The sequence below is a fragment of the Pseudomyxococcus flavus genome (assembly GCF_050038885.1).
GTDB classification, from domain to species: Bacteria; Myxococcota; Myxococcia; order Myxococcales; family Myxococcaceae; genus Myxococcus; species Myxococcus flavus.
Map to the genome: position 1 here is coordinate 6,898,799 of NZ_CP143624.1, position 115,343 is coordinate 7,014,141.

At 69.3% G+C, this 115,343-nt stretch carries 68 protein-coding genes and 1 tRNA gene (1 of these 69 cut by a window edge); 39 read left to right on the forward strand and 30 right to left on the reverse strand.

The window, feature by feature from the left end; translation table 11 throughout:
- Nucleotides 1-40 precede the first annotated feature (40 nt).
- From holB to VZL07_RS28965, 3 genes are read left to right on the forward strand one after another with little or no spacing between them, the layout of a single operon-like run.
- Nucleotides 41-1,075, forward strand: a complete 1,035-nt coding sequence (holB, locus tag VZL07_RS28955; RefSeq protein WP_426751101.1) for a DNA polymerase III subunit delta' — start codon at nucleotides 41-43, stop codon at nucleotides 1,073-1,075.
- Nucleotides 1,072-2,403 carry a DNA polymerase III subunit delta gene (gene holA / locus VZL07_RS28960; protein ID WP_426751103.1) on the forward strand — a complete coding sequence of 444 codons (1,332 nt, stop codon included), beginning with the start codon at nucleotides 1,072-1,074 and terminating at the stop codon, nucleotides 2,401-2,403. The genes holB and holA overlap by 4 nt, the downstream gene beginning before the upstream one ends.
- 11 nt (nucleotides 2,404-2,414) lie before the next feature.
- Nucleotides 2,415-2,882, forward strand: a complete 468-nt coding sequence (locus tag VZL07_RS28965; protein WP_426751104.1) for a hypothetical protein — start codon at nucleotides 2,415-2,417, stop codon at nucleotides 2,880-2,882.
- A gap of 137 nt (nucleotides 2,883-3,019) precedes the next feature.
- On the opposite strand, the gene VZL07_RS28970 is transcribed toward VZL07_RS28965, so the two are convergent.
- On the reverse strand, nucleotides 3,020-3,823 hold the full coding sequence (locus tag VZL07_RS28970) for an NRDE family protein (RefSeq protein WP_426757398.1): 804 nt from the start codon (nucleotides 3,821-3,823) through the stop codon (nucleotides 3,020-3,022).
- A gap of 115 nt (nucleotides 3,824-3,938) precedes the next feature.
- Here VZL07_RS28970 and metG point away from each other — a divergent pair, with 115 nt between their 5' ends.
- Genes metG through VZL07_RS28985 form a run of 3 tightly spaced genes read left to right on the forward strand, consistent with a single transcriptional unit; the run spans nucleotide 3,939 to nucleotide 7,790 of the window.
- A complete protein-coding gene (gene metG, locus VZL07_RS28975) occupies nucleotides 3,939-6,038 on the forward strand; it encodes a methionine--tRNA ligase (RefSeq protein WP_426751105.1) in 2,100 nt (699 codons plus the stop codon).
- Between the two features lies 1 nt (nucleotide 6,039).
- Nucleotides 6,040-7,017: a HEAT repeat domain-containing protein gene (locus VZL07_RS28980; protein WP_426751106.1), complete on the forward strand. Its 978-nt coding sequence runs from the start codon at nucleotides 6,040-6,042 to the stop codon at nucleotides 7,015-7,017.
- A complete protein-coding gene (locus tag VZL07_RS28985) occupies nucleotides 7,014-7,790 on the forward strand; it encodes a TatD family hydrolase (RefSeq protein ID WP_426751107.1) in 777 nt (258 codons plus the stop codon). Before VZL07_RS28980 ends, VZL07_RS28985 begins: the two co-directional genes overlap by 4 nt.
- On the opposite strand, the gene VZL07_RS28990 is transcribed toward VZL07_RS28985, so the two are convergent.
- The 5 genes from VZL07_RS28990 to VZL07_RS29010 form a co-directional block, all read right to left on the reverse strand.
- On the reverse strand, nucleotides 7,777-9,753 hold the full coding sequence (locus VZL07_RS28990; protein ID WP_426751108.1) for an HD domain-containing phosphohydrolase: 1,977 nt from the start codon (nucleotides 9,751-9,753) through the stop codon (nucleotides 7,777-7,779). The two genes, VZL07_RS28985 and VZL07_RS28990, sit on opposite strands and share 14 nt — an antisense overlap.
- A 9-nt stretch (nucleotides 9,754-9,762) precedes the next feature.
- Complete coding sequence (locus VZL07_RS28995) at nucleotides 9,763-11,205, reverse strand: OB-fold nucleic acid binding domain-containing protein (RefSeq protein ID WP_426751109.1); 1,443 nt, start codon at nucleotides 11,203-11,205, stop codon at nucleotides 9,763-9,765.
- 47 nt (nucleotides 11,206-11,252) lie between these two features.
- The gene (locus tag VZL07_RS29000; RefSeq protein WP_426751110.1) at nucleotides 11,253-12,392 is read right to left on the reverse strand and encodes a class I SAM-dependent rRNA methyltransferase; all 1,140 of its coding nucleotides are present in this window, start codon (nucleotides 12,390-12,392) and stop codon (nucleotides 11,253-11,255) included.
- A gap of 157 nt (nucleotides 12,393-12,549) precedes the next feature.
- Complete coding sequence (locus tag VZL07_RS29005; RefSeq protein WP_426751111.1) at nucleotides 12,550-12,918, reverse strand: hypothetical protein; 369 nt, start codon at nucleotides 12,916-12,918, stop codon at nucleotides 12,550-12,552.
- A 22-nt stretch (nucleotides 12,919-12,940) separates the two neighbouring features.
- Nucleotides 12,941-14,536 carry an NAD(P)/FAD-dependent oxidoreductase gene (locus VZL07_RS29010; RefSeq protein WP_426751112.1) on the reverse strand — a complete coding sequence of 532 codons (1,596 nt, stop codon included), beginning with the start codon at nucleotides 14,534-14,536 and terminating at the stop codon, nucleotides 12,941-12,943.
- 298 nt (nucleotides 14,537-14,834) lie between these two features.
- On the opposite strand from VZL07_RS29010, the gene VZL07_RS29015 reads away from it, so the two are divergent.
- Nucleotides 14,835-15,038 carry a hypothetical protein gene (locus tag VZL07_RS29015; protein WP_426751113.1) on the forward strand — a complete coding sequence of 68 codons (204 nt, stop codon included), beginning with the start codon at nucleotides 14,835-14,837 and terminating at the stop codon, nucleotides 15,036-15,038.
- Nucleotides 15,039-15,166: 128 nt separating this feature from the next.
- On the opposite strand, the gene VZL07_RS29020 is transcribed toward VZL07_RS29015, so the two are convergent.
- Nucleotides 15,167-15,811, reverse strand: a complete 645-nt coding sequence (locus VZL07_RS29020) for a diacylglycerol kinase family protein (protein ID WP_426751114.1) — start codon at nucleotides 15,809-15,811, stop codon at nucleotides 15,167-15,169.
- A 78-nt stretch (nucleotides 15,812-15,889) separates the two neighbouring features.
- On the opposite strand from VZL07_RS29020, the gene VZL07_RS29025 reads away from it, so the two are divergent.
- The 6 genes from VZL07_RS29025 (at nucleotide 15,890) to VZL07_RS29050 (ending at nucleotide 22,600) form a co-directional block, all read left to right on the forward strand.
- Nucleotides 15,890-18,751, forward strand: coding sequence for an N-acetylmuramoyl-L-alanine amidase (locus VZL07_RS29025; RefSeq protein WP_426751115.1), 2,862 nt, complete (start codon nucleotides 15,890-15,892; stop codon nucleotides 18,749-18,751).
- A 94-nt stretch (nucleotides 18,752-18,845) separates the two neighbouring features.
- Nucleotides 18,846-19,856 (forward strand): type I glyceraldehyde-3-phosphate dehydrogenase, encoded by a 1,011-nt coding sequence (gene gap / locus VZL07_RS29030; protein WP_426751116.1) that lies wholly within the window; start codon nucleotides 18,846-18,848, stop codon nucleotides 19,854-19,856.
- A gap of 39 nt (nucleotides 19,857-19,895) precedes the next feature.
- Complete coding sequence (locus VZL07_RS29035) at nucleotides 19,896-21,083, forward strand: phosphoglycerate kinase (protein WP_426751117.1); 1,188 nt, start codon at nucleotides 19,896-19,898, stop codon at nucleotides 21,081-21,083.
- A gap of 38 nt (nucleotides 21,084-21,121) precedes the next feature.
- Nucleotides 21,122-21,892 carry a triose-phosphate isomerase gene (gene tpiA, locus VZL07_RS29040; RefSeq protein WP_426751118.1) on the forward strand — a complete coding sequence of 257 codons (771 nt, stop codon included), beginning with the start codon at nucleotides 21,122-21,124 and terminating at the stop codon, nucleotides 21,890-21,892.
- Between the two features lie 94 nt (nucleotides 21,893-21,986).
- Nucleotides 21,987-22,415 (forward strand): preprotein translocase subunit SecG, encoded by a 429-nt coding sequence (gene secG, locus VZL07_RS29045; protein ID WP_426751119.1) that lies wholly within the window; start codon nucleotides 21,987-21,989, stop codon nucleotides 22,413-22,415.
- A gap of 103 nt (nucleotides 22,416-22,518) precedes the next feature.
- Nucleotides 22,519-22,600, forward strand: a tRNA-Leu gene (locus VZL07_RS29050).
- A gap of 76 nt (nucleotides 22,601-22,676) precedes the next feature.
- On the opposite strand, the gene VZL07_RS29055 is transcribed toward VZL07_RS29050, so the two are convergent.
- The 5 genes from VZL07_RS29055 to VZL07_RS29075 all read right to left on the reverse strand — a co-directional run bounded on the left by VZL07_RS29055 (nucleotide 22,677) and on the right by VZL07_RS29075 (nucleotide 27,889).
- Nucleotides 22,677-23,858, reverse strand: a complete 1,182-nt coding sequence (locus VZL07_RS29055; protein ID WP_426751120.1) for a tyrosine-type recombinase/integrase — start codon at nucleotides 23,856-23,858, stop codon at nucleotides 22,677-22,679.
- Between the two features lie 44 nt (nucleotides 23,859-23,902).
- Nucleotides 23,903-24,187, reverse strand: a complete 285-nt coding sequence (locus VZL07_RS29060) for a helix-turn-helix domain-containing protein (protein WP_426751121.1) — start codon at nucleotides 24,185-24,187, stop codon at nucleotides 23,903-23,905.
- 595 nt (nucleotides 24,188-24,782) lie between these two features.
- Entirely contained in the window at nucleotides 24,783-25,226 is a 444-nt protein-coding gene (locus tag VZL07_RS29065; RefSeq protein ID WP_426751122.1) for a hypothetical protein, read from the reverse strand.
- 422 nt (nucleotides 25,227-25,648) lie between these two features.
- Entirely contained in the window at nucleotides 25,649-26,791 is a 1,143-nt protein-coding gene (locus VZL07_RS29070) for an AAA family ATPase (protein WP_426751123.1), read from the reverse strand.
- Nucleotides 26,792-27,292: 501 nt separating this feature from the next.
- Nucleotides 27,293-27,889, reverse strand: coding sequence for a hypothetical protein (locus tag VZL07_RS29075; RefSeq protein ID WP_426751124.1), 597 nt, complete (start codon nucleotides 27,887-27,889; stop codon nucleotides 27,293-27,295).
- A gap of 376 nt (nucleotides 27,890-28,265) precedes the next feature.
- Here VZL07_RS29075 and VZL07_RS29080 point away from each other — a divergent pair, with 376 nt between their 5' ends.
- The 9 genes from VZL07_RS29080 (at nucleotide 28,266) to VZL07_RS29120 (ending at nucleotide 38,500) form a co-directional block, all read left to right on the forward strand.
- Nucleotides 28,266-28,445, forward strand: coding sequence for a helix-turn-helix transcriptional regulator (locus tag VZL07_RS29080; protein WP_147093045.1), 180 nt, complete (start codon nucleotides 28,266-28,268; stop codon nucleotides 28,443-28,445).
- 165 nt (nucleotides 28,446-28,610) lie between these two features.
- Nucleotides 28,611-29,312: a hypothetical protein gene (locus VZL07_RS29085; protein WP_426751125.1), complete on the forward strand. Its 702-nt coding sequence runs from the start codon at nucleotides 28,611-28,613 to the stop codon at nucleotides 29,310-29,312.
- A gap of 10 nt (nucleotides 29,313-29,322) precedes the next feature.
- Nucleotides 29,323-31,167, forward strand: coding sequence for a hypothetical protein (locus VZL07_RS29090; protein WP_426751126.1), 1,845 nt, complete (start codon nucleotides 29,323-29,325; stop codon nucleotides 31,165-31,167).
- 80 nt (nucleotides 31,168-31,247) lie between these two features.
- Nucleotides 31,248-33,314: a DNA polymerase gene (locus tag VZL07_RS29095; RefSeq protein ID WP_426751127.1), complete on the forward strand. Its 2,067-nt coding sequence runs from the start codon at nucleotides 31,248-31,250 to the stop codon at nucleotides 33,312-33,314.
- A gap of 14 nt (nucleotides 33,315-33,328) precedes the next feature.
- On the forward strand, nucleotides 33,329-33,754 hold the full coding sequence (locus VZL07_RS29100; protein WP_426751128.1) for a hypothetical protein: 426 nt from the start codon (nucleotides 33,329-33,331) through the stop codon (nucleotides 33,752-33,754).
- 317 nt (nucleotides 33,755-34,071) lie between these two features.
- The gene (locus VZL07_RS29105) at nucleotides 34,072-34,512 is read left to right on the forward strand and encodes a hypothetical protein (RefSeq protein WP_426751129.1); all 441 of its coding nucleotides are present in this window, start codon (nucleotides 34,072-34,074) and stop codon (nucleotides 34,510-34,512) included.
- 796 nt (nucleotides 34,513-35,308) lie between these two features.
- Nucleotides 35,309-36,517: a hypothetical protein gene (locus VZL07_RS29110; RefSeq protein WP_426757399.1), complete on the forward strand. Its 1,209-nt coding sequence runs from the start codon at nucleotides 35,309-35,311 to the stop codon at nucleotides 36,515-36,517.
- A 322-nt stretch (nucleotides 36,518-36,839) separates the two neighbouring features.
- Nucleotides 36,840-38,033 (forward strand): DUF2380 domain-containing protein, encoded by a 1,194-nt coding sequence (locus VZL07_RS29115; RefSeq protein WP_426751130.1) that lies wholly within the window; start codon nucleotides 36,840-36,842, stop codon nucleotides 38,031-38,033.
- Nucleotides 38,030-38,500 carry an NUDIX hydrolase gene (locus VZL07_RS29120; protein ID WP_426751131.1) on the forward strand — a complete coding sequence of 157 codons (471 nt, stop codon included), beginning with the start codon at nucleotides 38,030-38,032 and terminating at the stop codon, nucleotides 38,498-38,500. Before VZL07_RS29115 ends, VZL07_RS29120 begins: the two co-directional genes overlap by 4 nt.
- A gap of 155 nt (nucleotides 38,501-38,655) precedes the next feature.
- Here the strand turns inward: VZL07_RS29120 and VZL07_RS29125 are convergent, their stop codons facing one another.
- Entirely contained in the window at nucleotides 38,656-39,006 is a 351-nt protein-coding gene (locus tag VZL07_RS29125; RefSeq protein ID WP_426751132.1) for a hypothetical protein, read from the reverse strand.
- Nucleotides 39,007-39,110: 104 nt separating this feature from the next.
- Nucleotides 39,111-39,626, reverse strand: coding sequence for a hypothetical protein (locus tag VZL07_RS29130; protein ID WP_426751133.1), 516 nt, complete (start codon nucleotides 39,624-39,626; stop codon nucleotides 39,111-39,113).
- Nucleotides 39,627-39,805: 179 nt separating this feature from the next.
- Here VZL07_RS29130 and VZL07_RS29135 point away from each other — a divergent pair, with 179 nt between their 5' ends.
- From VZL07_RS29135 to VZL07_RS29155, 5 genes are read left to right on the forward strand one after another with little or no spacing between them, the layout of a single operon-like run.
- Complete coding sequence (locus VZL07_RS29135) at nucleotides 39,806-45,085, forward strand: DEAD/DEAH box helicase (protein WP_426751134.1); 5,280 nt, start codon at nucleotides 39,806-39,808, stop codon at nucleotides 45,083-45,085.
- Nucleotides 45,082-47,886: a helicase-related protein gene (locus VZL07_RS29140; RefSeq protein WP_426751135.1), complete on the forward strand. Its 2,805-nt coding sequence runs from the start codon at nucleotides 45,082-45,084 to the stop codon at nucleotides 47,884-47,886. Before VZL07_RS29135 ends, VZL07_RS29140 begins: the two co-directional genes overlap by 4 nt.
- 4 nt (nucleotides 47,887-47,890) lie before the next feature.
- On the forward strand, nucleotides 47,891-51,799 hold the full coding sequence (locus VZL07_RS29145; protein ID WP_426751136.1) for an Eco57I restriction-modification methylase domain-containing protein: 3,909 nt from the start codon (nucleotides 47,891-47,893) through the stop codon (nucleotides 51,797-51,799).
- Nucleotides 51,800-51,806: 7 nt separating this feature from the next.
- On the forward strand, nucleotides 51,807-52,595 hold the full coding sequence (locus tag VZL07_RS29150; protein ID WP_426751137.1) for an HNH endonuclease: 789 nt from the start codon (nucleotides 51,807-51,809) through the stop codon (nucleotides 52,593-52,595).
- Between the two features lie 23 nt (nucleotides 52,596-52,618).
- Nucleotides 52,619-53,551, forward strand: coding sequence for a restriction endonuclease (locus tag VZL07_RS29155; protein WP_426751138.1), 933 nt, complete (start codon nucleotides 52,619-52,621; stop codon nucleotides 53,549-53,551).
- A 47-nt stretch (nucleotides 53,552-53,598) separates the two neighbouring features.
- Here the strand turns inward: VZL07_RS29155 and VZL07_RS29160 are convergent, their stop codons facing one another.
- Complete coding sequence (locus VZL07_RS29160) at nucleotides 53,599-54,504, reverse strand: hypothetical protein (protein ID WP_426751139.1); 906 nt, start codon at nucleotides 54,502-54,504, stop codon at nucleotides 53,599-53,601.
- Nucleotides 54,505-54,755: 251 nt separating this feature from the next.
- Between VZL07_RS29160 and VZL07_RS29165 the strand changes: the two genes are divergently transcribed.
- From VZL07_RS29165 to VZL07_RS29195, 7 genes are all read left to right on the forward strand, one after another.
- A complete protein-coding gene (locus tag VZL07_RS29165; RefSeq protein ID WP_426751140.1) occupies nucleotides 54,756-55,403 on the forward strand; it encodes a hypothetical protein in 648 nt (215 codons plus the stop codon).
- Nucleotides 55,404-55,751: 348 nt separating this feature from the next.
- Nucleotides 55,752-57,077: an IS701 family transposase gene (locus VZL07_RS29170; protein ID WP_426749769.1), complete on the forward strand. Its 1,326-nt coding sequence runs from the start codon at nucleotides 55,752-55,754 to the stop codon at nucleotides 57,075-57,077.
- A 286-nt stretch (nucleotides 57,078-57,363) separates the two neighbouring features.
- The gene (locus VZL07_RS29175) at nucleotides 57,364-58,308 is read left to right on the forward strand and encodes a hypothetical protein (RefSeq protein ID WP_426751141.1); all 945 of its coding nucleotides are present in this window, start codon (nucleotides 57,364-57,366) and stop codon (nucleotides 58,306-58,308) included.
- A 187-nt stretch (nucleotides 58,309-58,495) separates the two neighbouring features.
- Complete coding sequence (locus VZL07_RS29180; RefSeq protein ID WP_426751142.1) at nucleotides 58,496-59,893, forward strand: hypothetical protein; 1,398 nt, start codon at nucleotides 58,496-58,498, stop codon at nucleotides 59,891-59,893.
- Nucleotides 59,890-62,007 (forward strand): hypothetical protein, encoded by a 2,118-nt coding sequence (locus VZL07_RS29185; RefSeq protein WP_426751143.1) that lies wholly within the window; start codon nucleotides 59,890-59,892, stop codon nucleotides 62,005-62,007. The genes VZL07_RS29180 and VZL07_RS29185 overlap by 4 nt, the downstream gene beginning before the upstream one ends.
- Nucleotides 62,004-65,468 (forward strand): helicase-related protein, encoded by a 3,465-nt coding sequence (locus VZL07_RS29190; protein WP_426751144.1) that lies wholly within the window; start codon nucleotides 62,004-62,006, stop codon nucleotides 65,466-65,468. The genes VZL07_RS29185 and VZL07_RS29190 overlap by 4 nt, the downstream gene beginning before the upstream one ends.
- Before the next feature lie 731 nt (nucleotides 65,469-66,199).
- Nucleotides 66,200-67,705 carry a DUF1570 domain-containing protein gene (locus VZL07_RS29195; RefSeq protein ID WP_426751145.1) on the forward strand — a complete coding sequence of 502 codons (1,506 nt, stop codon included), beginning with the start codon at nucleotides 66,200-66,202 and terminating at the stop codon, nucleotides 67,703-67,705.
- 297 nt (nucleotides 67,706-68,002) lie between these two features.
- Here the strand turns inward: VZL07_RS29195 and VZL07_RS29200 are convergent, their stop codons facing one another.
- Both VZL07_RS29200 and VZL07_RS29205 read right to left on the reverse strand, forming a co-directional pair.
- Nucleotides 68,003-68,359, reverse strand: a complete 357-nt coding sequence (locus VZL07_RS29200) for a hypothetical protein (RefSeq protein WP_426751146.1) — start codon at nucleotides 68,357-68,359, stop codon at nucleotides 68,003-68,005.
- A gap of 10 nt (nucleotides 68,360-68,369) precedes the next feature.
- Complete coding sequence (locus tag VZL07_RS29205; RefSeq protein WP_426751147.1) at nucleotides 68,370-72,755, reverse strand: hypothetical protein; 4,386 nt, start codon at nucleotides 72,753-72,755, stop codon at nucleotides 68,370-68,372.
- 596 nt (nucleotides 72,756-73,351) lie between these two features.
- Here VZL07_RS29205 and VZL07_RS29210 point away from each other — a divergent pair.
- Both VZL07_RS29210 and VZL07_RS29215 read left to right on the forward strand, forming a co-directional pair.
- A complete protein-coding gene (locus tag VZL07_RS29210) occupies nucleotides 73,352-73,846 on the forward strand; it encodes a MarR family winged helix-turn-helix transcriptional regulator (RefSeq protein ID WP_426751148.1) in 495 nt (164 codons plus the stop codon).
- Between the two features lie 19 nt (nucleotides 73,847-73,865).
- On the forward strand, nucleotides 73,866-75,257 hold the full coding sequence (locus tag VZL07_RS29215; RefSeq protein ID WP_426751149.1) for an LVIVD repeat-containing protein: 1,392 nt from the start codon (nucleotides 73,866-73,868) through the stop codon (nucleotides 75,255-75,257).
- A 7-nt stretch (nucleotides 75,258-75,264) separates the two neighbouring features.
- Here the strand turns inward: VZL07_RS29215 and VZL07_RS29220 are convergent, their stop codons facing one another.
- The 7 genes from VZL07_RS29220 to VZL07_RS29250 form a co-directional block, all read right to left on the reverse strand.
- The gene (locus VZL07_RS29220; protein ID WP_426751150.1) at nucleotides 75,265-75,951 is read right to left on the reverse strand and encodes a hypothetical protein; all 687 of its coding nucleotides are present in this window, start codon (nucleotides 75,949-75,951) and stop codon (nucleotides 75,265-75,267) included.
- Entirely contained in the window at nucleotides 75,942-76,991 is a 1,050-nt protein-coding gene (locus tag VZL07_RS29225) for a hypothetical protein (protein WP_426751151.1), read from the reverse strand. The genes VZL07_RS29220 and VZL07_RS29225 overlap by 10 nt, the downstream gene beginning before the upstream one ends.
- Complete coding sequence (locus tag VZL07_RS29230) at nucleotides 76,985-78,631, reverse strand: Tad domain-containing protein (protein WP_426751152.1); 1,647 nt, start codon at nucleotides 78,629-78,631, stop codon at nucleotides 76,985-76,987. The genes VZL07_RS29225 and VZL07_RS29230 overlap by 7 nt, the downstream gene beginning before the upstream one ends.
- Nucleotides 78,628-79,401: a TadE/TadG family type IV pilus assembly protein gene (locus VZL07_RS29235; protein WP_426751153.1), complete on the reverse strand. Its 774-nt coding sequence runs from the start codon at nucleotides 79,399-79,401 to the stop codon at nucleotides 78,628-78,630. Before VZL07_RS29235 ends, VZL07_RS29230 begins: the two co-directional genes overlap by 4 nt.
- A 45-nt stretch (nucleotides 79,402-79,446) precedes the next feature.
- Entirely contained in the window at nucleotides 79,447-80,037 is a 591-nt protein-coding gene (locus tag VZL07_RS29240) for a hypothetical protein (protein ID WP_426751154.1), read from the reverse strand.
- A 383-nt stretch (nucleotides 80,038-80,420) separates the two neighbouring features.
- The gene (locus tag VZL07_RS29245; protein ID WP_426751155.1) at nucleotides 80,421-80,855 is read right to left on the reverse strand and encodes a hypothetical protein; all 435 of its coding nucleotides are present in this window, start codon (nucleotides 80,853-80,855) and stop codon (nucleotides 80,421-80,423) included.
- Between the two features lie 531 nt (nucleotides 80,856-81,386).
- On the reverse strand, nucleotides 81,387-82,406 hold the full coding sequence (locus VZL07_RS29250; protein ID WP_426751156.1) for a hypothetical protein: 1,020 nt from the start codon (nucleotides 82,404-82,406) through the stop codon (nucleotides 81,387-81,389).
- Between the two features lie 598 nt (nucleotides 82,407-83,004).
- On the opposite strand from VZL07_RS29250, the gene VZL07_RS29255 reads away from it, so the two are divergent.
- On the forward strand, nucleotides 83,005-83,499 hold the full coding sequence (locus VZL07_RS29255) for a hypothetical protein (RefSeq protein WP_426751157.1): 495 nt from the start codon (nucleotides 83,005-83,007) through the stop codon (nucleotides 83,497-83,499).
- Nucleotides 83,500-83,511: 12 nt separating this feature from the next.
- Here the strand turns inward: VZL07_RS29255 and VZL07_RS29260 are convergent, their stop codons facing one another.
- Both VZL07_RS29260 and VZL07_RS29265 read right to left on the reverse strand, forming a co-directional pair.
- Entirely contained in the window at nucleotides 83,512-84,123 is a 612-nt protein-coding gene (locus VZL07_RS29260; protein ID WP_426751158.1) for a GNAT family N-acetyltransferase, read from the reverse strand.
- A gap of 299 nt (nucleotides 84,124-84,422) precedes the next feature.
- Nucleotides 84,423-85,778 (reverse strand): serine/threonine-protein kinase, encoded by a 1,356-nt coding sequence (locus VZL07_RS29265; protein ID WP_426757400.1) that lies wholly within the window; start codon nucleotides 85,776-85,778, stop codon nucleotides 84,423-84,425.
- A 284-nt stretch (nucleotides 85,779-86,062) separates the two neighbouring features.
- Here VZL07_RS29265 and VZL07_RS29270 point away from each other — a divergent pair, with 284 nt between their 5' ends.
- Together VZL07_RS29270 and VZL07_RS29275 are read left to right on the forward strand one after the other, a co-directional pair.
- Nucleotides 86,063-87,607: an aldehyde dehydrogenase family protein gene (locus tag VZL07_RS29270; protein WP_426751159.1), complete on the forward strand. Its 1,545-nt coding sequence runs from the start codon at nucleotides 86,063-86,065 to the stop codon at nucleotides 87,605-87,607.
- Between the two features lie 91 nt (nucleotides 87,608-87,698).
- Nucleotides 87,699-88,676 (forward strand): JmjC domain-containing protein, encoded by a 978-nt coding sequence (locus VZL07_RS29275; protein WP_426751160.1) that lies wholly within the window; start codon nucleotides 87,699-87,701, stop codon nucleotides 88,674-88,676.
- Between the two features lie 50 nt (nucleotides 88,677-88,726).
- Here VZL07_RS29275 and VZL07_RS29280 read toward each other — a convergent pair whose 3' ends face one another.
- The 4 genes in view from VZL07_RS29280 to VZL07_RS29295 are tightly spaced (at most 6 nt apart) and all read right to left on the reverse strand, a layout consistent with a single transcriptional unit that may run on beyond the window.
- Entirely contained in the window at nucleotides 88,727-90,349 is a 1,623-nt protein-coding gene (locus tag VZL07_RS29280) for a cyclic peptide export ABC transporter (protein ID WP_426751161.1), read from the reverse strand.
- Nucleotides 90,346-102,738, reverse strand: coding sequence for an amino acid adenylation domain-containing protein (locus VZL07_RS29285; protein WP_426751162.1), 12,393 nt, complete (start codon nucleotides 102,736-102,738; stop codon nucleotides 90,346-90,348). Before VZL07_RS29285 ends, VZL07_RS29280 begins: the two co-directional genes overlap by 4 nt.
- A gap of 6 nt (nucleotides 102,739-102,744) precedes the next feature.
- Nucleotides 102,745-107,274 (reverse strand): SDR family NAD(P)-dependent oxidoreductase, encoded by a 4,530-nt coding sequence (locus VZL07_RS29290; protein WP_426751163.1) that lies wholly within the window; start codon nucleotides 107,272-107,274, stop codon nucleotides 102,745-102,747.
- Nucleotides 107,267-115,343 carry the 3' end of a non-ribosomal peptide synthase/polyketide synthase gene (locus VZL07_RS29295; protein WP_426751164.1) on the reverse strand. Its footprint extends 17,315 nt past the window's final position, so only the last 8,077 of its 25,392 coding nucleotides appear in the window; its start codon lies beyond the right edge, outside the window; the stop codon is at nucleotides 107,267-107,269. The genes VZL07_RS29290 and VZL07_RS29295 overlap by 8 nt, the downstream gene beginning before the upstream one ends.

The window sequence follows — 115,343 nt, forward strand, 5'->3', positions numbered from 1 at the left end:
GGCCGTTGACGCGTGCCGCGTGAGCGGGGATACACGCGGCATGACGCTCGCATCGGTACTGGGACAGCCGCGCGCGGTGGACGCCCTCCAGGCGGCCTTGCGCAGCGGCGCGGTCCACCACGCGTACCTCTTCGCCGGGCCGGAAGGGGTGGGCAAGGAGCTGGCCGCGGTGGGGCTGGCCCAGGCCCTCACGTGCCCCGAGCAGCCGGACGTGGGCTGCGGCGCCTGCGCGAGCTGCCAGCGCGTGGAGAAGGGGCTTCACCCGGACGTGACCTGGGTGATGCCGGACGACGAGCGCGTCTCCCGGGGACTGGCGGGCCGGTCCGACTTCACTGGGACGCCCAGCCGGGAGCTGCGCGTGGAGCAGGTCCGCCAGCTCCAGGAGCGCATCGCCCTGCGCGGCCTGGAGTCGCGCCGCAAGGTGGCGCTCATCGTCTCCGCCCAGACGATGAACGTGCAGGCGCAGAATGCCTTCCTCAAGACGCTGGAGGAGCCGCCCTCGGACACCACCCTGGTCCTGGTGGCCAGCGCCATGGACCGGCTGCTGCCCACCATCCGCAGCCGGTGCAGCAAGGTCCACTTCGGTCCACTGCCAGTGGAGCTGGTCGCCCAGCGCGTGGCCGAGGCGCGCAAGCTGGACCCGGAGACGGCCAAGCTCGCGGCCGTGATGGCCGGCGGCAGCCTGGGCCGGGCCATGGCGCTGGACGTGGACGCGCTGGCGAAGCGCAAGGACATCGTCACCGCCTTCGAGGCCCTGCGCGGCGAGGATGCGGTGGGCCTGCTGCGCTTCGCGGAGGCCCATGGCGGCTCGCGCGAGGACGCGGAGGGCACCCTGGAGCTGCTGGTGCTGTGGACGCGCGACCTGGCGCTCGTGAAGGCGGGCCAGGAGGCGGGGCTGGCGAACCGGGACTTGCTGGAGCTGGCCCGGCAGGTGGCGGCCCGGACGACGGACCTCCTCCTGCACCGCCGGCATTCGCTGCTGGAGGGCGCGCGCGCGGCCATCGCCCGCAACGGCGCGCCCCGGCTCCAACTGGAGCGGATGCTCATCGACCTGTTCACGGAGATGCCGCGATGAGCGCCAGTGACATGGATGAGGTGCTGTCCAGCGTGAAGGCGGGGAAGGTCGCTCCCGTGTACCTGCTGGCGGGTGAGGAGTTCCTGGTCCGCAAGGGCGCCGACGAGCTGGTGAAGCTGCTCGTCCCGGACGCGGCCATGGGCCTCAACCTGGCGGTGCTGGACGCGGGCAGCCCGCGCGAGGTGGCGCAGGAGCTGGCCACGCTGCCGCTGTTCCCCGGCCGCAAGGTGGTGCTGGTCCGCGACCCGGAGTTCCTGGCGCCCAAGAAGGGGCGGGGGGACGCGCTGGGCAAGGCGCGCGAGGCGTGGAAGGCAGGCAAGCGCAAGGAAGGCGCGCGGCGGCTGCTGGCGCTGGCGGCGCGCGCGGGCTGGGGCGTGGAGCAACTGGACCCGGGCAGCCCGGGGGCGCCCTCCGTCGAGAAGTGGAAGGAAGAGCTCAACGTGGAGCTGGCCGACGCGGACGTGGCCTTCCTCAAGGAGGCCGCTGCCTACTGCCGCGAGGAGCGCATCTCCGCGCCGGAAGGAGACACCACCGCGCTGCTGGACCTGCTCCAGAAGGGGGTGCCGGCGGGCCATGCGCTGGTGCTGGCCGCGTCGGACGTGGATGCGAAGAACCCGCTGGTGAAGCTGGCCCACGACAAGGGCTACGTCGTCGAGCGGAAGGTGGCCGCGCGCCACAAGGACCTGGACCTGTCGGACATCGCCAAGGAGTTCCTGGCCCCCTTCAAGAAGAAGCTGGGCCCCGGCGCGCTGGACGAGCTCAAGGAGCGCATCGGCGGGAACATCCGCCTGCTCCAGTCGGAGCTGGAGAAGCTGGCCACGTACTCGGAAGGGCCCGCGATTGAGCGGGCGGACGTGGTCGCGCTGGTCCACCACGCGCGCGAGGAGGAGTTCTTCGAGCTGTCCGAGGCGCTCCAGAAGCGCGACTTCGCCGGGGCACTCGCCTACGCGGATGACGCCATGGGGCAGGGGACGCACGCGCTGCAGTTGCTGGGCGCGGTGGCCTCCATCGTCCGGAGCCTGCTGGAGAGCCACGAGTGGCTGTGGCGCTACGCGGGAGGCACGCCGCCGCGCACCGCGAAGGACGTGGAGGCGCGCGTCTTCCCCCGCCTGGAGGCGGAGCTGAAGGGCAGCAAGCGGAAGATGCCCAACGCGTGGGCGCTGACGTTCAGCATGAAGGCCGCGGCGGGCTACGAGCGGCGCGAGCTGCTGGGCGCGCTGGTGGCCTGCGCCGAGGCGGACCTGGCGCTGAAGTCCTCGGCGAACGGCCGGCTGGTCATCGAGCGGCTGCTGGCCACGGTGTGTGTGCGCCAGCACGGCGCCGGTTAGAGGTAGCGCTCATGGCGGACAAGCGTCGTTTCGACCTCTTCGCGGACTTCCTGGTGGAGCGCTTCAGCGCCCCGCGCGTCTTCGACGTGGCCGGAGGGCAGGGGAAGCTGAATGAGGCCCTGACGAAGCGGGGGCGGACCGTCACGACGTTCGACCTGCGGCACAAGCACCTGCCCGTCAACTACGCCCAGCGCATCTTCACGTTGGAGGAGCCATGCGAGGCGGAGCTGGTGGTGGGCATGCACCCGGACGGCGCCACCCGCATCATCATCCAGTACGCGGCGGCGCACCGGCTGCCCTTCGCGGTGGTGCCGTGCTGCTCCGACAACGGGATGCCCTACAACCCGTGGATGCGGCACCTGGCCGAGCTGGCCCGTGAGTCCGGCTTCGCGCTCGTGGAGGAGGTGAAGCTCTCCATGGACGGGCGGGCCCGCGTCATCGTGGGCGAGCACCGCCCGCCGCCGGCAGCAGGGGCGTGACGACCGTCCGCGGTCTCCGGCCTGGCACTTTGCTCCAGCGGGGGCCGCAGGCGGGTGACGTCCTTCCACCGTCCCCGGCGCGGCGCCGCGTCCGACACGGGAGGGTTGTCCGCCCCCCGGCTGGCGAGGTCTTCGCGCTACGCCCCAGCAGGGACGGTCAGCAGCTCGGTGACGTCCTTCCACGGCCCCTGGCAGGGCGCCGTGTCGGAGGCGAGGTAGCGCCCGACACGCCCTGGCGCCAGCGCCACCACCGCGGACGAGCGCGTGCCGTACAGCGGGGTGTGGATGCAGAGCGCCTGGAGCTGGCGCAGGAGGTCGCGGGGCAGGTCCTCGCCCACGCCCGGCGGTGGAATCAGCTCCTCGGCCGGCAGCGTCGGGTCCGCCAGCACGGCCTTCAGGCCCGCCTCCAGCTCCGGCCAGGGCTTCTTCGCCACCTCCGTCGCCAGCAGGCGGGCCCGCTCCACCTTGGGCAGCTCCGGGGCGTTCAACACGTCATTGGGCAGGACATGGACGCCCGGGGGGACATCCTCGCGCCGCAGCTGCCGCTCCGTCCTCCGGGCATACGCCACGCGCAGCCGGTGGGCGTCGCCATAGAGGAGGTTGAAGGGCATGAATTCATCGCCGGGCAGGGTATCCAGGTATCGGTCCACGGCCTCCACGCTGCCCGCCTGGAGGGCCTCGAGCACCACCTCGCCCCGGGAGCGGGGGGCCGGCCCCTGGCCTCGCTCGCCCCGCTGGTTCGTCAGGCCGACGAAGAGCCCCTCGTGGGTTACACCCATCCACGTCCCGCCGCGCTCCTCGTCCCTGCCGCCCACGGCGCGCGGGGACTCCAGCAGGACCTGGGGACCGGTGGCGGGGCGGGCGTAGAACTCGTCCCGGTTGGCCGCGAGCACCAGCGGCCATTCGGGGTGGACGTGGCGCAGGATGATGATGGTGCACATGCGTATCCGGTCGATAACATCTTCGGCTCCGCGGCGCATTCGGGCCCGCGGCCTTCACGCCGTCGATGACCTCGGCCATCCGAGCGGCTAAGGTCCGCCGCCCTCAGGAGAGTCCATGGCGGAGAGAATCCTCGTCACCAGCGCGCTTCCCTACGCGAACGGCCCGGTCCACATCGGCCATGCCGTCGAGTACGTCCAGACCGACATCTACGTCCGTTTCCTCCGCTCGTGCGGCAGGGACGTCGTCTACTTCTGTGCCGATGACACCCACGGCACCCCCATCGAGCTGAACGCGGCGAAGCAGGGCCTCAAGCCCGAGGAGTTCATCGCCCGCTTCCACGAGGAGCACCAGCGGGACTTCCGCGACCTCGACATCCGGTTCGACTACTTCCACTCCACCAACTCGCCGGAGAACCGCCACTACGCGGAGCTCATCTACGGGCGGCTGAAGGAGAAGGGCGACATCGAGCGCCGGAACATCGAGCAGACCTACTGCGAGAAGGACCGCCGCTTCCTGCCGGACCGCTTCATCAAGGGCACCTGCCCCAACTGCAAGGCGCCGGACCAGTACGGCGACTCCTGCGAGAAGTGCGGCAAGGCCTACTCGCCCACGGACCTCATCGACCCGCGCTGTGCCCTGTGCGGCACGCCCCCGGTCCGCAAGCACTCCGAGCACCTGTTCTTCAAGCTGTCGCGGCACGCGGACTTCCTCCAGGACGTGCTGCGAAAGCCGGGCTTCCTCCACCCGGGCCTGGCGACGCAGCTCCAGGGCTTCTTCGAGAAGGGCCTGGCGGACTGGGACATCAGCCGTGACGGGCCGTACTTCGGCTTCGCCATTCCGGGCGAGACGGACAAGTACTTCTACGTCTGGCTGGACGCGCCCATCGGGTACATCGCCACCACGGAGAAGTGGGCGAAGGAGACGGGCAAGGCGAAGAGCGCGCTCGACTACTGGGCCGCGGACGCCGACACCCGCATCATCCACTTCATCGGCAAGGACATCGTCTACTTCCACGCGCTGTTCTGGCCGGCCGTGCTCAACGTCGCGGGTTTCCACATCCCCAGCGAAATCAAGGTCCACGGCCACCTGACGGTGAACGGCGAGAAGATGTCCAAGAGCCGAGGCACCATGGTGCCGGTGCGCGACTACCTGGAGCATCTGGACCCCAGCTACCTGCGCTACTTCTACGCGGCCAACCTGGGCCCGGGCGTGGAGGACCTGGACCTCAACCTCAAGGACTTCCGCCAGCGCGTGAATGGCGAGCTGGTGAACAACGTGGGCAACCTGGCCAACCGCGCGCTGTCGCTGCTGGCCGGGCCGCTGGAGAAGCGGCTCGCGCCGGGCCGTGCCGAGGGGCCGGGCCGGGCGCTGGTGGAGGCCGCTCTTGCCCGAGTGCCAGAGGTGCGCGACGCGTTCGAGAAGCTGGAGTACCGGTCCGCCATCCGCGTCATCACCGAGATTGCGTCGGCGGCCAACGGCTTCCTCCAGACGGCCGCGCCGTGGGCCCAGGTGAAGAAGGACGCGGAGGTGGCTCGCGCGGACCTCTCGGACGCCGCGGACGTGGCCTACCTCCTGGGCGCGCTGCTCGCCCCGGTGACGCCGCGCCTGTCGGAGAAGCTCTTCGCCCAGCTCGGCGCGGAGCCGCTGACGTTCCAGGCCCTGGAGGGCGCGAAGTACCCGCTGCTGGACCGCAGCCGGCCCATCGGCACGCCGGAGCCGCTGCTTCCGCGGCTGGAGGAGGAGCGCGTCAACGCCATCATCAAGGCGCCGGAAGGCGCGGCGCCTGCGGCGGCGGAGGCCAGGCCCGCCAAGGGCCAGAAGGCGGAGAAGAAGCCCGCCGAGGCTCCCGCCGCGACGCAGGCCTCGCCGGGCGCGGGCGAGGCCTCGGGCGAAATCGAGTACGACGACTTCGCCAAGGTGGTGCTCAAGGCGGGCAAGGTGCTGGCCGCGGAGAAGGTGCAGAAGGCGGACAAGCTGCTCAAGCTCAGCATCGACCTGGGCGAGGGGAGCCCGCGCACCATCGTCTCCGGCATCGCGGAGGCCTTCGCGCCCGAGGCGCTCACCGGGCGCAACGTGGTGGTGGTGGCCAACCTCAAGCCGCGCAAGCTCAAGGGCATCGAGTCCCGCGGCATGCTCCTGACGGCGGGGCCGGGCGGCAAGGACCTGTCGCTGCTCGACCCGGGCGACGTGGCCCCTGGCAGCGAGGTGAAGTGACGTGACGGACTGGCGTGCCGAACGGGACCAGGCCCTCCTGACGCTGGAGCGCGAGAAGCGCCCGGCGTTCCGGACGGAGGCCGCGCTCCAGCTCTACCACCTCGCGTCCGAGGTCCCCGAGCACGCCGCCGAGTTCCTCGAGGCGCTCCCCCGCCTGCTGTCGGACACGCAGGTGGAGGTGCGCCGCGCGGGGGTGAGCCTGGCCTCCGTGGTGGTGCCTCGCGACGAGCTGCCCGACCTGCTCATCGCCCGGCTGCGCGACGAGGAGTGGCAGATTCGGCTGGAGGCCACCGGCCGGTTGGCCGACCTGGGCCAGCCGGAGCTGCGCGGCGCGCTGGCCAGCATGCTGGAGGACGGCACCTTCGAGGTCCGCTTCGAGGCGGCGCGGGGCATCGCCACCCTCCAGCACGCCGCGGGGCTGGACGTGCTGCTGGAGGCGCTGAACGTGGACCTGCTCCGCTTCCGGGCCCTGGGCGCGCTGGCGGAGCTGGGGGACGCGCGCGCGCTGCCGCCGGTGAAGAAGCTCTTCGGCCGCTGGCTCCTGCCCGCCTTCGAGCGGACGCAAGCCGCCGGCGTGCTGGCGAAGCTGGGGGACCCGGATGGCGCGACCTACCTCCTCCAGCGGACGGCGAAGAAGCGGTGGAGCCCGGACCGGCCCCTGGCCGTGGAGCTCTGCGGCGAGGTGAAGGCGCCCGGCGCGCTGGAGCGCCTGAAGGAAATCCTGGACGACGTGAAGGACCCCTGCCGAGGCGCCGCCGCGCGCGGTCTGGGCCGGCTGGGGGATGCGCGGGCGCTGCCCTGGCTGGTCGCCTTGCTTCAGGACACGCAGGCTTCCGAGGACTGCCGCCTGGACGCAGCTGATGGGCTGTGGCGCCTCGGAGGCACCGAGGCGCGTGAGGCCGTTCGCAACGCGGTGAGTACCTTTCCAACACCCGAGGCCCGCGCGGAGCTGGAAGAGCTGTTGCAGGAGGAGCCATGAAATTCGTCGACGCCCACTGCCACCTCGAGGTGAAGGACTACCCGGACGTCATGGCCGTGCTGGACGCGGCCCGCGCCGCGGGGCTCGTCCACGCCGTCGTGGTGGGGCAGTTCCACGGGCCGGGCAACTGGGGCAACGCGCTGGAGCTGGCCGCGGCGCACCCGGAGTTCCTGTCGCCCACGCTGGGCATCCACCCCCACGAGGCCGCGCGCGCCACCGAGGACGACCTGGCCACGCTGGAGCGCACCTGCGCGCGCCCGGAGGTGCGGGCAGTGGGGGAGGCGGGGCTGGACTACTACTATGACCACTCGCCGCGCGAGGCGCAGGCGGAGGTGTTCCGGCGGCAGTGCGCGCTGGCGCTCCGGCTGGACAAGCCGCTGGTGGTGCACGTGCGCGACGCGCATGACGACTGCGACGCCATCCTCCGGGAGACGGGCGTGTCGAAGGGCGTCATCCACTGCTTCACCGGCGACACGGACGCCGCGCGGCGCTACCTGGACCGGGGCTTCTTCCTGTCCCTGTCGGGCGTCGTCACCTACAAGAAGACGGAGGCGCTGCAGGACGCGGTGCGCTTCGCGCCCCTGGACCGGCTGATGGTGGAGACGGACAGCCCGTACCTGGCGCCGGTGCCGCACCGCGGGCGGAAGAACCAGCCCTCGCACGTGGTGGAGACGGCGAAGAAGGTCGCGGAGCTCAAGGGCGTGACGCTGGAGGAGGTGGCCGCGGTCACCACCGCCAACGCCGCCGCCCTCTTCAACCTCACGCTCCGTTGACGCCGCCGGCCAGGGCCGCGAGGTCCTGGTCCATCTGCGGCACATCGAGCAGCAGCGCGTCCGGGTCGTACTGGAAGTCGGCCTGCTTCAGCTTCAGCAGCGCCTGCAGGGCGGGCTCGCCCGAGTGGCCGCCGAAGGACGCGAAGACGACGCGGCCCCGCTCCAGGTGGAGGTAGCCCTCCAGCGTGTGCTGGCGCAGGTTGAGCCGGCCGCTCTTGTGGCCACCGCCCAGTGTGCGCAGCAGCTCGCGCGGGGGAAGCTCGTCGAAGCTGCCGCGCACCACCCGCCCCGGGCCGTTGTGCTGCACCCGGTCGTCCAGCAGCGTCTTCACCGTGGTGGCGATGACGGCCTTGTCGGCGGGCGACAGCACCTCGGTGGCGCCGCCCATGAGGAGCCGCTCGCGGGTGGCCGCGTCGGGCTCGCCCACCACGGCGATGGGAAGCCCCGCCGTCTCCGGCACCGAGCGCGCCTGCTCCAGCAGCTCGAGCACGTCCTGCACACCCAGGCGCAGGCTCACCACCAGCACGTCGCAGTCCTGCCGGGCCAGGCCGTCGTGTGCGCCCTCCACGGTGGACAGCGCGTGCGCCACCAGGCCCTGCTTCAGCACCGCCTCTAGCAGCTCGCCGCGCGCCGTCTCGTCCGGCTCCACCACGAGCACCTGCCGGCCCTCGCTCTCCAGGCGGTGGCGCAGCAGCTCCCCGCTCTGGAGCTGGATGACGATGTCCGCCACCACCGGGTCGTAGAGCACGCCCGCGTACTTGCGCAGGTGCTCCAGGGCCTGCTCCTTGGGCAGCACGCGGCCCAGGGCGTTGCCCGGGTTCTTCGTCAGCTCCAGGAAGCTGTCCACCGCGGCGAGGATGCGCGCGCCCAGGGTGATGTCCTCGCCCTTGGCGCCCTGGGGCGTGCCGGAGCCGTCCCAGGCCTCGTACATCTGCGCGAGGATGGTGTTCGTCTGCGCGGGCAGGTGCACCGTCTCGAACATCCGGGTGGGGATGCGGCAGGCCTGCTTCGCCTGGGCCTTCCACTCCGGGTTGATGGCGTTGCTGGCCAGCGAGAAGTGGCGCTCGGCCGGCTTGCCCAGGTCGTGCAGGTAGGCGGCGATGGACAGCGCGGCCAGCTCCTTGTGGGGCATGCCCATGCGCTGGCCCACGATGCCGGCCTGCCGGGCCAGCTGTGCGGAGTGGCCCCGGTGGCGCTGCCGGTCCTGCTCCAGCAGGCCCACCATGATGCCCAGCGTCTCCACGTAGTCGCTGTCGCTGACCAGGCCGCGTGGCCCGCCGGGCTCGCGCCGCTGCGTGGAGGGACGCACCGCGGGCGTGCCGGTGCTGCTGCCGCGCTGCAGCCGCATCCGCGCGTCCGTCTCCACGCGGAAGCTGAGGCTGAGCCCGCCCCGGTTGCCCGTGCCCGTCCCGCTGCCCGCGGAGGTGCGCCCGTGCTCCGGTGCGCCCGTGCGGCCCGGGAGGGATGGGGGCTGGCCCTGCGTGCTGGCGCCCTCCAGCAGCGCGGTGAAGGCGGTGGGGTCGCCGTAGTAGTGCTTGCGGATGGCGGCGGAGATGGCGCTGCGCAGGCCCACGTACGCGTAGACCTCCGACATGCCGGTGACGAGCGCAATCTCGTCCATCAGCGACTTGTTCTGCGGCTCGGCGGCGACCACGGAGAGCAGCTTGCGCTCCGGGTCCACCGCCAGCGGCAGCACGTTCTGCGCCTCGGCCAGGCGTACCGGGAGCCGGTCCAGCACCTCGGTGGCGATGCGCGCCTTGGCCAGCTTGTCCGCGCTGACGAAGCGCGTCTGGAACTCCGCCGCCAGGAAGCGCAGCAGCGCCGTCTCCTGGAGCAGGCCCAGCTCCACCAGGCAGTCACCGACCTTGTGGCCGGTGATTTTCTGGTGCTCCAGGGCCTGCTCCACGGCCGCGGCGTTGACGAGCCCCGCCTCGATGAGGCGCTCTCCCAACCTCTTCGCCATGTGGCTGCCTCAGCTCTCCGAGGAACCCTCGCCGCCCGCGTTGCCCGAATCCGGCGACAGCGACGTCAGCGCGCTGAAGGGCTTGAAGGTCAGCTCCTTGGGCAGCGAGCTCGCGTCACGCGGCGGGCGCTCCTCGCGCGGCGGCCGGGGCGGACGCTCCTCCCGCGGGCGCTCCTCGCGGGGCGGACGCTCCTTGCGCGGCGGGCGCTGCGCCTGCTCCTGCGGCGCGCCCTCGGCGGCCGGGGCGCCACCCTGCTGCGCCTTCTCCGCCCGGGCCTTGCGCTTCTCCTCGCGGCCCTTGCGGCGGCCACCGCCCTCCACCGGGGCGCGGCCCCGCGAGGTGGGCGAGGGGCCCTTCCAGAGCTGGCGCTCGTAGGGGCGCACCACGTCCGTCCACCGGTCGTGCGAGTCGCGCTGCATGGCCTCCAGCCACGAGGCGATGCGCGCGTCCAGCGACTCCAGCGTGTGGAGGATTTGCGCCTCCAGCGTCACCGGCGACTTCGGGCTGCCGTGCTGCGCGTCGCCGTGCTGGGAGATGACCAGGTGGGTGAGGTGCTGCTCCAGGAGCGGCGGGAAGCCGGGGATGGCCAGCGCCTTCTCGCGCAGCTTCTGCGCGGTGAGGACCAGGTTGCCCACCAGCCGGCCCTCGTCCGTGGACTCGTTGGCGTCCGCCGCCTTCATCACCTGCTGCAGCAGCGCGCCGGCCAGCAGCAGGTCGCGGTCCACCATGGGGTACTGGTCCGCCACGCGGAGCGTCAGCCGCATCACCGACAGGATGTGCTCGGCCACGCCGCCGCGCCACGTGTGGTGCGTGCCCCGGGCGCCCTGGGCCACCGGCAGGCCGGCGGCAATCTTCGGGTCGTCCAGGAAGGCAATCAGGAGCTGCTTCACGAACGCGTCGCCGATGCGCTCGGTGACCATCTCCCGGATGAGGCCGGCGGCGCGCGCGCCACCCGCGCCATCATGCCCACGGGCCTCGCCCTTCTCGGCCTTCTCGGCCTTGGCCTCCGGGGCCGGCCTGGCCTCCGGGGCCGGCCTGGCCTCGGGCGCGGGCCTGGCCTCGGCGGGCGGGGCCGGGGGCGGCTCGAACTCCTGGGGGTCGAGCGGCTCCGGGTCCAGGCGCTCCAGCGACTCCACCACCACCTGGGTGCGGCCGTGGAACGAGATGACGTTGCCCTGGACGAGCACGAAGTCGCCGGCCTGGAAGGCGGGCTCGAGCGCCTCGACCTTGTCGAAGATGCGCGCGTCCACCTCGCCACTCTTGTCGACGAGCGTGGCGGCGACGAACACCTTGCCGCTGCGGGCCGTCACCTTGTCCTTCTTGGTGACACGGAAGACGGTATGGACGCGGTCCTTCTCCCGCAGGTCGGCCGCGTACACCTTGCGGACGGTCTCCACGGAACCTTCCTGGGCAGCGGGGGACGCGGACTCGGGCACGTTTTCGTTGGTCATTGCGGCGGCGGACACTACCACTCCGGGGGCCGCGCGGGGGGACCGCTTCAGCTCACTTCCAGCGCCACGGCGTCGAGGTACTCGGCCCCTGGGGACCCGGCCAGGGTCGGGTGGTCCGGCGGCAGCCCCGGGCGGGCCAGCCGGGTGGCGATGCGCGCCTCGCCCTCGCAGGCGGTGGCCACCAGCTCATCGAAGCTGCCCGGGGGGAGGGGCGGATGGTACCCCGTCACCATCAGCCAGCCCCCGTGTCGCGTCCTGCGCAGGGCCAGCCGCAGCAGTTCCGCGAATTCCTCGTCCGTCTGCGCGCTGAGCGTGTCCAGCAGCACCAGGTCGAAGGTGTCCCGGACGGCGCGCAGCACCTGGGCCGGCTTGCCCGTCTCCACCGTTACCCGGCCCAGCAGGCCGTTGGCCTCGGCGTTCTCCCGGGCCAGGTCCGCCGCGTCCGGGTTGGCGTCGAAGGCGAGGATGTGCCGGGCGCCATGTACGCCCGCGTGGACGAAGAGGCCGCCCACATTGCAGCTCGCGTCCAGCACGCGGGCCCCCTGGGCCATGCGCGCCACGAAGCGGCGCACCTCGCGCTGGTCATACGCGTAGCCGGTGCCCTGGCCGTAGGTGAGGTCCACGGTGAAGCGCGCGCCCAGCTCCAGCAGCCGGCACCAGCGGGGCGGGGTGCCATAGAGGACGTGGGGGCGCTGCGTGGGCAGGCCCAGGGCCTTGCGCCGCGCCGTGTCGTTGCGCAGCAGCACCGAGCCCGCACCCGCCACCTCCACCAGCGCGCGGGTCAGCTCCTCCTGGCGCGCGTCCATGGCGCGGGTGAGCGTCTGCACCACGAAGTGCGCGTCGTAGCGGTCCACGATGAGGCCGGGCAGGCCGTCCCCGTCATCGTTGACGATGCGGCAGAAGCGCGGGTCGTCCACCAGCCGGCCCCGCCGCTCGAAGGCGTGGCGGAGGTGGCGGGGGATGAGCCCCTCCACCGCCTCGTCCGGCTGGCCGAGCCGCCGCACCGCGTACGAGGCCTCCAGGTCCACGTCGCCCAGCCCCAGCACCGAGCCGTCCTCGTCCCGGAGCTGCACCGGCTCCCCTGGCAGCGGCGTCCCCTCCATGGAGACGATGTCCTCCCGGCGCAACCACGGCGCGCCATGGCGCAGGCGGCGAGCGGCGTCGCGGGACAGGTAGGTGCTGAGCACGGTGGTCGCTCCTCTCGCGGCGGCCCGCGGGCACCGGCGCCCACGGCGTGCTGCCAGGGAAGAACATGGGGTGCTTGCGCGCGGATGGCTGCCCGTCCCGGAGCGCCACGTCGGGGGGCTGCCGGGCGGGCGGGCGCGTGCGCCGTCCCCTCTGGCCTCAGCTCCCGGAGGGCGCGCGCTTGAAGGCCTTGGTGGTGACCTGGAAGAGCAGGGTGCTGGCCACCAGCGCCAGGACGATGCCCAGGCCGCGCAGCCGCAGCTCGTCGCGGAACACCAGCGAGAGGGCCAGCACGCTCAGCAGCACCACCGCCGCCACCCGGAGGACCTGGCCTCGCTGCAACGCCCCGGAGCGTGTGGGCCGGGCCCTCGCCAGCGCGGGGAGGCTCGCCGCCTTGCGCCAGGTGGTGGCCGTCTCCTCCCGGATGTCGTCCTCCGGGTCCACCAGCCCCTGGACATAGGCCCGCTCCACGTCCAGCAGGCTGGGGTAGACCAGCTCGCCCTCTGGCGTCCGCACGACGTAGCCCATGCGCCCTCCTCCCGGCCGTCCGTCAGGACAGCTCGGTGGCAATCTGCTCAGCGACGCGCAGTCCATCAATGGCGGACGACACGATGCCGCCCGCGTAGCCGCAGCCCTCGCCCGCGGGGTAGAGCCCCTTGAGCGATACCGACTGGAGGTCCTCGCCGCGGGTGATGCGGACCGGCGAGGAGGTGCGGCTCTCGATGCCGATGAGCTTGCCCTCCTCGCTGATGAAGCCGCGCATCTTCCGCTCGAAGGTGCGCAGGGCCTGCTTGAGCGACTCGGTGAGCCGCTCCGGGAAGAGCCGGTTGAGGTCCACGTGCGCCAGGCCGGGCCGGTAGCTGGTGCCGCCCGGGTCCTTCTTCACGCGCCCGGCCAGGTAGTCCGGAATCGTCTGGGCCGGGGCATAGAAGCGGCCTCCACCCAGCTCATACGCCTTGGCCTCCCAGTGGCGCTGGAACGCCAGGCCCGCCAGCGGACCGCGGAAGCCCTCGCGCTCGAAGTCCGCCACGGACACGGACACGACGATGCCGGCGTTGGCGTAGCGCGCGTTGCGCCGCGAGTTGCTCATGCCGTTGGTGCACTGGAGCCCTTCCTCGGTGGGCGTGGGCACCACGATGCCGCCCGGGCACATGCAGAACGAGTAGACGCCGCGCACCTCGCCGTCCACCTCCAGGTTCTCCGCCAGCTTGTAGTCCGCCGGGGGCAGGCGCGGATTCTTGGCCGCGCTGCCGTACTGGATGCCGTTGATGAGCGCCTGCGGGTGCTCGGCGCGGAAGCCCAGCGCGAAGGGCTTGGCCTCGACAATCACCCGGCCGTCGGCGGCGAAGCGCTCGTACAGCTCGCGCGCGGAGTTGCCGGGGGCCAGGATGACGCGGTCGCTCTCCAGCGTGCGGCCGTCGGACAGCTTCACGCCGGCCACGCGGCCGTCCTTGTAGAGCAGGTCCTCCACGCGCGTGCCGAAGTGCACCTGGCAGCCGCCGGCGATGAGCTCCTCGCGCAGCTTCGCCACCGCGCCGGGCAGCAGGTCCGAGCCGATGTGCGGCTTGCCGTCGATGAGAATCTGGTCCGGCGCGCCGTAGCGGGCGAAGGCCTCGATGACCTTGCGCACCATGGGGTGGTTGATGCGCGTGGACAGCTTGCCGTCCGTGTACGCGCCCGCGCCGCCCTCGCCGAAGTTCATGTTGCTTTCGGGGTCGAGCGTGCCGTCGCGCATCAGCTTCGCCACGTCCTTGCGGCGCGACACCACCTCGCGGCCCCGCTCCAGCAGGATGCTGCGCACGCCGCGCTCCAGCAGGCCCAGGGCGGCGAAGAGCCCCGCGGGGCCCGTGCCGATGATGATGGGCCACTGCTCCGGCGGCTTCACGGAGGGAAGGGGCTCGGGCGGCGGCGGCGCCTCGCCCACGTCGGGCGGCAGCTTCGCCGGCTTCTTGCCCCGGGCCAGCTCCACCTCCAGCGTGTAGATGTAGCGCGGGCTGCCCTTCTTCCGCGCGTCCAGCACCGAGCGCACCACGCGCACGGACGCGAGGTCGGAGCGGGTGACGCCCAGCTTCTCGGCGGCCCGCTGGCCGAGCAGCTCCTCCGGCTCGTCCAGCCACAGCCCGATGTTGTTCACCCGATACGCCATTGCCGTCCGCTCCTGGTGGGGCGCGTATCTCGCCGCCCCGTTGAAAGTTTGCAAGCCCTTGAAATCCGGGTGCGAACCCGCTGATGCACCCCCCCGCGCCAATCCCCCGTACCAGCGAGGAGTGCGCAACCGCGTTCGCACTGCCCTCCAGGGCCGTTCGGGGCCCTGGTCTACTTCAACCCTTGGGAAATGTTGAAGAATCCGTTTGGAAGGAAACGTGTGGCACGGGGGTTGAAACAGCGCCGTAGCGTGATTAAGCGGCGCCGCTTCTTCCCGGCCGCTTTTGGAGGCACTGACCTTGAGCACCGATCAAAAGGGCACCCGGATCCTGGCGCGCACCTTCTTCAACCAGCTGCGCGCGAGCGGCTACACCCCGCACCAGGTGATTGGCATCGCCACGGAGCTGCTCGAGCTGGTGACCACGGACCTCAAGGAGGGCGATAAGGCGGCGGCCGTCCAGGCCGCGCAGGAGCAGACGCAGGAGCTGCGTCCGCACGCCTGAGGTCCCGGGTTCTTCCCCGCGGGCGTGCGGGCTCCGGACGGGTTCCGGGGCTCCCGCCCGCGTGGGAGCAGCAGGGTGGTGAAGCGGACCGGCGCGAGCCGGTCTTTTCGTTTCGGCTGACTCGGAAATCAGGCCCGCTGCTCCCGCCTCCGCTGGTACGCAGCCGCTCCGGCGACGAAAAGCAGACCCGCGGTGAGGGCGGTGAAGACGCTGCTGGCCGTCTGGAGCGCCTGGAGCGCCATCAACCCGGCGCCGGCGGTGAAGGCGGCCACGTCCACCCAGACGGGGCGGGGCCGTGGCAGCACCAGCATCAGCACGCACGCCGTCAGCGGGAGGCCCAGCGCCACCTGCCGGATGATGGCGTCGGTGCTTGCGCGCACGGTGTCCCAGTTGTGCACCAGGATGGCGGCGAAGATGACCACCGTGCCCAGCGCGAGCACCAGCACGCCCGCGGCGGCCGCGTCCTTGGCGATCCGGGCCTTCTCGTCGAACTGCTGGACGGCCAGGTCCACCAGGTGCTCCAGCGCGCTGTTGAGGATCTCGGCGAAGAAGATGAGCAGCACGCAGAAGATGAGCGTCACCTTCTCCGCCAGCCCCAGCGGGATGCCGCTTCCCACCAGCCCCACCAGCACGGCGGCGACGAGGTGGATGCGCATGTTGCGCTGGTAGATGACGGTGTGGATGAGCCCCGCCCACGCGTGACCGAAGGAGGCGAGCAGCCCCGTGCCGTTGCGGGGAGGGAAGGAGGCGGGTGGCCGGGGAGGTGCGTTCATCGATGGCGGAAGCGCGGGGCACGCTAGCACCCGCAGGACCGATTGCCCCTCCGGTGTGAAGGGGTATGGTCCGACCCTGTGAAAGCCCCTTCCTACCTCCATCGCGTCCGTCTGGGTGGCCCACTTCTCGCGCTGTTGTTGACTTCCTCCCTGGCCCGCGCCAAGTCCCCCGCGCACGACCACGCGCTGGATGAAGGGGCGTGTGGCCTGGAGCCGCCGGGCGTGCAGTACCTGCCGGCGCCCGGGCCCCGGCCGCACGAGTCACGCCGCCTGTCGGCCCTGGAGCCGCCCGTGGTCCGGCGTGAACAGCCGGTGCGCGCCGGGACGAAGTCGGGCGTGCCGCAGACGCGCCAGCGCACGGGCGCGCTCTCCGGCAAGGTGGTGTACCTGAGCCCCGGCCACGGCTTCACGCGCAGCGCGCCGCTGAACCGCTGGGCCACGCAGCGGCCCAACACCTGGGCGGTGGTGGAGGACCTCATCTCCGCCGAGGTGCTCAACCAGTACCTGCTGCCCATGCTGACGGGCGCGGGCGCCACCGTGGTGCCGCTGCGCGAGCCGGACCTCAACGCGCGCATGGTCATCATCGACGACGGCCAGGCGGGCTACTCGGAGGAGGGCGACGCCTTCGAGGCGTCCGCGCAGCCGGGCTGGGGCGCGCCGCCCACGCCCATGGGCAACGCGGTGGAGCCCTTCACGCTGGGCACCACGCGGGTCATGGCCTCCGCGCGCACCGCCACCGCGAGCGCCACCTGGGCGCCCGAGATTCCGGCGGACGGCAGCTACCACGTCTACGTCTCGTACGCGGCCGACCCCTCGCGGGCCCCGGATGCGCACTACGTGGTGCGGCACGCGGGCGGCGAGAGCCACTTCCGCGTCAACCAGCGTCGCCACGGCGGGACGTGGGTGCTGCTGGGGCGCTTCTACTTCAAGGCGGGGCAGCACCCGGAGACGGGCGCGGTGGTGGCGTTGAACGACACCGCGGAGGGCGGCACGCTGTCGCTGGACGCGGTGCGCTTCGGCGGAGGCAGCGGCGTCATCGGCGATGACGCCATGGCGCCCCTGGCGCGGCCCCGCTACGAGGAGTCCGCGCGCTACCACGTGCAGTTCAGTGGCGCGCCGGCGGACGTGTATGCGCCCACGGGGGCCAACGCGTTGACGAACGAGCGCAACGCGGACGTCACCGCGCGCCCGCGCTTCGCCGCGTGGCTGCACGAGGAGGGGGAGGACGCGGTGTACGTGGCGTGGCACACCAACGCGTCCACCACCGGCAATGTGTCGGGGACGGAGGCCTATGTGTACGGGCCCAACCCGGTGGACGGCACGCTCAACTTCACGGGTTTCCCGGGCAGCGACGTGCTGGCGCAGGCGCTGCTGGACGAGCTGGCGCAGGACATGCGCCGCGAGGTGGACCCGAGCTGGCGGGTGCGCAACCTGCGCTCGGCGAACCTGGGCGAGGTGAACCCCCGGCACAACAACGAGATGCCCTCCGTGCTGCTGGAGGTCGCCTACCACGACAACGTCACCGACTCGAACCGGCTGAAGGAGCCCGCGTTCCGCCGGGTGGCCGCGCGCGCCATCCTCCAGGGGCTCATCAAGTACTACGCGGCCCGGGACGGGGTGCCCGTCGTCCTGCCGCCCGAGGCCCCCGAGGCGGTGGCCGCGCTCAACGGCACCGGCGGCACGGTGGAGGTGCGCTGGGCGCTGCCGCCGGCCAACCCGGACGAGGAGGGCCGCGACGCGCCCACCGGCTACCGCGTCTACCAGAGCGCGGACGGGCTGGGCTGGGACGACGGCACAGACGAGGCGGGCACGTCCTTCCGCACCACGCTGCCGCCGGGCACTGTGCGCTACTTCCGGGTGGCCGCGCTCAACGCGGGCGGCGAGGGCTTCCCGTCCGCCACCGTGGGCGTGCGGACGCCGGGCGACACGGAGGCCCCGGTGCTCGTCGTCAACGGCTTCGAGCGGCTGGACGCGTCCCAGGCCTGCGCCGAGCCCCTGGACGCCTATGACTTGCAGGCGCCGGTGCGCTTGCTGGTGGAGACGATGAACGACGGCACCTACGTGCGCCGTCACGGCGCCGCCCTGGCGCACGCGGGCCGGGCCTTCGACAGCGCGACGCGCGCGGCGGTGGCGGCGGAGTTGGTGACGGTGGGCGCGCCGTACCCGCTGGTGGACTGGTTCACGGGCCGGGGTGGGGTGGGGGGTGCCCGGCCTACGCGGGAGGAGCAGGACGCGCTGCGCGGCTTCGTGATGCAGGGCGGGCACCTGCTGCTGTCGGGCAGCCACCTGGCGTCCGCGCTCGCCGTGGGCACGGCGGAGGACCAGGCCTTCCTGGCGGACATCCTCCGGGCGGCGCCGGGCAGCGGGACGCCTCCGTTCTCGGTGGAAGGGGTGCCGGGCGACTGGCTGGCGCAGCTCGCCGGGGTGGGCCTGGATGACGGCACGCGAGGCGGCTACGCGGTGGGCGCGACGGACGTGCTGACGCCCGCGTCGGGCGGGACGACAGTGCTGCGCTACCTGGGGACGGACTGGGCGGCGGGGGTGGTCTCCGCGCCGAACGGGCGGGTGCTGCTGCTGGGGGTGCCCTTCGAGGGCATCGTCAGTCCGGTGCATCGCGCCGGGCTCATGTCCTCGTTCCTGGTGCAGGCGGGCCTGCTCGCCGAGGCGCCCGTGCCGCCGTCCGAGGAATCCGGCGCCGCGAGCCTGCTCACCGCCTGCGTGGCGGCGCGGGGCGTGGACCCGCATCCGCCGCCGGAGCCCGAGCCGGAGCCGGAGCCCGAGCCGCACGTGGTGGACGTGGTTCCGCAGTTCTATCCGCTGGGCGATTCCGGCTGTGGCTGCGGGGCGGGTGGGGGAACGGGCACCGCCGTCTGGCTGTTGCTCGGGGTGATTGTTCAGCTTCGGCGTGCGCGCCGTCGCGGGGATGTCGCCGGGCGTTGACTCGGCGGGTCGCGATGCCTACGGTCGGCCGCCCTCGAATTTGACGTGACGACCCGTGGGTGCCTGGCGCCCACAGCTCAAGGAGACGACGAACATGGCTACCCGGATTGCCATCAATGGCTTTGGCCGCATCGGTCGCTGCATCCTGCGCGCGGTGCTCAGCCGCAAGGAGGACCTCGAGATTGTCGCCATCAACGACCTCGACAAGCCCGCGGCGCTGGCGCACCTGTTCAAGTACGACTCCGTGCACCGCACCTGGCCGGGCACGGTGAAGGCCACGGAGAAGGGCATCGTGGTGGACGGCAAGGAGATCGCCGTCACCGCCGAGAAGGACCCGACGGCGCTGCCCTGGAAGAGCCTGAACGTGGACGTGGTGCTGGAGTGCACCGGCCGCTTCACCGCGCGCGATGCGGCGGAGAAGCACCTGAAGGCGGGCGCGAAGAAGGTCATCATCTCCGCCCCGGCCAAGGGCCCGGACATGACCATCGCCTACGGCATCAACCACAACGAGTACGACCCGGCCAGGCACCACGTCATCTCGAACGCCTCGTGCACCACCAACTGCCTGGCGCCCATCGCCAAGGTGCTGGTGGACAACTTCGGCATCGAGAAGGGCCTGATGACCACGGTCCACAGCTACACCAACGACCAGCGCATCCTGGACCTCACCCACGAGGACATGCGCCGCGCCCGCGCCGCCGCGCTCTCCATGATTCCCACCAGCACCGGCGCCGCGAAGGCCATCGGTGAGGTGATTCCGCAGCTCAAGGGCAAGATGCACGGCCTGGCGGTGCGCGTGCCCACCCCGAACGTGTCGCTGGTGGACCTGACGGTGAACACCGAGAAGAAGGTCACCGCCGAGGCCGTCATCGAGGCCTTCCGCAAGGCCGCCGAGGGCGAGCTCAAGGGTATCCTGGAGTTCAGCGACGAGAAGACGGTGTCGGTGGACTACAACGGCAACCCGCACTCGGCCATCTTCGACTCCACGAACTGCTTCGTGATGGGCGACAACATGCTCAAGGTCATGGCCTGGTACGACAACGAGTGGGGCTTCTCCAACCGCATGGTGGACACGGCGAAGTTCCTCGTCTCCAAGGGCGTCTAGTCCCAGGGGCGTTCAGGGCACCGAGAGGGAAGGACCGAGATGATCCGCTACATCGACGACCTGCAGCTGACCGGGAAGCGCGTCTTCATCCGCGTGGACTTCAACGTCCCGCTGGAAGGGCGGCGCGTGACCGACGACACCCGCATCCGCGAGGCGATGCCCACCATCCGGCGCGCGCTCGAGATGGGCGGGAAGGTCATCCTGGCCTCCCACCTCGGTCGCCCCAAGGGGCCGGACCCGAAGCTGTCGCTGGAGCCCGTCGCCGCGCGGCTCGCCGAGCTGCTCGGCGGCAAGCACGAGGTCATCCTCACGGATGACTGCGTCGGCGACGGCGTGAAGAAGCAGGTGAAGGAGCTCAAGGAAGGCCAGGTGGTCGTCCTGGAGAACCTCCGCTTCCACAAGGAAGAGGAGGCCAACGACGAGACGTTCGCCCGCGAGCTGGCGTCGCTGGCGGACGTCTACGTCAACGACGCCTTCGGCACCGCCCACCGCGCCCACGCGTCCACCGCGGGCATGGTGCCCTTCGTGAAGGAGAAGGCGGCCGGCTTCCTGATGCGGAAGGAGATCGAGTACCTGGGCAAGGTGCTCAAGAACCCGGAGAAGCCCTTCGTGGCCATCCTGGGTGGCTCGAAGGTGAGCGACAAGATCAAGGTCATCGAGAGCCTGCTGCCCAAGGTGGACGCGCTGCTCATCGGCGGCGCCATGGCGTACACCTTCCTCAAGGCGCAGGGCATCGAGGTGGGCAAGTCCCGCGTCGAGGGCGACAAGCTGTCGCTGGCCACGCGCATCCTGGAGGCGGCGCACCGGTTCAAGACGCAGCTGGTGCTGCCGGTGGACCACATCGTGGGCACCGAGCCCACGGAGAACAGCCCCGCGAAGGAGACGCCGGACAACGCGATCCCCGCGGACATGATGGGCCTGGACATCGGCCCCAAGACGCGCGCCATCTACGCGCAGCACATCCGCGACGCGAAGACGGTGGTGTGGAACGGGCCCATGGGCCTGTTCGAGGTGCCCAAGTTCGCGGAGGGCACCCGCTCCGTCGCCGCGGCCATGGCCATCAACACCCAGGCCACCACCGTCATCGGCGGCGGGGACAGCGCCGCGGCCGTGGAGCAGATGGGCTTCGCGGACAAGATGAGCCATGTGTCCACTGGTGGAGGTGCGTCCCTGGAATTCCTTGAAGGTCGCGAGTTGCCGGGCATCAAGGCGCTGGAGACGCGGTAGGCTCCGCGTCCGACACACCACTCACCCCTGGGGACCCCATGGCCACCACGCGTCGCCGGAAGATCGTTGCTGGCAACTGGAAGATGAACAAGACGGTACCGGAGGCGCTCGCCCTGGTGCGCGAGCTCCGGGGCCAGGTGGCCTCCCTGGGGGACACGGTGGAGGTGGTGGTGGCGCCGCCGTTCGTGGCGCTGCAGCCGCTCCACGTGGCGCTGGAAGGCGCGCCGCTGGTGCTGGCGGCGCAGAACTGCCACTGGGAGTCCTCGGGCGCCTTCACCGGGGAGATCTCCGCGCCCATGCTGGCCGAGCTGGGGTGTGCCTACGTCATCGTGGGGCACTCCGAGCGCCGGCAGCTCTTCGGGGACACGGACGAGCAGGTGAACCGGCGGGCGAAGGCCGTCCGCGCGGCCGGCATGACGCCCATCATCTGCGTGGGCGAGACGCTGGCCGAGCGGGAGGCGAACCAGACGCTGGCGGTGGTGGAGCGCCAGGTGCGCGGGGCGCTGGAGGGCTTCGAGGCCAAGGACGTGGCCACCTTCGTGCTGGCCTACGAGCCAGTGTGGGCCATTGGCACGGGGCGCAACGCCACGGCGGCGCAGGCGCAGGAGGTCCATGCGGCGATCCGGGGGCTGCTCGAGCGGCTGTACGACGGGGAGACGGCCGGGCGGGTGCGCATCCAGTACGGCGGCAGCGTGAAGCCGGACAACGCCGCGGAATTGCTGGGCCAGCCGGATGTTGACGGAGCGCTGGTCGGGGGCGCGAGCCTGAAGGCGGGCGACTTCGCGGCCATCGTCAAGGCGGCCAGTTAGAGTTGATCCTGGAGGCGGGCGGAAGAAGTTGTCACCCCTTCACCACATTGTGTAGGGTGCGCCTCCTTTTCACGGAACGTCCGAAAGAGTCCACATGCTGACCTTCGTCACGATCGTGCACGTCCTGGTGTGCGTGTTCATGATCTTCGTCATTCTGCTCCAGCCGGGGAAGGACGCCGGCATGGGCTCCGCGCTGGGCGGTGGTGCCGCCACGAGCGCCTTCGGCGGCCGAGGTGCGGTGACGTTCCTCAGCAAGCTGACCGGCGTGTTCGCGGCGCTGTTCTTCTTCAGCTCGCTCGGCCTGTCCTTCGTGGGGCTGCGCTCCTCGGTGGTGACGGGTGGTTCGGTCGCCACGCCTCCGGCCCAGACGGCCCCCGCCACGTCGGGTGAGGCGGCGCCGGCCGCTCCAGGCAGCATGGAGCAGCCGCGCGGCGAGCAGTCCACGCCGCCCGCCGAGGGTGGTGGCAACCCGGCGACGGGTGAGTCCGCTCCCGCGACGCAGGAGCCGGCTCCGGCGCAGTAGTCGCTCGCGGTACGCGGTTCGTAGGAAGAAGCTGATTCACGCAGCGGTTGAGATTGTCGTTGCGTGAATCAGGAAGCTCCGGTAGATGGACGCCGCAGCAAACGCCCAGGTGGTGGAACTGGTAGACACACCATCTTGAGGGGGTGGCGCCGAAAGGTGTGCGGGTTCGAATCCCGCCCTGGGCACTCCAAAAAAAGCCTCCAAGTCCTTGAGACTTGGGGGCTTTTTCGTTTGCTGCTCCGGACTGTAGCTCGACTGTAGCTACCGAGCCTCGTCCGAGGGCAGCGCGTCTCCTGTCGGCGTCGACGGCGGCCGAAGCTCCACCTTCAGCTTCGCCACCTCCGCGCAGAGCGACTTCCAGGGGAGCGTCGTGTAGAGGCTCACGATGTCCCCCTTCGGCCCGTGCGTGACCCAGGCGAGCTTGTCCCGGTCTGCCCCGTCCGCCAATGCCAGGCTGATGAAGGTGCGGCGGGTGTCGTGGACCCGCCGGCCTCGCAGGCCGAGCAGCTCGAGGTCCTCCCGGAGCTGCCCGTGGACGACGGGATCGCGCCGGTGCTCTCCACGCCGGGAGGGCACGACGAGGTCGTCAGCCGTGGTCGCTCGCCCTTGTTTACGCTCCCATCCTTCCTGGCGCCACGCTTCAAGGACGCAGGCGAGTACGGGGTGGACCGGCACCTCGCGAGGGCGCTCCGTCTTCACGCCCTTCTCCCGCCGCTGCTTGCGGTGGAAGGCCCTGGACACCCGGAGGCGTCCCAGGGGGCGGGCCGCGGCGTCCCAGGCGTTCCATCGCAGAGCTACCGCCTCGCCGATGCGCATTCCGGTGAGGAACAGGAGTGCGTAGAGGACGCGCCGGTCCTCCGGAAGGCGCGTGTCCGAGATGAGAGCCTCCACCTCCTCGCGGGTGAAGACCGCGGTGGATCGCCACTCCGGGTTTTTGTCCACCTTCGGGGGGAGGTCCCCTTTTTTGAGGACGCATGGGTTGCTCTCGATGAGTTCGTCGGCGCGAGCGTCCTCGAACATCCGGTGCATGAGGCCGTAGACGTGCCGCACCGTGCGGGGAGCAAGCTGCCCCTTCGCCGGTCCGATGCGGGTGCGGAGCTTGCGAATGAGATCCCGGACATGGCGCGTGCGCACCTCGGCCAGCGGGAGATGGCCAAGATCCGGCATGGCGTGGCGCTCAAGGCGGGTGCGGTCGTCTCGGGCGCTGCTCAGGCCGCGCTCCTCGCGATCGCGGACCCAGCGCTCGAAGTAGCGGCGGACGGTGAGGCCCTCGAACTGCGGCGCCTCGTGGGCGAGGCTCGCGGCCACCTTCCGCTCGACGATGCGGAGCAACTCGCGCGCCTCGTCCTCCCGGGTGAGGCCGGTCGACTCCTGGACGCGCTGGCCCCTGGCGTCCCGGTAAGCCATCCAGTACGTCTTGCCACGCAGGTACACGGTCCCCATCAGGGACACTCCTTTCGGTTATGGGTGGTGTTTCGGTGGAAGCGTCAGCGGGCGCGCCGCGCGAGGAGGCGGGTGGCCCGCTCCTCGAGGGAAACCGCAGCGTCGGCCGGGGATGGGCCGCGCTCCAGGAAGCTGAGGAGCTGGTCCTTGCGAATGCGCCACAACCGTCCAGTGCGGTGGCAGGGGAGGTGCCCGCGCTGGATCCATGCTCGCACCGTGGCCGCGCTCACCTGGGCGAGGGAGGCCGCATCCTTCACGGTGAGGAATTCGGTATCCGGCTGAACGACACCGCGCGCCTCCGCGAGAGCGGCGCGCACCTCCTCGCGCACTGCTTGGCGGACCTCGTCACGGATGATGAAGCGAACGATTTCTTCGAGTTGCGACACGACAGACCCGTGGCCACCGGGGCACGGCCGGTGCCTTTGCTTACGGACTGTCGGCCCCGCGAGGCGGCTGCGTTGCGCAGCCGGGACCGGCGGACGGATGGGCGAGGAGTCCTTCCTGTCGGAAGGTGGCCTTTCCTCGCTCGAGAGAGCGTGGCCTTCATGCCGGGCGTGTGCCCGCGCTGGTGGGGGCCAGTGCCCCGGCCGTACCGCCGAGAGCTCCTTGCCACCTGAGGAGGGTATCGGCCTTTGGCGCGTGCCCTCCCTTGATTCAAGAGTAGGGCTGATGCGTCCGGCGTTCAAGCTAGCTCGCCGGGACCGTGCAACCAGCTTGACGGGTTGCCGGCTCTGGCCGCAGGGGCGATCCGGTCACATCCTATGCCGCACGCTGCGCTGCGCGCCGGGGCACCTCACGCGTGGGGGCGCTCGTTACGTAAGGGGGCCTGGACGCGAAGAGCCCGGCGGCATCCAGGTGGTTCCTCTGCTTGAAGATGCCATTCTCCATGGAATGGCTCTCCTTGGGCTTGCCCCGGTGGCTCAGTTAGCCCTCTCTCCGAGGAAGGGGCTTCTTGGGCTCCTCGGCCCACTCAGCTTCCACCTGCTTCTTGGCGTGGTGAGCGACGCGTTCCGAAGGCGACCACGGGCGCAGAACGACGTCAGGATCGTCGCCCGGTTGCGGCTCGCCAGTAGCATTGCGAGGGGTGCGGATGTTCGCCGGGTCCTCGGCCCCTCTCAACGTGCGACGAACCTGGAGCAGGCGCTCCCTCACCAAACTCAGCACGGCGATGATGGCGGCGGGGGCCTGGGCCGTGGCCTCGGCAGTGGAGAGCTCTCCTTCGGTCACAGCCTGGGACAGCAGGGTGGCGGCGTTCACTGCGTCGCCCAGGTGCGACAGCTCCGCCGCGAGGCTGACGAGCTCTTCAGCCTCTTGGGTAAGAGCCTCCGGGGAATCTGTGGACGTAGCTTCGTCTGATGGCACGACCATGCATGAGCCTCCTTCGGTTTGAGGGGAATGGGACTGCGTGAAAAACGGAGGGCGCCGTCGGGCACAGACCGGCGTCCTCCTCTCCTCGGGCTACCACTCATGTGCGCTGTCGCTGTACGGGCTGTTGCCGTATGCGCGTCGGTTGAAACGGTCAGCGGCGCCGAGCTCCTCGACGATGACCGCCAGAGCCGCAGCAAGAAGACGACGGGTCAGCCGTGATTGGATGATCCGCCTCAAGTACGTCCACATGGCTTCTTCCTCCCGCCGTGCCGGCGCCGGCAAAGCTGCGAGGTGCAGTTGATGCGCGGGAGGGAAGCAGTAGCCCGAGGATTGCTGGAGCCCTCTCCCCGGAAGGAGATGAGGGCGATGTAGCTGCTCGGCGTGGTCATGGAGCCATGCACGACGTGGCGATGAAGAGCGTTCTACTTGAGCACCTTGAGGCCCTGATTGGCGTGAACGTCGCGGGCCAGCTCCGCATGCAACTCGTTCAGCTCGGCGACGGCATCGTCGATGATGGCCCGGGCGCGACGGCTGGCGGACCCGGAGAGGCGCACCAGCATCTCCACCTGCGCGCGCAGTATCAGCAGCGCCCGCGCGGCCTGGGCAAGGTAGGCCCGCCGATGCTGCGGCTTTAAGGCATGTGCCTTGGCCGCCGCTTCGCGCCCGTCCTCGAGAATCTCGCCGGCCTGGAATGCCACGGGATTCACCAGCCGGCCCACGATACGAGCCACTCGCTCCCGCTCGCGTGGGTGGTGCCAGAGGACGTCCACCAGAGTCGTGAGGTCCTCGGGGCATGTTTGCGCCTCGCCCGCGAGGAAGGCCGCAGCCTGGACCAGGCGCAGCGACTTCTTCCAGCGGCGGTCGGACGCCACCAGGCCCTCCTCCTTCATCGCGTCGCGCAGAACGACGGCAGCGTCGAGCGTTTCCTCCGTCAGCTTCACGTTGGGGATGGCCTCCTGCATGGCGCTCAGCGCTTCCATGCCCAGCATGGTGGCGGCGGTGGGCTCTGGCGCGGCGAGGACAGTCCGCAAGCTGCTGGGTCGCTGGAGGTAGTCCAGCTCGAACCGTAGGAGGAAGCGGTCGAAGAGGTGCTCCTGCGTGCCGTTTTCGGGCAGCTCGGAGGTGGCGCCGAAGAGGCTGACAAGTGGAACCGGCACGGGCGCGCCGTCGTTGAGGAAGACACGCTCGTCGAGGAGCCGGATGAGCAGGTTGATCACGGGGCTGCCGGCCGCGAAGATCTGGTCCATGAGGACGAAGTGAGCCTCGGGAATCATCCCGGTGGTGACGTGGGTGAAGTGGCCTTTGTCGAGCGCATGGAGGGACATCGGGCCGAGCAGCTCCTCGGGGATAGAGGTCCGGGTGAGAAGCCGTTCGAAGAGGACGGCGCCAAAGGCTCGCGCGATGGCCCGGATGAGGCCAGACTTCGCCGTCCCCGGCGGTCCGACGAGGAGGACGTGCTCGCCGCAGAGGATGGTGGCGAGGGCGCCGTCGATCACGTCTTGCCGCTCGGGAAAGCGCGCGCGCAGCTCGTCGCGCAGTTGCTGGAGCTGAGGGTGGACCTGCATGGGACCTCCTGGGAATCAGGTGAAGAAGGGAGGGCGGCGCAGATCGTGCGAGGCGGTACTCACGCGTGCTGGGGCTCCCTCCTCGCGTTACCGCTGCGGTAGCTCACCAGTGGGCAGTTGGCAGAGCGGGCAGGAAGCCCGACGCCCAGGCGCTCACGCACGGCCACGCCGCCGACCTACAGCCGCCCGTTTGCTCTTATACCCACGCACTTGGCGTCTCTTCGGGGCGCGCGCGGTTCTTTCCAGAGCTGGCTCGCACTGGCGACCGCTCCCGGCGTGGCAGCAACGCGGACGGCAGCACCACGCTCCACCGGGCTATGCCCTCAGCCAGTGTGCCCGTAAAGAGGTGGAGGAGATTTTCGGCTGGTGCAAGACGGTGGCGGGCCTGAGCAAGGCGAGCTATCGCAGCAAGCATTGCGTCGGTCTGCTCCTGCCGTTTGCTGGCGCAGCCTACAACTTGGTGCGCATGGCGGAACTGCTGCCCTCGGCTGCGTACTCGGCCTAGCGCAGTGGAGGCTTCGGCAGTAGCCGATCGCGGAACTTTCGCAGCCGCCAGCGAGTCAGAATCTCCACCTCCCGCAGCAAGATCCAATCACTTCGTCGGGTGGCCAACTGGAGGAGATGCGTGACGAAGAGGAGGCGTTCGAGCAGCTGCCGTCGCCGTTCGCGAGGGCCGTAATTCGGGCGCCCGCCCGCCTTGCGCCACTCGAAAATGGCGCGGGCGCTGGCACCTGTTCCAAGCACCGACTCGACGGCCTCTGCGGCGAAGTTCACCGGGCCACCGCGCTTCGAGATGGACTCCACCTTCGTCAGGTACTGTAGGCTGCGCCTGTTCAACTGACGGAAGCCGAAGGCGAAGAAGTGGTCCTCGACTGCTTCCTGGAATGCCGACCGATCGAGCTTGCCAGTCTTGACGCGGGCATAGATGTCCGCGAGGCCGTTCACGAGATCCACCACAAAGCGGTGCTCAAGGTCCCTCAGTTCCGCAGCCCGCTGTGTGCTGAGCAGATGAATCACTTCAGCCAAGCGACGGTCCTCCATTTGAGAGCCGAGCGTCCCGTTCTCCTCGAACCTGCGGCCAAGGTCGATAAGCTTCAAGACCGCGGAGCGGACGTCGTCCTTCAAAAGGGACGGGGCTTGGCGCCTACGGGGCTTTGCCTTCGGCGCCGGCGTCTTCTGCTTGCGAGTCTTGGTGGCCACGGCTGGGACCCGGGGAGAGGTGGTTTCGTGCTGGGGCGACCTGTCTGGGCTCGTCGCGGCGGCTCGCCGAGCATCGAGGAGGTCGGGACCGGCACTGAACGAGCCTAGCCACTGTCGAGCCCATCGGCACCTCCTGCTTGGACGGAGAAGCCACCAGCGCGGAAGCAGCACGTGGGCGACCCTGAAGCGATTTGGGAAAACGCTGCAGGAGCGTGGGGCAAGGCCCGTCCGTACATATGTACCTCGCAAGGCCCGCAGGGCCGAGGAGGTCCGCATGGACGAGAAGGTTCGTTACGACGGCGCGGCGGTGATGACGGGGCTCAAGCGGCCCACCCTCTATGCCATGGTCAGCCGGAAGCAGATTCCGCACATCCGGCTCGGCCCGCGGCTCGTCGTCTTCTCCAGGGACGAGTTGGAGAAGTGGATGGCCGCGCGGCGGGTGGACGTCGACTGACAGCTCTCCTTCCCGAGCCCCACGAGCAGCCCCCCCACTGACATTGCAGATGTCGCTGCGGAGCCGATCCGCTCAACGGCGAGGAAGTACCCCGGGACGCGGCAAGGCGCCTCGGGTCGATGCACAGGAAGTCCCACTCCAAATCCAAAAGGAAGCAACCCCACCATGAACGATGAAACGCTCATCCCCACTCAATCCGCCGCCACCAGCGACAACCCCGACTTCAGCGATGACGCCGACATGGCCCCGTCGTCGTTCTGGGATGACGACAGCTCGGTGGTGGCGCCGCAGCGCGTCTCCCGCCTGTGGCTGCGCCCGGGTGAGCCCGCCATCCTGCGCTACGTGACGCGTGAGCTCGTCAAGGCCCACGTCCACTTCGGCATCCAGGGGGCGGACGGCAAGAAGCTGACGGTCCGGTGCAACAAGGGGCCGGGCCAGGACTGCGCGCTGTGCCTCGGCGGCTTCCGTCCCACGGAGGTTTACCTGCTGCTCGTCTTCAACGTCGGCGAGGGAGATCTCACCGCCCTCACGCTCTACAAGGACGGGGGCGCGGGCAGCCTGCGCACGCAACTCACCCCGATCATCAAGCGCCCGGACTACCTCAACGTCATCATCCAGGTGACCAAGGTCGCCCAGCGCCACGAGGTGCGGCTCCTCGAGGTGGTGGACCCGAGCAAGCCGCGCTCGGACGGCGTGGACTACGGCGACGCGGTGCTGCGCGACATCTACGCCCGTGGGCTGCCCACCGCCGAGGACGTGCTCGCCACGCTCGAGGTCCGGGACAACCAGATGCTGCTCGAGGACGTCGTGGGCCTCAAGCGCAAGGTGCAGCTGCTCAACCCGGGCGTCGAGCTCGCGGTTCTGTAGCCAGGGCGTGATGCGCACCGCGAAGAACAACATCCGCTGGGTCCGTAGCGATGCGGGCCTGGCGGGCTTCCGGAAGGACGAACTCAACGAGGCGCGCGCTCTGGAGGCGCTCGCTACCCATCAGTCCGTCCTGCTCAATGTGGATCCCGGGGTCGGCAAGAGCCACCTCATCGACCGGCTCGTGGCGCGCCTGCGCCGGGGTGACGAGTACGACCTCGTCGTCTATCTCACCCCTCAGAAGGGGACTCTCGCCGAGCGCCCCTTCGTGCGCGAGTACCAGGCGCTGACGGAGGAGGAGTGCGCGGTCAGCGACATCGTGGTGCTCGAGGGCCGCCCGCGCGAGCGCTGTGGGAGCCGGGATGCCGAGTGGCGCAAGCTGGAGCAGGCGGGGTGCGCTTCGCTGGGGCGCACGTTGCTGTGCGCGGCGTGTCCGGAGCGCTCGCGCTGCTCGTGGGTGGAGCAGCTCTCCAAGAAGTCGCTGGAGGGCAAGCGCGTGGTGGCCGGCACCCAGGCCTACCTCATCCAGGCGCCCCGGTTCATTCGCATGCTCAAGCGCCTGACGGGGGGCCGGCGGGTGCTCGTCATCCTCGACGAGTCCACCTTCCTCGACAGCCCGTTGCGCGGCGACCTGAAGAACGCCGACCTCCAGCGCAACCTGCTCGCGGTGGCCGAGGTGCAGGCGGACACGGGTGGGAAACGGAAGGCGCTGGCCGCCTGGTCGGCGGCCCTCACGCAGATGCTCGAAGCGGGTGACGGCGCGGACAGCATGCCGCGGATCCCCCGGTTGAACCGGAAGCTCGCCGCCGCCATTCAGGAGGCAGGCCTGCGACGGTGGCCGGGGGCCTTCAAGTACCTGGGCTTTGAGCTCGAGGCGCTCAACCACGCCTCCTGGTGGCGCACCAAGGACGGCGTTGGCTACATCCGCCGGCCGGAGATGCGGGGCGCCGACGTTCTCATCACGGCGGCGGGGATCCCCTTGGAGCTCGCGCGTCAGCGGCTCGGCGAGCCCAACCTCCAGGAACTCTGCCCGGCCGTGCGCTTCCTTCACGAGGGGACCCGGCTCTACAACATCAAGAGTCATCTCGGGGCGGCCACCTACTATCCGAAGAACGCCAGCCAGATCCTCTTCGCCAGCGCCCAGCTCATCGGCAAGTTCGCGGGGGAGGGCAAGCGCGTGCTCGCGGTGGTGAAGAAGCGCTTCGCCAAGAAGACCGCCACCGTGCTGGAGGGCTACTTGCGGGAGGTGACGGGTGTTCCTTTCCGGGTCGTCGTCAACCCCGGGCAAGCGGACATCCAGGATGGTCACGTGGTGCCCCTCATCACCTACGGGGCGGTGGGCAGCAACGCGTTCGAGCACTTCGACGTCGCCCTCGCGCTCTCCTCCTACAACGCGCGACCGGACTTGATGGAGGAGCGGCTCAACGACGTCCACCACCCCGAGGAAGAGGTGCGCCTGAGCGTCACGTCCCACGCGGGCCAGCGGGTGGTGCGGGCCAAGGGGTACTTCGCGCGCCAGCAGGGCTTCGACGTACTGGCCCAGAAGTACCAGGTGCACCTGGAGGCGGGCTGGGCGGTGCAGGCGTTGGGGCGGGTGCGCTTCGCCACCCGGCCGCGCACCGTCGTCTTCTTCCAACCCGGGGGCGTGCCGTACGAGGACGTGAAGGAGTTCGGCAGCCTCAAGGCGCTACGCGAGCACTTCGGTCTCCTCACCCGGAGGGAGTGGGAGGCGAGGCGGGTGGCGGAGAAGGCCACGGCGTTGGGTGAAGCGGGCAAGAGCCGCGCCGAGGTGGCGGCGGCGCTCGGGGTGAGCGAGCGCACGGTGTCCCGCCGGTGGGCGCGCCTCTGGCAGGGGTGACACGAGTCCTATCTATAAATCTCTAGAAAGGGTTCGTGTCACCCCCGGGGGGACCAGCCCATGGTGGGGAAGTCGCGGTCATGTTCGACAAGGAGTTGAAGGAGCGGCTGGAGAAGATGTGCAAGCCGGAGCCGGTGGAGGTCGGGACGCGTCCCCGTCTGTCCATCCCGGCCCTCTCCGGCATGGTCCAGTCGGTCGTATCCGAAGCGGACGCTGAGGCGATGGCCGCGCGGTTGATGCGGCTCCCGGTCTCGTTCCTGGCGCTTGAGGTCCTTCCTCGTGAAGCCGGACACCTCGGTGGGCTGGCGGCCGGCCTCTCGGGCTCGCCGTCCCTGGCGATGGGGCTGGTGGCGATCGTGCCCGAGGCGGCGACAGGCCGGCTCCTCGCCGTTCGCTATGCCCTGGACGTGCGCGCCGAGGGCGTTGCGGCGAACCTCAAGAGGGTGCTCGGAATGCCGGTGCGCCTGGTGGTGCACTGTCTCGCGACGGCCTTTCTGGCGCTCCGCTCGCTGGACATTGCATGGCCTCGGGCGGCCTTCTCGACGCAGCTCGCGGCCCGGCTCCTCACGCTGGGGCGGCACCACGTGCGTTACGAGGCCGATTCGGGAGCCGCGGACGACGAGGAGGCGGCGGCTCGTGCGAAGGACAAGCGAGCTGGCGCCGTCGACCTGCTCCACCTGGCGCGCGAGCACGGTGTGGCCGTCCCGCCGGCGGTGAATCTGGACGGGGTCCGCGAGCGCCTCCTTGGCGCAGGTCCTGGTGCGCCCCTGTCCGCTCAAGACGCCCAGGCCCTCTCGGCGTCTGCCTGCGCCGTCGCGGGCCTCCACCTGCCCCTCCGAACGGCTCTCGCCGCGGCGGGGCTGGATTGGCACTACGACAACGTGGAGTTGCCGGGGGCGGTAGCCCTCGCCGAGGTGCAGCGGCAGGGCGTCACCGTCAGCTCCGAGCGCATTCAACTCGCTCAGAAGGCGGCCGAGAGGGCGGTCAGCGAGTACGCGGCTCAATTGATCAGCTACGGCGTCACCCGGCCGCGCAGCATGGAGGACCGTCGCCACGCCCTCGCCCGCCTGGGTCTGCTCCATCACTTCAAGCGCGAGGACACGGCGAGCGGCTACTCCTTCGACGAGGACGCCCTGGAACTCTGCCGCAATGTTCACCCGGTGGTGGACCTCCTCTACCGCTTCGACCGATTTAGCCATGTCGTGGACGAGCGGCTGTTCGCTGGCGACTTCACCGAGAGCGACGGACGCATCCATCCCCGGGTGCACGTGCTCGGGGCCGAATCAGGCCGGCCGACCTTCAAGGACGGCAACCTCGTCGGCGTGGGACGCATCTTCCGGCCCGTCGTCCGGCCGGACGGGGACGGCTTCGGCCTCGTGGAACTCGACTACAAGGCTCAGGAGGTCTTCATCGCCGCCGCGCACTTCGGGGACGACGTCCTGCTGGAGGATTGCAACAGCGGGGACCCCTACGTCCGCATGGTCCGGGAGCTGTGCTCCACGGAGCTCGCGCCCGAGGAGGCCGACCTGGATGACGAGTCGCTCGCGCGCGCGCATCCGGACCTGCGTACCCGAATGAAGCTCCTGGTCCTGGCGATGATGTACGGCATGACGGACGCGTCCATTGCCGCCCAGGCCGGGACGGACCTCGCCGGGGCGCGACAGCTCCGGGAGCGGTTCTTCCAGCGCTACAGCGCGCTCAAGACGGGCATGGAGCGCGCCGTCGAACAGCTCGTGGTGCGCGGCTACGCCGAGGGCATCACCGGCCTCAAGCGTTTCCGAGGCAAGACCGGCCCGCTCTCCGGCTGGGAGCGGCGATGGGCCGTCAACACCGTCATCCAGGGCGGCGGGGCGTGCATCCTCAAGCTGCTCCTGCCGCCCCTGGCGGCGTATCTCGGGCGGCTCGGTGGCCGCGTGGTGCTGCCCATCTTCGATGCCGTGCTCATCCAGGTCCCGCTGATCGAGGGCATGGTGCCCTCCGGCATCGTGGACGGAGCGCGTGGGCTCATGGTGGAGGCCATGCGCGAGCTGTACCCGGCCACCCGACCGCGCGTGGACGTGAACGACGCCGACCCGAGCTGTTGGAACAAGGACGGGCACAGCAACTCCATCGAGCGCTTTCTGGCAGACCCGATGTTCAAGCTGTGAGCGAGGCCCACACCGTGCGCAACTTCATTGAAACCATTCCAGCGACTGGCGACGGCTACTGCCGCGTCTGCGACCACCCGTACTCGAAGCGCTTGCCCGACGAGGAGAAGGCTCATCGCGTCTACCACCGGCGCTACCTCAGGGCCGTTGATGGCGTCGGAGCGCCGGTCCCACGTCACGTGCGCCAGGAGATGACTCACGAGGGCCTCCAGAAGATGCGGCACGGGGAAACGCTCGAAGAGCGCGTGGAAGGGGCCGAGCTGTGGCTGCGAGCGCGCCACCACGACCACCTGGAGCAGGTGCTCCGTGACGGCCGCGAGCGGTTGGACGTCATGGCCTTCTTCACGCGCATGGAGGAGGACGGCCTCGAGGGGCGCTTCGCCGACGACGTCGCTCAGGAGATGCGGCGCCGGTATTCGGTGAACTGGACCGGGTCCTAGCCGAGGCTTTCCCCTCGGCCCTCCCCACGGTGGCCATCACGAACCTGCGGCGGAGAGCAGCATGTCCGTTACAGGCCCGAAAAAGTCTGAGGATTCAGGGGCTTACGACCTTCTTTCGAGCTCGGTGACGAGTTCTTGAAGCTTCACGTCCCTGGAGGGTTCGCGGTGGTCCTCAGGAGATAGCTAGGACAGCGCGGGCTGAGGCAGGCGTCCCCCCGTGCGATGCGGTGCCCCTCGCGCGTGAGCGGCTATGCGGGCTGCATTCCGTATGTCACAATTGTTGGGTGAGCAACCAATATTCTGCGGATTCTGACAACGTGATTCAGCTCCGGCCCGCTACGGACAATCAGTCCGCGCCCGCGTTGGGCAAAACGCAGCCCTCCCGTGTTGGGCTGTCCGTGTACGACCAGGCCGCGGCGGCGGCCTTCGTCACCGGAGGCACGGGTGATCTCATGGAGCACGTCCGCCAGCACGCCGAGGCTCTCGCCGGCCCGGAGAGCCGCGGAGTGCGAGTTCGCACCCTGGCCCGTGCCGTCTCCCGGGCTTCCCTACAGCTCACGAACCTCGAGCAACTGCTGGGCGACTGCCTGGCCAAGCGCGACGAGGCCGGCGTGGCGATGGTGGACAAGGTCTTGCGCTCCACCACCGCCCGGCTCACCGCGCTGCTGGCCGAGCTGCGCCGCGAGGAAGAGGGCCCGCAGCGCTCGGTCGTGGTGATGGCCCGCACGGACAACGTCAACATCACCGGGGTGCGTTAGCCTTGGCGCTCTACGCCGACCAGCTCGCGGCACGTCTCAGCCTGGCCCAGTTACGTGTGCGCTTCGCCCCCCGAATCTGGCGGGGACTGCGCGAGGTTGAGATTGAGGCCGCCGGCCACCGCTGCTCCGTGGAGTTGCTCCGAGTGCCCAGCACGAGCTGCCATGGTGGGTGGCGTACGTTCTTCCGTTGCCCGGCGTGTCGGAGGCAGGTGGGTGTCGTCGGGTGTCTGGAGGGGGGAGGGTGGGGATGCAACGCGAAGGCGTGTCTGGGATGGCGGGGGCGTCCTCGGCGGCGCATCGAGCTGGCGTCGCAGACGCCGTGACTCACGGGCCTGTGAAGGGTCGGGGCGCCCGCTGATTGTTCAGTGCGCGCGCGGAGCATGGCGGCACCGCTACTCCGACGTCTCGCGTAGCTGAAGGGCTGCGGAGGCAAAAGAAGACGGGCGCGCCGCAGCGACGCCCGCCGGCGGACTGATCCTCTACGAGCGCAGTCGCACGCGGGTCTCGTTCATGATGCTCGTGAGGGCCAGCTTCTTCGACGTTCCCTTGAGCTTGTCCGAAATGGGTAGAGGAGAGGGCCGCTCTGGGGTGGGGCGATGAGGCACGCTGCCAGTCCGACATTCTGGCTTTCCATGAATGTCGGAGCTGAATGATAGTCAGGAGGCTTCCGTCCCCGGAGGTCTCCATGTCACCTACGCTGCTGCTTCTGCTGCTGCTGGCGCAGGCCGAGGACCCGGACGTGACGCCCGAAACCGCGCCCGTCGCCGCCGTCTCGGATGAGCCGTGGCGCTACCTGATGCGCGGGGAGGCCACCACGCTCGCGCTGCTGCGGCGAGGAGGCGTAGGGGCGAGGGAGGGCTTCCTCCAGGTGGAACCCACGTTCATCCTGGACGGGGGAGAGAACTGGGGACTCAATGTGGGCGCTCCGGTGCGGGTGCGGCTGTCGGGTGGCGAGCCCGGCGCGGGCCTCGTGCGGCGGGAGGACTGGGACAGCCTCTCGGACTGGGGGCAGCTGGTGCGAGGCCTCAAGCTGGGCTCGGACAACGCGCCCGTGGCGCTGTGGGTGGGTGGACTGGAGTCCTACAGCCTCCTCTCGGCGCACCTCGTCCGCCGCTATTCCAACCGACTCAACCCGGACTACCACCCGGCGGGCGCCTTCCTCACCAGCACGCTGGGGCCCCTCTACGCGGAGGCTTTCGCCTCGGATGTGCTGGGCGCGCGGCTGATGGGCGCGGAAGTGGCGCTGGACGTGCAGCACCTCCTCTTCGGTCGGCCCAAGGAGCGCGGGCGCTACACCCTGGCGCTGTCCGCCGTGCATGACTGGGGCAGGGGCGGGGGCCGGGCTCTCCCGGTGACGCTGGCGCATGTGGATGGGACGGCGGTGGTGGTGGTGCGCCCAGGCTTTGAAGCGCATCTGCTCGCCGGTTGGGGCGGACGGCCGGGCGAGGGCGGGGCGTGGGGCGCGGTGGTGGGGGCGGGAGCGGATGCGGTGACGCCCACGCTGGACATGACGCTGCGGCTGGAGGTGCGACGGCAGCACGCTGGCTTCCGCCAGGGCTACTTCGGCCCGGACTATGAGCTGGCGCGCTTCCAGGCCGCGGTCCCTGAGGGCGCGCCGCTGGCCGATGCGCCATTCCCGGACGGCTTCTCCGTATACGGCGAGGCGGTGGTCGGCTGGGATGCCGCGCGCTACGGCGGGCTGCAACGGCACTTGCAGTTGTCGCTGGGTGCTGAAGCGTTCACCTGGGGCCGCTTCGACGTGGACGGGCGGATGGCCATGCAGCTCTTCCACCGTAACCTCGAAGTGGCGGTGAAGGGCTTGGCGATGGGCATCGGGCAACCAGGGGCACGCCACCTGGGCGGGGAGGAGGTGCGCTGGCGCCTCTTCGGGGGCCGCCTGTACGCGCTGGGCACGGGCGGCACGCTGCTGTTTCCGGAAGGCGTAGGTGCGCTGCGCCTGGGGGCCTTCGCCTCCGTGGGCCTGGGGGTGGACAATGCGCGCTGACTCGCTCCGGACCCTGTGGGCGGGCCTGCTGCTCGTTCCTGCCCTGCTGTCCACAGGCTGTCTGTCACTGACCCCATCCGGCCGGGTGATGAACCTCCGCCACGCGCCGCATGAGGCGGCGGCGCCTACCTCGGCTGAGGGGCCAGGCGTCGAGGCTCCGCGCGTCCTCGCCTCAACGCCTGAGTCCGAAACACCGGAGCGGCTGCATCGGCGCCGGGCCTCCCGGGTGGAAGTGACAGCGGTAGGCCTGGACAGCGCGGAGAGGGAGGCGCGGCAGGGCGCCCTCGCGGCCCAGCTGGCTTTTCGCGGTGCCCTTCTCGACGTGTCGGGCTCCACCCGCCGCATCTCCGGCGAGTTCTCCAGTCTCAAGGCCAGTGGGCGGGGGATTAGCGGCGGAAACGGCGTCTTCGTCCGCTACGTCGATTACGGCGCCCAGCAACTGCGGTGGATCGACGCCCAGCTCGCCGCCGCCACCCGGCTGGCCAACGCCGCCTCGGAGGTGGAGGACCCGGACATGCAGCTCGCCCTGCTGCGCCTCGCCGGCCCACGGCTCGAGGCAGCCATGATGGGCTCGCTCCTGCTCGCCGTCTGGCTCGACTTCCTCCACCTCGCCGATGCCCTGCTCGCCCAGCACCTCTACAGCGTGGAGAGGATGTTCGCGGACATGTGGCGCTGGCAGGAGATGCTCAAGCCCGCCATGGCGGCGCTCTCCTCACTGGAGCCCGGGCAGGTGGAGGCCGCGGCGCAAGACGTCCCCGCGCTTGTAGGCCATCTCTCGGGCGAGCTCGCCGCGACCATCGAGACCGTGCGCAAGGGGGCCGAGAACGTCGCGAAGATGCTGGTGCTCAAGGATGCCATCGAGGCGCTCACCATGCTCTCGGCGTTGAAGTTCTCGCTGCCCTCGGTGTCTCCGTCCGCTCCCGCCCTGCTCGGCATTGGCCTCTCGGTAGGCGGCGACGGCGTGATGATGGGCACGCGGATTGTCGTGTCCGCCGAGTGGGTGGAGATGGTGCGCCAGTTGGTGCGCGCGGGCGTCCTCTCCCTGCCCGTCGTCAGTGCCGCCGTGCGGATTCAGGCGGGCCAGGTGATGCTGGCGCAGGCGCACGGAGAGCTACCCACGGGCGTACGCGATGCGCTGGGCGATGGGCCCGAGGTACGGGCAATGCGGGAGACAGGCCGGGCGGGGGCTGGCATGGCCGAGCCACCGCGGCACCACGTCCTGCCAAAAGAGTTCCGCGAATGGTTCGAAAGGCGCGGCTTCACTGGCGACATGGACATTGACCAGTTCTGCGTCAAGCTGGAGCAGGCTCACCACGAGGCCATCCACGGCGGGGGCGACTGGAAGCTGGGACGTACATGGCCCGGTGAATGGAACCGGATGATCATGAGCCGATTGCGTGAGGCCGAGGTGTTGGCCGGACGGATGTTGACGCGAAACGACATCCTGGAGATCGTCGCGAAGAATATGAGGGACTACAAGATCCCGATGAACTTCACCCGCTGGAGAGGGCGATGAGCGACGAGCGTGCTTGGCAGGGCAACGTGAAGGCGCGCCTGTATGAGCGGGTCCGCGAGCACGGCTACGATTCGCTCACCGCCTTTGCCAAGGCGCGTCCTGCCGTCCCGTTGTACTTGCTGGCCGAAGAGCTTGGAAAGGATGACGTTGCAGCAGTGCAAGTATTGAGCGGATTGCTCGGCGAGGCGGAGCAGCGCAAGCAGGTCACACGCTTTGTTCGCGACGTGCTTGTGCGCGAGCTGTCCGAAGGTCTCCCCAACGGCTGGCCGGCCGTGTTGAATGACGCCAACCGTTTCGAAGTCGCCAAGGCGCTCAGTTCGTGGATTGCCTACACCCCAGATACTCATCAGGACAGAGCAAGACAGGTCAGCGCAGCGCTCCTCGCCAAGCCACCACCGCCCGGCTGGCGTCCGCTCGATCCCGACGACGAACTGCTGCTCACGCTCCTGCCGGCCGAGGAAGCTTGACCGTTAACGGCGACCCTGCGAGCCGAGCCGGAGGTTTCACGAACCCAGCAGGGCTGTCCTGGTGCTGTTGGCAAAAATGAGTGCTGCGGGCGCCGGTTGGACCTCGAGCCGGGCGAGCCCGCCACGGCGCGAACGTCGCCATGGCGGGCTCTTCCTCAGTGGATGGTGGGCTTCTGCGAGCTGTTCGGATTCTTCTGCATCAACTCGAAGCTCGCATCCAAGCAGCCGGTGAGGATGGCCGTCCGCTCCTGCTCGCTGCCCACGAGGAGGCGCAGATGGAGAAGGATGCTGCGCCGCGTCAGGCTCGTCTTTACCGCGTAAAGACTCACTCGCCCGAGATGGCGCAGGGTGGCGAGGGAGTCCTCGTCCTCGAGGGCGGCTTTCATGGCCAGCTCGTGCACGCGGACCATTGGCCGCAGCAGCTCGATGGCGATGAACTTCGCTTCCTCTTCGGTCATCGGCCGGACGAGGCGGTGGCTACGCAGGAGATGGATGATGCTCTTCACGGTGTCCTCCGTGCGCACACACGGAAGCCGGAGCCCCGCGTGACGCGCTTGACAGCAGCGCGCCGACGGGGCGCGAGTAAGGTGGATGAACTTTGTTGGACGCTTCAGGCCGGGCGCGAGTCGGGCCCTGCGGGGCCGTTGCCCCTGCGCTTGCCGCCGAGCGCGGCGGTACGGCCCGCCGCCTGGCGCGGGGCAGGGGAGGCGGGGAGTTCTCCATTGCCGTCGGAGGCGCGCTCCTCGCAGGGCTTGCCGCGGACGACCGCCTCCACCGTGTCCTGCCGGGCCTTGAGGCTCGCCATTGCTTCGCGGAGCTCCTGAATGTTCTCCGCCATCGAGCCGAGTTCCTCGTGGACGTCGTTGATGAGCCCCTTCAACTCGGCCACCGCGTTGGCGTTCAAGGACGCGAGCTTCTCCCGCTCGCCCGGGGGCAGCTTGATGGGGAGGTCCCTGAGCACCTCGTCCCGGGCGCGCGGCGAGATGTCGAGGTCGGCGCTATCGAGCCACCGGCTGATGCGCTCGCGCTGGGCGTAAGCAAGCCCACCGAGGGCGGTTACTGTTGCACCCAGAGTGATCTTTCCGAGATGGTTGATGATGGCGGGGGGAAGGGGAATCACGGCCATGCGGACGCTCCTGGCGGAGGCTCGGGATTCATTTCCCGGGCTTATAGGCTGTTACCCAAAAACGCATCCGGCCTTATGAACCCTGGGATAGTCTCCACGCCCGGCCAGCTTTCGAGGCCGATCAGGTAATCTCCCGACCGACATGCCCGCGGTAGGACTTGGTGGCGGGCGAGGGCATCATGGACGTTTTCTCCCTTCGGGACGCGGTCGTAGGCGAGTACAGGAAGTTCGCGACCTCCTTCACGAAAATCTTCGCTGAGGACATCCGGCGCCAGGTCGAGGAGATCTACGCGCAAGGGCGTTACTGGCCCGAGCCCCTCCTTCAGATCAATCCGAACTACCAACGCACCACCTCCGTGGGGCAGTTGGTGGAAGCGGGGCTTCTGGAGAACCGGTGCGCGGAGATCTTCCAGGCTTCGGGCAAGCCGCTGGACCTGTACAAGCACCAGCAGCAGGCGATCGCCACCGCCGCTGCGGGCGAGAGCTATGTCGTCACCACGGGCACCGGCTCGGGCAAGTCGCTCTGCTTCTTCATTCCGGTGATCAACGCGGTGCTGAGCGAGAGGCGCACCGCGCCCGAGCCGCGCACTCGGGCCATCGTCATCTACCCCATGAACGCGCTGGCCAACAGCCAGCTCGAGGAGCTCACGAAGTACGTCGGCAACGTTCAGGGGGAGAAGCCGGTCACGTTCGCGAAATACACCGGCGCCGAAAAGCCCGAGGAGCGGCGGCGGATCGCTGACAACCCGCCGGACATCCTGCTCACCAACTTCATGATGCTCGAGCTCCTGATGACGCGTCAGGACGAGATCGACCGGAGGGTGATGGCCCACTGTGAGGGGCTGCGCTTCCTGGTGCTTGACGAGCTGCACACCTACCGTGGTCGCCAGGGCGCCGACGTGGCCATGCTGGTCCGCCGAGTGCGCGAGCGGCTCGCTCCGGAACGCCTCCAGTGCATCGGCACCTCCGCCACCATGGCGAGCCAGGGCACACTGGAAGAGCGAAACGCGGAGATCGCCCGCATCGCCTCCAGGCTGTTCGCCAGCGTGATCCCGACCAGCAACGTCATCGGCGAGACGCTCGAGTGTGTGACCGACCCCACCGTGCGTTCCAGGCTGAAGGACAAGACCGTCCTGGGGCAGGCAGTGGAAGCGGCGATTCCGGAGACCATCACCGATGCCCAGCTTCGTGTCCACCCGCTTGCTGCATGGGTGGAGACGAACTTGGGCGTGACGTTCTCGGACGTCGATCAGCGCTGGGTCCGCGCCAAGCCAGTCACCTTGACCAGGGCTGTCGAGAAGCTGAGCGCCGACTCGGGCAAGGATGCAAAGGTCTGCCAGCGCGCCTTGCGCGATTTGCTGCTCATCTCGAGCATTCCGGAGAACAAGCGCACGGAAGAGAAGGACGCTAGCGAGCGCAGCTTCTTCGCTTTCAAACTCCACCAGTTCATCTCAGGCGCGGGGCATGCCTTTGCAACGCTTGAGCCACCCGGCCAGCGCGCGGTAACCGTCGAGGGTCAGCAGTTCCTACCGGGTCACCCGGAGAAGCGGCTTTACGCCACCCACTTCTGCCGGACCTGCGGTCACGAGTACCACCCCGTCCGCTACGTCATCGATGGCGAGCACCGCGCCTTCCACTTCCGCGACATCGACGACGCCGCGCCCGCGAGTGACGATAGCTCCAGAATCCAGGACGACGTGACCGAGCAGGAGGTCTTCGGCTTCCTGACGCTCCACGCCACGGATGACGGCTTCGAGTTCCAGGACGACGAGTCCAAGTACCCGGAGACTTGGCTTGAGCCGAGCGCCTCCGGCGAACTGCGCCTCAAGCCGAACTACCGCGGCGCGCGTGCCCTGCCCGTGACCGTCGCACCCACGGGGAAGGTGGGCGAGGGCGTCAGCGCGTGGTTCCTCCCCGGTCGTTTCCGGCTTTGCCTGCGCTGTGGCGAGACTCACGGCGGCTCGTCTCGCGATCGCAACCGGCTGGCCTCGCTCTCCGCAGAGGGTCGAAGCTCGGCGACGACGGTCCTGGTGACCAGCGTGCTTCGCTGGATGCACGGACCTGGCTCCCGCCTCAAGCCCGAGACGCGCAAGCTCCTCGGCTTCACCGATAATCGGCAGGACGCGGCCCTCCAGTCAGGGCACTTCAATGACTTCCTCTTCGTGAGCCTCGTGCGCGCGGGGTTCCTGGGGGCGCTTGAACTGGCCGGGGAGGAGGGGCTGCGGAGCGACTCGCTCGGGGCTGCACAGCAGCGCTCATTGGGCTTCAACGGCGCCGATGCGCGCCTGCGTGCCGAGTGGCTGAAGGAGCCGACGTTGAGCGGCTTCCATCTCACGGAGGCGGAGCGCGCGCTCCGGCAGGTCCTGACCTACCGCGTCTGGTTCGACCAGCGGCGCGGCTGGCGTTACACCAACCCGAACCTCGAACAGCTCAAGCTCGTCAGGGTCGAGTACGCCGGGCTGGATGCGTTGGTTTCGGAAGAGGCACGCTTTTCGGGCGCCCATCCCCTCCTGCGCGAGGCGTCCCCCGAGGTCCGGCTCGGCGCCTACCGGAAGCTGTTCGATCACATGCGCCAGGGAATGGCGATTCGCTCCCAGGTGCTGGACCCCATCCTGGTTGAGCAGCTCGCGGCGAACTCGCATAGCTGGCTGAAGACGCCGTGGGGATTTGGCACCGAGGAGCGACCTCGCGCGGCCCGATGGTTGATGGTTTCCTCGCCCGCCACCACCCGCGACGCCAGCCTCCGCGACGCCGATCTCTTCGTCCGCGGCGGAGCGCGCAGCTCGCTGGGACGGGTTCTCAGGCACTCCAGGACGTGGGGCGAAAAGCCGAACGCGGGCAGGCTGAAGTCAGCCGAGTTGGACGCGCTGATCGTGTCGATGCTCGATGTCGCCACCAGCTTCGGGCTCGTCCACCAGGAGGCCACGCCGTTCGATGGTCAGCCGGGGTGGAAGCTCAATGACGCGTGCGTGGTCTTCAAGAAGGCCGAGCCCGAAGTGTCCGCGGCACACGCCAACCATGACGCGTTCTTCCGTGACCTCTACTCCAACCTTGCACGGCTGCTCCGCGAGCCCTCGCACCCTCTGTTCGGCTTTGAGGCGCGGGAGCACACGGCCCAGGTGGAGCAAGAGCGGCGAGAGGTGCGCGAGAAGCGATTCCGCTTCGGCAAGAAGGAGCAGAAGGAACTCGCGGACGAGGAGAAGAAGCTGCGCGACTTGGACGAGTCGAGCCGCTTCCTCCCGGTCCTCTTCTGCTCGCCCACCATGGAGCTGGGCGTCGACATCTCGTCGATGAACGCGGTCTACCTCCGCAACGTTCCGCCCACGCCGGCCAACTACGCGCAGCGCAGCGGCCGCGCTGGCCGCAGCGGTCAGGCCGCGCTGGTCCTCACCTATGCCGCCGCGCTGAGCCCGCACGATCAGTACTTCTTCCGCGACCCACAGAAGATGGTGCACGGCGAGGTGAAAGCACCGCTCATCGACCTCGCCAACCGCGAGCTGATTGAAAGCCACCTCCACGCGACCTGGCTGGCCTGCACCGAGGAGCCCCTGGCGGACGCCATCTCGGATCTCCTGGTCCTGCCCGATCCGGAACGGCCCTTGAAACCGGAGCTCGCGGCGCGCATGGGGGATGCGCGGGTGACCGAACGCGCGAACGAGCGGATCCGCCGTGTGCTCGCGCTGGTGGAAGAGGAACTCACCCCCGCGCTTGCGCCGTGGTTCCCGGGCCGGGAGCGCTTCGCGGAGGAAATCTCCCGCAGGGCCCAGAGTCGCTTCGAGCAGGCGTTTCAACGATGGCGCGACCTCTTCCGGGCCGCGGAGGAGCAGCGTGATGCCGCCCGCCAGGTGATGGACAGCTACTCGGCTCCACGCAAGGAGAAGAAAGCGGCGGACAGCCGGCACCAGCAGGCCCTCGACCAGCTCCGCCTGCTCCAGATGGGCGCGCATGGCGTCTCAAGCGACTTCTACACGTACCGCTACCTGGCTACGGAGGGGTTCCTCCCCGGCTACAACTTCCCGCGTCTTCCGTTGATGGCCTACATCCCGGCGGCGGGCGATGGGCGGGGGCGGCAGACCTACTTGCAACGCCCGCGCTTCCTTGCGCTCGCCGAGTTCGGCCCGCGCAGCCTCGTCTACCATGAGGGGCGCGCCTACCGGGTGGTGCGCGCGATGTTCCCTCTTGAGCGGCACGGCCACAAGGCAGGGGCACGGCTTCCCACGCAGTCCCTCCGGATCTGCAAGGAGTGCGGCGCCAGCGACTTCGAGAACCAGGCGTCCTTGTGCCATGCGTGCGGTGCTTCACTGGGCGACGCGGAGTGCGTGAACGACGTGTACCGCATCGAAAACGTAGCGACCCAGCCCGCCGAGCGGATCACCGCCAACGACGAGGAACGCCAGCGTCAGGGCTTCGAGCTCCAGACCACCTTCCAGTGGGCGGTGCGCAACCAGACGGTGGACGCACGAGGGGGTTCGGTGGCGGACGCCCACGGCGAGCTGGCGCGGCTCTCTTACGGTGCTGGGGCCACCATCACCCGGATCAACAAGGGCCTTCGCAGGCGCAAGGACAAGAAGAAGCTCGGGTTCCTCATCGATCCCATCTCCGGCTACTGGGCGAAGAGCGAGGACGAGGAAGACGGGCCGCCAGATCCGGAGGCCACCAAACCGCAAGCCATCGTCCCGTGCGTGCGCGACCAGAAGAACGCGCTCCTGTTCCAGCCGGCGCAGGGCTCACTCTCGCAGACGACGCTGGTCACCCTCCAGCACGCGCTCCTCCGTGGAATCGAGTCCGTCTTCCAGCTCGAGGAAGGCGAGATGCTCGCTGAGCCCATGCCGACTCGTGACGAGCGCAAGGGTTTCCTCTTCTACGAGGCAACTGAGGGCGGTGCTGGCGTGCTCACGCGTCTGGTGCGCGAGCCCCGGAAGATCGCCGAGGTGGCTCGCGCCGCCCTGGACGTCATGCACTTCGACGTGGAGGGGGCCGCGGGCCTGCCCGAAAACAGCTCGGGGCTGGTCGACTTGCAGGAGACCTCCTGTGTCGCAGCCTGCTACCGCTGCTTGATGTCCTATTACAACCAGCCGGACCACGAGGACCTGGATCGGCGCGATCCGGATGCACGGGAGCTGCTCCTGCGCCTCGCGCGCGCAACTACCGTCGTGGAGGACGTGCCGGCCGCGTCCTCGGAGCCGCGGTCGTCGGACCCCGTTCTCGCTCCCTGGCTGACCCAGTCGCACGCACGCGGTCTTCCGGCGCCCGATCCGGAACCCATCGCACTCGATGGCGTCGCGGTTCCGCTGGCGTGGCGCAGCCACTACGTCGCGGCGGTCTTCGAGGGCATGCCGGCCGAGGCCATCCTCACGCTCGTGAACAAGGGCTTCGAGGTCATCCAGTTTCCCACTTCAGCGTCCGCCTGGGCCGCGCCGTTCGATCGGCTGGCCCACGCTCTGGGACGAGGTTCATGAGCACAATCCGTACGTCTTCCGCCGCAGCGTCCACGCAGTTCAGTCCCGGCACTCTGGTGAGCGCCCGGGGCCGCGAGTGGATCGTCCTCACCGGGAGTGACTCCGAAGTTCTCCGCGTGCGCCCCATCTCCGGCTCCGAGGAGGACCAGACGCTCATCCACCTGGCGCTGGAAGCTCAGGTGTGCCCGGTCCAAGAGGCGCGCTTCCCGCCGCCAGCCGCGAATCAGGTGGGAGGTCATGACGCGGCACTGCTCTTGCGTGACGCGCTCCTGCTCTCGCTTCGCCGAGGCGCGGGTCCGTTCCGCGGGTTCGGGCAGATCGCCGTCGAGCCGCGTGCATACCAGCTCGTGCCTCTCTTGATGGCACTCAAGCTGGACCCCGTGCGTCTGCTCATCGCCGACGACGTGGGCATCGGGAAGACCATCGAGGCGGCTCTCATCGCCCGCGAGCTGGTGGACCGCGGCGACATCGATCGGCTGGTGGTGCTGTGTCCGCCGCACCTGGTCGACCAGTGGGTGACGGAGCTGGAGGCCCGCTTCCACCTGCGGCCGGTGGCGGTTACCGCCGCCAGCGCCAACCGCCTCGAGCGGGATATTCCGCAGAGCGAGAGCATCTTCTCCGTCTACCCGCACGCGGTGGTCAGCCTCGACTACATCAAGAGCGATCGCCGCCGGGCCGACTTCCTCCGGGCCTGCCCGGAGTTCGTCATCGTGGACGAGGCCCACACCTGCGCCGCGACTGGCCAGGGACGCCACCAGCGGTACGAGCTCCTCAAAGGGCTGGCTGCCTCGCCCACGCGGCACCTGGTGCTGCTGACCGCCACGCCGCACAGCGGCGACGAGGCCGCTTTCTACCGGCTGCTAGGGCTGCTCCATCCGGACTTCGAGCGCCTGCCCGAAGCCAAGGGCACCGAGCGCGAGCACCTGCGCGATCGTCTCTCCAAGCACTTTGTCCAGCGCCGCCGGCCGGACATCGCCGAGTGGCACGAGGCCAGGCTCTTCCCTCGCCGTGAGACCCGGGAACTCACCTACAAGCTCACCGGCAAGTGGGACGCGCTCTTCAACGCGGTGCTGGACTACTGCGCCTCCATCGTCGAGGCGGCGGGGAGCGACGAGCGCCGGGCCCGGCTGAACTACTGGGGCACCCTGGCGTTGATGCGTTGCGTGGCCTCGAGTCCCGCCGCGGCGGTGCAGGCGCTGCGTACCCGTGCTGGGCTGGGGAGCGCCGAGGACGAGGAGACCTTGCAGGAACGCGTCCTGGATGGAGCCGCCGACGTCCTGCCGGACGACGACGTGGAACCGCCCGCCGCAACCGACGATCCCGCGCTCCAGAAGCTGATCTCCATGTCCGAGGCACTGTCGGGGCAGGAGGGCGATCCCAAGCTCAAGGTACTGACGGAGCATCTCCAGCAGCTCTTGGAAGAGGGCTTCAGCCCCGTCGTCTTCTGCCGCTACATCGCCACCGCGCATTACCTCGGCCGTCACCTGCGCCAATCGCTGAAGGGCGTCGAGGTGGGCGTCGTTACCGGCGAGTTCACCGCCGACGAGCGTAAGGAGAAGGTGGATGCACTCGGCGATGCGGAGCGCCGCCTGCTCATCGCCACCGACTGCCTCTCCGAGGGCATCAACCTCCAGCGGTCCTTCGACGCGGTGGTCCACTACGACCTGTCTTGGAATCCCACCCGCCACGAGCAGCGCGAGGGCCGCGTGGATCGCTTCGGGCAGCAGAGCGAGGTGGTTCGCGCGACCTTGATGTACGGGGCGAACAACCCCGTGGACGGCGCGGTGCTGGACGTCATCCTCCGCAAGGCGGAGAAGATTCGCGAGGAGCTGGGTGTGCCTGTTCCGCTTCCGGACGACGGGCAGACGCTCACCGAGGTGCTACTCCAGTCGGTGCTTCTCAAGCGGAAGGGGGGCGACAGCACCATTCCCATGAAGCAGATGGGCCTGTTCGAGGAGGGGTGGAAGAACGCGGCCGAGACCGTGAAGAAGAACCGCACCGTGTTCGCGCAGCGCCGGCTGAAGCCCGAAGAGGTTCTCCCCGAGTGGCACAAGACTCTGGCCGCGGTGGGCGGACGGGAAGACGTGCGGCGGTTCACCTCGCGCGCCCTCGCGCGACTGGGCACCGCACCCGAGCCGCTCAAGCGCGGATTCAAAATCGTGCTCGAGCGTCTCCCGGATGAGGTGAAGGAGCGGCTCCATGCCGAGGGGCTCCCTGATCACTTCCTCATCGACTTCGACTACCCGGCGGCGCCACGCTGCCGCCCCGTCCAGCGAAGCCATCCCCTGGTCGCGGTGGTGGCTGAGACGCTGCTCGAACGCACGCTCGCCGATGGCGCAGCCGACGCGGACCTGGCCACCCTCGGGCGAGTGGGATGCTGGACCTCGGCCGCGGTCACCGAGCGGACTGTGGTCGCGCTGCTGCGGCTGCGCCACCAGCTCGTCACCCAGCGGCCTGGCCGCATCTCCACGCTCCTGGTGGAAGAAGCCACCGCGATTGCCTGGGGCGGCGCTGAGGGCTCCTCGAGCCTGGAAGGGCAGGACGCCCTCGCACTCCTGGCCGCGCCTCCGGTCGGCGACCCGCCCGCGAACGTTCGTGCCCGGCACATCGAGCAGGCCCTCGGACTTCAATCGGAGCGGCTCGCCGCTCTCGATGAGTTCGCCGAGAAGCGCGCGCAGGTGCTCCTGTCCGACCACCGCCGAGTGCGCGAGGCCGCCGACGCGCGCGGAAGCTACAGCGTCAAAGCGCTCAAGCCGCCAGACGTGATTGGACTCTTCGTTCTCCTCCCTAAGGTGGCCTGAAGCCATGGCGCTCCGTTCCAGACCCCAGACCCGCGAAGCCAGACTGGCGTTCGAGGCAATCTCCATCGAGGGCGGGTTGCTTTCTCCGGACTGGCTGACGCGCGCGGCCCAGCTCGCGGCGGGCCATCAATCCGAGGCGGACTACCGCGTCCCCAAGGGCCTCAACCTCCGCGACGAGATCGGCCGCTACTGGCGCATCGCCCAGGCGCACTGGGCCGACTTCAAGAGCGGCCGTGCCAACGGCGGTGAACCCCATGCGCTGTCCGAACGCTTCGTGCAGGCCCTCCTGCGAGAGGCTTTCGGCTTCACGTCCCTGTGCGCCGCGCCTCCGGTGACGCTGGAGGGGCGCACCTATCCCATCGGCTTCGCGGCCCTGGGCGGCCGGGTGCCCGTGGTCATCGCTTCGGCGGCGAGCGGGCTCGATGCGCTGTCCGTCCGCTTCGGCGAGGGCGGGCGGCGTCGTAGCGCCTTCGGCCTCGCGCAGGAATTCCTCAACGCTGAGCCGAACGCGCTCTGGGGACTAGCATCGGATGGGCTCACCCTGCGAATTCTGCGCGACAATGCGAGCCTCACCCGTCCGGCGTGGATCGAGGCGAGCATCGAGCGCATCTTCCTCGAGGAGCGCTACGCCGACTTCGCGGCGCTGTGGCTCATCGCCCACGAGTCCCGCTTCGGCCGCGTCGACCAGCCGGCCACCCAGTGCGCGCTGGAGGCGTGGCGCGAGGCCGCCCGCGAGCAGGGCACCGCCGCCCGCGGGAAGCTCCGCGACGGCGTCGAGGCCGCGCTGGTGGAGCTAGGCAACGGCTTCCTCGCCCATCCCGCGAACGACGCGCTCCGTGAGGCGCTCCGGACGAACGCGCTCACCACCACCGGCTATTTCAACGAACTGTTGCGGCTGGTCTACCGGCTCATCTTCCTCCTGACGGTGGAAGAGCGCGGTCTCCTGCACCCGGAAGGCGCCCCTGAATCCGCCAAGCGGCTCTACGAGGAGGGCTACGGCCTCAAGCGCCTTCGCGAGCGCTCGGTACGGCGCAGCGCGCACGATCGCCACTCTGACCTCTGGGAGGCGCTCAAGCTGGTGCTTCGTGGCGTGGCCGTCGGCGAGCCGCGGCTGGCGCTCCCCGCGCTGGCCGGAATCTTCGCGAGCAGCCAGTGTCCGCATCTGGATGCGGCGAAGCTCCAGAACAGCGCGTTCCTGTCCGCGGTGTTCAAGCTCTCGTGGCTGCGTGAGCCGTCCGGCCTCTCGCGCGTGAACTGGCGTGACATGGGACCGGAAGAGCTGGGAAGCGTCTATGAGAGCCTGCTCGAGCTGGTGCCGCACATCTCACAGGGCGGCCGCGTTTTCGAGTTCGCCACGGGCGCGGAGACGAAGGGGAATGCGCGCAAGACGACGGGCAGCTACTACACGCCGGACAGCCTCGTGCAAGCACTGCTCGATAACGCGCTCGAGCCGCTGATTGAGCGGACGCTGGCGGCCAACCCCAGTCAGCCCGTCGAGGCGCTGTTGAAGCTGTCCATCGTGGACCCGGCGTGCGGCTCGGGACACTTCCTCCTGGCGGCGGCGCGCCGGCTGGCTGTGCACGTCGCGCGGCTTCAGGCGCAGGGGACGCCCTCTGCGGCGGAGTACCGCCACGCGCTGCGGCAGGTGGTGGGCCGTTGCATCTACGGCGTGGACCTGAACCCGATGGCCGTCGAGCTGTGCAAGGTCGGGCTGTGGATGGAGGCGGTGGAGCCCGGGCTGCCGCTCGGCTTCCTCGACTCGCACATCCAGGAGGGCAATGCGCTGCTGGGCACCACGCCCGAGTTGATGGCGAAGGGTATCCCTGATGAAGCGTGGGAGCCGGTTGACGGCGACGACAACAAGACCGCGAGCGCGCTCAAGAAGCGGAACAAGAAGGAGGCTCTCGAGAAGCAGCAGGGCATGGAGACGCTCTGGTCCACTCCGGACTCGGGCGAGGCCGCGCAGGTGGCCAGGGCGGTGGCGGAGCTGGAAGCCGCATCGGACGCGGACGCCGTGGCGCTGGCGAAGAAGCAGGCCAAGTGGGATGAGCTCCTGGCGGCGGCGGCGTACCGGCATCAGCGGTTCGTGGCGGACGCCTGGTGCGCGGCGTTCGTGTGGCCGAAGCAGCCGGGCGCGCTCGCTGATGCCGCTCCGACGAACGAGCTGTGGTGGCAGCTCCGCGACGGGCGCGGTCAGCCGCCCAAGTTGACGGAAGCGACGGTGAAGGCCTTGGCCGGGCAGTACCGCTTCCTGCACTGGCACTTGGCGTTTCCGCAGGTGTTCGCCAAGGGCGGCTTCGACTTGGTCCTCGGCAACCCGCCATGGGACACCTTGAGCCCGGACGCAAAAGAGTTCTTCTCACAGTGGGACTCAGCCGTTCGGTTCCAGTCTCCCTCCGAGCAAAAGGAAACGATCGAGCAGCTGAAGTCGGACCCGGCCATTGGCCAAGCGTGGGATGAGCATTGCCGGATGCTTTACTCCTCAGTCGCTTTTATGAAGGGGAGCGGGCGGTACACGCTCTTTGCACCGGGCAACCTGGGCAAGGGCGACTTCAATGTCTACAGGATGTTCGTGGAGACAGCGCTCCGCATCACCCGTCCCGGAGGACGCGCCTCGCAGATTGTTCCCGAGGGGCTCTACAACGGCGCCAACTGCATGAAGATCCGGGAGGAACTCTTCGATCGTTGTGTGCTGGTCTCATTGCTGGGCTTCGAGAACTCCGCTGGCGTCTGGTTCCCGAGTGTCGATAGCCGGCAGAAGTTCGCGATGTACACCGCGCAGGTCGGCGGGAGGACTGAGCGCTTCCGGGTCGCGTTCAACATTCGCACCCACGCCAACCTCCTCACGGCCTCGAAGGGCGGTGCGATGGAGATACCGGTCTCGCTGGTTCGTGAGTTCAGCCCGGACGCCCTTGCGCTCATGGAACTCGGCAACCAGCGGGACATCGCTATCGCTTCGAAGATGTACTCGCGGCACCCCAAGTTCGGGGACGAAGACGCGGGCCCGCCCCATCGGCATTACATGGCCGAGCTGCACATGGGCAATGACCGTGAGCGATTCAGCGAAGAGGAGAGCGGCATTCCCCTCTACGAGGGCCGGATGGTGTCGAGCTATGACCACCGAGCCAAGGGCTACCGCTCTGGCCGTGGCCGGAAGGCGGAGTGGCATGACCTCGCCTTCTCTGATCCGGACAAGTCGATTCAGCCTCAGTGGTTCGTGGCCCCGGACAAGCTCCCCGAAAAGGTGCTCGAGCGCTATCGGCAGTACCGCATCGGCTTCTGCGACGTGGCGAGTCCCACCAATGAGCGGAGCCTGATCGCGACCATCATCCCTGCGGGCTGTGTTTGTGGGGACAAGGTCCCCACAATCATGTTCGAGCACGGGTTTGAGTGGGCATACGCGACTTGGCTCGCCGTGGCGAACTCCTTCGTGATGGACTTTCTAGCTCGCAAGAAGGTGAGTTTGAAGATGTCCTATACGGTGCTCGACAGCCTGCCGTTCCCGCGGCTGCGGAAGGATGACCCGGCGGCCAGGGAGATCGTGCCTCGCGTCGCGCGCCTAGTCTGTACCGGCCCGGAGATGACTGGCTTCTGGAACCAGCTCGCCACTGACGGCTGGGTCGCCATGCACTTAAACGCAGCGAAGATCCCGGGGGAGCTTGATGAGGAGCGGCGCGCGATCCTCCAGGCAGAACTCGACGCAATCGTGGCGCGGGAACTCTTCGGACTGACGCGCGACGAGCTGTCCTACCTGCTGGACACGTTCCCAATTGTGGAGAAACGGGATCGCAAGGCTTACGGAGATTTCCGCACTAAGACTCTGATCCTCCAGTGCTTCGACGCGCTCGATTCGCGTCCGAAGTCGAAGGAGTTCTCTCTCGGCGCGCCCATTCACCAGGGCAGAGCGGGATGAGTTTTGAATGTCCAGCGCCCTGAACCCCGCAGTCGCCATTCGCCTGGAGAAGGCGGCGGTCGATAACGGCTTCGACATCGAGCGTCCGCGTGTCGGCGGCTGGCTCGGGTACGCCAGTACCCAAGCCCCGCTGGAGATCTGGCTCACGCACTTCGCCGACGAGACGCTTTTTCTCGTGGCCTTTTCGCGGGCGCACGTGGCGGCGGCGCTGGAGGGCTTCGGCACTCCAGTGGTGTCGCCGCTGCCCGAGGGGGCCGTGGCCGGGCGGAGCGTGCCGGACATTCCGTCCTTGCATTCGCTCGTCCGGCGAGCGTTCCAGCTGTCGAAGTCGCTCCCCAACGAGCTGCTGCACACGTTCGAGGCCAAGGTGGCGTCGTTGCCGCGAACGACCGAAGCCGAGCGGTGGGTGATTCAGCGTGTGGGCCAGGACGTCTTCCGCGAGGGCCTCATCGACTACTGGGACGGGCGGTGTGCGGTGACGGGGCTGTCCGTGACGGAGCTGCTTCGCGCGAGCCACATCAAGCCCTGGGCGGACTGCGAGACCGATGCCGAGCGGCTGGACATCTTCAACGGGCTGTTGCTCGCGCCGCATCTGGACGCCGCCTTCGACCAGGGATTCATCACCGTTTCGGACGCGGGCGACGTGGTGGTCTCGAACGTGCTGTCAGATGAGGCGAGGCGCATTCTGGGACTGCACCTGCCGCTCCGGGTAGACAAGCTCAAGGACGGGCATCGCCGATACCTGGCGTGGCACCGCGCGAGCGTGTTCGGGCGGCATGACGGCCTGCCGAGATAGAGCCAGTTCAAGGATTCCGACTCATGTCACTTCCCAGCTACGTTCAATTCATCGGTCCACTCCTCCAGTATCTCGGCGAGCAGCGAGCGCCGGTCCGTACGCGGACGGTGTACGAGGAGCTCGCGAATCGCCTCTCACTCTCGGAGACTGAGCGGACCACGTTGCTGCCCAGTGGGATGCAGCCCGTCTTCCAGAACCGTATCGGCTGGGCGCATGACGCGTTGAAGCGAGTGGGTCTTTCAAGCGCACCCACTCGTGGATCGTGGCTCATCACCGACGCCGGCCGGAAGTTGCTGGAGGCGCATGGAGGGAGGCTCCCGGAGGCGGAGGCGGAGCGAATCGGAAGCGAGGCCCGCGAGGTCGCCGTCCAACCTCTCCCCGGCTCCAGCGGGGCACCGCGCGCGGTCCGAGCTGTGGCTGCCGACGGGGCCAAGACGGAGACCCGGAGTCCTCGCGAGCAGATCGAGGACGCGCTGGCGCAGATACGCGCGAGCGTCGCGAGAGACCTCCTCGACCACATCGCGCAGCAGACACCGGCGGAGTTCGAGTCCCTCGTGCTCGACGTCCTCTATGCGCTCGGCTACGGCACGAGCCGGAAGGCGCTGGTGCGGACCGGGCGTTCGGGCGACGGCGGGATCGATGGGATCGTCGCTCTCGACCGGCTCGGGCTCCAGAAGGTCTACGTCCAAGCGAAAAAGTGGCAGGGGCAGGTGGGCGCGCCGCAGATCCAGGGGTTCATGGGGGCGCTCCAACTCCAAGGTGCGGACAAGGGCGTGCTAATCACATCGGGGACGATCTCCGGCCCGGCTCGCGAGGCCGCGCGGCAGGCGCGAGGGAGCGTCGTTCTCATCGACGGTGCCCAACTCGCCGAGCTGATGATCGAGCACGGTGTCGGGGTGGCCGCGGAGTCTCTACGGATTCCGAAGATCGATACCGATTACTTCGAAGGGGAGTGAGAATCGGTGATCGTGCCGACCGGCGGTGCGCAGCAGGGCTGTGCGCGTCAGACCAGGAAACGTCGCGCCTTCGCCGGAGTCGTGCTGTAGCTGTACTGGCCAGTACTGCGGTAGGTGTTGGATGCAGCGACGTTGGAGAAGGTGCGGAGGAACTCCGCCCGAGTCATCTCGTAGGTGCCGTCGGGCGTCTCGATGCGGAATGACTGGTCATCGGCCAGTCCATCGATCACATCGGCCCTGAAGAGGAGGCGGGTGGCTCTGTAGCTGTTGGCGCGAAGCGCTGCGACTCGACGAGGCTGCGTCGGCCCAGGAGTCGGCATCGGGGGGACAGCCCCCGGCACGGGTGCGGCGGGCCGTGGCGCGTCTCCGCGGGCCTGCGCGTCGCAGGTGCGGATCACCTCAATAACCTCGGGGATCTCCCCCAGGCCGGCCCACACCTTTGGAACTGCAAAGTGGTTAGAGGGCGAGAGGAGCAGCCGCAAGTGCTCCGTCAGCGTGTCGAGCGGGACCTCCTCCAATGGGGTGCGCGTTCTCAGCCCCACGCCGTCCAGGTGCGCGAGCTTCCATCCCGCCTTGTAGAAAGCCCCGAACCGCCCCAATTGCGTGAGCTCCACAGGGATCCCGCCGTTCGCCACGAGGGCGGCGACCTCCGTAAGGGTGGGGCAGTTACCCTCCAGCGCCAGGGTGAACGCCCAGATGGCGGGGCTGTTGTCACACGGGACAAGGGTGCGGCCTGATGGGTGCGTCGGGGCCGGACGCCGACGCGCGGCGTCCTTGCGAACGAAGAGCGGGAGGGCGGGGGTATGGATCCACTCGTGGAGCAGCGCGTCCCACGCGTGCGCCACCTCCGGCTTTACTCGCGGACGTAGCGGGCTCGCTGCCCATGCGGACGCGAAGGCGAAGATGGGCTCGCGGAGTTCGGTGGGAAGCCGGGACGGGCAGGTGGGGAGCATGCGCTTCGTATCTCCACGTATCAGGGCGCTGGCGGCTTGCTTCACGCAGCCGCAGAGGTCGGACAGCTCTAGCGAACGGGAGTTTGGCCAGTTTCTGTCCGGGGATCCATGGAGCTGAGCGGAGCACTTTGTTGGATGTAGTACAGTAGGGGCCGCTCGGAAGGACCCGCTGGCAATTTCCGGCGACGCTTGCGGTCCATTCATCCAGAGGGCAGCCGATGACGCCTGTAGTCCTTTGTCAAGATTCCGAGATGCTGAGCTGGTTCCTTGAGCGGACCGATTTCAGCTTCGTCTATGCGGACGTCGCTCCAGTCGCGGAACGTTTCCCTGCTGAGCTGAAAGAGGTTGCCGTAGCGGAGAAGAAGGTCGTCATCGATCTCGCCGTTACATCGGCCAAGCTTCTGTCCGAGTTCATTGGAGAGCAGGTGAATCCGGGGGCGACGGCGCTCTTCCGGGGGATTGACCTCGTCGCGGTACTTCCCAGCTTGCTTGGGACACCGGAGGCTCTGCTCATCGACTTGTTCTTGTCGCAGGTCCCCGACCTCAAGCAAATCAAGCGTGAGGGGAGGACGGTGCTCGTGACCTCACTCCTACAGGCGGCGTTGAGCCCGGCTGCGATAGGCCAGGATGACGGCGGTGCGGTGAGGCACAAGTGGACTGATGCCGAGATGAACCAGACCATCGAGCTGCACCTCGCTCACCGCTCAGATAGGTCTGGTCGGGCTGACGCCATCAAGGAACTCGCCCGGAACCTGAAGCTCGGTGTTGGGCAGGTCTCGATGGCTGTCGATGCGGTAGGAACGCTCGATCCTCAGGATCCTCGCCGCTACCCCAAGCCCAGCAAGAGGCTTGCGAAGCTCTGGGCAAAACGGGGATTCGAGAACAAGCTCGGGCAGTAGCAAGAGAGGCGGATGCGAGGAGCCTGGCCCCCATGCCCTTGCTGAACATCGGAGATGACGCTCTCTGGCGTGAGCACGACAACGCCTGGCTTCCTGTGCCCACGCCTGGCGCGGGGCTCCGTCTGCGGGTGTCCGTCGGAGAGGATGCATCCGTCATCCTCGCATTGATGGCGACTACGCAGAACTGGCGCGTGGCCTCTGACTCGACTTTCGCCCTTTTGGGCTGTGTGGCCCAAGCAAGGGGGCGAGGGTAGGACGGGCTGAGGGTAGGAGAAGAGCGGCCATCGAGGCCAGCTGAGTGAGGTGTCCGGCAAGACACGCCTCCTCCAGCACCTTCGAGGTCTCCCGATGGCCGCCTCCCAGTTGTATGCACTGTTGCAAGTCTTGCAGCTGGTTCGGCCGGCATTTACTGAGCCCTCGTTCCTGCGCTTCCTGGTCCTGTTCGCCGGCTGGGTGAGCTGTGGCGGCACGCACGCGGTCACCGGGGCGCTGGTGGCCTCGGGCGTCGCGGGCGTGCAGCACCATGCGGCCTTCCATCGCTTCTTCTCGCGGGCTCGCTGGAGTGCGGACGAGGTAGGCCGACTGCTACTTCTGAAGCTGGCGGCCCTGGGGCCCGTGCGGCTGGTCCTCGACGACACCCTGTGCAGCCACAAAGGGCCGAAGGTTTTCGGCCTGGGCAGCCACCTGGATGCGGTGCGCTCCAGCCGGGCCGTGCATGTCTTCTGCTTCGGCCACGTCTGGGTGACGCTCGCGGTGCTGGTGCACGTCCCCTTTGCTTCGCGCCCCTGGGCGCTGCCCGTCCTCTTCCGGCTCTACCGCACCCAGGCCGAGTGCCAGAAGAAGGGCCTGCGGCACCGGAAGAAGACGCAGTTGGGCCGAGAGCTGGTGGAGCGTGTCCTCGCCTGGCTGCCCACCGGTTGCCTGGAACTCGCCGCTGACGAGGCCTACTCATGCAGCACCGTGCTCGAGGGCTTGCCGCAACGACTCATCTTCGTCGGCGCCATGCGCCCAGACGCCGTGCTGACTCGCCCGCGCACGCAGCGCTGCCGCTCGCCGAAGACGGGCCGGTGGCTGACGCGAGACGTGCCGGTGCCCAAGCCCGAGGCCCTCGCACGAGATGGCGCGCTGCCTTGGCAGCGGATGACGGCCTTTCTCTACGGCCAGTCGCGACAGGTGGACTGCAAGGAATTGGTGGCTCGGTGGAAGAGCGCGGCCGGAGCGCGGATGCTCAAAATCGTCATCGTACGGATGACGGGCGGCAGCCGGCCCCTGCGAGTCTTTTTCTGCACCGACGCCTCCCTCACCGCCCTCCAGGTGGTGGAAAGGTATGCTTTCAGGTGGAGCATTGAAGTGCTCTTCCGGGACTTGAAGCAGCTGCTCGGCTTCGCCGACTCGCGAGCCCGCCGCCGCCTGGCCGTGCTGCGCACCGCGCCCTTCGCAGGCTTGAGCTACACCCTGCTCGTCCTCTGGTACATGGAACTGGCCACCAGTTGGCAGCAGCTGAAGCTACCTCTGCGGCCCTGGTACACCACCAAGACCACTGTCAGCTTCGAGGATGTCTTGCGCCTGGCTCAATCCACCCTGGCCCGTACCCGCTGGCACTCGCCGCGTCGACTTCGCGCCAACTTACGCGCTGCCTCCCGTGCCACGCCCTCCCAAGGGCGCGCGGCGTAGACCTCCGCGCGCGCTCCCTCGCCCCAAAAGGGCGAAAGTCGAGTCTGAAAGCAAGCCCGCTTGGAAGGGGCTCCTCGCAAGGAACCTGCCGCGTCCCTTTGAGCACCCGTCGTGGAGGAAGGGTAACCGGTTCTCGGTCGCGGCGGACGTCGTGGAAGGACCTCAACCTGGGTCGCTCTCCGAGCCAACGGCCGTTCGAATTCGTTCAAAGAATTCATCCAACGAACCTTCGTCCTCCTGCTCCAAGCAATGGCCCGCGCCAGCTGAACGTCCCTGGCGTGGCGTGATGACACGACCTGACCTTGTAGTGCACTCGGATTGGAACACCAGCGGCCGGTTCCAATGGTATGCGCAAGCGGAGCTCGGAGCGGACGGTGTCTATCGGGTCGATGGCGCGGCCCCTGTAGGCGAGGTTCCGGCCCTCATTTCGTACTTGCTGCGCAAGGCCCGGACTGGCGCGACCGTGCTGGCGGGATTCGACTTCGGTATCGGCGTGCCCTTGGCTTACGCGGAGCGCATCGGCTGCTCGTATTTCAAAGCTCTGCTCCCGCAGCTCGGTGGGGAGCGCTTTCCGCGCTTCTTCGACAGGGCCGCAACCCGGGAGGAGATCTCACCCTATCGCCCGTTCTACCCGGTCCATGCAGGCCAAAAAGGTGTCACTTCGCAAGCCCATCTTGTCAATGGGCTCGGACTCGGCGCCCGGAGCGAGCTTCTGCGCGAATGCGATCTCGGCACAGAACTCCGTCCCGCAGCCTCCCCCCTTTTCTGGTGCGTGGGTGCCCAGCAGGTGGGGCCTGCTGTGATTTCTGGTTGGAGGAGTCTGCTCCAACCCGCGCTGCACGCGGGACGAGAGCACGTCCGACTCTGGCCGTTCGATGGCGAGTTGGACGAACTACTCACTCCAGGTGGGCTCGTCATCGTGGAAACGTATCCGCGGGAATTCTACGGCCACCTCGGGGTGGCACCGGTCCAGAAGAACGAGCCCTCCTCGCGGCGTCTCGCTGGTGAAAGGCTGCAAGACCACGCACACGAGCTTGGCGTGCGGCTCTCTGACGAGTGCCAGGCGCAGTTCAAGGACGGCTTCGCTTCGCCGGGTATGGGCGGCGACGACGGCTTTGATGCCGTCGTCGGTCTCCTCGGAATGCTCAACGTACTGCTCGGGCACCGATCACCCGGAGCTCCCTCCACGGCAGCTCGCCGCGCGGTGGAAGGGTGGATGCTCGGGCGGTGATGCGGAGAACTGTCCTTACGCGAGCGTGTCGGGCATCCACGTGCGCATCTGCGCGACGAGGATGCGGTCCAGAGCGTCCTAATCGGTAATCTCTGTGAGGGGCCACACCTCCTCGGTGGTATCGCCACTTCTCCTCACGTCTGGTAGATGATGGTGCCATCCGGGGCGTGAGGCCCAGGGGGGAGATATGGCGCGACGCACCGCCGCGGCACGGAAAACAGAAAAAGAGCAGGACCTCTTCGGCCTGGAGCCTTTCCTCACTGCCTTTGACCCTTCGGATCTCCCGGGTTCGAGCATCGACCCGCTGGGCTTCGACCGGGGCTACAACTTCCTCGCGGACCGCATCCTCCCGGGACTGACGAATGTCGGGCGCCGCCCCCGCTACTTCAGTCTCCTGTGCGCGGGTGCCTCCCTGGCCCAGGTGGCGGGAGAGCTCCCAGAGCGGATGCAGTACGAGGCGCGGTTGCCATGTGTCCTCCGGCTGGAGCGGCTCTGGGTGCTCGCCAACCTGCTCGGTTCGGATGAGGAGAACCTCTCGTCCCGCGCGGGCGTCCGGGGGGCTCTCTACGGGCGCGACCGGCTGGCCCAGCTCGACGCTCGCGGGGAGAAGAGGACGGGCACCGACTTCGAGCTGCTCGCCCGCCAGGTCACCTACGGCGTCGTCGGTATCTACGGAAGCGTGGCCGAGGGCATGAAGCTCCTGGACCGGTGGACGCTCAGCCTCACACCCGCCCTGGGCGGCCGGCTCGGTGAGGCGTTCCTCGAGGAAACCAAGGTCCCCTCGGCCGTGCTCAAGGCGGCGCGTGACCCCGAGGCCGAGGTCTCGCTCGCGCAGTTGACCGAGTGGGGCAGGCGCGCGCACATCTTGAGCCCGCCGGGAGCGGTCGAGGCGGAGTGCCTGGGTGAGGCGCTCCATGTCGATGGGGTCCGCTCTCGCATGGCGGAGCTGCTGATGGAGTATCCCTACAAGAGTGACCGCGAGACCGAGCTGGGGCGGCTGTCCCGCATCGCGCGCGCCTCGAGCACCCGAAAGGATCACCCCGACCTCCACGAGGCGCTGGAGCTCATCCTCGCCTTCGAGCCCTGCTACCAGGCCATGCTCCTCGCCTTCGAGCGGCTGCTCTGGCTGGCCAGGCAGTTCGACACGCAGTCCGTTCCCGTTGCCACCGCCGCCGAAGACGGGATTCTCGCGGAGGTGGCGGCGAAGCTCCCCGCGGCCGTCCAGGCGCTGGAGCATTCCATCGAGGCCGCTACTACGCCGGCCCTCACGTCCGGCATGCAGCGGCTTGAGGATGCGCGCCAGTTCCTCCAGCGGGCCAGTGCGGCGGTGTCGGGGGGCGGCGGGCCCGGCGCGTTCCTGGAGGAGCTGGTGGGCCGGCACGGGCAGGTCCAGCGAGGCAAGTTCGACATGGGACGTCCCAAGCTGCCATGGATAGAGCGGCGAGGCTCACGCTTCGAGCTGACGCTCGCCCGGGCCGGAGACCTGCGGGACGAGCCCACCTCGGTCAAGCAGATCCGCCCGCATGAGTACCGGGTGCAATCCGCGGACGCCCTCATCGCTGCGGCCGAGGGGAGGGTGGCATGAGCGAGCAGTCCTCCGAGGTGAACGGGCGCAAGCTGATGGATCGACTCGCCCCCAATCCCGACGTGCTGGGCCCCCTGCTGGGCGTCCTCGCCACCACCTACGAGTTCGACGCGACGTTCTTCGAGTTCGACTTCCTGCCGATGTGCCTCGGCCTGGGCGCCTGGGATGACCGGAAGTGGACCAGCCGGATTGCCCTTCAACGCGCCCTGGCTGGCATGGAGGCCACCGTTCTGCTGATGGACGGGCGGCGGTATCGCGGCAGGCCCCGCTCGCTCCATGTGGAAGTCCGCCCCGTGGTCGGGGACGAGGGCCAGCTCCAGCATGCCAAGGTCTTGCTGCTCGTCCACGAGAAGGCCGTGCGACTGATGGTGGGCAGTGCCAACGTTACGGAAGCTGGCTACCGGATGAACCGCGAGGCGGTGCTCCCGCTCGGGGTGAGCGAGGAGCGGCCGGAACTCGCGCCCCTGATTCGTTCCGCGCTCGAAGCCATGCCCACGGTTCTCGCTCCCTGGTGGACCGAGTCCGCCGAGCTCATCCGCTCCCTTGCATTGGAGCGGCTCGCACGCTGGGCGCCCACGGCCCCCGTGGGCGATGCGCGCTTCGTGTGGAGCGGCCATGGCGAGCCGCTCTGGCGCACGTTCCTCTCGGAGTGGGGCGAGGAAGAGCCGGTCGAGTCCATCTCCATCGTGTCCCCCTTCTGGTCCGAGGAGCAGGGCACGGGGCCCATGACGCATTTCCTGTCAGAGTTGCGGAGCCGGCGGCTGCTCCAGTCCGGCACGAGGCTGGAGCTGTACGGCGAGGCGTCCACCAGCGCCGCGAAGACAGCGAGGCCCCGTCTTCCCGAGTCCCTGCTCTCGTTCGAGGCCGCGCACTTCGAGGTTGCTGGTGTCGCGCACGCAGTGGACCCGATGGTCCTCCCGGATGAGGTGGGGGGCCGGACGGACTTCGTCCAGCGGCGCTCCCTGCACGCCAAGGTCGTGCTGCTGCGTGGCAGGAAGACCTCGCTCGCGTATGTCGGCTCGGCCAACTTCACCCGGCACGGCTGGGGGTTCCCCGGAGTACCAGGCCGGCCGAACATCGAGGCAGGCGTCATCTTGAGGAGGACGGGCGCGGCGGCCAAGGCGCTCGCGCGGCTGATTCCTCCGACGGTGGGGCAGGCCGTCGAACTGGGCGCGTCCACGCTACCCGCCGCCGTACCCGCCGAGCCGGAGTCCGACGATGACGTGCTCTGGCCCACCTTCCTCCGGGAAGCCAGCCTGACGCCCCGGACCGCATCCGAGCGGGAACTGCTGCTGGAGGTGAAGCTCTTCCCGGAGCGGCTCGCGGGGCCCTTCGAACTCCGGCTGGGAGAGGGAGGAGAGCTCCTCGCGCGATGGGAGCCGGGGAGCGAAACGCCCGTGGACACGCTGCGGATTCTCCTGAGCGCGGAGTCGCTCCAGGCGCTGCTCCAGTCGAAGGAGGTCCACGTGGGCTGGTGGGCGTCGCTCAAGGGGCAGTCCTTCCCGGTGAACCTGGATATGGCCGCGCGCCTGCAACTCCCCATGGGGGAATCCTCCGGGCTCCCCGGGGAGCGGCTCCTGCTGGCCTACTACCAGGGACGCATCGCGTTCGAGGACCTCTTTCCACCTCCGCCGGGGTTCGAGGAGCCTGGCGGGACTGTTGCTGCTCCAGCCCTCGTCGAGTCCGAGGTCGACACCAGCCGCATCCAGTCGTACCAGATCCGGTCCTTCGTCGAGGCGCTCACGGGAATCGAGCATGACCTGCGCAAGGCGGCCGAAGGAACGGAGACATCCATCCGGCTGGCCTTGCTGGGGCCGGTCAGCCCGGTCACCCTTGGTCGCCAGGTGGCGGCGGCGGTGAAGGCGGGGCAGCGCTCGGCAACGGCGGGGGCCTTCCAGGTCGTCGAGATTGCTGCCGCGTTGCGGAGGGCGGGCGAGCAGCTCGCGGATGTTCCCGAGCGTGCAGCGACTTTCGAGAAGTACGCCCGAGTGGTGCGTGAGGAGCTCACGGGGCTGCTCCACCAGCTTCGGAAGGATTACCCCGGCGAGGTCGGGACGGGCTCGTTCCAGCGCTATGTGCGTTCTATCCAGCCAGGCTTGTGGAGAGCTTCATGATTCCGCTCTCGGAGCATTTCGACCTGGGACGTGACACGACGCGCATCAAGGACAAGCGTGACGCTGACCGGCAGAGCGTCACCGCGAGGCAGCTCCTGGCGCGGCTCTTCCATCCCAAGAAGGACCAGCGATGGGAGCTCCAGTTGCTCGCCGACGAGGTCGGGATGGGGAAGACCTTCGTCTCGCTGGCGGTGGCCTACTCGGTCTTACAGGCGATGGGCTCGGGCCGCCCGCCGGGAGAGCTGGAGGGCTGCTATCGCAAGGTGCTCATCGTCACCCCGCACAACCACGCGCTGTTCACGAAGTGGGAGCGGGAAGTCAGTGAGTTCGTCCGCCGTTGTGTCCTGCCGGAACACCAGCCGGAGGCGCAGGGCTGGTTCAAGCCGACGTCGGTGGACCGCATCGATGACCTGGTGAAGGCGCTCCGGCGGCCGGGCAATGGCGGCTGCGTCGTCGTGGCGAAGACGGGCATCTTCGGGGCCCAGAAGCTCATGCACTACGACCTGAAGCGCCGCTTCATGCTGGGGGTACTCTTCCGGTACTGGGGCAACCGGTTCGGCGTACCGGCTCGCGAGCGGCTTCTGAAAGGTGCCCCGGAGGGGTGGCCGGGTGACCCGTACGCGCTGACCACGCTCTCCGAATGGGAGGCGGAGCTACTTCCTTGGACCGAGGAGCAGGCGCTCGACGCGCTGGGCCGGCTCGAACAGCCTTCCCTCGCCAGCCAGTCGACCCTCGCGGAGCTGCTCGAGGTCTGCCGGGAGATCAGCGAGCCTTACCAACGCTCGCGAGACGAGCAGTTCAAGCGAGTGGCCACACTGCTGGTGGACGTCTACCGGGACATCTGCGTCGAGATGCTCCGAAGCCATCTGCCGCTCGTTATCGTCGACGAGGCGCACAACTGGAAGAATGGCCCATCTGACGGGAAGAACGGCTACGCGGAGTTCCGGCGCACCATTGCGTGCAGGACTCGCCGGATGCTGTTGCTGACCGCGACGCCCTTCCAGCTCCGGCCCCAGGAAATCCTGGAGCTGTTGCGAATCATGGATGACATGCACCCGGGGCTGACGCGCGCGAGCAGCAGCGAGCGGGTGGAGTTCCTGCGAGCCCATCGGGAGCAGGTCGTCAGCCCCGTCCTCCAGTACGCGGCGCAGGCGAGCCGGAGCTTCTCCAGGGCGTGGGCCCGCCTCCCGCTGCGAGTCCGCCCGGAGGCGCTTCAGGCGCTCTGGGATTCGAGGCCCCTGGAGGCGGCGCGAGGGGAGTTGAGGCGGATGGCGCGGGAGCGGGGCGCACTGTCATCCGCAGTGGTGGACCCGTTCGTCCGGCGCGTCGTCCTCGAACTCGATCCGGAGGTGCGGGAGCTGTTCCGCGAGGCGCTCAAGCTCTTCACGTTCAACGCGGACCTGTCGGAGGAGCTGGGCAGGCAGGTCATCCGCCACCGGCGGAAGACGGAGCACCGGCTGTTCCGGGTGGGAGACGAGTTCCAGCAAGAGACCGCCGAAGTCGCCGCCCGCGCGGACCGGCACCTACTCCACGCCGCGCCCGGTATCGACGTGCGGGGGGACGGGGAGCTGCCGCACTACCTCCTCATGCGCTGTGTGACCGAGATGCACCGCGAGCAGAAGCGGGTCCGCCGCTCCTCGCTCGGGACCGCGCTGACGGGCTGCTATTCCACCCTGCTCAAGTCCGCCGAAGGGAAGAACATCTCCAAAGCGCTTCGCGAGTCTCCCGCCGGGAGCGTCTATCTCGACCTGCTGATGGGGATGGTGGATGAGAAGCAGGATGCGGACCACCCCAAGGTCAAGGCGCTCACCGAGCACGTCATCCGCGCCTGGCACGCGGGAGAGAAGACGCTCATCTTCTGCTTCCGCAACAACACGGCCCGGCGGCTCCGGGAGATTCTGAGCGACCGGATCCACTCGGAGCTTATGGCCCGGCGGCAGCGCTGCCTTGGCGGCGAGAAGTCCATGAAGGCGTTGCGCAACCGGCTCACGCGGCGTGACGGGGACCTCATCGTCTTGGGCCTGGACCGGGTGCTGCTCTCGTATGCATGGGTGCTTCGCGCGGAGTGGGGTGGCACCCGGCTGGAGGATTTGCTCACGCTCGGGGGAGACGAAGTCGAGGCACTGGCTCGCGTCGGACTTCGCCACGGGGTGCGCCTGGATGAGGAGGACGTGGATCGCGTCTTCCTCAACCGGGCCACTGAGCACGTACTCGCCAGGAAGTTGATACGGGAGGGGAGGGCCACGGGCCGGTGGAAGCTGCTGTTGGAGCAGCTCTCGCAGGAGGAGTGGGTCGAGAGCCCCTATGGCCTCACCGCTCACGCGGATGCGGAAGGCGCGGGGGAGGATGCCGCCAGCTTCGACGAGCGCGGCGTGCACGCCGTCTACCCCGTCCGGCGGGAGCCCACGGACGCGGAGGTCGCCGAACTCGCGAGGGCCATCGAGAGCCGCCGCGGGCGGGCCCGTCGCAACGGAGCCATCTCCATCTACGATGCCTACCTGGAGGCCCCGAGCCTCTGGCTGGGGACCCAGCCCATGGCCATGCTGGAGGGCAGCTCGGGGGTCGCGGAGCTTGTCCAGCTCCTCCAGACGCACCTCGACCAGGTCACCTGGGAGAAGGGCGCGTTCGAGTGGGACGGGCGCCGGCGTGTCCTCCAGGCGCTGCGCCGCGCGGTCCTCCGTGAGTCGGTCCTGGTCCGATTGCTCCCCGAGCGCACCAGGCGGGAGGAGAGCGGCTGGGGCGAGCTGCTCGTGTCGGCCTTCTTCGAGCCGATGCTGGGGCAGCTGGAGAGCATGGCTCACCGCGTGGCCGTCTTCCTGGAGGACGTCAGCGCTTCCAGCGGGAGCTTCCAGGACGCACGCAGTGCCCGGTCATCCTTCCTGGAGGCCACCCGGCTCCGGGAGGGTACCTTCGTATCGCTCGTCTCCGGAGAAACGGACACGGCGACGCGCGAGCGGGCCTTTGCTGGCTTCAACTCGCCCCTCCTGCCCGAGGTGTTGATCTGCACCTCCGTGGGCGCGGAGGGCATCGACCTGCATCGTCACTGCCGGCATGTCATCCACTACGATCTCGCCTGGAACCCTGCGGTTGTGGAGCAGCGGACCGGGCGGGTGGACCGCATCGGGAGCAAGACCTTCCGCGAGCGCCAACTCGCAAGGCCGGGGACGGACATCTTTCTGGGGGTCTCCGTTCCGTTCCTGGCGGGCACCTATGACGAACGGATGTTCGAGGAGTTGCGGCTGCGAGCCCAGATGTTCGAGGTCCTCACGGGAGGGGACGTCAGCGCCGACAACGTCGAGGGCCGCGATGACCTGGACGAGTCGGAAGGCAATGAGGATGGCGTACGACTCGTATCGCTGCCCGCGCGAATCATTGATGACCTACGTGTCCGGCTGCACGTCTGGGAGGATCCTGGCGATGCGCCCTCTCCGCGCTCTCGTCGCACTGCGTCAGTGGGTTGAGCGGGCTCGGCCCAAGCGACATCTCGGGCAATGGTGTCCATCCGGAGGATGTGCCATGCCGACAGAGCGGAGCCTCCGGGCCCGTCGCCGGTCCACAGGCGTGGCGAGGTGGGGGACTCATGGCGATTTCCTCCCCCACTTCTCCCCCACTCGGGACGTGCCAGAAGCGGCCAGAGAGGGCCATCTTCAGAGGGAAACGCCCGGGGTTGCCTCTGCCCAGCCCCGATTCGTAATCAGTAGGGCGGCAGCAATTCGTCGCTGCGCGAGTGGGGGCGTCTGCACATGACGCAGCACGTCGGCCAAGTAGTCCTCGGGGTTGAGGCCGTTGCCCTCGGAGGTGGCCACCAGGGCGTAGAGGTCGGCGAGGCTCTCTCCGGCGGGGGCCGTGTCGTCGATTGGGCTCGAAGGGCGACAAGGGGACGAGGAGCCTCAAGGTGGGCCGTAAGCGGGAACTACACTGCTACATCTTCCTTCGACGAGACTCGACTCGATGATGATGGCAGGTGTGTAAGTGCCTGATTTTCCTGGCAACGTTCGACGTAGTTGCATGAGACGCGACGTGATTTGCCGGGTTCGAATCCCGCCCTGGGCACTCCGAATCAGGCCTCCGAGTCGAAAGACTCGGGGGCCTTTTTCGTTTCGGCCGGTGATCGAATGCCTGCCGTTCTCGGGCTGCACGTACGGAGGGCTTCGGGGCATCCTCGCGTGTCATGGCGCCTCGATCGTTGTGCGTGTCCTTGCTGTTCGTCCTGATGACCACCCAGGGATGCGCCACGCTGCGGCCTCGCGCGGAGTGTTCGGCTCACGGGGGAGACACGTGGCATGAGGCGCGGAGCGAGCACTTCCGCGTGTGGACGGACCTGGACGAGGACGATGCCCGGGATGTCGCCGTGGCACTGGAGCGCACCCGGGCGATGGTGGGCCTGTGGTGGGGCGAAGGCTCGGAGTTCAACCCGCCGGGGACCATGGATGTCGTCGTCCTCCGCCGCCAGGGGGCGCTGCTGGAGTTCGCTGAGCCCGGTGTCGCCGGTTATGTGAATACGAGCTACGCCTATATTCGCCCCTTCGCCGTCATGGCCGATGGCGACCGGCAGCGCGTTCCCCAGGTCATTCGCCACGAGCTCGTCCATTACCTGAGCCGGTTCGTGCTGCTGAACCAGCCACGTTGGTTCGCGGAAGGCCTGGCGATGTACCTGGAGGTCTCCGAGGACCGGCTCGATGACACGGTACAGATGGGACTGGACCACCCAGACGCGCTCAACAGCGTGCGACTGCGGGGCGTGTTGCCGCTGGAAAAGCTCTGGGCCTGGGACGTGGCCGCGCCTCCCGAGCATGAGCGGGCCCATCACTATGCATCCGCCTGGGCATGGGTTCACTACCTGCTCAACTGGCAGGCTGAGCGCTTCGCGGACTTCCAGCGGCGCCTGGCCCGTGGGGAGCCGTCGAAAGACGCCTGGGAGGTTGCCTTCTCGGGGGTCTCCGTTCCGGAGCTCGAGCGAGCGCTCGCGAACGTTGTCCGAGGTGACGCCGAGTACACCATCGTCACCCGGAAGCTGCCCGCCGTGTCCACCGACGTCGCGGTGCGCGTCATGGGGGACGCGGACGTGCACCTGACGCGCGCGTGGCTCCACCTGTTCCCGGGTGGGGGAGCGCTGACGCCTGAACAGCGCCGCGAGGCGGCCCGGCTCGACATTGTCGAGACACTGAGGCGCGAGCCGGGACATGTCGGCGCGGCGGTGCTCGGTGCTTCGATGGAGTCAGATATTGCGACGAAGCTCGCGCGGGCACGCGAGCTGGTGGCGGCACATCCGAACAGCGCCGAGGCCTGGGGGTTGCTGGGCGACGCGCTGGAAGGCGACGCCTCCGCGGCGGCAGAGCGAGGGGACGCGCGTCGCAATGCGGTGAGGCTGGCTCCCGAGGAGCCTTCGCTGCGGGTCGCGCTGGCGCGGGAGTACTCCGCCAATGGCCGGCATGGCAACGCGCTTGCCCAGGCGGTGAAGGCCGCGCAGCTGGCCCCCTGGAGCGAAGCGGTGCAGGCCACACTGGCGGTGGCGACCGCAGCCCGGGGCCGATGCGACGATGCGCTGGTGGCCGGGGAGCGCGCGGTGGATCTGCTGCACGAGTCCGTTTCGGACCACCAGCGCTCCGCGTACCGTGCGTGGCTCTCCTCGCAAATCTCAGCGCACTGCGCCTCGCGTCCGGACGTGCCTGCGCAGGTGTCACCCGGGACGCCGTAAGGCGGGCCGTTCCGTGGAGGGGCACTCGGCGGGCCCGACGTGTCTCCGACAACAGCCCGCGCATGCTCGCACGGCCATCGGGGGCCTGCGCCTACCAAGGCCCTTGAGGTACAGCCCATTGTGCAGGCCTGTGGGCGCGTGGAGTGCAACGCGAACCTCCGGCTGGCGCCGCCCCCGTGAAACCGGGGCGACTCCAATCCCCCGGAAGGCGATGCGTATCGCCAGCGCCGCGAGCGGAAGGCGCTGGCGGCGACCTGGCGCGAGACGGGTGAGCCCCCGTCTCGCGCAAACGCGCGCTCAGGCAAAGATGACCGGTTCGCCCAGCTCGTCGCCGTCCTCGTTCACCTGGACGAACTCGAGGTCGATCGGGATCTTCCGCTCATGGGCCAGCGTCACGAGGCGCTGGAGCCGCTCGCGGGTCGGACCAAGCGCACCCTCCATGGACCCTTCGAGCAGATACTGGGGAGGATTCCCCGGCCGGGTCGCCGCCTCGTGGCAGAACAGGTAGAACCCGTCGCTCTCGGACACCATCTCCACGCCGATGCGTCCCACCCGGGTCCGCGGCTCCGGGATCTTGAATCCATCCTGGAGGAGGCGGGAGATCGCCTGGGCGTCGTCCGTCGTGAATCTTCCGTTGAATGAGAACTTGTCCATGACGTGGGTCTCAGTTTCCGCTGATGGGCATGTCCGGGACCATGTCGAAATCGCCATCGCGCCTCATGAGCGAGATCGCCTCGAGGTTCAGGTGCTCATAGGCCGCCGAGAGCGACTTCCTGAGGTTCTTCAGGTCCTTGGAGAGGTCTGACTTCGAGTTGATGGTGCCCGAGAGCATGGCGTTCGCGAACGTGCTGGCTACGGCGTTGTACTTCTGCTTGTTGTCGTCGATGTCCTGAGCGAGCGCCATCAGCTCCTCACGCGACATGCTCTTCAGGTCCAGCGGCTGCCCGGGCTTGCGCGGGTTGGCCTCATTGACGAGCCGGGCCCTGCCATTGAAGTAGTCCACCAGCATCGTGTTGAACGCAGCGTCATCCATGAACACCGAGAGGTCGACGTCGTTGGCCTCGGGGTTGCGCAGCGATGAGCCCTGGACCCGCACGTCATCCGTGGGGAGCCCGGCCTGCTCCAGTCCCTGTACCAGCTCCTGGCTGAAGCGTTCGAACTCCGCCCGGTCGTTGAACTTGTATGGGAAGCCGCGCGGACTGACCTCGTTGGCCCAGTTCTCCATCTGCTGCTTCAGGTCCGTGGCGCTGATAGGCTTGGCGTCACGAGAGCCGGTGTAGATTATGTCTGTGATGAGCCGCTCATCCAGCCCCAGCTCCTGGCCCCGCTGCACGATGGCGTTCAGCTCGTCATCGCTGTAGCGCATCGTGAAGGTGTTGCCCTTGTTCGTGAAGGTCGGATTCGCGATGCGCTCCTCGACCTGTTGACGCACCCGGTTCGCGACCGAGGTGTCGCGCTCCCCGCTCGGAGTGACGCCCGTCGTGTCCTCCATGGCCACGTAGCCACGTCCGGCGGTCAGCGAGTCGACCTGCGCGGCGTGCGTGCGCAGCTGGCTCTCCACGCTGGAGATGCGCTGCTCCAGGTCCGCGAGCCGCGCGGCGCTGGCGGGAGCGGACTGGCCCGAGGCCGAGTTGATGGCCTGGTGGAGCTGCGTCTGCATGGCCTCCATGCTCCGCAGGATGCTGGAGAGCTTCTGCACCTCCAGCCGGGACTCGAAGCCCTGGGTGCCGTAGCCCGGCATGCCGGTGATGGCTTGCTTCACCTTGTCGATGAGCTGGCGCACCTTGCCCACGGCGCCCTCGTAGCGCTGGAGCATCCGCGCCGTCTCCATGTGCGCCTGGATGTCCTCCTTCGTCGCGTCCGGCCCCGCCTCGATGCGCACCTTGCCGTCGTCGTAGCGCACATGCGTCGTGCGGCCCTGGAGCTCGGGGTTGCGCACCACGGGGACGGGGGGACGTCCGGTGTTGTCGGTGCCCACCTCGGGCTGCGTGGGACGCGTGCCATCCGGCCGCGACGGGCCATTCGTCTGGGGCAGCGGAATCAGCTGCCCCGTCGCGGGGTTCACCCGGTACTGGGTGGGCCGGTTCTCCACCCGGTTCGGTGGAGGACGCGCGGCCTGCTCCGGCCCGGCCGTGGTGCCAGGGCGCGAGTCCGTTCCCGTCGTGCCGGGCCTCGGGTTGTTGCCCGTCGTCCTGCCAGGCCGATTGTCGGCCCCCGCCGTCGTGGTGCCCGGCTTGGGGGCGGTCCCCGTCGTCGTCGTGCCCGGCGTGCCGGGCTTGTTCGAGCCGTTGGCCCCGTCCGAGCCATTGGTGCCGTTGCTCCCGTTGGAGCCGTTCGAGCCATCGCTCCCGTTGGTGCCATTGCGCCGACGACCACCGCCCAGACTGACCGTGGTGCCGCCGCTGCCGCTGCCACCCTCGGCGGTGACGTCGCGGTGTCGCCCATTCACCTCGAAGTCCACCACGCCCAGCTTCGCGCCCACCCCCAGCTCGCGGTCCTTGAACGAGCCGGTGGTCATCTGCGCGTCCACATTCACACCCTCGAACGCGTTGTCGAAGTTGCCGTTGACGAGGTTCCTGGTGATGGTCTGCACCTCCTCGCCACTCAGGCCGCTGACCTCGGCGGTGAAGAACTTCCCCTCGGGGCCCGCGTCCACCGAGCCCTCGATGGAGATGCTCGTCTCCGCGGGGCCCGCGAACGCCGCGCTCGCGGGGCTCGCGATGAACGCGAGCATGTCCTTGGCGTCCACCTTGCTCGCATCGAGCGGAATGCTGGACTCCATGCTCACCGAGCCGGTGACCTCGCCGCCGACGTTGATGCCTGCCTTGCCCTTCAGGCCGCCCGCGATGCTCGCCGCGCCCGAGCCCTCGATTTCAATCGAGCGCACCAGGTGCGTCGGCTTGCCCTTTTCGAACTCCACGCGGTAGCTCGTCGTCGCGCCGATGCTGGCCGACAGCTCCGCGTTGGCCGCGCCGAACTTCGCGCCCAGGCCCGCCTCGGCCTCGGCGCCGACGTTGACCTCCATCGCGGACAGGTGGTCGAGCATGAACTTGTGGTCTTCACCACCCGACGCGAGTGCCGCGGGGCCCTTGCCCAGGATGACGGCCGCCTTCGCCGCCTCCTCGGGCGTGTCGAAGGTCATCTCCACGCGGCCACCGGCCGACACCGACGCCGAGCCCACCAGGCCCACGCCGACGTCCCCTGTCACCTCCGCCGACAGCTGGTACTTGCCGTCCGCCGTCTTCTCGACCTCCACCTCGCCATCGATGCCGGCCTTCAGCCCGACCTTGACGTCGAGGTTGCCACTCAACGTCAGCGTGTCGCCGGGGCTGTTGAGCTTCTTGATTTCATCCGCCACCGCGTCCTCGACCGGCGCGGTGATCTGGTCAATCGCCATGTCGATGGGCTTGAGGACGATGTCCTTGGCGAAGCCCAGCGCGTCCTTGGCGAAGTCCCCGGCCATGCCGGCCAGGTCTCCCAGGCCCTCGGTGACGAAGTCCTTTACATCCTGGTGCCAGGGGAGCTGGCGCTCCTTGTCCAGCTCCTTCGGCTCCTGGTCCTTCTTCACCTGACCGTTGGCATCCACCTCGAAGCCGACGTGGTCGTACTTCCAGCGGTTGTCGCTCGCCTCCTGGAGGCTCTTCACCTCGGTGGGCTGGTGCTTCATCTGGAGCTGGCCGTTCGCGTCCACCGTGCCCGAGGACTGCGACACCGTCTGGGTGCGGTTGGCGTGGCCCTCGTCGAAGCGGCTGCCGTCCGGGTCATAGCCCGTCACCGTGGTGCGGCTGGTGACGTTGCCCGGCGTCTTCTGGGAGACGGCGGGCAGCGAGTCCGTCGTGACGGCGCCCTTCGGGCCGCGCGTCACCTCCTGCTGGTTTCGCACCACCTGCACGCCGTTGCCGTTCGTGTCCGACTTCAGCGCTTGGGTGGCCACCGACTCCGTCTTCTGCGTGGAGACCGCGGGCTCGCCCTTCGCGTTGTAGCGCGTCTCCTCCGTCACCGTGAGGCTGGACTCACCGGGCCTGAGGGACGTGGGCGAGTTGTCCGTCTTGTGGTGGTCCTCACCCTTGGACGCGTCGTTGAGCGCCTTGCTCTGCGCGGACTCGAAGCCATTCACGGCGTCGGCGTTGAAGCCCGGAGTCCGGATCTCCGTCTTCTTCACCTGCTTCGTCGGAATGCCCCATTCGCTGTAGTCCGTCTGCGTCGTCATCGTCGCCGGGCCCTTGGGCGTCCCGGTGCGGTTGGCCAGCGCGGCGGGCGGCTTCTCCATGCGCACCTCCTCGAGGCGCGACTGGAGCTTCGGGGGGGACTTCGACGTGTCGTACTTCGTCGTCGACGTCGTGGTGGTGGCGCCTGTCTCCGGGTGCTGCTGCGTGTGGCTCTTGCGCGACTCGAGCCCCGTCGTCTTCCCCTGCGCGTCCGCCGTCTTCGTCCACGTCGTCTCGCGAGCACCACCTTCCTTCGGCGTCTCCTTCGTCGTCACCGTCGACGTATAGCTGCCGTCCTTCTTGACGGTGACGGTGTTGCCACTCTTCGCGTCCGACAGCGTCGTCTCGCCCGTGGTGGCGTTCTTCTTCACGTCATACGTCGCACCCGAGGAGGGGTCCGTGAACTTCTGCCCGTCCTTCAGCTTCGTGGCGTCCCGCACATCCTTCGCGTCCAGCGCGTTCAGCGCCTCCGGCGGCTTCTCTCCCTCCACCGGCTTGACGGAGCCCTCCGGCGGCGGCGCCGTCGTGCCCAGCAGCTTCTCCAGCTCCGCCTTGCGGCTCGTACCGTCGAACGCGGACACCAGCTCGTTCTTCTTCGGCTTGACGCTGTCGATGTCCTTCTGTGTGTATGGCTGAGGCTTCTTTTCCTGGGCGGCGGCGGTGTTCGCCTTGCGCATCGCCTCCTCGGCCCTCTTCGCCGCCAGCGTCACTTGCTCCTCGGTGGCCTGCAGCTTCTTCTCCGCCGCTGCGGCCTTTTCGTCGGCGGCCTTCTTCGCCTTCTCCGCGGCGGCCGCGTCCGCCTGCGTCTTCCTGGCCTCCTCGGGCTTTTGCCCAGGCTTCACCGCGGCCTTCTTCGCGGCATCAGCGGCCTTCTTCGCCTCGGCCTGCTGCCTGCGAGCCGCCTCTGCCGCCTTGCGGGCTTCGTCCGCGGCTTTGCGCGCGGCCTCCGCCGCCCTGCGGGCAGCCTCCGCTGCCTTCCGGGCCTCTTCCGCCCTACGCCGGGCCTCTTCCGCGGCTCGACGCTGGGCTTCGGCCGCAGCGGCTGCGTTCGAAGTCCCTGCTCCACCCGTAGGTGACAGACCCATCGCGCTCCCCCTTATCCATCAGAAATGGCTCTTCATTATCGGAAGGAACGAGGGAATGTTCCCTTCTCGGATGCGAGGCTTTCCGAACGTTGTCGGGTGATGATTAGCAAGAAACAGGTGCCGGTGTCCGACATGCCTGCCCTTGAGTCAGGCAATCTCCGTCATGGACTTACAGCAGTGCCAGGCGGCGACAGGGTGTGTGGGAAGTATGGAACCTCCGCATAGGCAGATACAGTGAGGCAAGGGTGTCCTGCGACCTTGTTCCGAACAAGTTGCCATGCTAACCATTTCCCGGAAATCGAGTGGCATGGCCCAGACGAAGTGCTGTCGAGGCGGCGCGCCAAGGACGGGACATGTTCTTCCTGAAGGAACTGCCGACCCGGCAGATGCTCGAGGGATATCACCAGCGCTTCCCCTCGATGAATGTCGAGGCGGTGGAAGGCGCGCTGCACCTGCTCCGTGATGCGAGCGTGCTGCTGCGAGCGCTCGAAGCCTATTTCGCGGAGCATCAGCTGTCGCAAGTGCGCTTCCTGGTGCTGGTCGTGCTCGACCGGGAGCCTGAGCTTGATGGGCTCATGGCGAGCGAAGTGGCTTCCAGGCTCGATATCTCCCGTCCGCTCATGACGCGCACGCTCCATGCGCTCGAGCAAGACGGGCTCGTCTCCTCCACGGGCCATCAACAGGACGGGCGCGTCAGGGTGGTTCGCCTCACGTCGAAAGGCAGCCGTCTCCTGGAGCGGGTGCTGCCTGGGTACTACCAGATCATCGAAGCGTTCATGCATCAGCGGAGTCCGCCGGCCGAAAAGACACCCGTGAAGGAGGAGAGGAATGCCGGACGTAGAAGTTAAGCGAAGGCTTCTTGGCACCATGGCGCTGTCGGTCCTGGTCGCTGTGACGGCGGCGGGGTGCGCGGCCCACCGAGCGCGAGAGGTGGTGGCGCTTCCGGATGGGTGGCACGCACGCAACTTCGAACCCGTTGGCTACACGGAGATGGGCGGCCATCCGGCCTTCAAGCTGGCCGTGCACGAAAAGGACGGGCGCTGGTACCTCTATGCAACACATTTCTGGCGGCCAGGGTTCAGCGTCATCGACGTGACGGACCCTGCCAGGCCGGAGGTCCTCGGTTTCGTCGCGGATGCACCCAATACCTATACGTTCCAGGTGGACCTCGCGGAGGGCCTCATGGTGACCTCACGTGAGAAGCCCTTCCTGGCGGGACTGGGGGACCCTCAGGCGGACTACGCGGAAGGCGTGGCGCTCTGGAGCATCGCCGACCCGGCGAAGCCGCAGCTCCTGGGGGAGTTCCGGACGGGTGGGGGAGGGACGCACCGCAACTTCTACGGCGGTGGCCGTTACATGCACCTCTCCGCGGCGATGCCCGGCTATCGCGGCAACATCTACGTCATCGTCGACATCTCCAACCCCGCCGCGCCGGTCGAAGCAGGGCGGTGGTGGGTTCCGGGACAGCACGAGGCTGGCGGCGAGCGCTTTGGCTCGAAGGCGGATGGCGAGGCCATCGAGCCGCCTGACCATACCACGCATGGGCACGAGGCCTGTGGCTCGGACTCGGATGTGCACCTGCACGGTCCGCCGTACGTCGTCGGGGAGCGCGCGTATCTGCCTTACGGCTCGGCGGGGCTCATCGTGTTGGACATTCAGGACGTTTCCAGGCCCCGGCAGGTGGGCCGGCTCGACTTCAGCCCGCCGTTCCACTCCAAGTTTGGCGTGCACAGTGTCGTTCCCCTGCCGGACAAGGGATTGGCCTACGTCTGCTCCGAGAGCGTCGAGTACGCCAAGGGAGCGCTCCATCACGCGTCGATTGTGGATATCTCCGAGCCTCGCCGCCCGTACCTCCTGTCCCTCCTTCCGGAGCCTGCCCCTCCGCCGGGTGCGCCCTATCGCGATTACTTCGAGAAGGGTGGTTGGCGCGGGCCGCATAACTTCAATCAGTTGCAACACAATCCGGATGTCGAACCCCAGCAAGGGCTCTTGTACCTGGCGCACTTCAATGCGGGTTTGCGCGCGTATGATGTCTCCAATTCGCGCCGGCCCCTCGAGGTGGGCCACTTCATGCCTCCCGAGCCGCGCCAACGCTTTGGCCCGCTGCCCATCGGAAAGCTCGCCCTGCAGACGGAGGACGTCCTGGTGGACCGCCGGGGGTACGTCTACATCTCGCACAAGAACCAGGGCATCTGGATTCTCCGCTACACGGGGGAGCGGCCCGAGGCGCCCGCCGCGCGCAGTCCAGCGACTCCGTGAAGAGCGGCTACGGGCCGCCGCGCACGGACGCCGCGATGCCCATCTCCTGGATGAGGAAGACGGTGCGCTCCGTGACTCCCGGTGCCACCGTCAGCGCGATGCGCTCCGTGCCCTTGATGAAGGTGTCGTCGGGGCCCGGCGCGTAGCCCTGCGCGGCGAGCTTCTCTCGGTAGAACGCGCGGACCTCGGCCGGAGTCGCCGTCGTCGGGTAGCTCATGGACTTCATCCACTCGAGCTGGGTGCTGGTGACGGGGCCACTGCCCGGGTAGACGGGAGCGAACGCGGGCACCGACTTCTGCTGCCGCTTGCCCAGCTCCGCGGAGCTGACGATGAGCGTCGTCGCGTTCTTCCCTGACGGCTGCAGGATGACGGTGTACGAGATGAGGTTGTCCGTATCCAGCCCGGTCACCTGCTCGCCGAGCTGCAGCTTCATCTCCGCCGTCGCCTCCGAGAGGTACAGCCCCCTCCGGATGAAGAGCTCGCGGAAGTGGGCCTTCAGCGTCGCGACGTCCTTGTTCGAGACGAGCGTCGAGGTCTCGATGACGACGCCGTCGACGACGGTCTTCTCCGCGAGCGTTGGCTTTGAAATCGCCCCCGGGACGTCCTTCACGAAGGCGTTCGCCGAGGCGGTCGGCCCCACCGAGAGCGTCATCACCCACGTGGTCGCGACAAGGAGGGCTCGGCTCAGTCGCATGTGTACCTCCCGAGGTAGACGAACCGGGTCGCCGTTCGCGAACGGAGCCTGTTCGCGGCGTCGTAGGACTCGCGGTACGTTCCGCGCCTCATGCCCAGTGATGGGGTGCGCACGACGTTGTGGTCCATGGGCTGCGTCTGCCAGACGCGCTCGTGGGACTCTCCGAAGGTGCCGGACTCCTCACCCCGGAAGCTCAGGTAGAAGCCCGTCACGCGCCCCCGGGGCACGCTCCCGACGACGTCCTGCGTCCATCGCTCGGGCAGGCCCGTCCAGCCCATCGACCGGTCCCATCCCTCGTGCGCGAGGCTGTAGAAGGCCTGATTCTGGCAGCGCTGTCCGGGGACGTCGTCCTGGAGGAGGGCGCACTCGAGCTCCTCGCCCTCACCAGAGGTGAGCCCGTGGTCCCCCAAGAGGATGTTCAGCGAACCGCGGCAGGTGGTGCCCGCCACGGGCCGGCCCAGACCGCACAGCCTGAAGGCATCCCGCGTGAGGTGCTCCGTCGAGAAGAAGCCTTCGTCCGCATCCTGGAGGAGTCGGGCCGGAATGTTGATGGTCTGCACGGCACCTTGCGTGATGCACGAGAGCGCTCCCGGCTCTCCGTAGGCGGGCGTGTTCGCTGTCGCCGCCACGCGGAAGCCATTGCGCGGGTCCTGGTTGCGGATGCACGCCGTGGTGAGCTCGCCGGCCCGGGTGTAGAGCTGGGTGAGCCCCCGGTTGCCCTGCTTGCTCTGGCGACCATCCCAATCCCTGTACCGCTCGTTGGTGGTCTCCGTCACTCGCGGCGCGGCAACCCGGCCCGAGTCGTACCAGGCCCAGGCGTCGACGCCGTCCACGCCCGGGCGCTCGACGCGGTAGGCGGTGGCATCCCACGTTGCCGCCGCCACCGCTTCGTGGGCCTTCAGCGACAGATGCGTGAGCTCGGCGAAGTGCAGGCCGAACATCAGGACGGTGACGAGCACCAGGAGGCCGAGCACGGCCTCCACCATGGCCTGTCCACGCGCACCCTTCACGCGCTCTTGGAGGCTCTTTCTCGTCACCATCCGGTGTACCCGTTCCTGACCAGGCTCTCGAGCGCGCCTTGGGCTTCGGTGGCGCCAGTGTCCGAGAGGAATGCACCCGCTCGTGCGTCGAACGTGTTGCGCTCGGGGGATGCGTCGCCAGGCCGGTCGATGGAGAACCGCGTCAATCCGGCCCGCCAGTACGGAGCGAACAGGTTGGGCGGCTCCGTCGAGTGCTGGAACCGGTGGTAGTAGACGATGCCGGAGCCCACCGCCACCTGGCGTGGGGCGCCGCCGAAGGTCTGTCCACCCCCCAGGTCGAGGGTCCTGCCGTCCCCGGGAGCGGTGCGGAAGTTGAACGAGAGGTCCCAGACATCTCGTTCCGGCGCCGGGTCGCGCGACAGCGCCGTCACCAGCTTCGGCTGCCCCTGGAGGTTCTCCGCATCCAGGACCTGGGCGCCGTTGAAGTCGACGAAAGGTGGAAACGTCTGGACCGCGTGCTGGGTCCGATGGCCGACGCCTGAGTGCTCATGTGAGGAAACACTCACGGCGCCACCGCCGACCCCGCGCCCCGCCAGGCCGATGGCTCCCGCGATGGGGAAGGCGGGAATGGGCGACGCGCACATCGTCCAGTTGCGAAGTCGCTCCATGGCTCCCGGTACCCGGCCCACGTCCGCGAGGGGAAGGAAGGCGACGCGGGTTCGCCCACCCTGTCCATCATGGGCGCGTGGCTCATGGGGCCGGCCAGAGGGAAGCGGCGCGTAGGCGCTGTCGTAATAGCCTTTGCCATTCCGAGAGCCGCTGAAGAAGATGTGGCCGGCGGCGAACAGGACCCGCGAGCGATGGGCGACGCTGTCCGACGAGAACAGCCGGTCCCATTCGCCACCTTCGCTCCGGTCGCGCAGGAACGGGTGCCCGCGGGTCCCCATCACGATGTGCCCGACCTCGTGTGGCTCACTGCCTCGGCGCGGCGTCGCATGGTCGAGCACCGCGTCGGTCAACTCCCGCTGGGTGACGTCCGCCCCGGCGGGTTGGACACGGACCTCGTCGGGCGCGACGAGGTTCGCCCGGGACAGGTACTGCCGCGCGAGTCCCTCGGGGCCGTCTCCCACGCGGGCGCGGGCTCGCGCCAGCAGCTCGACCTGCGCTGCGTGGATGCGCTGCGCCGCGTTCCAGCGCGGCAGCGTCTCCGAGGTGAAGAGCTCGGTGTCGCGTCGCAGCTTGCCGCGGACCTGGTTCGCATGCACGGTCGACAGCGTGGCGAGCGCGAGGGTCTGCGCGAGCGCACGCGAGCACAGGCGGCACATGGGCTTGGGCGGCGGAAAGCACTGAAAGACCGTGTTGACGCCATACGGCACGGCCATCAGGCGGAACAGCTCCGCCGCGTTGTCCGCGTGCTTCCAGTACAGCGTGGACCACGAGATGAGGCTCAGCGTCCCGAGCGTCGAGACGGCGTGCGCCACCTGGACCCGGTTCATCACCGCCACCGCGTTGAGCGCGCGTGCCGTCGTCACCGCCGAGCTGTAGGCGGCCGCGTCCGCCAGCGTCTGCAGCTCCATGCGCTCCTTCACCTTGGAGCCCATGGACAGCGTCATGCTCACCATCACCGCGAGCAGCAGCATTGTCAGGGCGAACAGCACGAGCGTCTGCCCGCGCAGGGCCGGTCGGAGCCGGGTGTTCATGGCGTGAACCCCGGCGCCGAGCACTCGGCCTCGGCGAATTCGGACAGGCGTGGAGGTGTCATCATTCGCATGGTGGAGGAGACCTCGATGGGGAACATGTAGTGCCCGCGTGCGAGCCGGCGCCGCAGCTCGTCCGCCGTCCGGGCGTCGAGGCTCGGGCGAGGGTTGGCTTCCCAGTTCGCGGTCCGGGTGAGCATGAGCGGGTCCTGGCTCGTGTAGCTTTCGATCCCCAGCCGTGCCGCGGCGATGCGTGAGAACACCCAGTCCGCGAAGGGGATGCGCAGCGGCGCCCAGAAGATCATCCGGACCTCGAGCCGAAGCGGCTCCGTTCGTCCGGCGCGGGGCAGGGGCTGGTCGAACGCGACCACGTCCGCGACCGTGGGCGCTGGCTGCTCTCGCACGAGCCACACGAGGGCTTCGGTGGCGGCGCCAGCGCTGGTCCAGCCCGCTCCCTTGTAGCCCTGGTAGTGGTTGTCGCGGAAACGGCCAAAGGCCTGGCCGAGCTGTTCGCCGGCAGAGGCCCCCGGAAGCGTCCGGTCACCGAGGAACGAATGCACCGCGGGAAGTACCGAGAGAATCGCGGCGTGGGTCATCGGTGTGCAGGCGCCGTGATTCAGGGAGCCGACCCGTGTCGCCTGGAACACCCCGTACTGCGCGAAGAGGCGGGCCTGGGAGAGAAGGAAGAGCTGCAGGCAGCCCAGAATCACGAACAGGACGAGTGGAAGCGTCAATGCCGTCTCCACCGCCGCCTGTCCGGATTCGCGCCGCATGTCTGTTCTTCCTGAAGCTGAGGGTTGCTTCCGAAGCCCGTTGGCCTATTCCCGCCCAGGGCCTTCGCATATGAAGCGACCGGCCTTCTTGAGCTGCTCGACCTGCCCGGGACAGAGGACGGGCTCGCCGCTGCGGTCGCGGCAGAACATCTTCGACGCCTGCACCATCGCCGCGCGCAGCTCCTTGTCTTCGGCCGCGCTGCAGCGTCGCATGGTGCCTCCGCCGCTCATGCAGTGCTTGTCGTCGCGACGCTGCCTGGCCATCGCGCGCGTGTCGTTGACGCGCTGGCACCGCGCATAGCAGATGTCCGAGGCACGGCCGCAGTGCTGGCGACACTGCGCTCTGCTCTCGCATTGCGCGGTGCACTCCGCCTGCCTTTTCGCGCACCGCTGCGCGCAGTCGTGGTCCGTGCGCCTCTCCCGGGACGATGACGTGGCCTTCTGGTTCGAGCTGCCGCCGCTACCCGCCGCCGAAGAGGAGATGACGGGAGGCTTGACGTGGCCGAACTCAACTGGAGCGTCGTCGCCGCGCTTTGAGTCGGGGCGGCAGAGGCCGTCGAGGCCACACGTATGCCCTGGCTGGCTGCAGCGCTCGTTCGAATCACAAGCGAACAGGATTCCCTCGTCCGGGTCCATGCGCTCACAGCCTCCACCCAGGGCCGCGACGAATAGCAGCAGCATGACCGCCGGGGATGGACGCTTGTGGGAAGGCATGAGCGCACTTCCTCCTGGGGCGTGAGGCGATGTGTGTCAGATCTTGAGGCGCGGGGATGTCAATGATAGACAATGCCCTGAGGCCGGTAGGGCGTGCATTGTCCTTGAGGGTCTGCCTTTGCTTGGTGCAGGAAAGGACGTGGTCCGCAGTGTCGGGTTTCGGACGGACGGTCTCCCGGGGCCTGCCGTCTTTTCTGCCAGGGGCAGGGTCCCCAGGCGCGGCGTGCGGGCCATCAGGGGCCTGGAAGCTGACGATTGGGTCGGTGGTATCCGGGCGCTCTGATGGAGGGGGCCCAGCCAGAATTTCACTTTCGCTTCGCCAACTCGCGGGCCTGCGTCTGCACGCACGTTATGGACGAGCGTTGATCCACGGGGCCTTCGACGACGCGCCCGAGCACTGGCTCCAAGTCGGAGCGGGGCATGACCTCGGTGAGTGCATGGAGCGCCGCATCGCCTTTTCGAGGGTCATCGACAAGCTCCAGGAGCCGGGACGCCCGCGCGGCGCGTGTTGCCTGGGCGAGTGCGTGAACATCGAGCTCGGGCGCGAGTTGTTCGACCAGGGGCCAGTCTCCCAAGGAGGCCGCCCACCAGACCGTGCGTTCACGCTCCTCGAAGGACTCCGCGGCGACGGTGCCAGCGAGGGTCACCGCTTCGGGGGAAAGCCGGAAGACAGTGGAGCCCTTGCTGAAGAAGTACTGGATGAGACCGGCTCGGTGGAGCGCCGGTGGCAAGAGCTGCATGCTGTATCGGTCAGCGTGAAGCGCCAGGAGGCGCTCTTCGGGGACCGCGCCCCGGGAGGGGGCCCACTCGCTTGCCGCGTGGGTGTGCCGCAGAGCCGTCGCGCGCCAGTTCCTCCGGGCGAGCCCCTAGCGCCTCCACGACGATTCGTACCCAGCGCTGGCGGGGGAGATGGCGCATGAGCGCGACGACCATCCATGCGTCCCAGGGGGACGGCTGGGTCTTCCGGTCTCGCAGTCCTGCTATCGCCGCGCTCAGCGGGCCCGGGATTGGCTGGAGGGCCTCACGAATTTCGCGCAGCATCCTCATTCTCCGTCCATGCGCCGCGCCGGCTCGCGGTTCGACTCCACGGACCTTACCGGAAGTGGGGCATGGTACGGCTGAAGTTGCCCGTTCTCGCGGCGTCCTACTCGCTGTGCGAAAAGGGCATCGCCCTGAAGCGGCGCCCCAGGCCCGTGGAGGGGCCTGAGGCTTGTTTCCTGAGGGCCATGCCCCCGGACGAGCGGCTCAGCCCCGTCCGGAGGCCCGGGGCATCACTCCGCCCAGTAGCTGTCCGTGTAGACGCTGAAGCCGGACACGGTGTCGACGAAGAACGCCGCGCTGTGGCCGCTCCAGGGGTCACGCGAGTAGCCGTAGTAGCAGCCGAAGAACGAACGGCCCTCGATCAGCGCGTCCAGGTTCGCCAGACCGGCTGCCTTCACGGCCGGGTCCACCTGCGCGCCGGAGTACTCGGCCGAGGCGATGGTGGCCAGGACCTCGGCGCGGACCTCGGCGGCATCCGCCAGGTGCGCGCGGGGCTCCACGCCGAAGACCCGCTCCGGCTCGATGCCGAAGCACTCGTGGATCTGGAAGTTGTAGAAGCGGTCGCCGTGCAGGTTCGTCCACCAGTCGAAGTGGCGCGCCATGACAGCACCGCCGTGCGGCTTCGGCAGGTTGTTCACCGCGTCGATGAGCGCCTCGAACGGACGGCTCAGCGTGGCGGCGTTGCGGAGGTTGCGGAGGCTCACCTCGGCGATGCCCGCCGTGTTCGCGATGGCGTCCACGTTGGTGAACGGGCGCGCGTTGCGCAGGTTCAGCGCGCCGTTCCAGGCGTAGGGGAGGATGTCGTGCAGCTCGGTGGAGCTGACGGTGTTCACCAGGTTGACGACGGCGGCCGCGTCATCCTGCGAGAGGGCGAGCCCATCCGCGATGCCGTAGCAGTCCGCGTCGATGTAGCCCTGGCCGCGAGCGCCCTGCTCAATCTGCTCCAGGCGCGCCGGACCGACCAACGACACGGAGGAGATGTCCTCGATGGACACGAACGGCGCGACCGCGCGCCGGTTGACCAGGTTGTGGGCCACGTTGCTGGGCAGATAGGCGTCCAGCGTGTTGAACGTGGCCTGGTTGACGAACTGGAGGATGCCCTGGCACTCGGGCGCCACGTCCACGTCCGTCTCGGTCAGCGGCGCCTGCTGCTGCTCCAGGGGCTGCTGCGTGGACGTCTCGGTCTCGGTGGGGCCGCAGCCGGAGAGCAGACCGGCGGCGAGGAAGGCGGAACCAACATAACGACGCATCGGGGGAACTCCTGATAGGGGGGACAACGAAGTGAGACGGCTTAATACACCAAATCCGCCTGTTTCTGGCAATCCTGATTCGGTGTTGAGCTATGTCACAAATTTGTTCTTCGTTGTCTCCACTCCAGGTGTGTCCAAAGCCCTCTTTGCGTCGCGATAGGGTGCCATGTCCCTCTGGGACAACCCCTCGCGTCCTTGTCCGATGCCGCGCGATTCATCGGCTGCCGGTGCGCGGGCAGGTGATGAGTGATTGGCTTCTGGAGTGTCTGTTTTGAACGTGCCGCGTCGGATTTATCTGCGACGGCACGCGGCTTTGCCTGGAGGCGGCCGTGACCGGCATGGGGCGGGATGAAGCGTTGGGGGATGGACGCTTGAAGTGGGGTGAAGACCGGATTGCGGGGAATAACTGTGGTATGCTCCGTGCGTGGGGATTATCGGTCCAAGCCGACCTGGAGTTGCGCCGCGCAGCGCGGTGGTGCCCTCTTCGTCCCAGGCGCGGGAGGCCCAGGTTTCGCCGCCCGCGGTCCGTGCGACTGCCGAGCGGCGGCAGTCCGTCCCTGCCGGGGACGGGTTTGAGCCTTCCCGTGCGGCACCCCGGGTGAACCTCTCCCCGCAGGTGGCGGCCACGGGGGGCGGGCAGCGGCAGCGGGCCCTCGAGGTGACGCGGCAGTGCCCGCCGGGCTCGGTGGGTGCGGCCATCCGGCCTCTGCTGACAGGGGTCATGGGTGTCATGGGCGCGACGGGACATGCCGCGGGCGCGCTCCCGGGGGCCCTGGTCCACGCCATGCCTGTCGTGGGACCCGTGCTGCGCGCCACCGGGGCAACGAGCCCGCTGACTCGGCTGGGGCCCGCGGCGGAGACCTACGCCCGCGAGTTCGGCGCGGGCCAGGTCGGCGAGTTCTACGAGCAGCAGCGGGAACTGCTGAGCCAGCCCGCGACCGAAGCGAACATCGCGGAGTTCGCGCGTCGCGAGACGGAGTTCTTCCAGCGGCAGCCTTCCGCCGAGGCCAGGGCCTTCGCGTCCATCCTGAGCGCGGAGGACCGCGCTGCGCTCATCGGGCTCAGCGCGCGGTTCCAGCGCCAGCTCCCCTAGGCGGGGAATGCGTCAGCGCTCGCTGGGCGTACCCGTCGCGGCTGGTGCACTTCGTGGCGTTGGTGTCGCCCAGTCCCAGGCGACCACCGCCCAGTCGTCCGTTGCGTCCTGGTACGTGTGGATGGTCTCGAAGCCGACCCGCTCGTGCGCTCGCAGGGAGCGGAGGTTTCGCGAGGACACCTCCGTGACGATGAGGTCGAACCGGTCCCGGAAGTGGTCCCGGTGCTGATGGTAGAGGCGGTCGAACAGCCCCTGACCCCGGTGCGCCTTGTCGATGCAGATCTGTCCCATGACATAGAACCGGTGCTGGTTCAGGGGCTTGCCGCGGAATTCGAGCGTGTCGAAGAGCGCGAACATGGGTTCCAGCACGGGGGTCAGCGTTCGGGCCTCACGGGGCATCGTCAGGGCGTAGGCCACCAGTGCCTCCCCATGATGGGCGACGATGCTGGGCGCCATGGCGTGCATCTGCTCGAGTGCCGGCAGGTCGTGCTGGACGGTGACGAATCCCTGTGAGCGCATCTCGTCCGCCGACAGCGCCTGCTTCAGGTTTCTCTGCTGCAGCGCCAGGATCTGCTCCAGCTCGGCCCGGTGCTTCACCGCGGTGACTGTGTAGGTGGGCTCCATGGGCGTGAGGATATGCCGCAGCGGCGCGCGTTGCCGAAGCGACGCGTGGTGTGGGCAGGCTGGCGTGGGTTCCGCGCCTCTGGCGAGAGGGCGGAGCATCACAGTTGTTTGTGGATGCGACAGGAACAGTTGGCCGCCGGTCCGCGCACCGAGCAGCGTTCTCCAGGACGCTGCGATGTGGACGTGGTACTCGGGCGCGTACAGGGGCCGAGGTGCCAAGGCCGCTACCCGTATCAATGTGCTCAGTGGGCGGCGACCTCCCGTGGCCGGGGCTGCGCGGGTGCTGCGTGCATCTTGAATCAATGAGGCGCGGGGCAGTGGGCGGGACTTGATGTGGCGGGGCGAGCTGATGGGAAGGCGGGGAGGTAGCAGTCGCCTTTGTACACATAGCCGTCTTCGGCACAGTCTTTGGGGTCCACCGCCAGCTTCACCCAGCACCCACCATGGATGGGAACGTGAACCTTCCGTGGGCAGCGGCCGGACGAGTCGGGGCGCGTCTGGCCGGGAAAGGGCTTGGGTGGCAGATCGAGCGAGATGGTGGACCAAACCGATGGGGTTTGAGCGGTAGCAACCGGGGCCGCGAACACGCTGTCACCCACGGCCACCGTGCCTCCATCCGCGGCCTCCGCGGATAGGGCATTCGGCGTTGGTGCCATCTCCACGGCGGCACCTGCGCGTGGCCTCCACCCGATGCTCAGCACCAGGGGACCCCCGAGCCCGAGGATGGCGACCCACGGCCACCGCGTCCTCCGGGGGCGGTATGGAGCGGCACGTTGCCACTGCGACGCATCGGAACGTGTGCGGCCCAGCGGGAACAGGGGGACGTCCGCCGCCGGACCTGCCCGGAGCGCGGCGTGCTCCAGCGCCTCGGCCAGCTCGCGAGCGCTGCCTCGCATGCGAAGGCAGGGCGAGAGCATCCGCGAGACGAGGTGGCTCAGCTCCGGAGCGCAGCGCGCGTTGGCTTCGCACGCGGACGGCGCCCGAGCTCCCTCCGTGTGCCAGAAGCGCGATTCCTCCACGTCCGGGTGCGTGGACGGCGGATATCGCCCCGTGAGCAGCCGGTACGCAGTGACGCCCAGGGCGAAGAGGTCATCCGCCTGTCCCGGGGCGTAGGGCAAGGGCGCCGCTCCGTCGGCGCTGGCGACGAATCGCCAGGCCTCGGGCGAGCGATACGCCGGCGTCCCTGGAGGAAATGGCGAGCTCGTCTGCGTCGCGGCACCCACGTAGTGACTGGCGCCGAAGTCCATGAGGAAGGCGAGCCCATCCGCCTCCCGCACCAGCACGTTGTGACCCTTGACGTCCCGATGGAGGCCACCCGCCGCGTGCGTGGCCTCGAGCGCCCTGGCCAGCCTCGCGAGCAGGCGCAGCACCTGCCGTGAGGTGGGGCAGTGCTCGCTTGCCCAGTCGTACAACGGGGACCCTTCCACCCAGTCCATCGCCAGATACGGGTGGGGCGGCCCCTTGCCGGGCTGCCAGAAGCCGCTTGCCCGCAAGCGCGGCACGGCGGGGTGGTGGATGCGCGACAGCAACTCCGCCTCTCGTGCGAAGCGCTCGTCCCTTGGATGCAGCGCCAGCTTGAGGGCCACGGTGTGTGCCCCCGTGGCGTCCCGGGCGCGATACACGGCGCCGTAGGCACCTCGGCCCCGCAGGTCCATGAGGCGCCACGGGCCCACCCGTGTCCCGGGCGGCAGTCGGGCCGGATTCAGGTAAGGAAGCCCCATGGCGCACGAGGCTACTTCCTGAGTAGTCAGTTTGCACCGGAATCCGTCAGGTCAAGGCAGCAGCCTGGGAAGAAAACTGAAATCGCATCGCGTGAAAGGCGACGCAATCCGTGGCCCGCAGGCGGCGGTTGCCGCGCACCGTCCAGGCGCCCACCTTGACGCAATGAGCCAGTGCCGATTGGAGTGGCGGCCTGGTCTCCGTCCGGGAGGGCGTGCCCATGGCGAATGTGGTGCCTGCTTACGCGGAGTGGTCGAATCTGGAGCGTCGCATCAAAGCGCTCGTCCCCGAGGCCTTCGACCCGTCCGGTCGAGTGCTGAACCTGATTGCTGGCGAGTGGGGTCATCCCGGCAAGGGAAAGCCTTACCTGTCGCCCGTGGATGGCACCGTCCTGGGACGCCTGCCCATGATTGACGCCAACACCGCGCGCGTCGCCGCCAGCGCGGCAGCCGCGGAGGCGCGGTCCTGGGCCGAGCAGGACCTCGACACGCGCAAGGAGCGCGTCACGCAATGTCTGAGTTTGCTGCGTGAACAACGCGAGCTGCTGGCCCTCATCCTGGCCTGGGAGATTGGCAAGCCGGTGCAGCAGTCTCGCGTCAGCGTGGACCGGTGTATCACCGGCGTGGAGTGGTACGTCTCTCAAATCGAGTCCATGGTCGATGGTCGCCGTCCCCTGGGGCTCATCTCCAACATCGCCTCGTGGAACTATCCCCTGTCAGTGTTGGTACACGCCGTGCTCGTGCAGGTGCTCGCGGGCAACAGCGCCATCGCCAAGACGCCCACGGATGGCGGGCTCTTCTCGCTGACACTCAGCATGGCGCTCGCGCGGCGCTGCGGCCTGCCCGTGTCGCTCATCAGCGGTTCGGGCGGCCAGCTCAGTGACGCGCTGGTGCGCAACCCGGAGATTGCCTGCCTGTCCTTCGTGGGCGGCAAGGCGAACGGCCGCGACATCGCCGCCAGCCTCTATGACCGCAACAAGCGCTACATGCTGGAGATGGAAGGCGTGAATGCCTACGGCATCTGGCACTTCAGCGACTGGGAGGGGCTGGCGAAGCAGCTGAAGAAGGGCTTCGAGTACGGCAAGCAGCGCTGCACCGCGTACCCACGCTTCGTGGTGGAGCGGAGCCTCATGCCTCGCTTCCTGGAGACGTACCTCCCCATCGTCTCCGCCCTCAAGGTGGGCCATCCGCTCCTGGCGGAGTCTCCCGACGGCGAGCCGCCCGCGCTCGACTTCGGACCGCTCATCAACAGCCAGAAGGTCGAGGAGCTTCACGGCTTGATGAGCGAGGCAGAGGGGCGGGGGGCCGTGCCGCTCTTCGCTGGGCGCTTGGACCCGGAGCGCTTCCTGCCGGACCAGGATGTCTCCGCGTACCTGGCGCCGCATGCGCTCCTGCACGTGCCGCGCAAATGCAAGCTCTATCATGGTGAGCCCTTCGGCCCCGTGGACACGCTGGTCGTCGTGGACAGCGAGGAGGAGCTCATCGCCGAGATGAACGTGTCCAACGGCTCCCTCGTCGCCTCCATTGCCTGCGACGAGCCAGACACGTATCGGCGCCTCTCCAGCGAGCTCCGGGCCTTCAAGGTGGGTCATAACTCGCCTCGCTCGCGTGGAGACCGGGAGGAGGTCTTCGGCGGCATCGGCGGCTCGTGGAAGGGGTGCTTCGTGGGCGGCAAGTACCTGGTCCAGGCCGTCACGGAGGGCGAGCCCGGCGAACGGCTGTACGGAAACTTCCACGACTACACCCAGCTCCCCGATACGCGCTGAGCCACGCGCGCGTGAAACCTCCATGCTCGCGATGGCTGGGGTTGACACAGTTCGTGTGTCAGTCGAGGCTTTCGAGAAAATGGAGGTTTCCGTGGCGCAGCAAGCTTTGTCAGCCGAGTTTTGGGATGTCTTCGCACGGGACTACTGGAAGAAGCAGCCCGTTGTCTTCAAGGGGGTGCTGCCCAGCGACCTGCTTTCAGGCATGGATGTCTTGGAGACGTTCGGCGGCTTTGCTGCGAACGCGCTCGGGCAGGGGCCGAAGGCCGCGCCCGTCCGGCAGCGGGGCGGGCACGTGCGGCTCTTCGTGGAAGGGCGGCAGATTGGCGCCACCGAGCTCATCAAGTTCATGCCCCGTGGCAATGGCCTGACGGAGTACATGCAAGAGGTCAAAGCGACGTTTGACGGCGCGCGCGTGGGAATCATTCTCAACGACGTGGAGCTGTACAACGCGCGGCTGGGAGGCCTTTTCCGTGAGCTGCTCGCCCCGCTGATTTCGCGTGTGGGGATTCCGGCCAGGAACGTCGAGTCCACCATCTTCGCGGGCGACTATGACGTGACGCCATTCGGCATCCACAAGGACGACTCCGCGGACGTGCTCACGCTGGTCATCGCCGGCCGCAAGCGGATGCTCGTCTGGCCCGAGGCGTATTTTGACGAGCACCCCGAGCGGCTGCAGCAGCTCCAGATTGGCAATGACGCCATCGCCCTGTTCGAGGGCGACGCCACGGTGCTGGAGGCCGAGCCGGGAGACGTCATGTACTGGCCGGGCTCCGCGTACCACGTCGCGACCAGCACGGGGGGCGTGGTGGCGACCTGTGCCTTTGGCTTCTGGCACAAGGCCAACCTGGCGGAGATGGTCAGTGAGCTGGTCAAGGACGTGCTCACCGACAAGCTCGGAGGCCGCAACACGCTGGTCCAGGCGTGGCAGCCGGGCGCGGTTCCCGCCGAGCTCGAGTCCGCCGCCAGCGCCCTGCGAGAGCTGCTCGCCGGAGGCGAGTTCCAGGCCGCGCTGGCGAAGGCCTGGGCTCAGCGCGTCGACCGGCTCGGCTTCACTGCGTTCCGCGAGTAGGAGTCCGGTGGTGGCCGTCCCCCGCGAAGCCCGCGGGGGATGCGGCCGGCTCAGGAGCCGTGCTGGCGCAACGCCTCCGGCTCCCGGAGCTGACCGTAGTCCAGGCGCAGCAGCCGGTCCGCGAGGTGGAAGTAGCGGTCGTCGTGCGAGATGACCAGCACCGCCTTTCCCCGCTGCTTCAGGTCGGGGAGGAGCTGCTCGTAGAAGAGCGCCTTGAAGATGGGGTCCTGGTCCGCGGCCCACTCGTCGAAGAGGTAGAAGGGGCGGTCCTCCAGGTATGCCGTCAGCAAGGCCAGCCGCTTGCGCTGGCCCTGTGACAGCGAGGTCGTGGAGAGCACGCCATTGTCGATGCGGACCTTGTGCGTGAGCTGGAGGCGCTCCAGGTACTTCCCGGCCTGCTCGGCCAGGTCCTGCCGCTCCAGGCCCAGCATCCGGTCGAAGAGATAGAAGTCGACGAACACGCTGGAGAAGAGCTGGCGGTAGCGCTCCCAGTCGCGCTCGTCGGTGATGGGCTTGCCGTCCAGGACGACCTCGCCCGACTCCGGGGTGTAGAGGCCGATGAGCAGCTTGGCCAAAGTCGTCTTCCCGCTGCCGTTCCCACCCACCAGGAACACCAGCTCGCCGGGGCTGAGCGTGAGGTGGATGGGGCCGAGCTGGAAGCGGCCGTCCTCGTGGTCCCGGTGATACGAGTGCGTCACGCCGCGCAGCTCCAGGCGTGAGAAGGACCTGGGGGCCTCCAGGGGGCCCTGCAACGCGGGCGTCTCCTGTCGCAGGCCCAGCGCGTCCAGCTTCGCCAGGGCAACGGTGGCCTGGCCCACGCCGTGGAAGCTGTTGAGCACGGAGTCCAGGGGCTGCTGCATGTAGAGGATGGTCAGGCTGAAGCCCGTCAGCGTCGCCGCGTCGATGCCGCCGAACGTCGGCATCACGAACAGCAAGAGCCCGATGATGGCGAAGAACAGCAGCATGCCCCAGCTGGAGTTGGCCGCGTCGATGTTGCCGCTGAGCGCGTCCACCCGCCGCAGCGAGGAGGCGGTGCCCACCAGGTCCTCCTCCAGGAAGGCCAGCCGGCGCTGCCGGTGCATCTTCAGCTCCTTCGTCCCCGACGACAGCGTGTCGAAGTGACGGAGCAGCCGGTCATAGAGCTCGCGCGCGGTGCGCATCAGCTTCAGCGACTGCCGGGCGGGAATCATGTACGTCGCCAGCCCCACCACCATGAAGCCCAGCGTGGCGAACAGCAGGGGCCTGGACAGCCAGGCCATGTAGCCCAGGCAGCCGAGCAGGATGGCCAGGTGGATGATGAGCTGGGGCAGCAGCATCAGGCCCGCGCCGACGAAGGAGATGTCACCGGTGAGCGCCGCGAGCAGCCGGTGCCCGCCCAGCTCCTCCAGCCGCCGCAGCGGCGTGGCGAGGATCTGCCGGCCCAGCTCGGTCCGCATCTGATAGACGAGCCCGTGGTGCATGCTGTTGAGCACCGCGTGTGAGGCATAGCGTGACAGCAGGGTGACGGCGCACAGCACGGCGAAGAAGCCGCCCATGCCCTCCGCCTTGCCGACCAGCGCGGCGCCCGTCAACGCCAGCAGGCCCGCGCTGCTCGCGCCCGATGCCAGGCCGCTCAGCACGGCCAGCACCAGCGACACCCTCGACGACCTCAACAACATCCGCAGCAGATTCAAGCGGCACCCCTGTTCGTCCACGCCCGCGCGAGCGCTCCATCAGGCCCTTCCAACGACTCCAGCGTCGCGTCCGGCTCGGCGGCCACCTGTTCCAGCAGCGCCTCGAAGGCGACTCGCAGCGCCTGCATCGCCTCGGGACGATACCTCCGCGTGCGGTACTCGAAGTGTCCGCTGAAGCCCTCCCGGCCTTGCACCACCGACAGGGATACGTCGCCCACGGTGGCGTCCAGCTCCAGGGGAATGGGGTGCAGCGAGAGCCCCGGCAGCATCGCCGCCGCCGTGGGCTCGTCCTGCACGGCGAAGGAGAAGCCCGCGGGCAGCGCCGGGGGCGGCTCGGTGGCGGTCGCTCCCAGCAGCCGCATCAGCTCCACGTGTGGCAGCCCCGGATGCGCGAACGCCTCCAGGTAGCGGGTGCGCACGCGGCGAAGGACGTCGCGGAAGCGCGGGTTGCCCGCGAGCGGCGTGCGGACCACGAGCATGCTGGCGAACATGCCGGGGATTCGCTCCAGCTCCGGACGGGGCCGGTGGGCGTGGGCGAACATCACCATCGCCTCGTCGCGCGAGGAGGCCCGGGCCAGGAGCACCTGGAAGGCCGCCAGCATGAGCATGAAGGGCGTGACGCCTTCTTCGCGGCTCAGTGTGACGAGCAGCTCGGAGAGGCCCGGTGACAGGGTGAAGGGAAGCACGCTGGCGTCGCACGGGGCATCGCCGGTGGCCGGCTCGGGAGGCAACGCGGGAAGTGGCAGTGGCGACTCCAGCTTCTGCGCCCACCAGGTCCGCAGTGTCTCCAGCGCCTCGCCCTGCATCGTGGCGAGCTGCCAGCGCGTGAAGTCGCGGTACTGCAACACCGGCTCCGGCAGGGGAGAGGCCAGACCGTCCTGGAACGCGCCGTAGAGCGCGGCCAGCTCGGACATCAGCACCCCCGCGGTGACCATGTCGGTGAGGGCGTGGTGGAGCGTGAGCAGCAGCAGGTGCCGCTCGCGGGAGAGGCGCAGCAACGAGGCGCGCATCAGCGGGCCGCGCTCCACGTCGAAGGGCTTCCAGGCTTCTTCTCGCAGGCGGATGCGGGCGGCGGCTTCTCGCTCGGGCTCGGGGAGATGCTCCAGGCCGATGTGCTCCAGTGGGAGGCCGCTCGCGGGCGCGATGCGCTGCACCGGCGTCCCGTCCACGGTGGGGAAGGTGGTGCGGAGGATTTCGTGCCGGCGTACGAGCTCCGACAAGGCCTGGGCGAGCGCCTCGGCATCCAGCTCGCCCTCCACCGCGAACGCCATGGGCACCGAGTTGAGCGGGCTCGTGGGGCCGCCGCGCTCGGGTGACCAGTAGGTCTGCTGCGCCAGGGACAGGGGCAGTTGCTCCGCGGGCTCGCCGGGCTCGACAGGCGGGAGCTGGGCGCCTCGCGCGGTGGTTGCCGGCGCGAGCTTCTGCGCCAGCTCCGCGATGGTGGGCGCCGCGAGGAAGTCGGTGAGCGAGAGCTCCACGTCGAAGGTGGCCCGGATGCGCGTGAGGAGCTGCGCGGCCAGCAGGGAGTGACCTCCCAGCTCGAAGAAGTCGTCGCTCACGCCCACGCGCTCCTTGCCGAGCATGGTGGCCCACAGGCCTGTCAGCAGCTCTTCCGTCGGCGTGCGAGGCGCGACGTAGCTGTCCTCCTGGCCCGTCTGCTCCGGCGCTGGGAGTGCGCGCCTGTCGACCTTTCCGCTGGGGAGGAGCGGGAAGGAGGGCAGGTGGAGGAAGGCAGCGGGGAGCATGAAGGAGGGCAGGCGCTGCTCGAGGAAGGAGCGGAGGTCGGCGTGGGACGGTGGTGAGTCGGAGGTGAAGTAGGCGACGAGGCGCTTGTCGCCGGGTGCGTCCTCGCGGAGCAGGAGGAGCGCGTCGGAGACGAGGGGGTGGAGGCGGAGAGAGGCCTCGATTTCAGCCAGCTCGATGCGGATGCCGCGGAGTTTGACCTGGTCATCGAGGCGGCCGAGGAACTGGAGGTTGCCGTCGGGGAGCCAGCGGACGAGGTCGCCGGTGCGGTAGAGGCGAGCGCCTGGGGAGGAGGAGAAGGGGTTGGGGAGGAAGCGCTCAGCGGTGAGGGCAGGCTGGGAGAGGTAGCCGCGAGCGAGGCCGAGGCCAGAGATGAAGAGCTCGCCCGGAGCGCCGACGGGGAGAGGGTTGAGGGAGGAGTCGAGGACGAAGAGGTGGGTGTTGGGCCAGGGAGAGCCGATGTGGAGGGAGTCGGGGGAGAGGTGAGGGTTGATGGAGGCGCAGACGGAGGCCTCTGTGGGGCCGTAGGCGTTGAGGAGGGTGCGACCGTGAGAGGCCCAGCGACGGACGAGCTCTTGAGAGGAGGCCTCGCCAGCGCAGATGAGGGTGCGAAGGGAGGGGAGGGAGTCGGGCTGGAGGAGAGCGAGGACGGAGGGGGTGAGGGTGGCGGCGGAGATGGAGTGGGAGGAGAGGAAGGACTGGAGGGGAGGCCCCGGGAGGAGGGCGTCGGTGGGAGCGAGGACGAGGCAGGCGCCGGCGAGGAGGGAGGCGAAGACTTCGCAGACGGAGGCGTCGAAGGAAGGAGAGGCGAACTGGAGGACGCGGGAGGCGGGAGAGAAGTGGTGGCGGAGGACGGCGGCCTGGGCGGTGTTGGAGAGGCCGCGGTGGTGGAGGAGGGTGCCCTTGGGCCTGCCGGTGGAGCCGGAGGTGTAGATGACGTAGGCGAGGTTGTCGGGCAGCGTCCGCGCTTCCGGTGCGTGCGTCGGCTGGCGTGAGATGACCCGCCAGTCGTCGTCGAGGCACACCAGCTGCTCACCCTGCGACGGCAGCTCGTCGGCGATGTCCGACAGGGTGACGAGGATGGGCACCGCGGCATCCCGCAGGATGTACGCGATGCGGTCCTGCGGGTACGACGGGTCGATGGGCACGAAGGCGCCGCCGGCCTTGAGGATGCCGAGCATGCCGATGACCAGCTCGGGCGAGCGCGTGCAGCACAGGCCCACCGGTGTATCCGGTCCCACGCCCGTGAGTTGCAGGTGGTGGGCGAGCTGGTTGGCGCGGGCGTTCAGCTCGCGGTAGGTGAGCGCCTCGCCCTCGAACTCGAGCGCGGTTGCATCCGGCGTGCGAGCCACCTGGGCCTCGAAGAGGTGGTGGGCGCAGGTGTCCTCGACGAAGGAGACGTGCGAGTCGTTCCAGTCCACCAGCACGCGCTGGCGCTCATCCGCGGCCAGCAGCGTCACCTCCGACAGCAGGGCGTCGGGCGTCGCGAGCACCTGGGCCAGGGCGGTGTGCCACTGGTCGAGCAGGAGCCGGGCGCTGGCGTCGCTGAAGCGCTCCGTGTCGTAGGACACCATCAGCACCGTGGCATCCTGGGGCATGACGCAGGCGGTGAGCGGGTAGTTGTTCCGGTCGAGCAGCTCGACGTCATCCATCTGCAGCCGCTGGGCCTGGGCCTTGACCTCGGTGGCCACCGGGTAGTTCTCGAAGACGAGGATGCTCTCGAAGAGCGGCGTGCCACGTGGCACCTGGCTCCAGCCCTGTACCTGCACCAGCGGGCTGTGCTCGAACTGACGCAGCTCGAGCTGCTGCTCCTGGAGCTGCCGGAGCCACGGCAGCAGGGACTCCCCAGCGGGCAGCCGCACGCGCACGGGCAGCGTGTTGATGAACATGCCCACCATGTCCTCGACACCGGCGAGGGAGGGGGGCCGGCCGGCGACGGTGGCGCCGAACACCACGTCATCCACGCGGCCATGGCGGCCGAGCACGAGGCCCCATGTGGCCTGGGCCAGGGTGTTCAGCGTGACGTGGTGCCGCCGCGCGAAGGCCTGCAACGCCGCCGTCATCTCGTCGGAGATACGCAGCTTGAGCTCCTTCACGCCCGGCTTCGCGCCCGCGTGGCGGGCCGCAAGGTCCGGTTCAGGCAGCGGCGTGGGCGCCTGGAAGCCGGCAAGCGTCTTGCGCCACCAGGCCTCGGCCTCGCCCAGGTCCTGCTGCTTCAACCAGGCGATGTAGCCCCGGTACTCGGGCGTCACCTCGCGCGGAGGCGTCTGCCCCTGCTCGAAGGACTCGTAGAGCGCGAACAGTTGCTCGAAGAGCAGGCCGACGCTCCAACCGTCCAGGAGCAGGTGGTGGTAGCTCCAGGCGCAGCGCCACTCACTGTCTCCCGTGCGCATCATCACCCAGCGCATGGCGGGGGCGCGAATCAGGTCGAAGCCCCGGGCGCGGTCATCACGCAGGAGCGCTTCCTCGCGCGACTGCTGCTCGGTGGACGTCAGGCCTCGCCAGTCGTGCTCCGTCCAGTCCAGCGCCACCTTCGAGCGCACCACCTGGAGCGGCTCGGGCATGCCATCCCAGAGGAAGGACGTGCGCAGGATGGCGTTGCGCGCCACCAGCGCCTCCCAGGCTCGGCGGAACGCGGCCATGTCCACGTGCCCGCGGAACGTCCACACGAGCTGCTCGAAGTAGATGCCGGAGTGTGGGCTGAGCCGCGCGTGGAAGAGCATGCCCTCCTGCACGGGAGAGAGCGGGTAGAGGTCCTCCAGCTCCGGAACCTGCGCCAGCACGTGCTCCAGCGTGCGACGGTCCAGCTCCGCCAAGGACAGGTCCAGGTGGGGGACGGATGCCGTGCGGAGGGCGCGGTGCTCGGCCAGCAGCGCCCGTAGTGCCTCCAGGTACGCCTGGGCGAGTGACTCGATGGTGGCGCGGGCGTGGACGTTCTCGCTGTAGGTCCACGACAGCTCCAGCCGTCCCTGGAACACGCCGCCATTGATTTCCAGCAGGTGCGTGCGCGGCCCCTCTTCGCTCTGCGCGGGGCCGCTGGGCTCGGAGACCACCGTGAAGAGCGAGGACTCCGCGGCCAGCGCGTCCAACTGTCCGAGGTAGTTGAAGAGGACCTGGGCCTGGGGGGCTTCCTTTGGCAGCCGCGTCTGGGCGTCCTGCCGGAGGTACTTCAAGAGTCCGTGGCCCAGGCCGCGGCCAGGGACGGAGCGCAGCGCCTTGCGCGCCCGGTGCAGGGCCGTGGTGGGGGGCAGGTTGGTGCTCGCCTCCAGCAGCACGGGCGACATGGCGGTGAACCAGCCCACGGTGCGGGAGAGGTCCACGTCCTCGAAGAGGTCTTCACGGCCGTGGCCCTCGCGGTCGACGAGGAGCTTCGACTGCCCCGTCCACCCCGCGAAGGCCTGGGCGAGCGCGGAGAGCAGGACGTCGTCCATCTGCACGTGGAAGGCGGCGAGCACCTCCTGGAGGAGCGTGCGCGTCTCCTCTGCGTCCAGGGCCACCGTCACGGTGCGGGCGGACACGAGCGTGTTGGCCCCCGGCAGGTCCACGGGCAGCGGACGAATGCCGCGGTGAGCGGTGGCGTGCCAGAAGGGCGCTTCGCGCGATAGCGCCTCCGACTGGGCATGGGCCTGGAGCCGCTCCGCCCACGTCTTGAAGGACGTCGTCTTCGGCGGGAGGGCGACGGCCTCGCCACGGCCGAGCTGCTGGTAGGCCCGCTCCAGGTCCTCCAGGAGGAAGCGCCAGGACACCGCATCGACCACGAGATGGTGGATGACCAGCAGCAGCCGCTGGGCACGTCCCGCGCCCCGCTCGAACAGGGCGGCCTGTGCCAGCGGCCCATGCTCCAGGTCCAGCCCGCGCTGCAGCTCGGTGGCGTGCCGTTCCAGGGCCGCGGACTGTTCGTGTTCGGGGAAGTGGGCGAGGTCGACCACGCTCAGGGGCAGCGTGGCTTCCGCACCGGCGCCGTGCTGGCTCCAGCCCTCCTGCGTCCGGGTGAAGCGGTGCCGGAGCGCGTCGTGGTGGTGCAACACGCTCCCGAGCGCCTGCTCCAGCCGTGTGGCGTCGAGGGCCTCGCGTGGCTCCAGCAGCAACGACTGGTTGTAGTGGCCCGGTCGCGGCAGGTCCTGCGCGAACAGCCATTGCTGGATGGGGGTGAGTGGGACACTGCCCGTGACGAGGCCTTGCTCGTCCTGGCGGGCCTGGCTGGTGGTCACCACCGTGGCCAGCTCGGCGATGGTCTGGTGCCGGAAGATCTGCTTCGGCGTCAGCCGCAGGCCGGCCTGCCGCGCGCGGCTGCTCACCTGCATGCTGATGATGGAGTCGCCGCCCAGCTCGAAGAAGTTGTGGTGGATGCCGATGTCGTCGCGGCGCAGGACCGAGGACCAGATGGTGACCAGGGCCTGCTCCACGGGCGTACGCGGCGCCGTGACGGACTCCGCGCCCACCCGCGGCTCCGGAGCTGGCAGGGCCTTGCGGTCCACCTTGCCGTTGGCGGAGAGAGGCAGGGCCTCCAGCGCCACGAAGGCGGCGGGCACCATGTACTCCGGAAGGCGCTTCGTCGCGAGCTCGCGCAGCTCCGCCATTTCCAACCGCTGCTCCGGCGCGGGGACGACGTAGGCCACCAGCCGCGAGCGTCCCGGCGTGTCCTCGCGCAGCGTCACCACGACGTCGTGCACGGCGGCGTGCGTGCGCAGGGCGGCTTCGATTTCGCCCAGCTCGATGCGGAAGCCGCGCAGCTTCACCTGGAAGTCCGTCCGGCCCAGGTACTCGAGCCGGCCGTCCGCCTGCCAGCGCACGCGGTCGCCAGTGCGGTACAGCCGTGCGCCGGGCTCGTCTCCGAAGGCATCGGGGATGAAGCGCTCCGCCGTCAGCTCCGGTCGCCGCCAGTAGCCCCGGGCCACTCCGCGCCCGCCGATGTACAGCTCGCCGGGCACGCCGACGGGCACCGGCCGCTGGTGCGCGTCCAGGACGTAGAGGCGCGTGTTGGCGATGGGGCGGCCAATGGACACCGGGCCGTGCCCCGGGTCCAAGGCGCTCACCGTGTGGACGCAGCAGCCCACCACCGTCTCGGTGGGGCCGTACTCGTTGACCAGCTTCGTACCCGGCGCGTGGGTGCGCCAGAAGGCCACCGACTCGGCGGCTAGGGCTTCGCCGCCAATGACGAAGGTGCTCGCGCGGCCAGCGGCCTGCTCGGGCTCGGGGGCAAGCTGCTGCTCCAGCAGCCGCAAGTGCGTGGGCGTGAGCTTCACCAGGCTGGCGCCCGGGCCCGTGCGCAGTGCTTCGCCCAGGCCCTCCACGCCTGCTTCCTCGGGGACCAGCACCACGGGGCGGCCCGCGACCAGCGGCGCGATGAGGCTGGTGACCGTCAGGTCGAAGGACAGCGGCGAGTGGACCAGCGAGCCTTCGCAGCCGGCGAGGCCGTAGGCCTCGATTGCCCAGGTCAGGTAGTTCACCACCCCGCGGTGCTGCACCATGACGCCCTTGGGGCGCCCGGTGCTTCCCGATGTGTAGATGAGGTAGGCGAGGTCGTCCTCGGTGGCCAGCGGGGCGACCGGCGTCGTGGGCTCGCGGCCCGCTGTCCGCGCCCACTCGGCATCCAGCCGGAGCACGTGCTGCGAGGACACCGGCAGCCGCGCCGCCAGCGCGTCCTCCGTCAGCACCACTGGAACGCCCGTGTCCTCCAGCAGGAAGGCCACGCGCGAGGTGGGCCAGGCCGAATCGATGGGCACGTAGGCCCCACCGGCCTTCAGCACCGCCCACAGGGCCACGACCATGTCGGGACCGCGATGGAAGCACAGGCCCACGCAGGTGCCAGGGCCCACGCCCAGTCGCCGCAGGTGATGCGCGAGCTGGTTGGACCGCGCGTCCAGCGCTCCGAAGGTGAGGCAGGTGTCACCCATGCGCACCGCCGGGGCCTCGGGCGTGCGCGCGGCCTGCTGCTGGAAGAACTCGTGCACCGTGGCGTGCGCCGGGACGTCCGCGTGCGTGGCGTTCCACTCACGCAGCAGCGTGCGCGCCTCGTCCTCCGGAAGCAGCGACAGGTGGGCGACGGACACCGCGGGCTGGGCCATGGCGGCGCGCAGCAGGTGCTCCAGGTGCCCCGCCATGCGGCGCATCGTTCCGGCGTCGAAGAGGTCGGTGTTGTACTCGAACGCGCCCGTGAGCCCGCCGGACGTCATGGACAGGAACAGCGTGAGGTCGAACTTGGCGGTGCGCTGCTCCACGTCCAGCGGACGGAGCGTGAGGTCCGGGAGTGCCAGCGTCCCCGGGGTCTCCTGGTCGTGGACGAACATCACCTGGAACAGCGGTGAGCGGCTCAGGTCGCGTCCGGGCTGGACGGCCTCCACGAGCCGCTCGAAGGGCAGGTCCTGGTGTGCATAGGCGCCCAGCGTCGTCTCTCGGACCTGCGCGAGGAAATCGCGGAAGGACGGGGCTCTTCCCAGGCGCGCGCGGAGCACCAGGGAGTTGACGAACATGCCGATGAGGTCCTCGGTCTCCGCCGTGTTGCGGCCTGCGATGGGCGTGCCGACGTTGAGGTCCTCCTGTCCGGAGTAGCGGTACAGCAGCACCTGGAAGGCGGCGAGCAGCAGCATGAAGGGCGTGACGCCCTCGCGCTGGCACAGCGCGCGCACGGACTCGGCCAGGGCCTCCGGCATTCGCACGGGAACGGTGGCGCCCCGGAAGCTCTGGGTGGCGGGGCGCGGCCTGTCGGTGGGCAGCTCCAGCGCGTCCGACGCTCCGGCGAGCTGCTGGCGCCACCAGTTGACCTGTGTCTCGAGCGCCGGGCCTCGCAGCCAGCCTCGCTGCCACGCCGCGAAGTCGGTGTACTGGAGCTTCAGCTCCGGAAGCGGAGAGGCCCGGCCCGCGTGGAAGGCGGCGTACAGCGCCGCTACCTCCCGGACCAGCAGCCCCATGGACCAACCGTCGGAGACGATGTGGTGCATGGTCAGCGCCAGCACGTGCTCGCGCGAGGACACCCGCATCAGCAGCGCTCGCTGGAGCGGGCCCGTGTCCAGCGCGAAGGGGTGCTGGGCTTCCTCGGTGGCCAGGCGCAGGGCCTCGGCCAGGCGTTGCTCGGTGGGCAGGGCGCTCAGGTCCACGCGCTTCAGCGCCGGGGGCGCCTCCGGAGCGATGCGCAGCAACGGGCCTTCATCGTCCACGTGGAAGGTGGTGCGCAGCACCTCATGCCGGCGGAGCACCTCCGCCAGGGCCCGCTCCAGCGCGACATCATCCAGCGCCCCCTCCAGCATCACCACCGCGGGGATGTTGTAGAGCGGGCTGCCTTCCTGGAGCTGGTCCAGGAACAACAGCCGCTGCTGGGCGAAGGAGGGGACGAGCCGGCCCTCTCGCGATGCGCGCTCCATGGGCGGGCGCTCCACGCCCTGTCCCCGGGCGATGGCGGACTCCACCAGCGCGGACAACCCCGCCACGGTGGGCGCGTCGAACAGCTCCCGGAGCGGGAGCTCGACGTTGAACACCTTGCGGATGCGCGAGAGGACCTGGGTGGTGAGCAGCGAGTGTCCACCCAGCTCGAAGAAGTCGTCGTGGAGGCCCACGCGCTCCACGTGCAGCAGCTCGGCCCACACGGCCGCGAGCTGCCGCTGGACGTCGGTGCGCGGGGCGACGTACTCGCGCTCGCGCGCCTCGTTCTGAGCGGGGGCGGGGAGTGCGCGGCGGTCCAGCTTGCCGTTGGGCGTCAGCGGCAGGGACTCCAGCGTGACGAACGCAGACGGCACCATGTAGTCGGGCAGGTCCGCCTTGAGCGCACGCCGCAGGTCCGCGGTGTCCAGCGCCGCGCCGGGCGCCGCCACGAGGTAGGCCACCAGCCGCTTGTCTCCGGGGATGTCCTCTCGTGCGATGACCGCGGCGGCAGCGACCTCGGGCTGGCGGCGCAGGGCGGCCTCTACCTCGCCCGGCTCGATGCGGAAGCCTCGCACCTTGACCTGCTCATCCGCGCGGCCCACGTAGACGAGCTGGCCGTCGGCGCGGAATCGCACCACGTCTCCGGTGCGGTAGAGCCGCTCGCCGGGCCGCGAGGCGAAGGGATGCGGGACGAAGCGCTCGGCCGTGAGCGCTGGCTGCCGCAGGTAGCCGCGGGCCAGCCCGGCGCCGCCCAGGTACAGCTCGCCCTTGACGCCCCGGGGCACCGGGTTCATCCGGGCGTCGAGGACGTAGACCTCCACGTGCTCCAGGGGCTTGCCGATGGGCGGCGTGTGCCCGTCTGCCACGCACTCGGTCAGCGTGGCCACCACCGTGCCCTCCGTGGGGCCGTAGGTGTTGAAGAAGCGCCGTCCTTCACCCCAGCGTGCCACCAGCTCCGCCGAGCAGGCCTCGCCGCCGGAGATGACCGTGCGCAGCGCGGGGAGCGCGTCGCACGGCGTCGCCGCGAGCACTGCCGGTGTCAGGCTGACCACGGTGATGTCGGCCTGGCGCAACAACTGCTGGAGCGGCTGGCCCGGCGCCATCGCCTCCGCGGGCGCGAGGTGCAGCGTGGCGCCCGCGGCCAGGGTGGTGAAGATCTCCTCGACGGAGATGTCGAAGCTGATGTTGGCGAACTGGAGCATCCGGCTGCCGGGACCGAGCCCGTAGGCGGCCACCTCCGAGGTCACCAGATTGCACGCGGCGCGGTGCTCGATGAGCACGCCCTTGGGGCGGCCCGTGGAGCCGGAGGTGTAGATGACGTACGCCACGTTGCCAGGGCCCGAGGTGGGCGGCGGCGGCGTCGCGGGCGCGCGGGCGATGTGCTCCCAGTCCGTATCGAGGCAGCGGACCTGTGCGCCGTGCTGGGGCAACGCGGGCCGCAGCCGCTGCTGCGTCAGAAGCACTGGCGCGGCGCTGTCCTCCAGCAGCAGCGCGAGCCGCTCGCGGGGAAGCGCGGGGTCCATGGGGACGTAGGCGCCCCCGGCCTTGAGGATGCCGAGCACGCCGATGATGCGCTCCAACGAGTGTTCGACGCACAGGCCCACGCATGCGTCGGGCCCCACGCCCAGCTCCCGCAGGTGGTGCGCCAGTTGATTGGCGCGTGCGTCCAGCTCCCGGTACGTGAGGGACTGCTGCTCGAAGACGGCCGCCACCGCATCCGGTGTGCGAGCCACCTGAGCCTCGAAGAGCGCATGGAGGCAGGCGTCGGGATGCGGACGGGCACCCGCGTTGCTCCACGCCTGGAGGACCTGCTGGCGCTCCTGGCCGTCCATCAGCGTCACCGACGATGCGCGCTGGGTGGCGTCCTCCACCAGCGCCTTCACCAGCGCGAGGTAGTGGTCGCCAAGCCGGGCGACGGTGGCCGTGTCGAACAGCTCGGTGCTGTACTCGAAGAGACCCATCAGCCCGTGTTCGTGCGGGGCCAGCGACAGGCTCAGGTCGAACATCGACGTGCCGGAGTGCAGGTCCAGCGGGGTGAGCGTCAGCCCCGCGAGGCCCTCGGGCTCCCGCGCGCGGGTGGTGTTCTGGAGGTTGAACATCACCTGGAAGAGCGGCGTGCGGCCCAGGTGCCGCTCCGGCTGGAGCGCCTCCACCAGCGTCTCGAAGGGGAGGTCCTGGTGGGCATAAGCGCCCAGGCACACCTCGCGCACGCGGCGCAGCAGCTCGCGCAGGGGCGGGTCGCCCGAGAGGTCCGTGCGGAGCACCAGCGTGTTGATGAAGAAGCCAATCAGGCCTTCCGTCTCACGTCGGTTCCGGCCCGCGATGGGCGTCCCCACCAGCACGTCCTCCTGGGCGGCGTGGCGGGAGAGCAGCAGCTTGAACACCGCCAGCAGCGCCATGAAGAGCGTCACGCCCTCCTGCGCGCACAGGGCCTCCAGCCGCCGCTGCAGGTCGGCGGGGAGCAGGAAGGTGTGCGTGGCGCCCCGCTGGGTGAAGGTGGCCGGGCGCGGGTGGTCCGTGGGCAGCTCCAGGACGGGCAGCGTGCCCGCGAGGCGCGCCTTCCAGTAGTCGAGCTGCGTGCGCAGCACGTCGCCGCGCAGCCAGTTGCGCTGCCAGGCGGCGAAGTCCGCGTACTGGAGCGGCAGGGGCGGAAGCGCGAGCGGCGCCCCCGTCCGCTGCGCGGTGTAGAGCGCCACCGCTTCCCGGATGAGGACCTCCAGCGACCAGCCGTCGGAGATGATGTGGTGCATCGTCAGCAGCAGCAGGTGCTCCTGCTCCGCCAGCCGCACCAGCCCCACACGAAGCAGTGGCCCCTTCTCCAGGTCGAACGGCCGCTGTGCTTCTCGCCATGCCAGCTCGAGCGCCGCCGCGTCGCGCTCCGCCTCCGGGAGGCCCGACACGTCCTCCCGGGCGACCTCGAGCTTCAGTGACGGGAGGATGACCTGGAGGGGCTGCCCCTCGCGCTCGGTGAACACGGTCCGGAGTGACTCGTGCCGCTGCACCAGCAGGGTGAGGGCACGTTCGAGCGCCGCGACATCCACACGTCCCTTCATCCGGAAGGCCGCGGGGTTGTTGTACAGCGCCGTGCCGGGCTGCAGCCGCTCCAGGAACCACAGGCGCTGCTGGGCGAAGGAGAGCGGGGCGGGGTGGCTCGGGTCGCGCGGCGGCGCCACCATCGCGGTGGCCGGAGGCGCGGCCTTGGCGGCCTTCTGCTCCGCGAGCTTGCGCAGCAGCAGCTCGCGCTTCTCGGGAGGAAGGCTGGCGATGCGCTGGTCGAGGTCACTCATGTCCAATCACTCCAACTCCGCCAGGAGGGCTTCCAGCATGTCCGGGTCGACGGACGCCGCCTTGTGCTTGACGATGCTCAGGGCCAGCGACGCGACGGTGGGGGTCTCGAAGAGACCGCGCAGGGTGAGGTCCACCTGGAACAGCTCCCGCACCCGCGACAGCAGCTGCGTGCCCAGGAGCGAGTGGCCTCCCAGCTCGAAGAAGTCGTCGTCCACGCCGATGCCCTCGATGCCGAGCAGCTCTTCCCAGCAGGTGACGAGCTCGCGCTCGGTGGCGTCGCGCGGCGCGACGTAGGCCGTGGGGAGGGCGGGGCGTGGATGCCGCGCGCCTACCTTCGTGGGCTGGACCTGGGCCGCGGGCCGCAGCCACCGTGCGGCCTGGGTGGGCAGGTCCCGGGCGCAGACGGCCCAGCGTGGCGCGACGGGGGCATCGAGCAACCGGCGAAAGGCGGTCAGGCCCTCGGCGAAGGTCAGGGCGTCCTCGGGAGGTGCCGAGTCCCCGACGTGCCAGCCGGGCCAGTTCACGCTCAGCCAGGGCTCGCCTTCGCGGCTCCGTGCGTCGGCGAAGGCGTCCAGGAAGGCATTGGCCGCCGCGTAGGCCGCGAAACCCAGGCCGCCCAGCACCGAGGCCAGCGAGGACTGGAGCAGCACGAAATCCACGGGCACCTCACGGAGTGCCTCGTGCAGGGCCTGTGTGCCGTAGACCTTGGCCTGGAACTGGACTTCACAGGCGGAGGGCGTCGCCTCGCGCACGGGCAGGAAGGTCTGTTCACCGACGATGCCCGCGGAGTGAATCACGCCGTGTAGCGCACCGAAGCGCGCGAGGGCCTGGGCCACCACGGCCCGGGCTTGCTCCGGCTGGGCGATGTCGGCCTGGACCAGCAGCACCTCCGAGCCCAGCGCCTCCAGGGCCTGAAGCCGCGCCACCGTCTGGCGCATTCCAGGCGCGAGGTCCGCGGAGGCCCACGTCTCCCGGGGCGGCATGGGGCTGCGCCCCACGAGGACCAGCCGCGCGCGCGCCTCCCGGGCGAGCACCTCCGCCTGGGCCAGTCCGATGCGTCCGAGGCCGCCGGTGATGAGGTACACGCCCTGGTCCCGCAGCAGGGCGGGACGGGTTGCGGGCTCGGGCAGGGATACCGGCTCCAGGGACTCCACCCAGCGCTGTCCGTCTCGCAGGGCCACGGCCGCTCCGGGCGCGGGCGAGCGCAGCTCGTCCACGAGCCGCTTCACCAGCCGCGCCTCCTGCGGCGTTCCGTGCCCGGGCAGCGCCACGTCGATGGCGCGCGTGCGCAGCGTGGACTCCTCCTGCTGGAGCACCTTGCACAGGCCCAGCACCGTGGCACGTCCGGGGGCCAGGGGCTCGGCGCCGGTGACGTCTTGCGCTCCCTGGGTGATGACGGTCAGCTCGGTGTCGCCGTCGCGCTTGTGAGACAGCAGCGCCCGGGCGAGCAGCAGGACCGCATGGAAGCCCTCGTTCTGATGGGCCGTGAGGCTCGCGCGGGTGGGCGGTGCGTCCTCACGCGACACACCGCCCAGGTGGACGATGCGCCGGGGCGCTCCGCCTTCGTCTTGCAGGGCCGACAGCAGGGCGGTGTAGTGCTCAGGCTGCCGCGCATCGAGCGTGTACTGCTGCGCGGCCTCGCGGGCGAACGCTGGACCTGGCACCACCGTCACCACGTCCTCGCCCGACTGCCGCAGGCTCGCGGCGAGCGCGTGGCCCAGCCCGGCCTTGTCGAGCAGCAGGAGCCAGCGTCCCGCCGCTCCCGACGCGGGCCGCGCTGGGGGCAGCGCCCGCTTCCACACCGGGCGGTAGTACCAGTCGTCGGGAGACTTCCGCCCGGTGTCCGTCTCGGCGTGCGTGGAGACGACGGCAGGGGCCCCGGCGTCAATCCAGTAGCGCTGGCGCTGGAAGGGATATGTGGGCAGGAGAATGCGGCGCTCCGAGCCATGCAGCTTGGACGACTTCAGCGTGGCGCCCGCGAGCCACAGGCGCGCCGCGGCCTCGCGCAGCACCTCGAGGTCGGAGCGCTCGTCCTGGGGACGCCGCATGGAGGGCTGCAGCACGCGCCCCGTGGCGCTCGGACCGGACTGCCGGGCCAGCATGCTCAGGTTGTGGCCGGGGCCCACTTCCAGGAAGAGGCGCTCCGGCTCCTGGAGCAGCGCGGCCACGCCCTCTCCGAAGCGCACCGGCTTGCGCAGGTGCTCCGCCCAGTAGCGCGGGTCGGTGGCCTGCGCCGCGGTGATCCACATGCCCGTGACATTGGACACGTAGGGCAGCTTCGGCGGCGACAGGCGCGTCTGGCGCACCCGGGCTTCGAAGGGCGCCAGGATGGGGTCCATCATCGACGAGTGGAAGGCATGCGAGGTGTGCAGCCGCCGGTGGTTCACGCCTCGCTCACGCAGCCGGGACTCCAGCGCCTCCACGTCCGCGACCGGCCCCGCGGCCACGCAGAGCGTGGGGGCGTTGAGCGCCGCGAGTGACAGCGTGGGGCCGAGCAGCGCCTGGAGCGCGTCCGCGTCCAGCGCGACGGACACCATGGCGCCGGCGGGGAGGGACTGCATGAGCCGCCCTCGCGCCACGACGAGGGCGAGCGCATCCTCCAGCGACATCACCTCCGCGAGGCAGGCGGCGACGTACTCGCCGATGCTGTGACCCAGCATGGCCCTGGGGCGAACGCCCAGGGACATCCAGAGTCGCGCCAGGGCCAGGTTGGTGACGAAGAGGGCGGGCTGCGCCATCGACGTCTCCTGCAAGCGCGCCTGGGCCTGCTCGCGCTGCGCGGCGGGTGGGTAGAGCACCTCGCGCAGGTCCAGCCCGAGCAGGGGCTTGAGTTGCTCACAGCAGAGGTCCACGTGCTTCCGGAAAACGGGCTCGCTCTCGTAGAGCGCCTGTCCCATGCCGGCGTGCTGGGCGCCCTGGCCCGGGAAGAGGAAGACGACCGGACTGTCTCGGCCCTCGGCGTGCTGGGTGAGCAGGCGCCGTGTGTCCCGCGAGCGCAGGGCCTGACGCGCGTCCTCGACGTCTCGGCAGACCAGGGCGCGGCGGTGCTCGAAGCGCCGCCGGCCCGCGTGGAGGGTGTGGGCCACATCGGCCATCGCCACGTCGGGCTGTGCCTCCAGCGACGCGGCGAGGTGGTCCGTCGCCACCTCCAGCGCCTGCTCCGTACGTGCCGACAGCAGCAGCAGGTGATACGGGCGTGTGTCGCGGGTGGCCACGGGCGCGGGGGCCTCCTCGACGACGACGTGCGCGTTGGTGCCGCCCATGCCGAACGAGCTCACGCCCGCGCGCCGGGGTGCTCCAGCGGTGTGCCAGTCCCGAGCCTCGGTGTTGACCTGGAAGAGTCCTCGCTCCAGCTGGAGCGACGGGTTGGCCTTCTGGAAGTGCAGGCTGGGCGGGAGCTTCCCATGCTGCAGCGCGAGCACCGTCTTGATGAGTCCCGCCACGCCCGCCGCCGCGTCGAGGTGGCCGATGTTCGTCTTGAGCGAGCCGATGGCGCACGGCCCCGCCGAGGCGGGTCGCCCCTCGAAGGCCTGGTGGAGCGCGGACAGCTCGATGGGGTCGCCCAGCGCGGTGCCGGTACCGTGGGCCTCGATGTACTGGATGTCCCCGGGCTCCAGGCCGGACATGGCCAGGGCCTCGGAGATGGCGCTGGCCTGTCCGTCGACGCTGGGCGCGGTGAAGCCCACCTTCGTGGCGCCGTCATTGTTGAGGGCGGAGCCCCGGATGACGGCGAGGATGGTGTCTCCCTCGACCAGCGCGCGGTCCATCCGCTTGAGCACCACGATGCCGACGCCCGAGCCCGCCACGGTTCCCTCCGCCTTCGCGTCGAAGGCGCGGCAGTGTCCGTCCGGCGAGTTGATGGAGCCCGGCTGGTAGAGATAGCCGGTGCGGTGCGGCACCGGGATGGACACGCCCCCCGCGAGCGCCACGTCCATCTCTCCGTTCAGCAAGGCCTGGCAGGCCAGATGCACGGCCACCAGCGACGACGAGCAGGCCGTCTGCACGCTGAGGCTGGAGCCCCGGAGGTTGAGCAGGTACGAGGCGCGCGTGGCCAGGTAGTCCTTGTCGTTGGCCAGCGCCAGGGCCTGGGCGCCGACGGTGCGCACCAGCGCCGGCTGCGACAGCAGGTTGGACAGCAGGTAGCTGCTGGCGCTCGTGCCCGCGAACACGCCGATGGCGCCCCGATACTGCTCGGAGGCGTAGCCGGCGCGTTCGAGCGCTTCCCAGGCACACTCCAGGAAGAAGCGCTGCTGGGGGTCCAGCAGCTCGGCCTCGCGCGGCGTGAGTCCGAAGAAGCCCGCGTCGAAGTGCTCCACGCCGTCAAGGAAGAAGCCGGCGCGCACGTAGTTCGGCTGGGCCCGGAGCTCGCGGGGAACACCCGCGGCGTCCAGGTCCGCGTCGGTGAGCTCGGTGCGAGCTTCGACGCCGTGGAGCAGGTTCCGCCAGAAGGTCTCCAGGTCGGGGGCGCCGGGGAAGCGCCCCGCCATGCCGATGATGGCGACGCTCTCGGGTGGGGCGGCTTGTTCGTCAATCATCGTGGTCATCCTCGGTGTCGGTCCGCGACGGGCGCGTCATCCGGCGTTGCCCGGCGCGCTCGCGGCGTTCCTGGACGCGGCGCTGGCTTTCCTCCACGACCGACGGACGCTCGGTGGTGCGGGAGAGGTGCGCGGCCAGGGCGCCCACGGTGGGGTATTGGAAGAGGTCCGCCAGGGCGACTTCGAGCCCCAGCACACTGCGCAGCTTCCCGTGCACCTGGACGATGGACAGGGAGTTGCCGCCCAGCTCGAAGAAGCGGTCGTCGCGTCCGATGCGCGCCACCTTGAGCTGCTCCTGCCAGATGCGCGCGATGGCCCGCTCCAGCTCCGTGCCCGGCTCGACGAAGCGCGCGGTGTCACGCAGCGAGAGCCCTTCCGGCGCCGGGAGTGCGCGCCTGTCGACCTTTCCGCTGGGGAGGAGCGGGAAGGAGGGCAGGTGGAGGAAGGCAGCGGGGAGCATGAAGGAGGGCAGGCGCTGCTCGAGGAAGGAGCGGAGGTCGGCGTGGGACGGTGGTGAGTCGGAGGTGAAGTAGGCGACGAGGCGCTTGTCGCCGGGTGCGTCCTCGCGGAGCAGGAGGAGCGCGTCGGAGACGAGGGGGTGGAGGCGGAGAGAGGCCTCGATTTCAGCCAGCTCGATGCGGATGCCGCGGAGTTTGACCTGGTCATCGAGGCGGCCGAGGAACTGGAGGTTGCCGTCGGGGAGCCAGCGGACGAGGTCGCCGGTGCGGTAGAGGCGAGCGCCTGGGGAGGAGGAGAAGGGGTTGGGGAGGAAGCGCTCAGCGGTGAGGGCAGGCTGGGAGAGGTAGCCGCGAGCGAGGCCGAGGCCGGAGATGAAGAGCTCGCCGGGAGCGCCGACGGGGAGAGGGTTGAGGGAGGAGTCGAGGACGAAGAGGTGGGTGTTGGGCCAGGGGGAGCCGATGTGGAGGGAGTCGGGGGAGAGGTGAGGGTTGATGGAGGCGCAGACGGAGGCCTCGGTGGGGCCGTAGGCGTTGAGGAGGGTGCGGCCGTGGGAGGCCCAGCGACGGACGAGCTCCTGGGAGGAGGCCTCACCGGCGCAGATGAGGGTGCGAAGGGAGGGGAGGGAGTCGGGCTGGAGGAGGGTGAGGACGGAGGGGGTGAGGGTGGCGGCGGAGATGGAGTGGGAGGAGAGGAAGGACTGGAGGGGAGGCCCCGGGAGGAGGGCGTCGGTAGGAGCGAGGACGAGGCAGGCGCCGGCGAGGAGGGAGGCGAAGACCTCGCAGACGGAGGCGTCGAAGGAAGGAGAGGCGAACTGGAGGACGCGGGAGGCGGGAGAGAAGTGGTGGCGGAGGACGGCGGCCTGGGCGGTGTTGGAGAGGCCGCGGTGGTGGAGGAGGGTGCCCTTGGGCCTGCCGGTGGAGCCGGAGGTGTAGATGACGTAGGCGAGGTTGTCGGGCAGCGTCCGCGCTTCCGGCGCGTGCGTCGGCTGGGTGGCAATCTGGGCCCAGTCGTCATCCATGAAGAGCACCGTGACGTCCGACGCCGTGAGCGCCGGTGCCCGGTGGCCCTGCGTGAGCAGCACCGCCGCGCCGCTGTCCTGCACCATGAAGTCCAGGCGCGCGAGCGGATGGGACGGCTCCAGCGGGACGAAGGCGCCGCCGGCCTTGAGGATGCCGAGCATGCCGATGACCAGCTCGGGTGAGCGGTCGAGGCACAGCGCGACCCGTGTCTCCGGGCCCACGCCCACGCTTCGCAGATGGTGCGCGAGCTGGTTGGCGCGCGTATCCAGCTGCCGGTAGGTGAGCGTCTCGCCCTGGAACTCGAGCGCGGGCGCGTCGGGCGTGCGGTCCACCTGGGCCTCGAAGAGGTGGTGGGCGCAGACGTCCTGGACGAAGGCGACGTGCGAGTCGTTCCAATCCACCAACACGCGCTGGCGCTCGCTCGCCGGCAGCAGCGTCACGTCCGACAGCGAACCCGCCTCGCCGTGGATGAGCTGCGAGAGGGCCGTGCGCCACTGCGACAGGAGCCGCTCCAGCGTCGCCGGGCCGAAGCGCCGGACACCGGAGACGAGCCGCAGCCGCAGCGTGGGCTGGGGGATGGCGACCGCGGTGAGCGGGTAGTTGGTCCGCGAGAAGCTCATCGGCTCGCGGATGTCGAGCTGGTGGGCACCGGCCTTCAGCGATGCATCGACGGGGTAGTTCTCGAAGACGAGGATGCTCTCGAAGAGCGGCGTCTCCCCGGGCAGGCCGCTCCAGGATTGGATGTCGGCCAGCGAGGTGTGCTCATGGTCCGCCAGCTCCAGCTGTTCGGCCTGGAGTTGCTGGAGCCACGGCAGGACCTGCGCCTGCGAAGGCACGGCCACGCGGACCGGCAGGGTATTGATGAAGAGACCCACCGCGCTCTCACCCTGGGCGAGCGAGGCCGGACGGCCGGAGCGGGTGGCGCCGAAGACGACCTCGGATTCGTTGCCGCCGTGGCGTGCCAGCACCAGGGCCCAGGCGGCCTGCACCAGCGTGTTGAGCGTGAGCTGGTGTCTCCGCGCGAAGGCGGTGACGTCCGTGGTGTCCTGCTCGGAGAGCGCAAGCTCCCGCTCGGTGCCCTCATCGGAGCCACTGTCAGGCTCGCTGAGGAGCGGCTCGGGCAACGGCGTGGGGCCCGTGAGACCGGCCAGCCGTGCGCGCCACCACGCCTGGGTCCGCGGCGTGTCCTGGTTCTGGAGCCACGCGATGAAGTCCCGGTAGCCCGCGTCCGGCTCGGCGGGCGCGACAGGCTGTCCCGATGCCAGCGCGGAGTAGGTGGCGAAGAGCTGCTTCAGGAGCAGCGCGACGCTCCAGCCGTCCAGCAGCAGGTGGTGGAAGCTCCAGACGAGCCGCCATGCATCCTCGCCGAGCCGGATGAGGGCCAGCCGCATCAGGGGCGGACGGGTGACGTCGAAGCCCTGGGCGCGGTCATCGGCGAGCAGGGACTGGAAGCGTTCCCGCTGGACGTCCTCGGACACGCCGCGCCAGTCATGCAGGCGCCAGGGCAGCTCCACGCGAGCGTGGACGAGCTGGAGCGGCTGGTCGAGCCCCTCCCAGAGGAAGCCGGTCCGCAGCACCGGATTCCGGGTCAGCACGTGCTGCCAGGCGCGCGCGAGCGCGTCCGCGTCCAGCGCGGTGTTGTGGAAGGCCCAGGAGAGCTGCTCGAAGTACGCGCTGGAGCCGGGCGATAGCAGCGTGTGGAAGAGCATGCCCCGCTGCATGGGCGCCAGCGGGTAGACGTCCTCCAGCGGCGGCTGCGATTCGAGCAGCGCGTCCAGGAAGTGCGCCGGAATGCCCGCCAGCGGGAAGTCCGCCGCGGTGCGGACATGGGCCTGGGGCGAGTGCCGCTCCGTCACCAGCGCGCGGAGCACCTCGGTGAAGCGCTGCCCCATCGCCTGGACGGTGGCGGCGTGGTGGAGGTTCTCGCTGTAGTGGAAGGCCACCTCGAGCTGCCCGCCGAGGATGGCGGCGTTGACCTCCAGCACGTGCGTGCGCGGGCCGCTCTCACCTTGCACCGGGCCCACGGGGAGGCGCGAGAGGCGGAAGTTGGACGAGGCAGGCAGCGCGGCGTCCAGCTGTCCCAGGTAGTTGAACAGGACGGGGGCCGCGACGTGGCCGCCTCCGTTCGGTTGCAGGTAGCGGCGCAGGCCGTACGTGAGGCCCCGGTCGGGCACGGCGCGCAGGGCGTGCCGTACCTGCCGGAGCGTGGCCGCGTGGCCGCGAGCGGCATCCACCGCCAGGTGCACCGGGTAGAGGGTGGTGAACCAGCCCACGGTGCGGGACAGGTCCACGTTCTCGAACAGGTCCTCGCGGCCGTGACCTTCCAGGTCCACCGTCAGGCGCGACGGCCCGTCGCCGGGCGCGAGCGTGTGTGCGAGCGCGGCCAGGAGCACCTCCTCCAGCCGGGCGCCATACGCCGTGGGCACCTCGTGGATGAGCAGATGGGTCTCCTCGGTGGGCAGCGTGATGGCGTGCCGCCGCTCGGACCGGAGCGTGTTGCTGCCCTCCGGCATGTCGACGGTCAGCGACGCGGGCGCGGGTGGCTCCGGCCAGGCCGGTGCCCTCGTGAAGGCGTCGGAGCGTGCGTGCTCCACCAGACGCTCCGCCCAGGCCTTGAACGAGGTGCTCTTGGGCGGCAGCGCGGGCTCGAGCCCGCCGAGCAGCCGGGTGTACGTGGCGTCCAGGTCCTCCAGCAACACGCGCCACGAGACGCCGTCCACCACGAGGTGGTGGATGACGAGCAGCAGGTAGCCAGGCCGGCCGGCGCCCAGGTCGAAGCAGACGGCGCGCAGCAGGGGACCCGCGGACAGGTCGAGGCTGGCCTGGGCCTTCGCGGCGGCCCGTTCGAGCGCGGCGTGCTGCTCGGGGGTGGGGATGGCGGACAGGTCCTCGTGCTGCACGGAGGGCATGGCCAGCGCGTCACCGGCGTTGTCCTGACGCCACTGCGAGCCTTCGCGGTGGAAGCGCATGCGCAGGGCATCGTGGTGCTGCATCAGCGCACGCAGGGCACGCGTCAGCAGGGACGCGTCCAGCGGCCGGAGGACCTCGAGCAGCACCGCCTGGTTGAAGTGGTGGGGCTCGGTCCGCGGCTGCTCCAGGAACCAGTGCTGGATGGGCGTGAGCGGCACGGGGCCCGTGATGAGTCCCTGCTCGGCCTGGAAGCGCGGAGCGTCGCCCGCGGCCAGTGCCAGCTCGGCGACCGTCTGGTGCTGGAAGAGCTGCTTGGGGCTGAGCTGGATGCCCGCCCGCCGTGCCCGCGCGACAATCTGGAGGCTGAGGATGGAGTCACCCCCGAGCCGGAAGAAGTTGTCGTGCACGCCCACCTGCGGCACGCCGAGCACCTCGGCCCAGATGGCGGCCAGTGTCTGCTCCACGGGCGTGCGCGGCGCCACGGTGGCGTCCATGCCGCGCTCGGGGACGGGGAGCGCGCGCCGGTCGAGCTTGCCGTTGCTGGACAGCGGCAGCGCCTCCATGCCGACGAAGGCGGTCGGCACCATGTACTCGGGGAGCTGGGCCTTGAGGGCGGCGCGCAGCGCGTCCTCGTCCAGCGTCTGGCCGGCGTGAGAGACGACATAGGCGACCAGCCGCTTCTGCCCCGGCACGTCCTCGCGCACGAGCACCGCGCACTGGCGCACGGACGGCTGCCGGGCGAGGACGGACTCGATTTCGCCCAGCTCGATGCGGAAGCCGCGCAGCTTCACCTGGAAGTCGCTGCGGCCCAGGTACTCGAGGCTGCCGTCCGGCAGGTAGCGGACGCGGTCGCCCGTCTTGTAGAGCCGGGCTCCCGGTGTCGTGCCCAGCGGGTCGGGAATGAAGCGCTCGGCGGTGAGGCCAGGCGCATTCGTGTAGCCACGCGCCAGCGCGATGCCGCCCAGGTACAGCTCGCCCACGGCGCCCACCGGTACCGGCTCCAGCCGGGGGCCGAGCACGCGGAGGTACACGTTGGCGATGGGACGGCCAATGGGCACGCTCGCGCGTGAGTCGCCGCGCTGGCAGGCCCAGGCGGTGACGTCCACCGCCGCCTCGGTTGGCCCGTAGAGGTTGTGGAGCTCGGCGCCCAGCAAGGCCAGGCAGCGCGCCTGCAACTCGGCGGGGAGCGCCTCGCCACTGCAGATGACCCGCCGCAGGCCGGTGCAGGCCGTCACGCCGGGCTCGTCCAGGAAGGCCCGCAGCATGGACGGGACGAAGTGCAGCGTGGTGATGCCCTGCTCGCGGACGAGACGCGTCAGGTACGCGCTGTCCTGGTGCCCGCCGGGCTTCGCCACCACGAGCCGCGCGCCCGTCAGCAGCGGCCAGAAGAACTCCCACACGGACACGTCGAACCCGTAGGGCGTCTTCTGGAGGACGCGGTCCTCGGCGGTGAGCCCGTAGGCCTCCTGCATCCACAGCAGCCGGTTGCAGATGGCCGCGTGGGTGTTCATGGCGCCCTTGGGCTGTCCGGTGGAGCCTGACGTGAAGATGACGTAGGCCAGCCCGTCGCCGTGCACCGGGACCTGGGGCCGCGCCTCGCTGAACGAGTCCAGCACGCTCGCGCCGACGTCCAGACACAGCGTCTCCGGCGCGTCCTCTGGGAGCGCCGACTCGTGGCGGGACTGGGTGAGGACGAGCCGCGCCGCGCTGTCATGCAGCATGGCGCGAATACGCTCGCGCGGCAGCGTGGGCTCCAGCGGGACGTAGGCGCCGCCCGCCTTGAGGATGCCCAGCAGCCCCACCACGAGCTCCACGGAGCGTTCCATGCAGAGCGCGACCCGGACCTCGGGCCCCACACCCCGCGCACGCAGCGCATGAGCAAGCTGGTTCGCGCGTGCGTCCAGCTCCCGGTAGGTGAGGTGCGTGTCCTCGAACGTCACGGCCACCGCGTCCGGGGTGCGGTCGACCTGCCGTTCGACGAGGCCGTGCAGGGTGAGCGTCGCGTCGCGGGGCAGGGCGGTGTCGTTCCACGCCACCACGAGCTGGTGCTGCTCGGCCTCGGACAGCAGCGGGAGCCTGGACAGGCGCTGGGACGGCTCGACCAGGATGCCGCGCAGCAGGTTCTCCAGGTGCGCCGCCATGCGCGCCACGGTCTGCGCGTCGAACAGGTCGGTGCAGTACTCCAGCGAGCCGCTCAGCCCGTCCGGCGTCTCGGCCAGGGCGAGCGTGAGGTCGAACTTCGCGGTGTTGCGCTCGACGGCCAGGGGGCGCAGGGACAGGCCCGGCAGCTCCACGCCGGACAGCGCGTCCTGGTCGAGCACGAACATCACCTGGAACAACGGCGAGCGGCTCAGGTCGCGCTCCGGCTGCACGGCGTCCACGAGCTGCTCGAAGGGCAGGTCCTGGTGGGAGTACGCCCCCAGCGCGGTGTGCCGGACCTGCGCGAGCAACTCGCGGAAGGTCGGGTCGCCGCCCAGGCGCGCGCGCAGCACCAGCGTGTTGACGAAGAAGCCAATCAGCCCCTCCAGGCCGGAGCGCGTGCGCCCGGCGATGGGCGAGCCGACGCAGAAGTCGTCCTGGCCGGAGTAGCGGTGCAGCAGCACCTGGAAGGCGGCCAGCAGCAGCATGAAGGGCGTGACGCCCTCGCGTCGACTGAAGGCCTGGAGGGACTCGGTCAGCTCACGCGGCAGCTGCACCGGGACGGCGGCGCCGCGATAGGACTGCGCCGCGGGGCGAGGCCTGTCGGTGGGCAGCTCCAGTGCATGGGGTGCGCCCTCGAGCTGCTGGCGCCACCAGTCGAGCTGAGACTGGAGCGTGTCGCCCTGGAGCCACTGCCGCTGCCAATGCGCGAAGTCCGCGTACTGCACGGGGAGCGCGGGCAGGGTGGCGGGACGCTCCGCGAGCCTCGCCTGGTAGAGGGCCGCCGTCTCCTGCACCAGCACCCGCATGGACGCGCCGTCCGCGACGATGTGGTGGAGGGTGAGGACCAGGACATGGCGCTCCGGTGAGAGCCGCAGCAGCCCCGCGCGCAGCAGCGGCGCCTCCGCGAGCACGAAGGGCCGGTGCGTCTCCTCGGAGGCCCAGCGCAGGGCGGCGTCCAGCCGAGCGTCCTCGGGCAGGTGCGTCAGGTCCTCGTGGCGCAGGGAGAGCGCCGTGTCCGGCACGATGACCGGCGCGGGACGCCCCTCCTGGGCGGGGAAGGCCGTCCGGAGCGCCTCGTGGCGGGCCACCAGCGCCTGGAGGCTGGCCTCCAGGGCCTCGGCGTCCAACGTGCCCTCCAGCAGCAGCGCGCTGGAGATGTTGTACGCGGAGCCGCCGGGTTCGAGCTGGTCGAGGAACCACAGCCGCTGCTGGGCGAAGGACAGCGGCAGGTCCTCCGCATGCGGACGCGGCTCCAGCGGGAGCTGCGCCGAGTCCTGCCGGGCGTCGTCGATGCGCTCGGCGAGGGCGCGCAGGGTGGCCGCCTCGAAGATGCGTCCGAGCGGCAGCTCCACCTGGAAGGTGTCGTGAATCTGCGAGACGACCTGCGTGGCGAGCAGGGAGTGGCCGCCCAGCTCGAAGAAGTCGTCATCCCGTCCCACGCGCTCCACGCGCAGCACCTGAGCCCAGATGCCGGCCAGCAGCGCCTCGGTGGGCGTGGCCGGCGCGGTGAACGTCCCCGCCGCGTCCGGACGCTCGGTG

Excerpts from the sequence above, each read along its gene's own strand:
- holB (WP_426751101.1), top strand. The coding sequence starts at position 41 with ATGACGCTCGCATCGGTACTGGGACAGCCGCGCGCGGTGGACGCCCTC.
- holA (WP_426751103.1), top strand. The coding sequence starts at position 1,072 with ATGAGCGCCAGTGACATGGATGAGGTGCTGTCCAGCGTGAAGGCGGGG.
- VZL07_RS28965 (WP_426751104.1), top strand. The coding sequence starts at position 2,415 with ATGGCGGACAAGCGTCGTTTCGACCTCTTCGCGGACTTCCTGGTGGAG.
- VZL07_RS28970 (WP_426757398.1), bottom strand. The coding sequence starts at position 3,823 with ATGTGCACCATCATCATCCTGCGCCACGTCCACCCCGAATGGCCGCTG.
- metG (WP_426751105.1), top strand. The coding sequence starts at position 3,939 with ATGGCGGAGAGAATCCTCGTCACCAGCGCGCTTCCCTACGCGAACGGC.
- VZL07_RS28985 (WP_426751107.1), top strand. The coding sequence starts at position 7,014 with ATGAAATTCGTCGACGCCCACTGCCACCTCGAGGTGAAGGACTACCCG.
- VZL07_RS28990 (WP_426751108.1), bottom strand. The coding sequence starts at position 9,753 with ATGGCGAAGAGGTTGGGAGAGCGCCTCATCGAGGCGGGGCTCGTCAAC.
- VZL07_RS28995 (WP_426751109.1), bottom strand. The coding sequence starts at position 11,205 with ATGACCAACGAAAACGTGCCCGAGTCCGCGTCCCCCGCTGCCCAGGAA.
- VZL07_RS29005 (WP_426751111.1), bottom strand. The coding sequence starts at position 12,918 with ATGGGCTACGTCGTGCGGACGCCAGAGGGCGAGCTGGTCTACCCCAGC.
- VZL07_RS29010 (WP_426751112.1), bottom strand. The coding sequence starts at position 14,536 with ATGGCGTATCGGGTGAACAACATCGGGCTGTGGCTGGACGAGCCGGAG.
- VZL07_RS29020 (WP_426751114.1), bottom strand. The coding sequence starts at position 15,811 with ATGAACGCACCTCCCCGGCCACCCGCCTCCTTCCCTCCCCGCAACGGC.
- gap (WP_426751116.1), top strand. The coding sequence starts at position 18,846 with ATGGCTACCCGGATTGCCATCAATGGCTTTGGCCGCATCGGTCGCTGC.
- VZL07_RS29035 (WP_426751117.1), top strand. The coding sequence starts at position 19,896 with ATGATCCGCTACATCGACGACCTGCAGCTGACCGGGAAGCGCGTCTTC.
- tpiA (WP_426751118.1), top strand. The coding sequence starts at position 21,122 with ATGGCCACCACGCGTCGCCGGAAGATCGTTGCTGGCAACTGGAAGATG.
- secG (WP_426751119.1), top strand. The coding sequence starts at position 21,987 with ATGCTGACCTTCGTCACGATCGTGCACGTCCTGGTGTGCGTGTTCATG.
- VZL07_RS29055 (WP_426751120.1), bottom strand. The coding sequence starts at position 23,858 with ATGGGGACCGTGTACCTGCGTGGCAAGACGTACTGGATGGCTTACCGG.
- VZL07_RS29065 (WP_426751122.1), bottom strand. The coding sequence starts at position 25,226 with ATGGTCGTGCCATCAGACGAAGCTACGTCCACAGATTCCCCGGAGGCT.
- VZL07_RS29070 (WP_426751123.1), bottom strand. The coding sequence starts at position 26,791 with ATGCAGGTCCACCCTCAGCTCCAGCAACTGCGCGACGAGCTGCGCGCG.
- VZL07_RS29080 (WP_147093045.1), top strand. The coding sequence starts at position 28,266 with ATGGACGAGAAGGTTCGTTACGACGGCGCGGCGGTGATGACGGGGCTC.
- VZL07_RS29085 (WP_426751125.1), top strand. The coding sequence starts at position 28,611 with ATGAACGATGAAACGCTCATCCCCACTCAATCCGCCGCCACCAGCGAC.
- VZL07_RS29090 (WP_426751126.1), top strand. The coding sequence starts at position 29,323 with ATGCGCACCGCGAAGAACAACATCCGCTGGGTCCGTAGCGATGCGGGC.
- VZL07_RS29095 (WP_426751127.1), top strand. The coding sequence starts at position 31,248 with ATGTTCGACAAGGAGTTGAAGGAGCGGCTGGAGAAGATGTGCAAGCCG.
- VZL07_RS29110 (WP_426757399.1), top strand. The coding sequence starts at position 35,309 with ATGCGCGGGGAGGCCACCACGCTCGCGCTGCTGCGGCGAGGAGGCGTA.
- VZL07_RS29120 (WP_426751131.1), top strand. The coding sequence starts at position 38,030 with ATGAGCGACGAGCGTGCTTGGCAGGGCAACGTGAAGGCGCGCCTGTAT.
- VZL07_RS29130 (WP_426751133.1), bottom strand. The coding sequence starts at position 39,626 with ATGGCCGTGATTCCCCTTCCCCCCGCCATCATCAACCATCTCGGAAAG.
- VZL07_RS29135 (WP_426751134.1), top strand. The coding sequence starts at position 39,806 with ATGGACGTTTTCTCCCTTCGGGACGCGGTCGTAGGCGAGTACAGGAAG.
- VZL07_RS29140 (WP_426751135.1), top strand. The coding sequence starts at position 45,082 with ATGAGCACAATCCGTACGTCTTCCGCCGCAGCGTCCACGCAGTTCAGT.
- VZL07_RS29145 (WP_426751136.1), top strand. The coding sequence starts at position 47,891 with ATGGCGCTCCGTTCCAGACCCCAGACCCGCGAAGCCAGACTGGCGTTC.
- VZL07_RS29150 (WP_426751137.1), top strand. The coding sequence starts at position 51,807 with ATGTCCAGCGCCCTGAACCCCGCAGTCGCCATTCGCCTGGAGAAGGCG.
- VZL07_RS29155 (WP_426751138.1), top strand. The coding sequence starts at position 52,619 with ATGTCACTTCCCAGCTACGTTCAATTCATCGGTCCACTCCTCCAGTAT.
- VZL07_RS29160 (WP_426751139.1), bottom strand. The coding sequence starts at position 54,504 with ATGCTCCCCACCTGCCCGTCCCGGCTTCCCACCGAACTCCGCGAGCCC.
- VZL07_RS29165 (WP_426751140.1), top strand. The coding sequence starts at position 54,756 with ATGCTGAGCTGGTTCCTTGAGCGGACCGATTTCAGCTTCGTCTATGCG.
- VZL07_RS29170 (WP_426749769.1), top strand. The coding sequence starts at position 55,752 with ATGGCCGCCTCCCAGTTGTATGCACTGTTGCAAGTCTTGCAGCTGGTT.
- VZL07_RS29175 (WP_426751141.1), top strand. The coding sequence starts at position 57,364 with ATGACACGACCTGACCTTGTAGTGCACTCGGATTGGAACACCAGCGGC.
- VZL07_RS29180 (WP_426751142.1), top strand. The coding sequence starts at position 58,496 with ATGGCGCGACGCACCGCCGCGGCACGGAAAACAGAAAAAGAGCAGGAC.
- VZL07_RS29185 (WP_426751143.1), top strand. The coding sequence starts at position 59,890 with ATGAGCGAGCAGTCCTCCGAGGTGAACGGGCGCAAGCTGATGGATCGA.
- VZL07_RS29190 (WP_426751144.1), top strand. The coding sequence starts at position 62,004 with ATGATTCCGCTCTCGGAGCATTTCGACCTGGGACGTGACACGACGCGC.
- VZL07_RS29200 (WP_426751146.1), bottom strand. The coding sequence starts at position 68,359 with ATGGACAAGTTCTCATTCAACGGAAGATTCACGACGGACGACGCCCAG.
- VZL07_RS29210 (WP_426751148.1), top strand. The coding sequence starts at position 73,352 with ATGTTCTTCCTGAAGGAACTGCCGACCCGGCAGATGCTCGAGGGATAT.
- VZL07_RS29215 (WP_426751149.1), top strand. The coding sequence starts at position 73,866 with ATGGCGCTGTCGGTCCTGGTCGCTGTGACGGCGGCGGGGTGCGCGGCC.
- VZL07_RS29220 (WP_426751150.1), bottom strand. The coding sequence starts at position 75,951 with ATGCGACTGAGCCGAGCCCTCCTTGTCGCGACCACGTGGGTGATGACG.
- VZL07_RS29225 (WP_426751151.1), bottom strand. The coding sequence starts at position 76,991 with ATGGTGACGAGAAAGAGCCTCCAAGAGCGCGTGAAGGGTGCGCGTGGA.
- VZL07_RS29230 (WP_426751152.1), bottom strand. The coding sequence starts at position 78,631 with ATGAACACCCGGCTCCGACCGGCCCTGCGCGGGCAGACGCTCGTGCTG.
- VZL07_RS29235 (WP_426751153.1), bottom strand. The coding sequence starts at position 79,401 with ATGCGGCGCGAATCCGGACAGGCGGCGGTGGAGACGGCATTGACGCTT.
- VZL07_RS29240 (WP_426751154.1), bottom strand. The coding sequence starts at position 80,037 with ATGGACCCGGACGAGGGAATCCTGTTCGCTTGTGATTCGAACGAGCGC.
- VZL07_RS29245 (WP_426751155.1), bottom strand. The coding sequence starts at position 80,855 with ATGCAGCTCTTGCCACCGGCGCTCCACCGAGCCGGTCTCATCCAGTAC.
- VZL07_RS29250 (WP_426751156.1), bottom strand. The coding sequence starts at position 82,406 with ATGCGTCGTTATGTTGGTTCCGCCTTCCTCGCCGCCGGTCTGCTCTCC.
- VZL07_RS29260 (WP_426751158.1), bottom strand. The coding sequence starts at position 84,123 with ATGGAGCCCACCTACACAGTCACCGCGGTGAAGCACCGGGCCGAGCTG.
- VZL07_RS29265 (WP_426757400.1), bottom strand. The coding sequence starts at position 85,778 with ATGGACCTGCGGGGCCGAGGTGCCTACGGCGCCGTGTATCGCGCCCGG.
- VZL07_RS29270 (WP_426751159.1), top strand. The coding sequence starts at position 86,063 with ATGGCGAATGTGGTGCCTGCTTACGCGGAGTGGTCGAATCTGGAGCGT.
- VZL07_RS29285 (WP_426751162.1), bottom strand. The coding sequence starts at position 102,738 with ATGAGTGACCTCGACCAGCGCATCGCCAGCCTTCCTCCCGAGAAGCGC.
- VZL07_RS29290 (WP_426751163.1), bottom strand. The coding sequence starts at position 107,274 with ATGATTGACGAACAAGCCGCCCCACCCGAGAGCGTCGCCATCATCGGC.